The sequence below is a fragment of the Mesorhizobium bavaricum genome (assembly GCF_056781655.1).
The window spans coordinates 5,481,436-5,594,383 of the sequence record NZ_CM165566.1 but is presented as its reverse complement, the minus strand read 5'-3'; the positions used below and the strand labels follow the sequence as shown (position 1 = coordinate 5,594,383).

105 protein-coding genes and 1 tRNA gene (2 of these 106 running past the window's edge) are annotated in these 112,948 nt (G+C 62.6%); 61 read left to right on the top strand and 45 right to left on the bottom strand.

Annotated elements, in window-relative coordinates; translation table 11 throughout:
* Window positions 1-32, bottom strand: the start of a protein-coding gene (locus tag AC1RZR_RS27450; protein ID WP_481826581.1) for a LysE family translocator. Its footprint begins 595 nt before the window's first position; only the first 32 of its 627 coding nucleotides appear in the window; it begins with the start codon at window positions 30-32; its stop codon lies beyond the left edge, outside the window.
* The gene (locus AC1RZR_RS27445) at window positions 29-2,152 is read right to left on the bottom strand and encodes a S9 family peptidase (RefSeq protein WP_481826580.1); all 2,124 of its coding nucleotides are present in this window, start codon (window positions 2,150-2,152) and stop codon (window positions 29-31) included. The genes AC1RZR_RS27450 and AC1RZR_RS27445 overlap by 4 nt, the downstream gene beginning before the upstream one ends.
* 181 nt (window positions 2,153-2,333) lie before the next feature.
* Here AC1RZR_RS27445 and AC1RZR_RS27440 point away from each other — a divergent pair, with 181 nt between their 5' ends.
* Window positions 2,334-2,705 (top strand): SH3 domain-containing protein, encoded by a 372-nt coding sequence (locus AC1RZR_RS27440; RefSeq protein WP_477276623.1) that lies wholly within the window; start codon window positions 2,334-2,336, stop codon window positions 2,703-2,705.
* A gap of 439 nt (window positions 2,706-3,144) precedes the next feature.
* Window positions 3,145-3,570, top strand: a complete 426-nt coding sequence (locus AC1RZR_RS27435; protein ID WP_379105985.1) for a Ros/MucR family transcriptional regulator — start codon at window positions 3,145-3,147, stop codon at window positions 3,568-3,570.
* 88 nt (window positions 3,571-3,658) lie between these two features.
* On the opposite strand, the gene AC1RZR_RS27430 is transcribed toward AC1RZR_RS27435, so the two are convergent.
* Entirely contained in the window at window positions 3,659-4,087 is a 429-nt protein-coding gene (locus AC1RZR_RS27430; protein ID WP_477275987.1) for a SufE family protein, read from the bottom strand.
* A gap of 99 nt (window positions 4,088-4,186) precedes the next feature.
* Window positions 4,187-4,540 (bottom strand): DUF5330 domain-containing protein, encoded by a 354-nt coding sequence (locus AC1RZR_RS27425; protein WP_477275989.1) that lies wholly within the window; start codon window positions 4,538-4,540, stop codon window positions 4,187-4,189.
* Window positions 4,541-5,075: 535 nt separating this feature from the next.
* Between AC1RZR_RS27425 and AC1RZR_RS27420 the strand changes: the two genes are divergently transcribed.
* The 3 genes from AC1RZR_RS27420 to AC1RZR_RS27410 all read left to right on the top strand — a co-directional run bounded on the left by AC1RZR_RS27420 (window position 5,076) and on the right by AC1RZR_RS27410 (window position 8,100).
* Window positions 5,076-6,809: a PAS domain-containing sensor histidine kinase gene (locus tag AC1RZR_RS27420; RefSeq protein ID WP_481826579.1), complete on the top strand. Its 1,734-nt coding sequence runs from the start codon at window positions 5,076-5,078 to the stop codon at window positions 6,807-6,809.
* Window positions 6,784-7,581: a peptidoglycan-binding domain-containing protein gene (locus AC1RZR_RS27415; protein ID WP_481826578.1), complete on the top strand. Its 798-nt coding sequence runs from the start codon at window positions 6,784-6,786 to the stop codon at window positions 7,579-7,581. Before AC1RZR_RS27420 ends, AC1RZR_RS27415 begins: the two co-directional genes overlap by 26 nt.
* Window positions 7,582-7,752: 171 nt before the next feature.
* Window positions 7,753-8,100 carry a DUF1491 family protein gene (locus AC1RZR_RS27410; protein WP_477275995.1) on the top strand — a complete coding sequence of 116 codons (348 nt, stop codon included), beginning with the start codon at window positions 7,753-7,755 and terminating at the stop codon, window positions 8,098-8,100.
* On the opposite strand, the gene AC1RZR_RS27405 is transcribed toward AC1RZR_RS27410, so the two are convergent.
* Window positions 8,078-9,115, bottom strand: a complete 1,038-nt coding sequence (locus tag AC1RZR_RS27405) for a hypothetical protein (RefSeq protein ID WP_481826577.1) — start codon at window positions 9,113-9,115, stop codon at window positions 8,078-8,080. The two genes, AC1RZR_RS27410 and AC1RZR_RS27405, sit on opposite strands and share 23 nt — an antisense overlap.
* A gap of 209 nt (window positions 9,116-9,324) precedes the next feature.
* On the opposite strand from AC1RZR_RS27405, the gene AC1RZR_RS27400 reads away from it, so the two are divergent.
* A complete protein-coding gene (locus AC1RZR_RS27400) occupies window positions 9,325-9,513 on the top strand; it encodes a hypothetical protein (protein ID WP_379106000.1) in 189 nt (62 codons plus the stop codon).
* A gap of 37 nt (window positions 9,514-9,550) precedes the next feature.
* Here AC1RZR_RS27400 and AC1RZR_RS27395 read toward each other — a convergent pair whose 3' ends face one another.
* From AC1RZR_RS27395 to AC1RZR_RS27385, 3 genes are all read right to left on the bottom strand, one after another.
* Window positions 9,551-10,120, bottom strand: coding sequence for a DUF1254 domain-containing protein (locus AC1RZR_RS27395; protein ID WP_477275998.1), 570 nt, complete (start codon window positions 10,118-10,120; stop codon window positions 9,551-9,553).
* The gene (locus AC1RZR_RS27390) at window positions 10,113-10,697 is read right to left on the bottom strand and encodes a DUF1214 domain-containing protein (RefSeq protein ID WP_477276000.1); all 585 of its coding nucleotides are present in this window, start codon (window positions 10,695-10,697) and stop codon (window positions 10,113-10,115) included. Before AC1RZR_RS27390 ends, AC1RZR_RS27395 begins: the two co-directional genes overlap by 8 nt.
* A 102-nt stretch (window positions 10,698-10,799) precedes the next feature.
* Complete coding sequence (locus tag AC1RZR_RS27385; RefSeq protein ID WP_477276002.1) at window positions 10,800-12,953, bottom strand: transglycosylase domain-containing protein; 2,154 nt, start codon at window positions 12,951-12,953, stop codon at window positions 10,800-10,802.
* Window positions 12,954-13,235: 282 nt separating this feature from the next.
* On the opposite strand from AC1RZR_RS27385, the gene AC1RZR_RS27380 reads away from it, so the two are divergent.
* The gene (locus AC1RZR_RS27380) at window positions 13,236-13,565 is read left to right on the top strand and encodes a hypothetical protein (protein WP_477276004.1); all 330 of its coding nucleotides are present in this window, start codon (window positions 13,236-13,238) and stop codon (window positions 13,563-13,565) included.
* Window positions 13,566-13,626: 61 nt separating this feature from the next.
* On the opposite strand, the gene AC1RZR_RS27375 is transcribed toward AC1RZR_RS27380, so the two are convergent.
* Entirely contained in the window at window positions 13,627-14,559 is a 933-nt protein-coding gene (locus tag AC1RZR_RS27375; protein ID WP_481826576.1) for a dimethylarginine dimethylaminohydrolase family protein, read from the bottom strand.
* A 30-nt stretch (window positions 14,560-14,589) separates the two neighbouring features.
* Window positions 14,590-16,188, bottom strand: a complete 1,599-nt coding sequence (locus tag AC1RZR_RS27370) for a zinc-binding metallopeptidase family protein (protein WP_481826575.1) — start codon at window positions 16,186-16,188, stop codon at window positions 14,590-14,592.
* 84 nt (window positions 16,189-16,272) lie between these two features.
* On the opposite strand from AC1RZR_RS27370, the gene AC1RZR_RS27365 reads away from it, so the two are divergent.
* From AC1RZR_RS27365 to AC1RZR_RS27345, 5 genes are all read left to right on the top strand, one after another.
* Complete coding sequence (locus AC1RZR_RS27365) at window positions 16,273-17,199, top strand: LysR substrate-binding domain-containing protein (protein WP_477276008.1); 927 nt, start codon at window positions 16,273-16,275, stop codon at window positions 17,197-17,199.
* Window positions 17,200-17,289: 90 nt separating this feature from the next.
* The gene (locus AC1RZR_RS27360; protein WP_481826574.1) at window positions 17,290-18,384 is read left to right on the top strand and encodes an ABC transporter ATP-binding protein; all 1,095 of its coding nucleotides are present in this window, start codon (window positions 17,290-17,292) and stop codon (window positions 18,382-18,384) included.
* Between the two features lie 68 nt (window positions 18,385-18,452).
* A complete protein-coding gene (locus AC1RZR_RS27355) occupies window positions 18,453-19,568 on the top strand; it encodes an ABC transporter substrate-binding protein (RefSeq protein WP_481826573.1) in 1,116 nt (371 codons plus the stop codon).
* A 24-nt stretch (window positions 19,569-19,592) separates the two neighbouring features.
* Window positions 19,593-20,426 (top strand): ABC transporter permease, encoded by an 834-nt coding sequence (locus tag AC1RZR_RS27350; RefSeq protein WP_481826572.1) that lies wholly within the window; start codon window positions 19,593-19,595, stop codon window positions 20,424-20,426.
* Window positions 20,426-21,232 carry an ABC transporter permease gene (locus AC1RZR_RS27345; RefSeq protein WP_477276016.1) on the top strand — a complete coding sequence of 269 codons (807 nt, stop codon included), beginning with the start codon at window positions 20,426-20,428 and terminating at the stop codon, window positions 21,230-21,232. Before AC1RZR_RS27350 ends, AC1RZR_RS27345 begins: the two co-directional genes overlap by 1 nt.
* A gap of 98 nt (window positions 21,233-21,330) precedes the next feature.
* On the opposite strand, the gene AC1RZR_RS27340 is transcribed toward AC1RZR_RS27345, so the two are convergent.
* Window positions 21,331-22,119 (bottom strand): 2-keto-4-pentenoate hydratase, encoded by a 789-nt coding sequence (locus tag AC1RZR_RS27340; RefSeq protein WP_481826571.1) that lies wholly within the window; start codon window positions 22,117-22,119, stop codon window positions 21,331-21,333.
* 285 nt (window positions 22,120-22,404) lie between these two features.
* On the opposite strand from AC1RZR_RS27340, the gene AC1RZR_RS27335 reads away from it, so the two are divergent.
* The 14 genes from AC1RZR_RS27335 (at window position 22,405) to AC1RZR_RS27270 (ending at window position 37,984) form a co-directional block, all read left to right on the top strand.
* Window positions 22,405-22,812, top strand: a complete 408-nt coding sequence (locus tag AC1RZR_RS27335; RefSeq protein ID WP_477276020.1) for a DUF3168 domain-containing protein — start codon at window positions 22,405-22,407, stop codon at window positions 22,810-22,812.
* A gap of 168 nt (window positions 22,813-22,980) precedes the next feature.
* On the top strand, window positions 22,981-23,280 hold the full coding sequence (locus AC1RZR_RS27330; protein WP_477276022.1) for a hypothetical protein: 300 nt from the start codon (window positions 22,981-22,983) through the stop codon (window positions 23,278-23,280).
* Between the two features lie 90 nt (window positions 23,281-23,370).
* Window positions 23,371-24,036, top strand: a complete 666-nt coding sequence (locus AC1RZR_RS27325; protein WP_023812809.1) for a response regulator transcription factor — start codon at window positions 23,371-23,373, stop codon at window positions 24,034-24,036.
* Window positions 24,020-25,453 carry an ATP-binding protein gene (locus tag AC1RZR_RS27320; protein WP_481826570.1) on the top strand — a complete coding sequence of 478 codons (1,434 nt, stop codon included), beginning with the start codon at window positions 24,020-24,022 and terminating at the stop codon, window positions 25,451-25,453. Before AC1RZR_RS27325 ends, AC1RZR_RS27320 begins: the two co-directional genes overlap by 17 nt.
* Window positions 25,454-25,641: 188 nt before the next feature.
* Window positions 25,642-26,079: an RT0821/Lpp0805 family surface protein gene (locus AC1RZR_RS27315; protein WP_477276024.1), complete on the top strand. Its 438-nt coding sequence runs from the start codon at window positions 25,642-25,644 to the stop codon at window positions 26,077-26,079.
* Between the two features lie 127 nt (window positions 26,080-26,206).
* The gene (gene ccmI, locus AC1RZR_RS27310) at window positions 26,207-27,346 is read left to right on the top strand and encodes a c-type cytochrome biogenesis protein CcmI (RefSeq protein ID WP_481826569.1); all 1,140 of its coding nucleotides are present in this window, start codon (window positions 26,207-26,209) and stop codon (window positions 27,344-27,346) included.
* Window positions 27,347-27,354: 8 nt separating this feature from the next.
* Entirely contained in the window at window positions 27,355-27,798 is a 444-nt protein-coding gene (gene ccmE / locus AC1RZR_RS27305) for a cytochrome c maturation protein CcmE (RefSeq protein WP_477276028.1), read from the top strand.
* 11 nt (window positions 27,799-27,809) lie between these two features.
* On the top strand, window positions 27,810-29,801 hold the full coding sequence (locus tag AC1RZR_RS27300; RefSeq protein WP_481826568.1) for a heme lyase CcmF/NrfE family subunit: 1,992 nt from the start codon (window positions 27,810-27,812) through the stop codon (window positions 29,799-29,801).
* Window positions 29,798-30,265, top strand: coding sequence for a cytochrome c-type biogenesis protein (locus tag AC1RZR_RS27295; protein ID WP_477276032.1), 468 nt, complete (start codon window positions 29,798-29,800; stop codon window positions 30,263-30,265). The genes AC1RZR_RS27300 and AC1RZR_RS27295 overlap by 4 nt, the downstream gene beginning before the upstream one ends.
* A gap of 130 nt (window positions 30,266-30,395) precedes the next feature.
* Window positions 30,396-31,949, top strand: coding sequence for a Do family serine endopeptidase (locus tag AC1RZR_RS27290; protein WP_481826567.1), 1,554 nt, complete (start codon window positions 30,396-30,398; stop codon window positions 31,947-31,949).
* 360 nt (window positions 31,950-32,309) lie between these two features.
* Window positions 32,310-32,984, top strand: coding sequence for a response regulator transcription factor (locus AC1RZR_RS27285; RefSeq protein ID WP_164548653.1), 675 nt, complete (start codon window positions 32,310-32,312; stop codon window positions 32,982-32,984).
* 7 nt (window positions 32,985-32,991) lie between these two features.
* Entirely contained in the window at window positions 32,992-34,467 is a 1,476-nt protein-coding gene (locus tag AC1RZR_RS27280; protein WP_481826566.1) for a sensor histidine kinase, read from the top strand.
* A complete protein-coding gene (locus tag AC1RZR_RS27275) occupies window positions 34,467-37,451 on the top strand; it encodes a bifunctional [glutamine synthetase] adenylyltransferase/[glutamine synthetase]-adenylyl-L-tyrosine phosphorylase (protein ID WP_481826565.1) in 2,985 nt (994 codons plus the stop codon). Before AC1RZR_RS27280 ends, AC1RZR_RS27275 begins: the two co-directional genes overlap by 1 nt.
* Window positions 37,452-37,501: 50 nt before the next feature.
* On the top strand, window positions 37,502-37,984 hold the full coding sequence (locus AC1RZR_RS27270) for an EF-hand domain-containing protein (protein ID WP_481826564.1): 483 nt from the start codon (window positions 37,502-37,504) through the stop codon (window positions 37,982-37,984).
* Between the two features lie 45 nt (window positions 37,985-38,029).
* Here the strand turns inward: AC1RZR_RS27270 and AC1RZR_RS27265 are convergent, their stop codons facing one another.
* Window positions 38,030-40,351, bottom strand: coding sequence for a PAS domain-containing sensor histidine kinase (locus AC1RZR_RS27265; RefSeq protein ID WP_481826563.1), 2,322 nt, complete (start codon window positions 40,349-40,351; stop codon window positions 38,030-38,032).
* Window positions 40,352-40,521: 170 nt separating this feature from the next.
* Window positions 40,522-43,167 (bottom strand): aminopeptidase N, encoded by a 2,646-nt coding sequence (gene pepN / locus AC1RZR_RS27260; protein WP_481826562.1) that lies wholly within the window; start codon window positions 43,165-43,167, stop codon window positions 40,522-40,524.
* A gap of 154 nt (window positions 43,168-43,321) precedes the next feature.
* On the opposite strand from pepN, the gene AC1RZR_RS27255 reads away from it, so the two are divergent.
* Window positions 43,322-45,628 carry a xanthine dehydrogenase family protein molybdopterin-binding subunit gene (locus AC1RZR_RS27255; protein WP_481826561.1) on the top strand — a complete coding sequence of 769 codons (2,307 nt, stop codon included), beginning with the start codon at window positions 43,322-43,324 and terminating at the stop codon, window positions 45,626-45,628.
* The gene (locus AC1RZR_RS27250; RefSeq protein WP_481826560.1) at window positions 45,625-46,590 is read left to right on the top strand and encodes a DMT family transporter; all 966 of its coding nucleotides are present in this window, start codon (window positions 45,625-45,627) and stop codon (window positions 46,588-46,590) included. The genes AC1RZR_RS27255 and AC1RZR_RS27250 overlap by 4 nt, the downstream gene beginning before the upstream one ends.
* Here AC1RZR_RS27250 and AC1RZR_RS27245 read toward each other — a convergent pair whose 3' ends face one another.
* Genes AC1RZR_RS27245 through AC1RZR_RS27235 form a run of 3 tightly spaced genes read right to left on the bottom strand, consistent with a single transcriptional unit; the run spans window position 46,591 to window position 49,031 of the window.
* Window positions 46,591-47,403, bottom strand: a complete 813-nt coding sequence (locus AC1RZR_RS27245) for a helix-turn-helix domain-containing protein (RefSeq protein WP_481826559.1) — start codon at window positions 47,401-47,403, stop codon at window positions 46,591-46,593.
* 54 nt (window positions 47,404-47,457) lie between these two features.
* Window positions 47,458-48,336, bottom strand: a complete 879-nt coding sequence (locus tag AC1RZR_RS27240) for a uracil-DNA glycosylase (protein ID WP_481826558.1) — start codon at window positions 48,334-48,336, stop codon at window positions 47,458-47,460.
* A 50-nt stretch (window positions 48,337-48,386) separates the two neighbouring features.
* Window positions 48,387-49,031 (bottom strand): hypothetical protein, encoded by a 645-nt coding sequence (locus AC1RZR_RS27235; protein ID WP_481826557.1) that lies wholly within the window; start codon window positions 49,029-49,031, stop codon window positions 48,387-48,389.
* A gap of 219 nt (window positions 49,032-49,250) precedes the next feature.
* Between AC1RZR_RS27235 and AC1RZR_RS27230 the strand changes: the two genes are divergently transcribed.
* Entirely contained in the window at window positions 49,251-50,930 is a 1,680-nt protein-coding gene (locus AC1RZR_RS27230) for an electron transfer flavoprotein-ubiquinone oxidoreductase (protein ID WP_481826556.1), read from the top strand.
* Between the two features lie 63 nt (window positions 50,931-50,993).
* Entirely contained in the window at window positions 50,994-51,593 is a 600-nt protein-coding gene (locus tag AC1RZR_RS27225; protein WP_481826555.1) for a DUF922 domain-containing protein, read from the top strand.
* Window positions 51,594-51,658: 65 nt separating this feature from the next.
* On the opposite strand, the gene AC1RZR_RS27220 is transcribed toward AC1RZR_RS27225, so the two are convergent.
* The 6 genes from AC1RZR_RS27220 to AC1RZR_RS27195 all read right to left on the bottom strand — a co-directional run bounded on the left by AC1RZR_RS27220 (window position 51,659) and on the right by AC1RZR_RS27195 (window position 56,129).
* Window positions 51,659-52,105, bottom strand: a complete 447-nt coding sequence (locus AC1RZR_RS27220; protein ID WP_481826554.1) for a GNAT family N-acetyltransferase — start codon at window positions 52,103-52,105, stop codon at window positions 51,659-51,661.
* Window positions 52,106-52,339: 234 nt separating this feature from the next.
* The gene (locus AC1RZR_RS27215) at window positions 52,340-53,374 is read right to left on the bottom strand and encodes an endonuclease/exonuclease/phosphatase family protein (protein WP_481826553.1); all 1,035 of its coding nucleotides are present in this window, start codon (window positions 53,372-53,374) and stop codon (window positions 52,340-52,342) included.
* Window positions 53,375-53,591: 217 nt separating this feature from the next.
* Window positions 53,592-55,055 (bottom strand): AMP nucleosidase, encoded by a 1,464-nt coding sequence (locus AC1RZR_RS27210; RefSeq protein ID WP_477276062.1) that lies wholly within the window; start codon window positions 55,053-55,055, stop codon window positions 53,592-53,594.
* 116 nt (window positions 55,056-55,171) lie between these two features.
* Window positions 55,172-55,366 carry a hypothetical protein gene (locus AC1RZR_RS27205; RefSeq protein ID WP_379106077.1) on the bottom strand — a complete coding sequence of 65 codons (195 nt, stop codon included), beginning with the start codon at window positions 55,364-55,366 and terminating at the stop codon, window positions 55,172-55,174.
* 37 nt (window positions 55,367-55,403) lie between these two features.
* Window positions 55,404-55,562, bottom strand: a complete 159-nt coding sequence (locus tag AC1RZR_RS27200; RefSeq protein WP_292138494.1) for a hypothetical protein — start codon at window positions 55,560-55,562, stop codon at window positions 55,404-55,406.
* Window positions 55,563-55,787: 225 nt separating this feature from the next.
* Window positions 55,788-56,129 carry a DUF2147 domain-containing protein gene (locus AC1RZR_RS27195; protein WP_477276065.1) on the bottom strand — a complete coding sequence of 114 codons (342 nt, stop codon included), beginning with the start codon at window positions 56,127-56,129 and terminating at the stop codon, window positions 55,788-55,790.
* A gap of 451 nt (window positions 56,130-56,580) precedes the next feature.
* On the opposite strand from AC1RZR_RS27195, the gene AC1RZR_RS27190 reads away from it, so the two are divergent.
* Together AC1RZR_RS27190 and AC1RZR_RS27185 are read left to right on the top strand one after the other, a co-directional pair.
* Window positions 56,581-56,847, top strand: a complete 267-nt coding sequence (locus tag AC1RZR_RS27190) for an SEL1-like repeat protein (RefSeq protein ID WP_010915070.1) — start codon at window positions 56,581-56,583, stop codon at window positions 56,845-56,847.
* Between the two features lie 392 nt (window positions 56,848-57,239).
* Window positions 57,240-58,361 (top strand): ABC transporter substrate-binding protein, encoded by a 1,122-nt coding sequence (locus tag AC1RZR_RS27185; protein ID WP_481826552.1) that lies wholly within the window; start codon window positions 57,240-57,242, stop codon window positions 58,359-58,361.
* A gap of 88 nt (window positions 58,362-58,449) precedes the next feature.
* On the opposite strand, the gene AC1RZR_RS27180 is transcribed toward AC1RZR_RS27185, so the two are convergent.
* The 8 genes from AC1RZR_RS27180 to AC1RZR_RS27145 form a co-directional block, all read right to left on the bottom strand.
* Window positions 58,450-60,432 (bottom strand): acetyl/propionyl/methylcrotonyl-CoA carboxylase subunit alpha, encoded by a 1,983-nt coding sequence (locus tag AC1RZR_RS27180; protein WP_481826551.1) that lies wholly within the window; start codon window positions 60,430-60,432, stop codon window positions 58,450-58,452.
* A gap of 46 nt (window positions 60,433-60,478) precedes the next feature.
* Entirely contained in the window at window positions 60,479-60,856 is a 378-nt protein-coding gene (locus tag AC1RZR_RS27175) for a hypothetical protein (protein ID WP_481826550.1), read from the bottom strand.
* A 120-nt stretch (window positions 60,857-60,976) separates the two neighbouring features.
* On the bottom strand, window positions 60,977-61,504 hold the full coding sequence (locus AC1RZR_RS27170; RefSeq protein WP_481826549.1) for an O-acetyl-ADP-ribose deacetylase: 528 nt from the start codon (window positions 61,502-61,504) through the stop codon (window positions 60,977-60,979).
* A 1-nt stretch (window position 61,505) separates the two neighbouring features.
* Window positions 61,506-63,113, bottom strand: coding sequence for a carboxyl transferase domain-containing protein (locus AC1RZR_RS27165; protein ID WP_477276077.1), 1,608 nt, complete (start codon window positions 63,111-63,113; stop codon window positions 61,506-61,508).
* Between the two features lie 11 nt (window positions 63,114-63,124).
* Window positions 63,125-64,027, bottom strand: coding sequence for a DUF1444 domain-containing protein (locus AC1RZR_RS27160; protein ID WP_477276079.1), 903 nt, complete (start codon window positions 64,025-64,027; stop codon window positions 63,125-63,127).
* A 4-nt stretch (window positions 64,028-64,031) separates the two neighbouring features.
* Window positions 64,032-65,195, bottom strand: coding sequence for an isovaleryl-CoA dehydrogenase (locus tag AC1RZR_RS27155; RefSeq protein ID WP_481826548.1), 1,164 nt, complete (start codon window positions 65,193-65,195; stop codon window positions 64,032-64,034).
* 63 nt (window positions 65,196-65,258) lie between these two features.
* Window positions 65,259-65,918: a TetR/AcrR family transcriptional regulator gene (locus AC1RZR_RS27150; RefSeq protein WP_481826547.1), complete on the bottom strand. Its 660-nt coding sequence runs from the start codon at window positions 65,916-65,918 to the stop codon at window positions 65,259-65,261.
* A gap of 70 nt (window positions 65,919-65,988) precedes the next feature.
* A complete protein-coding gene (locus AC1RZR_RS27145) occupies window positions 65,989-66,273 on the bottom strand; it encodes an acylphosphatase (RefSeq protein WP_481826546.1) in 285 nt (94 codons plus the stop codon).
* A 162-nt stretch (window positions 66,274-66,435) separates the two neighbouring features.
* On the opposite strand from AC1RZR_RS27145, the gene AC1RZR_RS27140 reads away from it, so the two are divergent.
* Window positions 66,436-67,428: a bifunctional helix-turn-helix transcriptional regulator/GNAT family N-acetyltransferase gene (locus tag AC1RZR_RS27140; protein WP_481826545.1), complete on the top strand. Its 993-nt coding sequence runs from the start codon at window positions 66,436-66,438 to the stop codon at window positions 67,426-67,428.
* Between the two features lie 129 nt (window positions 67,429-67,557).
* Here AC1RZR_RS27140 and AC1RZR_RS27135 read toward each other — a convergent pair whose 3' ends face one another.
* Window positions 67,558-68,670: a pyridoxal phosphate-dependent aminotransferase gene (locus tag AC1RZR_RS27135; protein WP_481826544.1), complete on the bottom strand. Its 1,113-nt coding sequence runs from the start codon at window positions 68,668-68,670 to the stop codon at window positions 67,558-67,560.
* Window positions 68,671-68,788: 118 nt separating this feature from the next.
* Between AC1RZR_RS27135 and AC1RZR_RS27130 the strand changes: the two genes are divergently transcribed.
* Window positions 68,789-70,456 carry a tetratricopeptide repeat-containing sulfotransferase family protein gene (locus tag AC1RZR_RS27130; protein ID WP_477276091.1) on the top strand — a complete coding sequence of 556 codons (1,668 nt, stop codon included), beginning with the start codon at window positions 68,789-68,791 and terminating at the stop codon, window positions 70,454-70,456.
* A 262-nt stretch (window positions 70,457-70,718) separates the two neighbouring features.
* Window positions 70,719-72,386 carry a tetratricopeptide repeat-containing sulfotransferase family protein gene (locus tag AC1RZR_RS27125; RefSeq protein ID WP_481826543.1) on the top strand — a complete coding sequence of 556 codons (1,668 nt, stop codon included), beginning with the start codon at window positions 70,719-70,721 and terminating at the stop codon, window positions 72,384-72,386.
* A gap of 282 nt (window positions 72,387-72,668) precedes the next feature.
* On the opposite strand, the gene AC1RZR_RS27120 is transcribed toward AC1RZR_RS27125, so the two are convergent.
* On the bottom strand, window positions 72,669-73,862 hold the full coding sequence (locus tag AC1RZR_RS27120) for a porin (protein ID WP_477276095.1): 1,194 nt from the start codon (window positions 73,860-73,862) through the stop codon (window positions 72,669-72,671).
* 149 nt (window positions 73,863-74,011) lie between these two features.
* Window positions 74,012-74,102: transfer RNA gene (locus AC1RZR_RS27115), tRNA-Ser, on the bottom strand.
* A 451-nt stretch (window positions 74,103-74,553) separates the two neighbouring features.
* Between AC1RZR_RS27115 and AC1RZR_RS27110 the strand changes: the two genes are divergently transcribed.
* Together AC1RZR_RS27110 and AC1RZR_RS27105 are read left to right on the top strand one after the other, a co-directional pair.
* A complete protein-coding gene (locus AC1RZR_RS27110) occupies window positions 74,554-75,684 on the top strand; it encodes a porin (RefSeq protein WP_477276097.1) in 1,131 nt (376 codons plus the stop codon).
* Between the two features lie 240 nt (window positions 75,685-75,924).
* A complete protein-coding gene (locus tag AC1RZR_RS27105; RefSeq protein ID WP_481826542.1) occupies window positions 75,925-77,007 on the top strand; it encodes a tyrosine-type recombinase/integrase in 1,083 nt (360 codons plus the stop codon).
* Window positions 77,008-77,065: 58 nt separating this feature from the next.
* Here AC1RZR_RS27105 and AC1RZR_RS27100 read toward each other — a convergent pair whose 3' ends face one another.
* Together AC1RZR_RS27100 and AC1RZR_RS27095 are read right to left on the bottom strand one after the other, a co-directional pair.
* Window positions 77,066-77,965 (bottom strand): alpha/beta fold hydrolase, encoded by a 900-nt coding sequence (locus tag AC1RZR_RS27100; RefSeq protein WP_481826541.1) that lies wholly within the window; start codon window positions 77,963-77,965, stop codon window positions 77,066-77,068.
* A 157-nt stretch (window positions 77,966-78,122) separates the two neighbouring features.
* Window positions 78,123-80,153, bottom strand: a complete 2,031-nt coding sequence (locus tag AC1RZR_RS27095) for a lytic transglycosylase domain-containing protein (protein ID WP_481826540.1) — start codon at window positions 80,151-80,153, stop codon at window positions 78,123-78,125.
* Window positions 80,154-80,386: 233 nt separating this feature from the next.
* On the opposite strand from AC1RZR_RS27095, the gene dapA reads away from it, so the two are divergent.
* The 3 genes from dapA to AC1RZR_RS27080 are packed head-to-tail and all read left to right on the top strand — an operon-like array spanning window position 80,387 to window position 82,533.
* A complete protein-coding gene (dapA, locus tag AC1RZR_RS27090) occupies window positions 80,387-81,268 on the top strand; it encodes a 4-hydroxy-tetrahydrodipicolinate synthase (RefSeq protein WP_481826539.1) in 882 nt (293 codons plus the stop codon).
* Window positions 81,269-81,293: 25 nt separating this feature from the next.
* Window positions 81,294-81,773 carry an SsrA-binding protein SmpB gene (smpB, locus tag AC1RZR_RS27085; RefSeq protein ID WP_477276107.1) on the top strand — a complete coding sequence of 160 codons (480 nt, stop codon included), beginning with the start codon at window positions 81,294-81,296 and terminating at the stop codon, window positions 81,771-81,773.
* A gap of 16 nt (window positions 81,774-81,789) precedes the next feature.
* On the top strand, window positions 81,790-82,533 hold the full coding sequence (locus tag AC1RZR_RS27080) for a glycoside hydrolase family 25 protein (protein WP_477276109.1): 744 nt from the start codon (window positions 81,790-81,792) through the stop codon (window positions 82,531-82,533).
* Between the two features lie 25 nt (window positions 82,534-82,558).
* On the opposite strand, the gene AC1RZR_RS27075 is transcribed toward AC1RZR_RS27080, so the two are convergent.
* A complete protein-coding gene (locus AC1RZR_RS27075; protein WP_477276111.1) occupies window positions 82,559-82,921 on the bottom strand; it encodes a winged helix-turn-helix transcriptional regulator in 363 nt (120 codons plus the stop codon).
* A gap of 112 nt (window positions 82,922-83,033) precedes the next feature.
* Between AC1RZR_RS27075 and AC1RZR_RS27070 the strand changes: the two genes are divergently transcribed.
* The gene (locus AC1RZR_RS27070; protein ID WP_481826538.1) at window positions 83,034-84,047 is read left to right on the top strand and encodes a zinc-binding alcohol dehydrogenase family protein; all 1,014 of its coding nucleotides are present in this window, start codon (window positions 83,034-83,036) and stop codon (window positions 84,045-84,047) included.
* Between the two features lie 9 nt (window positions 84,048-84,056).
* Here the strand turns inward: AC1RZR_RS27070 and AC1RZR_RS27065 are convergent, their stop codons facing one another.
* Window positions 84,057-84,713 carry a uracil-DNA glycosylase gene (locus tag AC1RZR_RS27065; RefSeq protein WP_477276114.1) on the bottom strand — a complete coding sequence of 219 codons (657 nt, stop codon included), beginning with the start codon at window positions 84,711-84,713 and terminating at the stop codon, window positions 84,057-84,059.
* A gap of 11 nt (window positions 84,714-84,724) precedes the next feature.
* A complete protein-coding gene (locus AC1RZR_RS27060; RefSeq protein ID WP_010915096.1) occupies window positions 84,725-85,306 on the bottom strand; it encodes a LabA-like NYN domain-containing protein in 582 nt (193 codons plus the stop codon).
* A gap of 325 nt (window positions 85,307-85,631) precedes the next feature.
* Between AC1RZR_RS27060 and rpoZ the strand changes: the two genes are divergently transcribed.
* The 9 genes from rpoZ to era all read left to right on the top strand — a co-directional run bounded on the left by rpoZ (window position 85,632) and on the right by era (window position 93,276).
* A complete protein-coding gene (gene rpoZ, locus AC1RZR_RS27055) occupies window positions 85,632-86,033 on the top strand; it encodes a DNA-directed RNA polymerase subunit omega (protein WP_095086596.1) in 402 nt (133 codons plus the stop codon).
* A 132-nt stretch (window positions 86,034-86,165) separates the two neighbouring features.
* Window positions 86,166-88,394 (top strand): RelA/SpoT family protein, encoded by a 2,229-nt coding sequence (locus tag AC1RZR_RS27050; protein WP_379106128.1) that lies wholly within the window; start codon window positions 86,166-86,168, stop codon window positions 88,392-88,394.
* A gap of 66 nt (window positions 88,395-88,460) precedes the next feature.
* Window positions 88,461-89,039: an orotate phosphoribosyltransferase gene (pyrE, locus tag AC1RZR_RS27045; protein WP_379106130.1), complete on the top strand. Its 579-nt coding sequence runs from the start codon at window positions 88,461-88,463 to the stop codon at window positions 89,037-89,039.
* Between the two features lie 13 nt (window positions 89,040-89,052).
* Complete coding sequence (locus tag AC1RZR_RS27040) at window positions 89,053-89,433, top strand: VOC family protein (RefSeq protein WP_477276118.1); 381 nt, start codon at window positions 89,053-89,055, stop codon at window positions 89,431-89,433.
* A 264-nt stretch (window positions 89,434-89,697) separates the two neighbouring features.
* On the top strand, window positions 89,698-90,297 hold the full coding sequence (locus AC1RZR_RS27035; RefSeq protein ID WP_481826537.1) for a DUF2062 domain-containing protein: 600 nt from the start codon (window positions 89,698-89,700) through the stop codon (window positions 90,295-90,297).
* Window positions 90,294-90,707, top strand: a complete 414-nt coding sequence (acpS, locus tag AC1RZR_RS27030; RefSeq protein WP_481826536.1) for a holo-ACP synthase — start codon at window positions 90,294-90,296, stop codon at window positions 90,705-90,707. Before AC1RZR_RS27035 ends, acpS begins: the two co-directional genes overlap by 4 nt.
* Before the next feature lie 77 nt (window positions 90,708-90,784).
* Window positions 90,785-91,534, top strand: coding sequence for a signal peptidase I (lepB, locus tag AC1RZR_RS27025; RefSeq protein ID WP_379106136.1), 750 nt, complete (start codon window positions 90,785-90,787; stop codon window positions 91,532-91,534).
* Window positions 91,534-92,280 (top strand): ribonuclease III, encoded by a 747-nt coding sequence (gene rnc, locus AC1RZR_RS27020; RefSeq protein WP_481829126.1) that lies wholly within the window; start codon window positions 91,534-91,536, stop codon window positions 92,278-92,280. Before lepB ends, rnc begins: the two co-directional genes overlap by 1 nt.
* A 69-nt stretch (window positions 92,281-92,349) precedes the next feature.
* Entirely contained in the window at window positions 92,350-93,276 is a 927-nt protein-coding gene (era, locus tag AC1RZR_RS27015) for a GTPase Era (protein ID WP_481826535.1), read from the top strand.
* Window positions 93,277-93,842: 566 nt separating this feature from the next.
* Here the strand turns inward: era and AC1RZR_RS27010 are convergent.
* Complete coding sequence (locus AC1RZR_RS27010) at window positions 93,843-94,298, bottom strand: CPBP family intramembrane glutamic endopeptidase (RefSeq protein WP_481826534.1); 456 nt, start codon at window positions 94,296-94,298, stop codon at window positions 93,843-93,845.
* Between the two features lie 59 nt (window positions 94,299-94,357).
* Window positions 94,358-94,645, bottom strand: a complete 288-nt coding sequence (locus tag AC1RZR_RS27005) for a hypothetical protein (protein WP_481826533.1) — start codon at window positions 94,643-94,645, stop codon at window positions 94,358-94,360.
* A 795-nt stretch (window positions 94,646-95,440) separates the two neighbouring features.
* Here AC1RZR_RS27005 and AC1RZR_RS27000 point away from each other — a divergent pair.
* The 9 genes from AC1RZR_RS27000 (at window position 95,441) to AC1RZR_RS26960 (ending at window position 105,408) form a co-directional block, all read left to right on the top strand.
* Window positions 95,441-96,613 carry a porin gene (locus AC1RZR_RS27000; RefSeq protein ID WP_481826532.1) on the top strand — a complete coding sequence of 391 codons (1,173 nt, stop codon included), beginning with the start codon at window positions 95,441-95,443 and terminating at the stop codon, window positions 96,611-96,613.
* 137 nt (window positions 96,614-96,750) lie between these two features.
* The gene (gene recO, locus AC1RZR_RS26995; protein ID WP_477276132.1) at window positions 96,751-97,512 is read left to right on the top strand and encodes a DNA repair protein RecO; all 762 of its coding nucleotides are present in this window, start codon (window positions 96,751-96,753) and stop codon (window positions 97,510-97,512) included.
* Window positions 97,509-98,027 (top strand): PaaI family thioesterase, encoded by a 519-nt coding sequence (locus AC1RZR_RS26990; RefSeq protein WP_477276134.1) that lies wholly within the window; start codon window positions 97,509-97,511, stop codon window positions 98,025-98,027. The genes recO and AC1RZR_RS26990 overlap by 4 nt, the downstream gene beginning before the upstream one ends.
* An 83-nt stretch (window positions 98,028-98,110) precedes the next feature.
* The gene (locus tag AC1RZR_RS26985; protein WP_481826531.1) at window positions 98,111-100,879 is read left to right on the top strand and encodes a DUF2339 domain-containing protein; all 2,769 of its coding nucleotides are present in this window, start codon (window positions 98,111-98,113) and stop codon (window positions 100,877-100,879) included.
* 161 nt (window positions 100,880-101,040) lie between these two features.
* Window positions 101,041-101,559 (top strand): RNA polymerase sigma factor, encoded by a 519-nt coding sequence (locus tag AC1RZR_RS26980; RefSeq protein WP_013532577.1) that lies wholly within the window; start codon window positions 101,041-101,043, stop codon window positions 101,557-101,559.
* Window positions 101,556-102,347, top strand: a complete 792-nt coding sequence (locus AC1RZR_RS26975) for an anti-sigma factor family protein (protein WP_477276139.1) — start codon at window positions 101,556-101,558, stop codon at window positions 102,345-102,347. The genes AC1RZR_RS26980 and AC1RZR_RS26975 overlap by 4 nt, the downstream gene beginning before the upstream one ends.
* 206 nt (window positions 102,348-102,553) lie before the next feature.
* Complete coding sequence (locus AC1RZR_RS26970; protein WP_481826530.1) at window positions 102,554-103,660, top strand: peptidase C39 family protein; 1,107 nt, start codon at window positions 102,554-102,556, stop codon at window positions 103,658-103,660.
* Window positions 103,657-105,120: a RimK family ATP-grasp domain-containing protein gene (locus AC1RZR_RS26965; protein ID WP_477276143.1), complete on the top strand. Its 1,464-nt coding sequence runs from the start codon at window positions 103,657-103,659 to the stop codon at window positions 105,118-105,120. Before AC1RZR_RS26970 ends, AC1RZR_RS26965 begins: the two co-directional genes overlap by 4 nt.
* Before the next feature lie 15 nt (window positions 105,121-105,135).
* The gene (locus tag AC1RZR_RS26960; protein ID WP_481826529.1) at window positions 105,136-105,408 is read left to right on the top strand and encodes a DUF3303 domain-containing protein; all 273 of its coding nucleotides are present in this window, start codon (window positions 105,136-105,138) and stop codon (window positions 105,406-105,408) included.
* Between the two features lie 7 nt (window positions 105,409-105,415).
* Here the strand turns inward: AC1RZR_RS26960 and AC1RZR_RS26955 are convergent, their stop codons facing one another.
* A complete protein-coding gene (locus AC1RZR_RS26955; protein WP_481826528.1) occupies window positions 105,416-106,345 on the bottom strand; it encodes a LysR substrate-binding domain-containing protein in 930 nt (309 codons plus the stop codon).
* A gap of 113 nt (window positions 106,346-106,458) precedes the next feature.
* Here AC1RZR_RS26955 and AC1RZR_RS26950 point away from each other — a divergent pair, with 113 nt between their 5' ends.
* On the top strand, window positions 106,459-107,349 hold the full coding sequence (locus AC1RZR_RS26950; protein ID WP_481826527.1) for a fatty acid desaturase family protein: 891 nt from the start codon (window positions 106,459-106,461) through the stop codon (window positions 107,347-107,349).
* A gap of 13 nt (window positions 107,350-107,362) precedes the next feature.
* Here AC1RZR_RS26950 and AC1RZR_RS26945 read toward each other — a convergent pair whose 3' ends face one another.
* The 3 genes from AC1RZR_RS26945 to ygfZ all read right to left on the bottom strand — a co-directional run bounded on the left by AC1RZR_RS26945 (window position 107,363) and on the right by ygfZ (window position 111,066).
* Complete coding sequence (locus AC1RZR_RS26945; protein WP_481826526.1) at window positions 107,363-109,504, bottom strand: putative bifunctional diguanylate cyclase/phosphodiesterase; 2,142 nt, start codon at window positions 109,502-109,504, stop codon at window positions 107,363-107,365.
* Window positions 109,505-109,570: 66 nt separating this feature from the next.
* Window positions 109,571-110,206, bottom strand: a complete 636-nt coding sequence (locus tag AC1RZR_RS26940; RefSeq protein WP_481826525.1) for an HD domain-containing protein — start codon at window positions 110,204-110,206, stop codon at window positions 109,571-109,573.
* The gene (ygfZ, locus tag AC1RZR_RS26935; protein WP_481826524.1) at window positions 110,206-111,066 is read right to left on the bottom strand and encodes a CAF17-like 4Fe-4S cluster assembly/insertion protein YgfZ; all 861 of its coding nucleotides are present in this window, start codon (window positions 111,064-111,066) and stop codon (window positions 110,206-110,208) included. The genes AC1RZR_RS26940 and ygfZ overlap by 1 nt, the downstream gene beginning before the upstream one ends.
* 73 nt (window positions 111,067-111,139) lie before the next feature.
* Between ygfZ and AC1RZR_RS26930 the strand changes: the two genes are divergently transcribed.
* Window positions 111,140-112,471 (top strand): dihydroorotase, encoded by a 1,332-nt coding sequence (locus AC1RZR_RS26930; RefSeq protein ID WP_481826523.1) that lies wholly within the window; start codon window positions 111,140-111,142, stop codon window positions 112,469-112,471.
* 56 nt (window positions 112,472-112,527) lie between these two features.
* Here the strand turns inward: AC1RZR_RS26930 and AC1RZR_RS26925 are convergent, their stop codons facing one another.
* Window positions 112,528-112,948 carry the 3' portion of a hypothetical protein gene (locus tag AC1RZR_RS26925; protein ID WP_477276157.1) on the bottom strand. 362 nt of this gene lie beyond the right edge of the window, so the window shows 421 of its 783 coding nt (coding positions 363-783); its start codon lies beyond the right edge, outside the window; its stop codon occupies window positions 112,528-112,530.

The window sequence follows — 112,948 nt, the reverse complement described above, 5'->3', positions numbered from 1 at the left end:
ATGTAGGCTGTCAATGTTGACAGATCGATCATTGGCTGACGTCTCCTGTAAGCTGCGCCCTGCCCATCACCTTCAGCGCGAAGGAATAAGTATAAGCAATCTCCTCCAGTCGCGAAAACCGGCCGGAAGCACCGGCGTGGCCGGAATCCATGTTGATCTTGAACAGCACGGGATTGTCGCCGCTCTTGCGGTCGCGCAGGCGTGCCACCCATTTGGCCGGTTCCCAATAGGTGACGCGAGGATCGGTGAGACCGGCCAGCGCCAGGATCGGCGGATAGTCGAGCGCGGCGACATTGTCATAGGGCGAATAGGCGGCGATGGTTCGATAATCGTCGGCGGACGCGATCGGGTTGCCCCATTCCGGCCATTCCGGCGGCGTCAGCGGCAGGCTGGCGTCGAGCATGGTGGTGAGCACATCGACGAAGGGCACCTCGGCGACGATGCCGCCAAAACACTCCGGCGCCATGTTGGCGATGGCGCCCATCAGCATACCGCCGGCCGAGCCGCCTTGCGCGACGATGCGGTCATGCGCCGTGTAGCGCTCGGCAACAAGGTGGCGCGCACAGGCGATGAAATCCGTGAACGTGTTCATCTTGTGCGCCCGCTTGCCGTCATCGTACCAGCCATAGCCCTTGTCCTTGCCGCCGCGGACATGAGCGATGGCAAAGACAAAACCGCGGTCGACCAATGAGAACCAGTTGGTGTTGAATGCGGCCGGCACCGTGATGCCATAGGAGCCGTAGCCGTAAAGCAGGCAAGGTGCGGATCCATCCAGCGGCGTGTCACGGTGGTGCAGGAGCGAGATCGGCACCAGTTCGCCGTCGGCAGCGGGCGCCATCAGCCGCCTGGTGACGTAGTGACCCGCGTCATGGCCCGAGGGCACTTCCTGGGTCTTGAGCAGCACCCGCTCGCGGGTGCGCATATTGTAGTCGAACACCTGGGCCGGCGTCGTCATCGACGAGTAGGAAAAGCGCATGATCTCGGTGTCGTACTCATAGGAGCCCGACAAGCCGAGCGAGAAGGCCTCTTCGTCGAGGGACAAAAGATGCTCCTCGCCGCTGCTGCGGTCGCGCACGATGATGCGAGGCAGGCCTTCCTTGCGTTCGAGCCGGACCAGATGGTCCCTGAAGCCGATCACCGACAGGATCAGCCGGCCAGGTTCATGCGGCACCAGTTCCTGCCAGTTGGCGCGCACCGGATCGTTCGCCGGCGCGGTCATGATCTTGAAATCCTTGGCGCCGTCGGCATTGGTCAGGATGAAGAAGATGTCGCCGCCTTCTTCCAGATCATACTGAAGGCCAATCTCGCGCGGCGAGACCAGTTTCGGTTCGGCAAATGGATCGCTGGCGCGCATCAGGCGATATTCCGAAGTTTCGTGATCGTTGATGCCGATCATGATCCATTCGTTGTTGCGGGTGCCGCCGACATCCATGAAGAAGCCGGGATCGGTTTCCTCATAGATCAGCCGATCACTTTCCGGACTTTGCCCAAGCGCATGGAACAGCACCTTGGACGGGCGGTGGTTGGGATCGAGACGGGTGTAGAAGAAGCCGTCATCGCCGGCGTTCCAGACGCCCGACCCGCCGGTGTCGGAGATCTGGTCGGCGAGCTCCTTGCCATCGTCGAGGTCGCGCACGCGAAGCGTGTAGAATTCGGAACCCTTGTCGTCGAATGCCCACAGGAGCTTGCGATGGTCGGCCGAATGATCGACGCCGCCAAGACGGAAATAGGCCTTGCCCGCTGCCTCCGCGTCACCGTCGAGCAGGATATGCTCGGCGCCGCCGTCGCGCGGCATGCGGAAATAACGCGGCTGCTCGCCGCCAAGCTTGAAGGACGAGCCATAGGCAAAGGGTCCATCCTTCATCGGCACGGAGGAATCGTCTTCCTTGATGCGGCCCTTCATTTCCTTGAAAAGCTGCTTACGCAACTCGGCCGTGTCGGCCATCAGCTTCGACTGATAGGCATTCTCGGCCTCGAGCTCTGCGCGAATCCCCGCATCGAGCAATGACGGGTCCCGGAACATCTCTTGCCAGTTGTCGGCCCGCAGCCACGCATAGTCGTCGGTTCGCGTGATGCCGTGATGCGTGTCGGAAACCGGCCGTTTCTCGGGCGTTGGCGGGCTGACGTGCGGAAAGGCTGAAGTCTTGGTCATTGCGTCTCACTTTGCCGGTATCCTTGAGTGGCCAGTATCTTGAATGGGCCAGTATCTTGAATGGGCCGGTATCTTGAATGGGGAAGTATCTTGAATGGCGAATGAACATGCCGATCAGGGCGGGTTCAAGAGCCGCAGCTCAAGGGATGTGGCGGCTCCAGGAGATGAGCCGGGAGGAGAGATGATGAATATGTATTCTCGGACTGGTGCGGCTTTCGCCGTTGCTTCGCTAACTCTGGCTTTTATCGGCCAGTCTCATGCGACCGTATTCGCGGCTTGGCAAGTGGCCAATGTGCCGTTCGGCGACACGCTCAATGTGCGCAAATACCCTTCAGGCACATCCCAGAAGCAGGCCGCATACCCGAACGGGACCGTTCTGCAGATGACCGGACGATGCACCGGCGGGATAAACCTGCTCGACATCGCCAATCAGCCGGCCTGGAAGCAGGAACAGACGGTTCGCTATCGCTGGTGCGAAGTCTGGCATGACCCGGCCCAAAACGGCAACTTCGTCACCGGCTGGGCTTATGGCAAGTACATCGCGCCGCATTGATCGACCTGGCAGCGATTGATCCCGAACCGGCCGGATGACGGGCATGCCGCCTGATTGCTTGGGGGGCAACCTGTGGTTTTGTGGATAGATGCAAGCAACCAAGCTTGCCCGTGCGGCGGCCAAGCAAAATTAAGCATTGAAACCTGCTTTGTGAGTTATCGCGAATGTAACGGTTAACTGACGCTGCGTCAGCCTTTGCTGGTTGGCGGGCGAAATATCGAAAAATTACACAACGCACGAAAGATTGAAGCTGATCCGGGAATAATTGATCAACATCGTTCAATATAGCGCAAGGTCGAATTGACTTACTTGGGTCGCAGGCTCATTGATGTGCCCGCGACACGAATCGCAGAAGCTCTACCTGCACAAAATTTCGTGCTATGCCCTGCCTGTAAAAAAGGGCGCACACCGACGTAACTCTTGTTGGGGCCTGATAACCATGGATATTGTCGAAACACCTTCCAGAAACAGCGACGCGCTGATCGAGTTGACCGCCGATGTGGTGGCCGCCTATGTCAGCAACAATCCCGTGCCGGTCGGCGAATTGCCGAACCTGATAGCCGATGTCCATGCCGCGCTCGGGCGCGTGGGCGGCACCGCCGAACTACCGCCTGCCGACAAGCAGAAGCCGGCGGTCAACCCGAAGCGCTCGGTTCATGACGACTACATCGTTTGCCTCGAAGACGGCAAGAAGTTCAAGTCGCTGAAGCGCCACCTGATGACCCACTATGACCTGACGCCCGACCAGTATCGCGAAAAGTGGAACCTCGACCCGACCTATCCGATGGTTGCTCCTAACTATGCCGCTGCGCGGTCCCAGCTCGCCAAGAAGATGGGTCTCGGCCGCAAGCGCAAGGCGCGTTGATAGCCGCTCGCCAGATCGTTCGATATCAGCGGCGCCTTCGGGCGCCGTTTTATTTTGCGGTGCAGGATCGTTGGTCGACCGACGGTCGTCAGGCGGTCTGCTTCAGCGCCGCCTCGGCATCGCGCTTGATGCGCTTGACCATCGAGCGAAGGCCGTTGGCGCGCTGCGGCGAAAGATGTTCGTCGAGGCCGAGCTCTTTCAATGTCGCTTCCGCATCGGTCTTCTGGATCTCGCTGGCGGTCCTGCCGGAAAACAGCGCCAGCATGATCGCGACCAGCCCGCGCACGATATGGGCGTCCGAATCGCCGGTGAAGGTGATGACCGGATCGGCTCCCGGCCCCTGTTCGGTGGTCAGCCAGACCTGGCTGACGCAGCCTGGCACCTTGTTGACCGCGTTGCGCTCATCGTCCGGAAATGGCGGCAGCGCCTCGCCGAGCTCGATGACGTAGCGATAGCGGTCTTCCCATTCCTCGAGGAACGAAAAATCGTCGCGGATCGTCTGGATCGTGGTCGTCATGGCCCGGATATAATCACGCGGTGGCGCCGCGTCACGGAAAAAACAAGGACACCGCGGGCGTCGAGAGGCAGACAGCCCGCGGTGCGCCGTCGAGACGGCTTAATTCTGCGCCGGCAGTGTGACTGTCTCGGGCAAGACGATTTCCTCCGGCACGCTGCCGGTCATCGTCGATGTGTCGGGTCCCGCGGCGGACTTGTCGTCGAGCATCGCTGCCGCGATCTTGGCAGTCTCCTTAGCGCGGGCGGTGATGGTGTGCATCGCCGATTTGCCGGTTTCGCAGACATCGGGCTTGCGTTCGCAAATGCCGGCGATGTCGCCTACCGCCTCGCGCGCCGCAAACAGGGCCTGGATCGGCCCGACGCTTTCGCGGCCCGATTCGTCGGGGCCGACGCCCAGCGGCAGCGCCAGCAGCACCAGCGAGAACCAGAAAGCCATTCTTATCAGGAAGACCATTTCCCTAACCCTCTCGTCGTAACCGGATCATGCATCCATATGGCATGACCTCTTTTATGGCTGGATGTTGGCACACAGGCGCAAAGGACGGCTTGCGGGTTCGCCGAAAATTTTCCTCAAATTTTAGGCAAATTCGAAACGAACCATTGTGAAATCAGTTTGTTTCAAATCCGAACGATTTCCCTTAATGCCAGATAACCATCTATCTGGCTGCTTTTATTGCATTTTTTCTGAAATCCGGGAGTCCTGGCGCCCCGTGCATGCAGCCGAGAGGCGCCAGCGTGGGATAACCCTCCGTTTACTATGGCTGCATTTGCCCGGGCTTTCGGCTGCCGGCATCCCGATATTTGCCGCAGGCCGGGTCCTGGTCGGCCCTGCCTTATCCATTCCTTAAACGCTGGATGCGACTTTCGGAGCCAACCAAAACAATCTGCAAAGCAGAGCTGTCCACGACGAGTACGGGTGCGTTGAGTTGAGTTCGATCAAGGCCAGATCCGTTGAATTGCCTGGCGCGATGGCCGCTGGTTGCGAACGTATGGTCCATCCGTCCATCCTTGGGCGAAGCGACCGCGACCGCCAGCGCCGCTTCATCGGCGTCATGTTGGCGGCTCCTTTCTTTGCCGCCGGTACCGCGGTCACGCTGGTCACTTCGGGCATGGGCGCCGCCGTCACCGTGGCCGCCATCTTCGCGGCCTTTGGTCTGTGCTGGTTTGTCGCTTTGCTGGTGGCGGCGACCGGCAAGATGGCTATCGCCGCTCAGGTTGCGCTGGCGATGGCGGGCATTGCTCTCGGCAGTCTCATCGCCGCTGCCGGCGGGCTGAGCTCGCCTGTCGCCATGCTTGTCGTGGCGCTGCCGTTCGAAGCCTGGTGGATCGGCGCCTCGCGGCGTGCGGCATTCTGGGGAGCCGTGTCGGCAGCTGTCGCCATCCTGGCTCAGCCTCTGGCTGGAATTCTGCTCCCATTTGCCGGAACTCAGATTGCCGCGTGGCACTGGCTGGTACCATTGGCCTGGGCGCTCACCCTGATCCCGCGCGCGTCGGCGTTTCAAAACACGACCGGTGCGGCCGATGTCGTCGACACCGCCGACCGGCTCGAAGACATCATCGATGCGGTGGTCCTGCGCATTGCTCGCCATGGCGAAGTTCTGGACGCTTCGCCCAAGGCGCGCACGCATTTGAAGCTGCCGCCTGAACTGCTTTCCGGAAACGGCCTTTTTGATCGCATTCATCTGTCGGATCGCGTCACCTATCTCAGCGCGTTGGCCGACATGCGCGATGGCGCGCTGTCGCGCCGGCTCGAATTGCGCATCAGGCTGCCTCAGAACGGCAACGGCCTGACAGCCGACAATTATCGGCCGTTCTCGCTCGACCTGGTACGGAGTGAGGAACAGGGCGACGTCTTCACGCTTGTCCTGCGCGAGAATGACGAGATTGCCCGGCTGCGCGAAGATCTCGCGGCGGCCAATGAGGCGGCCGCGTCCGCCGAGGTGGCCAAGGGACGCTTCCTGGCGGTAGTCAGCCATGAACTGCGCACCCCGCTGAATGCCATCATCGGCTTCTCGGACATGCTGCTGCACGAGATGTTCGGCGCTTTCAAGAATCCGCGCCAGAAGGAATATGTCGGCCTGGTGAGAGATTCGGGCCAGCATCTGCTTGCCGTCGTGACCTCGATACTCGACGTGTCCAGGATCGAGTCGGGCGTCTATGCGACCGAACCTGAGCCGTTCCGGTTCATGGAAGCGGTCGACATGTGCCAGTCCATGCTGCGGCTGCAGGCGCAGGCGAAGAACATCGATCTGCAGGCGCAGATCGCACCCGACGCCGGCGACATCAATGCCGATCGGCGTGCCGTGCAGCAGATGCTCATCAACTTGGTCTCCAATGCGATCAAGTTCACCCCCGATGGCGGCGATGTCGTCGTCGGCGCCAAGCGGATCGGTTCGCGCCTGCATTTCTGGGTCAGGGATACCGGCATCGGCATCGCCGAGGAGGATTTTGCCAATCTCGGCAAGCCCTTCATGCAGATCCAGAACGACTATACCCGCCGTTTCGAGGGGACGGGTCTCGGCCTTTCGCTGGTCAAGGGACTGGTCGCGCTGCACGACGGCACGATGTCCATCGAAAGCATGCCGGGCGAGGGCACCACGGTGACCATCAGCCTGCCGGTGAACGGACCGAAGGTACATCAGGCGGAGAAGGCCGGCGTGCTGACGATGCCGATGGCCATGGGGAAAGGGGACAGAAATGGCTCGCTCCGCAAGACAGCCTAAGGCGGTCAAGCGCCGCAGCAGTGCCTTTCAGGACGGTGCCGTCGCCGTTGGCGGCATGATCTCGCGCAATCCCGTCCTTGTCGGCGGGTCGACGGCATTCCTGGTGACGCTGTTCTACGTTTCCGCCAATGCTTTGTGGTACCAGCCTTTCCCGCACGCCGGCGCGTTCTTCGCGACCCGCAGCATCCAGGGCTTTCCGCGCACGGCGTCCGACGAGCCGGAGACGACGTTCAACATCGTGCGTCCATCCGGCACGCCGGCGCCGATCAAGGGCGATCCGGTGGTCGAACAGGTGCAAGGCATACTGAAGGATCTCGATTTCTACTCCGGAACGGTCGATGGCATTTCCGGGCCCAACACGCGCAAGGCCATCCAGGCCTACCAGCAGAAGGTCGGGCTCAACGCGTCCGGCGAGATCGACGCGCTTCTGCTGGATCAACTGGGCGCATCGCCGAAAACAGCGGCCGTCATACCGAAACCGCAGCCGCGCCCGGATATGCCGGCCGCCGTTCCGGTGTCTTTGCAGACGAATTCCGGGCAGACGAATGCCGACCAGACGAATGCCGCGGCGCAGGGACCCGATGCCCGCATCGTCAAGATCCAGGCCGGGCTCAAGGCGTTCGGCAATGACGACATGCAGCTGGACGGCGTCGTCGGTACGCGTACCAAGGCGGCGATCAAGGAATTCCAGTCGCTGTTCGGGCTGCCGCAGACGGGCGAGCCCGATGAGATCGTCTACGTCAAGATGCGCGAGATCGGCCTGACCAACTGACGGCTGAAATGGCTCGCCGAGCGGCGGAAATATCGATAGATAGCCCGCACGCTTAAAGCGCGTCGCGCCCGAAACAGCTTCATGCGCCGCGCTTGAAGCCTTTGTTTTCATGCATGTCGCTGTCCCACAACCGGGGCCACTTTCGGGCGACATGCATCAGCGGAGTTTCTCATGCGCGTCACATCGGATCTGTGGGTCTCGGCCCTGCTGCGCCGGGTTTTCGGCGCCGGCGGATTTGCTGCCGTGGTCAAGCGCGGTGCCACCGAAGCCGGCGCTGTTTTCGTCCTGGCGCGCGGCAGGGCGGGGGAGATTGCCCTGTTCGGACCGGCACCGCAGACAAGCTACGATTCGGCAAAGCCCGACGATCGCTTCTTCAGCCTTCTCGGTGCCGGCGATGATGCCACCGTGCTCGAGGCGCGGCTGGAACGGGAAAAGAAATTCGATCCCGACATCTGGGTGGTCGAGATCGAGGCCGGTGCCGTCCCCGTCGAGGAGCTTATTTCCGTGAAGACGCCCTGAGGCCGGGCGAAACCACCGCATCGTCGCTGTTCGAAGCCGTGCGGGTATCGCTGTTTGCAGGGGCGGTGTCGCGAACCACCCTTGAAAGGGTCTCGGCTTTCCACAGCCGCACCTTGTCCACGGCCGCATCGCGATGCAGCAGGCGGTAGCGGTCGAGGAAGATGCGGATCGCCTGCGGATGCGGGAACTGGCTGGGATAGACCGCGACCGTGATCAGGAATGCCCTGTCCTCGCTGAGGTCGAGCGAGCGCAGTGCTGCAAGCAACGAGGCATAATTCTGGTTGGCGGTGAGCGATCGCGCGATCGAGAAATCGATATCGAGCGCATCGGCGAGCGCGGTGTGGAAGAACGCAGCGTTTCCCGTCAGCGCCGTCTCGCGCAATTTGACATACGTGTCCGCGCCCGCGAAAGGATCCGCGTTCGTCGCCGCTGCCTCGTCGCGGGTGGCCATCATCGAGCGCAGCCTGCGCCTTGCATTTTCGGCGGCAATGCCGGGCGCCAGTTCTCTTGTGGGCTCTTCGACGGCGGCTTCCGTGCTTACCGGTGCTATCTTGTCCGCTGAATTGGCGTTCGCGTCCGGCTCCCGCACCCGGACCAGGGTTGGCCTTTCGAGCGCCCTGATCAGATCGGCGATGGTCGGGTTCAAGCCCTTGCGGCGCGCAATGGCGCGTGCATGCGGCAGGCCGTGCCGCCCGATCAGCGCGATGAGGTCGATGTCGCTGACCGCGCGTGAGCGGATGAGCAGCGGCGCGGCAATGTCGACCGGTTCCTCGCAAAGGCGGCGCACCAATGCGGCGGGGGCGTATTCGCATTCGGAAAGGGCGGCTGCCACGTAACGGCGGGATTCGACGGACACATTGTCGAACAGCGGCAGCGTCAGGTCTTCGAGCTGGCCGATCTCGCGGCGTGACGGGCGGGTGAGCGAGCAGAAAGCCGACACCGCGGCGCGGAACAGCCTTTCAGCCCTTCCCGAGTCGGTTCGCACCGCGATTTGCCTGAAGTCCGAAGATGACACGAAGGATACGCCCGTACTCGACACAATCTCGACCACGCTCGACCGGGACTGTGTCGGTTTCGCGTTTGCCTCGGGTCAGGATGTCCTGACCTCGAACAAAGATCAAGTTAGCGGCGATCCGTTAGCGCTCCGTTAACCCTCTGGCGTCCTTAATGATATTTGGAGGCGTTGCGTTGTGCTCCGGGGAAACCGAGAGGAATGCGCGAATCATGGGCATGGTACTGTCTTTCGTGCCGCGTACGGCACCAAGCAATCGGACGAAGCAAACCGCCGAAATGCCGGCGGCGGTGATCATCTTTCCAGGCATCCGCTACGAGCGGTCTCAGGCCGGCGAAGTGCGGCCGGTCGATCCCGACAAGCCGGGATCGCCACGGACGAAGCCGGTTCCGCACCACTGAGTTTCGGCAGCCACCGAGCATTGGTCCGGGATCATGTCTAGAAGTCCTGCAGTTCGCAGGAGCTCTGCTCGAAAAAGCGCGAAACGATCGGCTTCCAGCTGTCGTCGGGCACGAAGGCGCGGATGACGAAGATGCCTTCCTCGATCGGCGCTTCGACAAAGATCGCTCCCTGAAGGTCCTCGGGAAGGTCCTTGCGCACGTCGATCATCTGCGCCGGTGTCAGCACGACCGCATCCAGCACGCCGCCGGTCGCGGTGTGGTCGTTGAAGGAATAGATGTTGTGCCCGCTGCGGTCGTAGACCGACACCGACCAGAACGGGACATGTCCCGGCGCCTTGATGCGGACCATTCCTTCGCCCAGGTCGAACCGGCATGCCGATGCGTAAAACAGCGGATCGACGGATTTCACCACTGGCGCGCCACCGGCTTCGGCATCGAGCCGGGTCATCCTGTAGAGGTCCGAGGCCATCGACAGCCGCGACCAGGCGTCGCGTTCGGAAAATTCAGGCACCAGAAGCAGCACGACGATGTGCACGATGCCGGCGCCGAGCAGGCCGAGCAGGACCACATGCAGAAGCTTGCGCATCGTCGCGTAAGAGTTACGCATCGCAGCCGACCCTCACGATCCGCGGCAGCGAAACGTCCGACAGGCCGGTGCTGCTGGCGATCGGCGTGTCGTAGAATGTCAGCACGAAATACATCCTGCCGAAGCCGTCGGTCAGCAGCCAGTTGCCCGGCATCGGGTGATGGCTGGCGGAAATGACGACCGAATTATCGGGTTGTCGTACCACCCCGTAGGATTGCAGCGCCGCAAGCCGTGGTTTGCCGGTTTCGACCACGCCGAGCGACTGATCGGCGGCATAGAGCGTCCAGAACCGTGCCGTCGGAAATCCACCCTCGATCGCGTAGGTGCATTCGCGCCTGAGTTCGTTGCCGCCGGCGTCGTGCTCGGCGACGAAGGAAAGCCCTTCGGCACGGCCGAGCGCAAGCACGCCCTCGCGCGCCACGCGGGCCTTCGAATAGGGGTCGGCGGATGCCGTGCCGATATCGGGAAAGGCCGTCCATTGGCCGATCCGGATGGCGCCGACACCATCCTGGACCTTCAGTGCATACCAGACGCTGCCGCCACCGCCACCGATGGCTATGACAAGCGAAAGCAGCGCCAGGAATACATTCTTGAGCATGAAGGGCCGGGGACACGAAGAGTTGCCGCTCGGGGATATCGCGGCGTGGGGCCCTGTGGCAAGCGGGCCGATGGATTTGCCGCCCAAGCCAGTCGGAAAGACTCACAGTGCCGACAACGTTTCCGGCGGTTGAGGCGCGGCGAGGGCGGGCGCCGACTGGAACAGCTTGGTCATGTCCCGCAACGTCTGCGTGGTCCGGCTGGATAGAACGGGCGGCCGTTCGGCTGCGGCATCGGCCGCCGCCTGTTCGTCGCTCTTCTTCTGCGCTTCCTCGGCCTTGGCTGCGACCTCCTCGTCGACGAAAGGCTTGTCGATGCCGGGGATCGGCTTGAGGTCGATGTTCTGGTGGGCATAGACCATGAGACGCTGCCAAACCATCGCCGGCAGTGAGCCGCCCGTCATGTTCTTGGTCGGCGTAAAGTCGTCGTTGCCCAGCCACACGGCCGCCGTGTAGTTGCCGGTGAAGCCGACGAACCAGGCGTCGCGGTAGGATTGCGTCGTGCCGGTCTTGCCGGCGACGACGATGTTGGGAATCTGGGCCCGCCGCGCCGTGCCCATCACCGGCACCGCCGCCAGCATGGTGTTCATCGATTTCAGCGCCTGCTCGGACAGCACCCGGTGCGGCGGTGGCGCATCCTTGGCGAAGTCGTAGACCACCTCGCCGGTGCGGGTGACGAGCTGGGAGATGCCGTGCCGGGAGCCGACGAAGCCGTTCTGGGCGAACACGCTGTAGCCCGTCGCCTGATCCATCACGGTCATGCCCGAGGTGCCGAGCACCATCGTCTTGTGCGCTTCGAGCGGCGACTCCACACCCATCGCCTCGGCCATCGCCTTGATCGGTGGGATGCCGAGATAGTCCTTGGCCAGCCGCACCGGCACTGTGTTGATCGACTTGGCCATTGCCATGATCAGCGTGATGTTGCCGGCCGATTCGCCGCTGTAATTGTGTGGCGACCAGGTGCCCCAGCTGATCGGACCGCCGGAAATGATGGAGTTGGGCGTGAAGCCGTGCTCCATCGCCGTTGCATAGACGTAGGGCTTGAACGATGAGCCGGTCTGGCGCAGCGCCTTGGTGGCGCGGTTGAACTGGCTGGCGCCATAGTCGCGGCCGCCGACGATGGCCCTGACGGCGCCGTTGGTCTCGATGACGACAACAGCGCCTTCGGTGACGTTATACTCTTTGCCGAACTGGCGCAGATGGAACTCCACCGATTCTTCCGCCGCCTTTTGGATGTTGGCGTCGAAAGTGGTGTGGGCGACCAGCGAGTGCTGACCCGGCTTGGCGATCTTCTTGACCTCGTCGAACGCCCAGTCGAGGTAATAATCCGGGCTTTTCTGTTCGCCGCGATCGACGACATCGGCAGGGTGCAGCCTTGCCTGCAGGACCTGACCCTCGGTCATGAAGCCGGCGTCGACAAGGTTGGACAGCACCACGTTGGCGCGCGCGCGCGCCGCGGGCAGGTTGATGTGCGGCGCATATTTGGTCGGCGCCTTGAACAGGCCGGCCAGCATTGCCGCCTCGGCGAGGTTCAGGTCCTTGACGCTCTTGCCGAAATAGAAATCGGCGGCCGCCTCGATGCCGAACGTGCCGCCGCCCATATAGGCGCGGTCGAGATAGAGCTGCAGGATTTCCTTCTTCGACAGATTGGCCTCGAGCCACAGCGACAGGAAGGCTTCCTTGATCTTGCGCTCCAGCGTGCGCTCATTGGTGAGAAACAGGTTCTTGGCCAGCTGCTGGGTAATGCTCGAGCCGCCCTGGACCACCGAGTTGGCCCGCACATTCTCGAAGATCGCGCGTGAAAGGCCAAGCACATCGATGCCGTAGTGATCGAAGAAGCGGCGATCCTCGGTCGCGAGCACCGCTTTGATGACGTGATCAGGCATTTCGTCGACCGGCACCGAATCGCGCTGGATGATGCCGCGCTGGCCGATCTCGTTCCCGTAGCGGTCGAGGAAGGTGACGGCGAAGTCGCCCTGCGCGCGCCAGTCGCCGGCCGTATCCTGGAAAGCCGGGATGGCCAGCGCCAGCATCACCACAATGCCGCCCGCGCCCAGGGTAAAACCTTCGCTCAACAGTTCAATGATCCCACGGCGCCAGCCGTTGACGCGGAAGCGCCGTGAGAAGATCGTCGCGGCTTCCCAGAACTGGCGCGCCTTGAAACCGATCTCGTAGAGCGAGGAATCGAGCCATGCATCGAGCGCCAGCAGCCAGGCGGCGATCGGACCTCTTCTCTTGCGCGGTTCAGGACTGGCCATTCGGAAATCCGGCTCGGCTGTGGGCGTGACCTGAAAACCGCAAGCCGGCAATTTCAGGGCGGCGCCCTGTCCTGACTATTCATCCATTTTGCCGGCGCTCACAAGGGCGCCGAGGACACAGCCGCAAGGTTTGTTGGCGCAAGGGCAGGGGGCAAGCGTCAGGGGCAACTCTGTCGCGCGCCCAGAGAAGGTAAATTGTTGAAGGCAAGCAGACATAACGTTTCTTCAATCAAGGCAAATTATATGTTTGGTGAGATAAAAATTGCAGCGAAAGAAAGTAGTATGAAACGCCTGATTTTTATCTGCTCCATATCCTCCTTGCTGTTCCTGTCCGTGCGCCGAGCATTCGCGTTCAATTTCGGATTGATGAGAGTGCCGGACTGGATGGATTCTTACATTGGCGTGCTCGTTGTCATCACCTGCATTTTCTGGCTTGGCCTGGCGGCGACGAAACCGAGTGGCGTTCCGTTCAAGCAGCTTGCAAACGTCAAGCTCTCGCCGCTAGCGAAGTTCTTCCGCATCGGCCTGCTCATCGTCTTCACCATCCTGATGGTCATCTTTTTCGCCGGGATGGGGCTCAGACGATACGCTGAGATGACGGGCGCAGCGTAAAGCCGCGCGCCGATTTTGTCGGTCAAGGTGGGATAGTTGGTGCCCCGCCAACCGCTGCCTCTCAGGCCGGCTCGCGCTTCAACGCCTGGGCCATGCAGTGGATGCCGCCGCCGGTCTTGGAGATCTCGCTCATGTCGACCGCCGCGACCTCGAAGCCGCGCGCCTTGAGCTGGCCGATCAGTGTCTGGCTGGAGGTGGGCGCGATCACCCGGTCCTTGCCCAACGACATGAAGTTGCAGCCGAGCGCCATCGTATCCTGGAACGGCACGTCGATGATCTCGTGGCCCTTGCCCTTCAGCCAGTCGACGATGCCCGGCTCGGTGCAGGCGAGGCAGACGGCGGTCAGTTTTTCGGCGATGGGCACCACCATCAGGTCGATATGGACATAGTACTCGTCGATGAAGGCGATGCGGGTTTCCCAGCCCTCCTTTTCGAACCACGCCTGCACTTGGCGGGCGCCTTCTTCCTGCGTGCGGGCGCCGCCGCAGCCGATCAACACGACGCCGTCCTCGATGACATTGAAGTCGCCGCCCTCGAACGTGCCTGCCGTGACCATGTCGTAGATCGGGATGCCGAGTTTTTCGTAGGTGCGGATGGCGGCATAATTCTCGCCGCGCCGCCACCAGTTGGCCATCGCGGTGATGACCGCGCCGTAAGGCGTCATGACACTGGAATCGCGGGAATAGACCTGCATCGGCAGTTCCGGTGTCGGCTCGTGCCAGTGGATGTTGACGCCGAAATGCTCGTAGGCGGCGACAAGGTCCTTGTGCTGCGCCTGCGCGATCTGGACGTTGCAAGGCGCTTCGCGCAGATGCTTGCGCGACAGCGAGCTGGTCGACAGATGGCGCAGGAAATTGGGCGAGCCGAGCAACACGTCGGTCAGGACATCGGTCTCGTTGGCAAAACCCCAGGCGGTCAGCGGCTTGGTGCCGCCGGCCGGGTTGCGGCGCTGCAGCGAAAACGGCTCGGCGACGATGCGGTCATGAACGGTCATGGGGTTCTCCTCGTGAGGCAACTTGGTTGATCATGTGGCTTTGGGATTGTTCGGTATCCACCAGTCCGGTCCGCGCGGGGTGGTGACATATTCCGGCCAGCGAAATCCAATCGGCGGTTCGTAGTCGCAGAGCGGCGCGATCCAGTTCGAGCCGCCGACGCCGCCGCCGGTGCGGGCAACGAATTCATTCATCGCCGCCTCGCGGGCGGTCTGGTCTTCCAGCAGGCGAAGGGCGGCGAGCGCGATGGTCTTCGCCGCGCAGATGACCATCGGATCGATGGTGGCGGGAATGCCGCCCAGCGCATTCATTACCCATGACGGATAGGGGTAGCCGGTTTCCGAGCGCAGCGCCGGGCGGGCGATGTAGAAGCGCGCAGTCGGCGTATGCCAGCTCATATCGGTGTAGTCGTCGGAGGTCGAATTCACCTGCGAGGGCGGCAGATCGCGGCGCAGGATCGCTTCCGCCGCCTGTGGCTCGATCAGGCGCTCCAGTTCTTCGATGAACGGCTCGTCACTCGCCATGCGCCCGGCATTGACCTGCATGTCGCGCGCAACCGCCTTGGCGTCCTCGTCCCAGCGCGGCGGCCCGACGGTCGACAGCGCTTCATAGGCGACTTCGGCCATGGCGTGATTGGCCAGCCCCGGCCGCGACTTCGACACCCAATGCCGCTCGTGGCGGCAGCCGCTCATGCTGGCAGCGGCCTCGGCGTTGCGGTCGAGCACGGCGGTGATCTGCTCGGCCATCGCCAGCGTCGGCACGCGGATCATGTACTGGATCTCGGCCAGCCCCGCCGGCAGGTTGTCGGCGGTCGCCTGGCCGGCTGTCAGGATCGCCTCGCTGATCGACCAGCCGCCCTGGTGCGGCAGCATGGAATCGCGCAGTGCCTTGGACGCCATGTACATCATCATGAGCGCGTCGTTGGCGCCCGGCGCGCGCACCGCCGAATGCGCCTGCGGAATGGGCGCTGCGCCGCCCGCCGCTCGTGCCCAGCGCTCCGGTTGGTCGCAGATGAAGCGGTAGATCATTGCGTAAGCTGCCCCGCAATGCGTGTCCCAGCGCGCGGTGTTGCAGAGCGGCAGCATGTAGAACGGGTGGAACGAGATCATGCCGGCGAGACCGTCATAATAGCCCTTGGCGGCATGGATCGGCTTGGACCCGCGAACCTTCTCGGCTGGCTCGCCGGTGAAGCGCAGCGTGCCTGAAATGCCGTGGCGCTGCATCGCCGCCTTGGTCGCCAGCAGCCCGCCGAGGCTTGAAATGCCCAGCCCGGAATGCGGGTCGGTATGACCACCAGCATGTTCCGAGAGGCCTGGGCGCGGACGCTTGACCGTCGCGGCATCCTGGCAATTGCCTGGTACCGCGTCATATTCGGCGTACATGCCGATGGTCGGGCCGGGGCCATTGGTCCAGTGGGCGCAGAAGGCCGTCGGCATGCCGCCGGATCCTTCCTCGACGGAGAAGCCTTCGCGCTTCAGCCGCTCCACATACCAGGCAGCCGACTGATATTCCCGCCACGCGGTTTCACCGAAGTCGAAGATAGTGCGCGTCCACGCCGACAGCAACGGCTGGATGTCGTCGAGACAGGCAAGGGCGGTTGCTTGCGCCGAGGTGGCCACCGGTTTCTCCATGGGATGAGAAGAAAGCAGTGAAGCGGTTCGCCAAAAAGTGATATGTTTTCCCGGCTCATGCAAATTCGGTTCACCTGAGGCCTCTTGCGCATACCATCCACCCAGGCGCTGCGCGCGCTCGACAGCTTTGCCCGCCACGGCAGCGTCTGGCGCGCCGCCGACGAATTGCATCTGACCCGCAGCGCCGTGAGCCATCAGCTTCGCCTGCTTGAACGCGACCTTGGCTTCGATCTGCTCGAGCGCATCGGCAAGGGCGTGGCCCTGACGCCGCGCGGCCAGCGTTACGCCAGCGACGTGCGCAAGGCGCTGACCGTGCTGGGCGATGCGGTCACCCGCCATGCCGGCACCGGCGTTGGCGGCTCGTTCAGCGTCAGCTGCACGCCGGGCTTTGCCTCGCTGTTCCTGTGTACCCATATCGGCGAGTTCAGGCAGATGTACCCCGATGTGGCGCTTCGCATCCTGACGCCGCGACGGCTGGATGATGTCAGCAACGCCGACGCCGACGCCTTCATCGCCTTCGGCGTTGGCAATTGGCCGAACCGGGCCGCCGAACTGTTGTGCGAGATTTCCTTTACGCCGCTCTGCAGCCCGACGCTCCTCAACAAGGTCGGCGGGTTCTCCAAGCCCGCCGATGTGTTGCGCGCCAATCTCCTGCATCTCGGTGACACCGAGGATTGGGCGCGCTGGCTGGCGCTGTCCAGGGTCGAGAACCCCGACCCGGAAGGCGGTATCTTTTTTTCCGACATGAATCTTGTCTTCTCGGCCGCAATAGCCGGCCAGGGCATGGCCATGGGCGACGAACTGACCAGCGGCAAGGCCCTGGCCGAGGGCAGGCTCGTGCGTCCCTTCGACATTGCGATCAAATCGCCGCGCTCCTACTTCCTCGTTTCCGAACACGCCAAGGCGACGCACCCGGTGCTTGACGCATTTGCCGGATGGCTGCGATCGAAGCTCGCGGAGAGCAATGCCAAGGGCATGGCCGACCACGGGCGCCACAGATTGGACAGATGAATGGAATTTGCCGATCCGGCGAAAACTATTCGGTTGCGGTGAGGCCGCGCGCTGCCTACGATTTCTCTTGGAGTTGAGGAAACAGACAGGATGCAGCAACCCGGCCGGGCCGCAGAGATCAAGGCAATCGGGATCGGCAAGAGCTTCGGCTCGTTCCGTGCGCTGGACAATCTGACGCTCGATATCGGCCGCGGCGAGTTCCTGACCCTGCTCGGGCCGTCCGGTTCGGGCAAGACCACCTTCCTGATGATCCTTGCTGGCTTCGTGCAACCGACCGAGGGCCGGCTTTTCAGCGATGGCGTCGACATCACCGAACGACCGGCCGAACAGCGCGCAGCCGGCATGGTTTTCCAGGGCTACGCGCTGTTTCCGCATATGACCGTCGAAGCCAACATCGCCTTCCCACTCAAGGTGCGCAAGAAATCGGCGGCCGACATCAAGCGCCGTGTCGGCGAGATGATCGAACGCGTCGGCCTCAAGGGCCACGAGAAAAAACTGCCGGCGCAACTTTCAGGCGGTCAGCAGCAGCGCGTCGCGCTCGCCCGTGCGCTGGTGTTCGAGCCGGGCGTGCTTTTGCTCGACGAGCCGTTTTCCGCACTCGACAAGGGCCTGCGCGGTCAGATGCAGGCCGAGATGAAGCGGCTGCACCAGGAGACCGGCACAACCTTCGTCTTCGTTACCCACGATCAGAGCGAGGCACTGGCGCTGTCGTCGCGCGTCGCCATCTTCAATCATGGCAAACTGCTGCAGGTCGGAGCGCCGGACGAGGTCTATGACCGGCCGGACAACCGCTTCGTCGCCGAGTTCCTTGGCGAGATCAACATGCTGCCGCTGAAGGGGGTGCGCCCGGCCGACAATGGCTCGACCGGCCTCTGCGAAGACCGAGCGGTCTCCATGCGCTGCAGGGCTGAGGCGGTGCGCGGCGATGCGATCCTGGCGATCCGGCCTGAATACATGTCGATATCAGGCGAGGCAGTAGCCGGCGAGAACGGCATCGCCGCGACCGCGACCAACTCCACCTATCTCGGCGCGGCAACGCGGCTTGACCTGACGACGCGGCAAGGCGCGAAGGTCACGGTCTCGGTGCCGAACGAGATAGCTGCCGCCGCGCTGAGCAAGGGCAACTCCGTCTGGCTCACCTGGCCGGCGGAAAAGGGTTTCCTCCTTCCGGATGGAGGACAATGACGAACGGTGTGGCGAGACTTCGCGCCACCGCTTTCCGGTACTCTCAACGACAAAAAAGGGGAACTGCCATGACAAATGAGACCAAGAAACAAGCCATCGAGAGCCTGTCCGCCAGGGCAGGTCGCGGCGAGATCTCGCGCCGGCAATTCACGCAGCTGGCAGCAATGGTGCTGGCCGGCACGCCGATGCTGCTGCGCTCGACCGGAGCCTTTGCAGCGGCGAAGGAACTGGTGCTGGTGAACTGGGGCGGCGACGCCATCACCGCCTATGATGCCGCCTATGGCCAGGCATTCACCAAGGAAACCGGCATCACCGTCAAGATGGACGGCTCGGGCCCGACCGAAGGCGCCATCGCCGCGCAGTTCAAGAGCGGCGCACCGACCTGGGACCTCGTCGACGTCGACCCGTTCTCGGCCATCACGCTCGGCGCGCAGGGCGCACTCGAGCCGATCGACTATGCGGTCGTCGACAAGAAGAAGATGCGCGAAGGCTTTGGCTGGGAATATGCCGCTTCGACCTATTTCTTCTCCTATGTCATCGCCTACGATTCCGAAAAGTATGGCAAGGACGCACCGACCGGCATGGCCGATTTCTTCGATGTGAAGAAATTCCCCGGCAAGCGCTCGCTCTACAAATGGGGCGTGTCGAGCTGGGAGGCCGCGCTGCTCGCCGACGGCATCGCGCCTGCCTCGCTCTACCCGCTCGATCTGAAGCGCGCTCATGACAAGATCGCCGCCTTCAAGGAGAACGTCGTCGCCTATTGGGGCGGCGGTGCCGAAAGCCAGAGCGTGCTGCTCAATGGCGAGGCCTCCATGGCCATCGTCTGGTCGACCCGCGCCTCGCTGATCGAGCAGGATTCCGGGGGCAAGATCAAGTTCATCTGGGACCAGGGCCTGATCTCGCCCGGCGCGCTCGCCGTGCTCAAGGGCAATCCCGGCGGCAAGGACGCGGCGATGAAGTTCATCGCCAGCGCCCAGGACCCGCAAAAGCAGCTGATCATGTTCGACAAGCTCGGCCAGGGCCCCGCAAACCCGGCCGCCGACGCGCTGATCCCCGCCGACAAGAAGCGCATCAATCCGGTCGACCCCGAGAACATGAAAAAGCAGATCGCGCTCGATATGGACTGGTACGCCAAGAACTACGGGCCAGCGCTCGACGAATACACCAAGATCATCTCCGCCTGATCAAGGCCGGATGACCGGGTCGACATGAGAGCATATCTCTCCGACAGGATGGGCGCGGCGCTGTTGATGGCGCCGCTGCTCCTGTTTCTTGCCCTGGCCTATGCCTGGCCGTTCCTCGGCGTCGTCAAGTGGAGTTTTACGCTGCCGACGCCGGGGCTCGGCCAGTATGATGCGCTGCTCACCGACGATCTGGTGCAGTCGGTGTTCATCCGGACACTGCGCATCGCGGCGGTGGTCACCATGGTTTCGGTGGCCGCTGCCTATGCCATCACCGTCGTCTGGGTGCGTGGAACCCCGGGACAGCGCCTGGTTGCCGAGTTCTGCATTCTCGTTCCCTTCTGGATCTCGGTGCTGACCCGTGCCTTCGGCTGGGTGGCGCTGCTGTCCAATCGCGGTCTGATCAACACCTGGCTGCAGGCGATCGGTTTCATTTCCGAACCGCTGGCGCTGGTGCGCAACGAGTTCGGCGTCATCGTCGGCATGACGCATTTCCTCATTCCCTTCGCCGTCTTTCCGCTGGCGTCCGCCATGCGCAGCCTCGACGACCGCGTGCTGCTGGCCGCGCGCGGGCTCGGCTCCACCCGCATGCGCACCTTCTGGTCGGTCTTCGTGCCGATGACCAGCTCCGGCATCATCGGCGCGGCGCTCATCGTCTTCGTGTTTTCGCTGGGCTTCTTCGTGACGCCGGCGATCCTCGGCGGCGGCCGCAGCGTCATGGTCGCCGAGCTGATCTATCTCAGGATATTCCAGAGCCCGGACTGGGGGCTGGGCGCGGCGATCAGCGTCGTGCTGGTGCTGTTCGTCGGCGCGCTGATGGCGCTCTTGTTCCGTTATGTCAGACCGAAGCAGTTGATCTGATGCCGACCTACCGCCCTGGTCCCGTCTCGCTGATCATCGCCGCCTTCGTGGCGCTGTTCCTGCTGATGCCGCTGCTCGCCGTGATCCCGGTGTCGCTGACACCGAGCCGCATGCTGGCGATGCCATCCGGCGAACTGTCGCTGCGCCATTACCGGGCGCTGATCGAGGATCCGCGCTGGATCGATTCGATCCTGCTCTCGATCCGCATCGGCATCGTCAGCAGCGCCTTTTCCACCGTGCTGGCGCTGTGCTTCAGCCTCGGTGTGTGGATGTTCCAGCCGCGCTTCACCGCGGCACTCGTCGGCTTCGTTCTGCTGCCGATGGTGGTGCCGCCGGTGGTTTCGGCCATCACGCTCTACTTCCTTTTGACCTCGATCTCGGGTTTCAGCTCGTTCTTCGGCTATGACACCTGGCTTGGCGTTGCCATGGCGCATTCGGTGATGACGGTGCCCTTCGCCACCGTGCTGATGCTGGTCTCGCTCAGCCAGCTCGACCGGCGCATCGACCTTGCCGCGCGCGGTCTGGGCGCAACTGTCTGGGAGCGCGCCACCCGGATCATCATGCCCAACATCAAGTTCGGCATCATCACCGCGGCACTTCTCTCCTTTGTGCTGTCCTGGGAAGAAATCGGCGTCACGCTGTTCATTACAAGCGTCAACGCCATCACGCTGCCCAGGCTGATGTGGATGGGCCTGCGCGACAACATCGACCCGGCGATTGCAGCGCTCTCGGTGATCCTGATCATCATCACGGTGCTGGTGCTGGCGCTGCGCAGTTTCGTGGTCAGGCTGCGCCAGGCGAATTAGAGCAATTCCAGGAAAAGTATGAAACGGTTTTCTGTCCGGAATTGTGTAAAAACAAAGAGATAGAGCGGTTCGCCGTTTCCGGGAAACGGTGGGTCGCTCTAGACAAACCTGACCGAGACGCGGCCAAACCTGCCCAGATCGCCAGTGACTTCGTCACCTGCCTCGACACTTATCGGCGTTACGCAGGTGCCGGTTATCACCACCTGTCCCGGCTGGACTGCTATGCCGAGGCCCGACAGTTCGTTGACGATCCAGGCGAGCGCAATGCGCGGATCGCCCAACACGGCTGCCCCGGTTCCGTCATGCCGCGACTTTCCAGAAACAAAGGCGACAACCGGGTGCTTGGCGAGGTCCACGTCGCGCCAATCATCTTTTGCGGCCTCACCGATGACATACAGGTTGGCGCAGGCATTGTCGGCTATGAGCTGCGGCGCGCCTACCGCGCAGAAATAGTCATATCGCGAGTCCGGTATTTCGATCGCCGGGTGCAAGGTCTCTACGGCATCCATCACTTCACCGATTGCATAGGGTTCCGGGCGAGGCGGCAATCGGCGGCCGAAGCGGAAAGCGAATTCGATCTCGGCCACACGCATCTTGCTCGTCGCCAGCGAAACGGCCCCGCCAACCTCGACCGCTTTTTCGGCGAGGAGACGCCCGGCCATCGGGCCGTCGACATTGATGTGCCTTTGTCCGGCCAGACTGGTTGCCGCAATCTTCCAACCGAAGAGCGGAGCCACCGAACGATCCATCACATGCGACTGGATGGCGTAACCTTCGGTCCGCGTTTGTGGCCGCAATTCTTGGGGTATGGCGTCGAGACGAGTGCCGTTGTCCCAATGGCTTACCAACAAACGCGACGCGGCCCTGGCCTTTTCTGGATCGAGCATCATTACTCCGGAAATCAAGGAAAACGCCCCGCTGCTTGGCGCCGCGTGGAGCAAAAGCGGGCAAGGAACCCCGTCCATACGGAGGCAAGGTTAGGTGAGCGGGAATCGAAAGTCCACGTTCACACTCGGCTTGCCAGGCATCTGGCCAGCCCGTCCTCTCTCAGATCGCCGTGCGTCATCACCTTGGCGCCGGCGCTTGCGTTGCGCAGCTTCGTGCGGATACGCTGCGAGCGAATTATAGTGCGCAAGATGCTGTTCGAGGCGTGGCAGGCGAGGGAACGACATATGACCGCATCCGGCGACTTGCTGCAGGCATTGTTCCTGCGATTGAGAAGCGATGCATCGCTGTCGGCGCTGCTGGGCGGCGCTGGGCTGCTCGAACATGCGGCCGACAATGCCGCCTTTCCCCATGTAACCTGCGGCCAGACCAGCGCCTTCGACTGGGACACCGGGGTCCAGAACGATGCCGATCAGCTGGTCACGCTGCATGTCTGGTCGAAGACCCATGACGAGGCCGAAACGCGTGCCATCATGGACAGCATCAAGGCGCGCCTCGCCGACTCGGTGCTGATCATCGGCCCGCGTGGACAGACACGCCTCGTGCTGGAATTCGCCGAGGCTCGCTATGACGAGGACCTGCTCGTGCATCACGGCTTGCTGCGGTTTCGCGCCATAACGCAGGAAAATGACTGATGCGCTTTCAATATGGTCCAAACGGGGTCTAGACTGATGCTTCCGGGATTTCGCCGTGTGGGCGGCGAAATCCGATCGGTTGTCTCGCGTTACAGGGGTAGCGGACATGGTCTTGGCGGCGTTCACTGTTCATTTCACGTTCAGCACCGATGCGTTACAACGCCGAGCATGAAAACGCTTCGCTCCCACTTCCGAACCGCGACACTGGCGCTCTGTGCTGCCGGCCTGTTTGCGTCGCAGGCGATGGCGACACCGGTCATTGCCCCGGACCAGGCCCGCCCGGTCGTATTGGTGGCGTCCGATTGCTACGCCATCGGCCAGCAGGTGGCCGAGCAGAATGGCGGAACGCTGGCCAAGGCCTCGCAATCGACGCGCGGAGGCCAGCCGGTTTGCGTCATCGTCGTGCTCGTGCCGGGCAAGGATGGGCAGCGTCCGCGCCGTTCCGAAATCATCGTTCCGCAGAACTGACCCAATCTTTCATCTTAAAGGCCTTCGTTTCCCAGGCCGCCGGAATCGGCCTATATCTGCCCCAGCTCTTCAACAGGTATCGATCTCCGCATGCGCGTACTCGTCGTCGAGGATGACAAGGATCTCAACCGGCAGATATCGGACGCGCTGGTCGACGCCGGCTATGTCGTCGACCGCGCCTTCGATGGCGAGGAGGGCCATTTCCTCGGCGACACCGAACCCTACGACGCCGTCGTGCTCGACATCGGCCTGCCGCAGATGGACGGCATCAGCGTCGTCGAGCGCTGGCGTCGCGGCGGCCGCAAGATGCCGGTGCTGATCCTGACGGCGCGCGACCGCTGGAGCGACAAGGTCTCCGGCATCGACGCCGGCGCCGACGACTATGTCACCAAGCCGTTCCACATCGAGGAGGTGCTGGCGAGGCTGAGGGCCCTGATCCGGCGTGCCGCCGGCCATGCCTCGTCCGAGCTGACCTGCGGGCCGCTGCGCCTCGACACCAAGGCCTCGAAGGCCGATGTCGACGGCGTGCCGCTGAAGCTGACCTCGCACGAATTCCGCCTGCTGGCCTATCTGATGCACCATATGGGCGAGGTCGTCTCGCGGACCGAACTGGTCGAACATCTCTACGATCAGGATTTCGACCGCGATTCCAACACCATCGAGGTCTTTGTCGGGCGGCTGCGCAAGAAAATGGGCATCGACATGATCGAAACCGTGCGCGGCATGGGCTACCGCATGCGTGAGCCGGAGGCGTAACTCGGAACCGCTCAAACAAACCGCAAGGACGCCGCTGTCGCTGCGTTTGTGGCCGCGTTCGCTGACGTTCCGCGTGATCGCCTTTTCCACGGTGTGGGCGATCGTGACCCTTGTCATCATCTTCACCCTGATCACGACGCTCTACCGCCAGGCCAGCGAGCGCGGCTTCGACAGCCTGCTTTCGGCGCATCTGTTCAACCTGATCGGCTCCATCGGCATTTCCGACAGCGGTGCGCTCACGGGCGCTCCCGATCTCGGCGACCTCCGGTTCTCGGAGCCGAATTCGGGCTGGTATTGGTCGGTTGAGCCCGCCTCGGAAGATGTGCACGGAGATCTTCATTCGTCGTCGATGACCAAGACGATCCCGTCGCCGAGCGTTGCCGATGTGCCTTTCAACTCCAGCTTCCAGCGCAGCTATCCGACCGTAGGCATTGACGGCGAGCAGCTCGAAGTGTTCGAGAGTGAGTTCGTTCTCGACTCCAAGAACCGCGCCGCGCGCTTCCGCGTCATGGGCAACCAGAGCGAACTCGAACAGGAAATCTCGACCTTCCAGCGCCGGCTGCTGACTTATCTCAGTCTGTTCGGCGTCGGCATGATCGCCATCAACGCGATCGCCATCCTGCTCGGCCTGCAGCCGCTGCGCCGGGTCAGGAACGCACTTGCCATGGTGCGCGAGGGCACCGCGCACAGGCTCGATGGTCGGTTCCCGGCCGAGATCGAACCGCTTGCCAACGAAACCAATGCGTTGATCGAAAACAACCGGCGCATCGTCGAGCGGTCGCGAACCCAGGTCGGCAATCTCGCCCATTCGCTGAAGACGCCGCTGGCGGTGCTGCTCAATGAGGGCCGGGCGCTTGGCGGCGCCAAGGGGCAGTTGATTGCCGAACAGGCCGCTTCCATGCAGAAGCAGGTCGAGCACTATCTGCAGCGCGCCCGTGTCGCGGCGCAACGCGACAGCGTCGTCTACCGCACGCCGGTGACGCCGCTGGTGCAACGCATGGTGCGGGTTTTGCAGAAGCTCAACCCGCAGACCAACCTGTCGCTGACCCTGCCGGCCACCGAGGTCGTCTTCGCCGGCGAGCGCGAAGATCTCGAGGAGTTGCTGGGCAATCTGCTCGAAAACGCGATGAAATGGGCCAGGAGCGCGGTGCTGGTGTCGGTCGTGCCTTTGACCGGCAAGGACGACACGTCCAGCCTGTTTGAGATCAGCATCGAGGATGACGGCCCGGGCATTCCTGAGGACAAGGCGCGCGAGGCGATGAAGCGCGGGCGGCGGCTGGACGAGACGAAGCCCGGAACAGGTCTGGGGCTGGCCATTGTCGCCGACCTCGTCAACGAGTATGGAGGCGTCCTGGCACTCGAACGGTCCGGCATGGGCGGATTGAAGGCGGTGGTGCGATTGCGGAGCCTTCAATGATGCTTTCCGGGGGCCAATCGACATCGATGGACGGGGCATGTTATGGCGGCATGTCGATTGGTCATGGATCGGCCGGCTGCGGCCAAATTTCCGACAAATATCAATACTATGGCCACACCCACTTCTCCGATGACGCGGCCCCCGGCTCATCCATGGCAGGCTCCAACTCAAGAAAACCGGTTGTTGGCATGAAGATTCGCGTCGCACTTGTTTCCGCATTGCTGGCCGTCTCCGGCTGCACCACCTTGAGCAGCAAGGGTCCCACCGTCGCCCCGACACCGGCCTCGACGCCTCCTTCGAGCGGCAAGGTCACGACGACGATCATCTCGGCGATGGACGGCGGCTTGGTCGGCGGCTCGATCGGCAACGGCCTGAGCGAGACCGAGAAGCGCAGTGCGCTCGAGGCGGAATACAAGGCGCTCGAATACACGACCAGTGGCCAGAAGGTGGCATGGAAGGGCGAGCAGGCTTCGCATTATGGCGAGGTGGTTCCGGGCCAGCCCTACCGCGTCGGCTCGCAGGACTGCCGCCAATATACGCAGACGGTGTTTACAGGCGGAGCCGGAGTGACGGCGCGCGGAACCGCCTGCCGCAACGGCGACGGCAGCTGGACGCCGCTGACCTGACAATCGACCGGGTTCGGCCGGTATCCGGCCGGTTGATGTCGATCAAGGACATGCGGCGCGCCTGCCGTCAAAGCGTCGCAGGACACTTGTGTTGGCACGGCAGGGCTCTGCCGTTATTGGAAGAACCATGCTGTTCTGGGTTATAGCCGCAATTCTCACGCTGGGTGCAAGCCTGGCGGTGCTGCTGCCGCTGGCCGCCAGCTCGAAGAGTGCGTCGTCGGCTGGCGATCACGATCTGGAAGTCTATCGCGATCAGTTGTCCGAACTCGACCGCGACGCCGCACGTGGCTTGATCCAGCCGGCGGAAGCGACCGAGGCCCGCGCCGAGATCGCTCGTCGTATCCTTCGCCTCGACAATGCGGCAGCGGCCGGCAAGGCCTCCGTCAGACAGGCGTCGGTCGCGGCAAGGCTGGTGGCAACCGCGGCCGTGCTCGCGGTACCGCTTGTCAGCTGGGGTCTCTACAGCCAGCTCGGCTCTCCCGAGCTGCCGTCGCAGCCGCTCAGTGAGCGGCTGGCCAGGAATCCGGCCGACAGTTCGGTGGACGAATTGGTGGCGCGGGCCGAAGCCCATCTTGCCGCCAATCCTTCCGACGGCAGGGGATGGGATGTGCTCGCACCCGTCTATCTGCGCATGCAGCGCTTTTCCGATGCGGCAGCGGCCTATCGCAATGCCATTCGCCTCGATGGCGACAGCGCGATCCGCCGGGCCGGTCTTGGCGAGGCGATCGCCAATGCGGCAGGCGGCATTGTCTCGGCCGATGCCCAGGATGCTTTCGAGGCGGCCTTGAAGCTCGATCCGGCCAATGCCAAAGCCAGCTTCTACCTGGCCATGGCGCTGGCGCAGGAAGGCCGCGCCAAGGATGCGGTCGCGGCCTGGCAGGCGATGCAGGGCAAGCTGCCGCCGGATTCGCCATGGCGCGGAGCGGTCGAGCAGGCGCTGGCCAAATCCGGCAGCCCCGAAGTCGCTTCCGGCAGCGCCACCAACGGTCCCGGTGCCGGCGATGTCGACGCCGCATCCTCGATGTCTCCCACGGACAGGGAGGCCATGATCAACACCATGGTCACCGGCCTCGACGACAAATTGCGGCAAAATCCGCGCGACCCGGAAGGATGGATGCGGCTCGTTCGTTCCTATCTCGTGCTGGGCAAGGCCGACCAGGCGCGGGACGCGCTGGGTCGCGCTATAGCCGTCTTTGGAGCCGACAGTGACGAAGCCAAGAAATTCACCGCCTTTGCCGCCTCGCTTGGCCTGACGGCGACGGAGTAGACCTTGATATGACGCGCAAGCAGAAACGACTGTCGGTGATCGCGGGCGGTCTGGCCTTCCTGGGCGCCGCCACCGGGCTGACCTTTTACGCGCTCGGCCAGAAGGCGTCCTATTTCTACATGCCGGCCGACCTCACCACCGCCAGCGTCCAGCCCGGCCAGCGCATCAGGCTGGGCGGACTGGTCGAAAAAGGCACCATCCAGCGCGGGCAGGGGACGACAGTCGCCTTTTCGGTCACCGACACGCACAAATCGATCAAGGTCACCTATACCGGCATCCTGCCGGACCTTTTCCGCGAAGAGCAGGGCGTCATCACCGAAGGCACCTTTGGCCCGGACGGCACCTTCGTTGCCGACAGTGTGCTGGCCAAGCATGATGAGCGCTACATGCCCAAGGAGGTGGCCGACGGATTGAAGGCCAAGGGCGTCTGGCAGGAGAGCAAGAGTGAATAAGGGGCGCAACCGTGGTTGAAACCGGACATTTTGCCCTGGTCCTGGCGTTTGCGCTTTCGCTGGTGCAGACAATCGTGCCGCTGTTTGGCGCGCGCCTGAACAACCAGCGCCTGATGGCGGTCGGCGGCCCGGTCGCGGTGACCGGCTTTGCCTTGACCGCGCTGTCCTTCGCAGCACTTGCGAGCGCCTATGCAAGCTCCGACTTCTCGGTGGCGAGTGTGTGGGAAAACTCGCATTCGCTGCAACCGTTGATCTACAAGATCACCGGAACCTGGGGCAATCACGAAGGCTCGATGCTGCTCTGGGTGCTGATCCTGACCTTCTTCGGTGCGCTTGTCGCCGCTTTCGGGTCGAACCTGCCGGCAACGCTGCGCGCCAATGTGCTTGCCGTGCAAGGCGCGATCGGCGCCGCCTTCTTCCTGTTCATCCTTGCGACGTCCAATCCGTTCATCCGCCTCAATCCGGCGCCGATCGAAGGCCGTGATCTCAACCCGATCCTGCAGGACCTCGGCCTCGCCATTCACCCGCCGTTTCTCTATCTCGGTTATGTCGGCTTCTCGATCTGCTTTTCCTTCTCGGTCGCGGCCCTCATCGAAGGGCGCATCGATGCGTCCTGGGCGCGCTGGGTGCGGCCGTGGACGCTGGTCGCCTGGATGTTCCTGACCGGCGGCATCGCCATGGGATCGTACTGGGCCTATTACGAGCTCGGCTGGGGCGGTTTCTGGTTCTGGGACCCGGTCGAAAACGCCTCCTTCATGCCGTGGCTGGCGGGCACCGCACTGCTGCATTCGGCCATCGTCATGGAAAAGCGCTCGGCGCTGAAGATCTGGACGCTGCTGCTTGCCATCCTGACCTTTTCGCTGTCGCTGCTCGGCACCTTCCTGGTGCGCTCCGGCGTGTTGACCTCCGTCCACGCCTTCGCCACCGACCCGACGCGCGGCGTCTTCATCCTGTGCATCCTGACGCTGTTGATCGGCGGCTCCCTGACGCTGTTTGCGCTGCGCGCTTCCCGGCTGACGGCCGGTGGCCTGTTCCATCCGATTTCGCGCGAAGGCGCGCTCGTTCTCAACAATCTGTTCCTGACCACCGCGACCGCGACCGTGCTCGTCGGCACGCTCTATCCGCTTGCCGTCGAAGCCTTTTCCGCCGACAAGATTTCGGTCGGCGCGCCATTCTTCAACCTGACGTTCGGACCGCTGATGGTGCCGCTGCTGGTGATGGTTCCGTTCGGGCCACTGCTGGCCTGGAAGCGCGGCGATGTCTTCGCCGTTGCGCAGCGCCTCATGGTGGCGTTCGCCGCCGCCCTTCTGGCGACGCTGGTCACCGCTTTGTTCATCGACGGCGCCTCGGTGTTCGCGGCCTTGGGGGTTGGCCTCGCCGTCTGGCTGATGCTTGGCGCGGTCACCGATCTCGCGGTCAAGTCAGGCTTCGGCAACGTTGCGGCCGGGACCATGGTCAGGCGCTTGCTCGGCTTGCCGCGCTCGGTTTTCGGCACTGCCTTCGCTCACCTTGGCCTCGGTCTGACCACGCTCGGCATCGTCGGCACGCTTTGCTTCGGCACCGAAAAGATCCTGTCGATGCACGCCGGCGAGACCGTCGAACTGTCCGGCCACACGCTGCGTTTCGTCGGGCTCCATCCTGCCCAGGGTCCGAACTACAGCGAGGACCGTGGCCGCTTCGAGTTGATCGGCGTCAGCGGCAGCGCTATTGGCGAAATCAACTCCGCCAAGCGTTTCTATCCGGTGCGGCAGATGACGACGACGGAGTCCGGCATCAGGACGATCGGCCTCTCCCAGCTCTACATCTCGCTCGGCGACGAGGGCAATGATGGATCGGTCGTGGTGCGTCTGTGGTGGAAGCCGCTGGTGACGTTGATATGGGGCGGCGGCCTGATGATGATGGCAGGCGCGGCCATGTCGCTGATGGACAGGCGCCTGCGTGTCGGCGCGCCGTCGCGCCGTCGCAAGCAGGCGAGCGCCGTGCAGTCCGCGGGCCTGCCATGAGCGCACGGCTTTCGCTGACCTCGATCGTACTGCTGCTGGCGCTGCTCATCGCCGGCGCGGCACACGCCGTGAAGCCCGACGAGATGCTGGCCGATCCGGCGCTCGAGGCGAGGGCCCGGGCGCTGTCGGAAGGCCTGCGCTGCATGGTCTGCCAGAACCAGTCGATCGACGAATCCGACGCCGATCTCGCCCGCGACCTGCGCATCCTTGTACGCCAACGCCTCGTAGCCGGAGATACCGATCAGCAGGTGATGGATTATGTCGTGTCGCGCTACGGCGAGTTCGTGCTGTTGAAGCCGCGCTTCGAGCTGCGCAACGCCTTGCTGTGGGGCACACCTGTCGTCCTGCTGCTCGTTGGCGGGATTTTCATTGTGATGACCGCGCGATCGCGCCGCACGCTGGCAACAAAATCCCTGTCCGCCGAAGAACAGGCATCGTTGGACGCCATTCTGCGACGCGACTGACGGCGACAGTCACCTCAAACATTACCAAAGTTTCATGTGTCGGAAATGGCGCCGTAATGTGCGCCTCTCTAATTCTCTCTTCCCGAGGATGCCGATTAAACGCGTCCATTTGAAAGAGGATAAGAGATCGATGAATATTGCCCCCAATTCATATTCCGTCACCCGCAAGCGTCTCATGGCTGCCGTCGCGTCCATCGCTGTTGCCGGTGCGATCGGCGTTGGCGCGCTGACGACAGGAACAGGGCCTGTTCTGGCCGATGCCGTGCGTGTCGAGGCACCGCAGGTGCCGGGCTTCGCCGATGTCGTCGAGCGCGTTTCTCCCGCCGTTGTCAGCGTCAAGGTCAAGGCCAAGATCAGCCCGGCGGCGGACGACGGTTCCGACCAGTCCGACGATCCGGACGGCATGAACAACCTGCCCGACAATCCGCAGCTGCGCCGCTTCTTCAAGGAATTCCGTGGCTTTGGTGACCAGAACGGCCAGGGCGGCGGTAATCGCCGCTTCAGCCACCGCGACCACAACAACGACCAGCCGCGGCCGGTGGCGCAGGGTTCAGGCTTCTTCATCTCCGATGACGGCTATCTCGTCACCAACAACCACGTCGTCGAGGAAGGCTCGGCTTTCACGGTGGTGATGAATGACGGCAAGGAACTCGACGCCAAGCTGATTGGCACCGACCCGCGCACCGATCTCGCCGTGCTCAAGGTCGACGGCGTCGGAAAGTTCACCTATGTCGATTTCGCGGATGACTCCAAGGTCCGCGTCGGCGACTGGGTGGTGGCCGTCGGCAATCCGTTCGGCCTCGGTGGCACGGTCACGGCAGGCATCGTCTCGGCCCGTGGCCGCGACATTGGCGCTGGCCCCTATGACGACTTCATCCAGATCGACGCCTCGGTCAATCGCGGCAATTCGGGTGGCCCGACCTTCAATCTCAACGGTCAGGTCGTCGGCATCAACACCGCGATCTTCTCGCCTTCCGGCGGCAGCGTCGGCATCGCCTTCGACATTCCCGCTTCGACCGCCAAGCAGGTGGTGCAGGATCTGATGAAAAGCGGTTCCGTACAGCGTGGCTGGCTTGGTGTCGAAATCCAGCCGGTGACCTCCGACATCGCCGAGTCGCTTGGCCTGAAGTCGCAGAATGGTGCTCTGGTTTCGAGCGCCCAGGACGATGGTCCGGGAAAGAAGGCTGGCATCACCGCTGGTGACGTGATCACCCAGGTCGACGGCAAGGACGTTGCTTCGCCGAAGGAACTGGCCCGGCTGATCGGCGCCTACTCGCCTGGCAAGTCGGTCGACGTCACCGTGTGGCGCGACGGCAAGAGCCAGGCGGTCAAGGTCGATCTCGGCAAACTTCCCTCGAGCGACAAGCAGGCATCAGTCGACCAGCAGCAGCCCGCCGCTCCGGCCAAGCCCAATTCGCTGGCCGATCTCGGCCTGACCGTCACCAAGTCCGAAAACGGCAAGGGGCTGGTTGTGACCGATGTCGATCCCGACAGCGATGCCGCCGACCGCGGCATCCAGCCGGGCGATGTCATCACCGCCGTCAATTCGGCCGAAGTGAACGGCACCGACGACGTCACCAAGGCGATGACCGAAGCGGTGAAGGCCGGACGCAAGGCGGTGCTGATGCAGATCACCCGCGACGACAACAATCGTTTCGTCGCGCTGCCCGTCGCCAAGGGCTGAGGTACGGCTCCGGAGCGTTCTTGCCTCTCCAGGCGGACGGGACGCTCCGGCGGCAGGTTCGACTTTTCCAGTGCGGCGATTTCAAACACCCCCGAGCCCGCCGCACGGGAAAGCAAGGAGGAGCGCGCGTTAGTCAGTCATCGTGCTCTCCCCCGGCGGCAGCGGGCTTCCCATCGCCCGCTGCCGCACACGCAGGCATGTCATCAAAAAGCGTTTGAGCGGTCTTGGCGCAACGACCTCGGGGACAAGGACTTTATCGCGCACGCTTTCGGATGATCTTGACCGCGATGCGCTTTGGCAAAGGCCACAATGCAGATGTCTGCCACTCAACCTTCCAGCGAAATCGCGTATAACAGTCCTATGAAGATTCTCGTCATAGAAGACGACCGCGAGGCTGCGGATTACTTGCAGAAAGCCTTCACCGAGGCCGGTCACACCGCGCATGTCGCCGGTGACGGCGAAACCGGCTTCGCGCTCGCCGATGCCGGCGATTACGACGTGATGGTCATCGACCGGATGATGCCGCGCCGCGACGGCCTGTCGGTGATCGCTGGTCTCAGGTCCAGGGGCAACACGACGCCGGTGCTGATCCTGTCGGCCCTCGGCGAGGTCGACGACCGGGTCACCGGCCTGCGCGCCGGTGGCGACGATTATCTGACCAAGCCTTATGCCTTCTCCGAACTTTTGGCTCGGGTCGAGGTGCTGAACCGGCGCGCCAGCGCCAAGGAAGCGGAAACCGTCTACCGCGTCGGCGATCTCGAACTCGACAGGCTGTCGCATTCGGTCCGCCGCGCGGCGCGCGAGATTACGCTGCAGCCGCGCGAATTCCGCCTGCTGGAGTATCTGATGCGCCATGCCGGCCAGGTGGTGACGCGCACCATGCTGCTGGAAAATGTCTGGGACTATCATTTCGATCCGCAGACCAATGTCATCGACGTCCATGTTTCGCGGCTGCGCGGCAAGATCGAGAAGGGCTTCGACAAGCCCATCCTGCACACGGTTCGCGGCGCTGGCTATATGCTGAAGAGCGGCTAGCAGCAGCATGGCTCTTTCCGTGCCAGCCATCATGAAGACGACGGCAGCGCGGCTTTCGGCGCTCTATCTCCTGCTCTTCGCGCTTTGCGCCGTGGCGCTCGTCTTCTACATGACCTCGCTGTCGGCGCGCATGCTGACCGCACAGACGCAGGAAACCATCAACGACGAGGTGCTCGGCCTTGCTCGCGCCTATCAGCGCGGTGGCCTGCCGGTGCTGGTCCGTGTTGTCGAGGCGCGCTCGCGCCAGCCCGGTGCAAACCTCTATCTGATCGCCGATGCCAACGGCCAGATCCTGACCGGCAATGTGCAGAGCCTGGAGCCGGGCGTCCTCGAAACCGAAGGCTGGACCAACAACCCGTTCTCCTATCAGCGCTTTGGCGAGGGGGAACTCGAGCGGCAGCGCAATCTGCCGGCGGACCAGGGCACCACCCAATCCGACCAGAACGAACCGCAGGCGCAAGGCGAAAAGGGCCACAACGCCATTGCGCTGGTGCTTCGGCTGCCGAACCAGATGATCATGCTGGTCGGCCGTGACCTCGGCGAGCCGGAGCGGTTCCGCGCCGTCATTCGCCGCGCCCTGATGCTGGCGCTCGGCATGATGGGGCTTGGCGGACTGCTGATCTGGTTCTTTGTCGGCCGCGCCGCGCTGAAGCGCATCGACAGCGTGTCGGAAGCAAGTCGCCGCATCATGGGCGGCGATCTGTCCGGCCGGTTACCGGTCACCGGCGCCGGGGACGAGTTCGACCGGCTCTCCGAAAATCTCAATGCCATGCTGGCCAGGATCGCCACGCTCAACGAAGGCCTGAAACAGGTTTCCGACAACATCGCGCATGATTTGAAGACGCCGTTGACCCGGCTGCGCAACCGGGCCGAAGCGACGCTTTCGGGCAAGCACAAGCCCACCGACTACCGCCAGGCGCTGGAAGGCACCATTGCCGAGTCCGACCAGCTCATAAAAACCTTCAACGCCATCCTGATGATCTCCCGGCTGGAGGCAGGCTACTCATCCGAGAACACCAACCGCGTCGATCTTGCTGAAGCCGTGCGCGATGTCGTTGAACTCTACGAACCGGTGGCGGAGGAGGCGGGCGTCTCGCTGCAGACAGACGTGCGGGAGGCGGCCTTCGTCAACGGCAACCGCGAATTGATCGGCCAGGCACTGTCGAACATCGTCGACAACGCCATCAAATATTCGACCGACGCCTGCGCCCAGCCGGCCGTGCGCGTGGCTGTCGAGCGCGTCGGTGCGGACGTGCGGCTGTCGGTCGTCGACAATGGCCACGGCATTCCCGACGATGGCGACCGTGCCCGCGCGACGGAGCGTTTCGTGCGGCTGGAAAAGAGCCGTTCGCAGCCGGGTTCCGGTCTTGGCTTGAGCCTCGCCAAGGCGGTCATGACATTCCACAATGGCCGGCTTGATCTCTTGCCTGGCAATCCCGGATTATCCGTGGTCATGAGTTTCCCCTTACGGGAGGATCACTGATGAGCGCGGCCGCGAAGGAGGTGGAGACGGATTGGCTGCTGAAGCCGGTCGCCAGGCTTGCTCCGCTGGACGAAAACCGGGCGCAGCAAGAGCTGACCGAGATCGCTTCCGCGGCGCGGGAAGAAGGGCTGGCGCGGCTGGCCAAATTCCTGGCCGGCAAGGGGCCGGGCCAGGATTTCCTGGCGGCGGTCTTCGATCTGTCGCCGTTCCTGCGCCATACGGCACGTCGCCGGCCGCAGATTCTGGATGGCCTGTTCGAGCAGACGGTCGAGGCGCGGCTGAAAGCGATCGGCGACGCCATCGACCAGGCGCATTTTGCCGAGGCGGTCTCGGAATCCGGCCTGATGATGGACCTGCGCCAGTGGAAGGCCGAGGCGCATTTCCTGATCGCGCTGGCCGATCTTGCCGGCGAAGCCGAAACGGCGCTGACGGTACGGCGGTTGAGCGATCTCGCCGACGCTTGCGCCCGTGCTGCCGTCGACTTCCTGCTGCGCGACGCGCATGGCCAGGGCAAGCTCAAGTTGCCGGATCTCGACAATCCGTCGAAGCAATCGGGTTGGATCCTGCTCGGCATGGGCAAGCTTGGCGCGTACGAACTGAATTTCTCCTCCGACATCGATCTTGTCGTCTTTTTCGATCCGGAAGCGCCCGCCGTCATCGATCCGCTTGATGCCACAGAGCTGTTTTCACGCCTGACGCGCCGCCTGGTGCGTATCCTGCAGGACCGCACCGAACACGGTTATGTCTTCCGCACCGATCTGAGGTTGCGCCCCGATCCCGGTTCGACACCGCTGGCGATCCCGGTCGAGGCCGCGTTGCGCTACTATGAGGCGCGTGGCCAGAACTGGGAGCGCGCCGCGATGATCAAGGCGCGTCCGGTGGCCGGTGATCTCGCCGCGGGTACGGCCTTTCTCAAGGAGCTCCAGCCCTATATCTGGCGCAAATACATGGACTACGCGGCGATTGCCGACGTCCATTCGATCAAGCGCCAGATCCACGCCCACAAAGGCCATGGCGAGATCGCCGTGAAGGGTCACAACGTCAAGCTCGGGCGTGGCGGCATCCGCGAGATCGAGTTCTTTGTCCAGACCCAGCAGCTCATCGCCGGCGGCCGATTCCCGGAACTGCGCGGACGCGAGACCGTGCCGATGCTCGGCCAGCTTGCGGCGCGCAGCTGGATCACGTCAGACGCGCGCGACGCGCTGGCCCTTCAATACTGGTTCCTGCGGCGTGTCGAACATGCCGTGCAGATGGTTGCCGACGAGCAGACGCATACGCTGCCGGAAGACGATGAAGGGCTGGAGCGTATCGCCCGCATGCTCGGCTTTGTCGACGCGGCTGCCTTTTCCCAGGCGTTCCGCGCCTCGCTGCAACAGGTCGAACGCCACTACGCAGCACTGTTCGAAACCGCGCCGGAACTGTCGACGGGCATCGGCAATCTGGTCTTCACCGGCGATGTCGACGATCCCGATACGTTGCAGACATTGCACGGCCTCGGCTTTCAGCGGCCGAGCGACATCTGCCGCGTCATCCGCGGCTGGCATTTCGGCCGCTACCGCGTCACCCAGTCGGCGGAAGCACGCGAGCGGCTGACGGAACTGACGCCGGCGCTGCTGCGGTCCTTCGGCCAGACACGCCGGGCGGATGAAGCCCTGCTGCGCTTCGACGAGTTTCTCGCCGGCCTGCCGGCCGGCATCCAGTTGTTTTCCTTGCTGCAGTCCAATCCGGCCCTGCTGAAGCTCCTGGCGACGATCATGGGGGCGGCACCCCGGCTGGCGGCGATCATCACGCGCCGGCCGCATGTCTTCGATGGTCTGCTCGACCCGGCCCTGCTGACCGAACTGCCGGACCGCGCCTATCTGTCGGCGCGGCTTTCCGCCTTTGTCGAGGGTGATCGGCTTTACGAGGACGTACTCGACAGGCTGCGCATCTTCGCCTCCGAGCAAAAGTTCCTGATCGGCGTCCGGCTGCTGGCCGGCTCGATCGATCCGGCTCGGGCGGGCCGCGCCTTTTCCGATCTGGCGGATCTCACCATCGAGGCGGCGTTGCAGGCGGTGACCGCCGAATTCGCGGCACGCCACGGCACGATTGCCGGCGGCGTGGTTTCGCTGCTCGGCATGGGCAAGCTCGGCAGCCGGGAGCTGACCGCCGGATCGGACGTCGACCTGATCCTGCTTTACGATCACGCGCCGGATGCCGAGGAATCCGATGGCGACAAGCCGCTGGCGCCTTCGCATTACTACACCCGCATGACGCAGCGGCTGATCGCGGCGGTGTCCGCGCCGACGGCGGAAGGCGTGCTCTACGAACTCGACCTGCGCCTGCGGCCATCCGGCAACAAGGGCCCGGTCGCCACCCACGTCGATGCCTTCAAGAAGTACCAGCGCCAGGAGGCCTGGACGTGGGAGCACATGGCGCTGGTGCGGGCCCGCGCCATTGCCGGCGACGCCGGCCTGTGCAGCGAAGTTGAGGCGGAAGTGGCGGCAGTGCTTGGCCAGTCGCGCGAGGCGGCAAAAGTGATGGCCGAGGCCTCGGATATGCGCGCCATGATCGCAAAGGAAAAGCCGCCGCGCGACCTGTGGGACATCAAGCTGATCCCCGGCGGCCTGATCGATCTCGAATTCATCGCCCAGGTGGCCGTGCTCACCGCGCATGTCGAAGCCGGGCCGCGTGCCCCGGCCGTGCCAATTGCACGTGCCACCGGCACGGCCGAGATCCTGTCGCGCCTGGCGCCGGGCTTCGCCGATGCCGGTGTCAGGCAGGAGCTTGCCGATGCCTATGCACTCTATCTGGGGCTGACCCAGATCACGCGGCTGTGCCTCACTGGGCCCTTCGAGCGCGACGATGTCCCGCCGGGGCTTTCGGATCTGCTTCTGGCGGTCACCGACCTGCCGGATTTCGGTGTGCTGGAAGCACACCTCAAGGAGACGTCGCAAAAGGTCAGGAAGGATTTTGACCTTTTGCTTCGTGCCGGACGATCGTGAAAGCGTTTGTCCGGCCGCATCGGGGGTGACGATGCAACAGGAGAAACACCATGAGAACGACGACCAAACTTGCCCTTGCCTTCGTCAGCTTGGCCGGCGCCGTCGGCACCACGGCCTACGCCGAAAACAATGCCAGCGAAAAGATGCGCGAGGGCACGATGATGCGCCTCAGCAAGGCAATCCGCGATTCCAACGGCACCATCACCTTCGATCAGTTTTCCGGCGCCATGAACGCGCGGCTGAAGAAGCTCGTCGCCGACAATGGGGGCAAGCTGACCGTTGCCCAGCTCGCCGACGCGCTGGAGAAGGCGCGTTTTGAGCAGATGGCCAAGCGCATCATCGCCCGCTACGACACCAGGGGCGATGGCACGCTGACATCAGACGACATCACCAGTCGCCAGAAGAAGGTCTTCGCCATGCTCGACAGGAACAATGACGGCAAGATCGAGAAGAGCGAACTGCCGAAGGGCGGCCGATTTGGTCGTCATCACCAATGGGGTGGTGACGACAACGACGGCGAAGACATGCAGTGAGGTTGTCGACGCAGGTTCCGGCAACTCAGCCGGAGCCTGTTGTTGCTAAGCCGCGACCTTGATCGCCGGTGCGGCTTTCTTGACCGGAATGCGCACCGACACGATCGTGCCGACGCCTTCGGTCGAACGGATCTTCAGCGCGCCACCCTGGAGCTCCGCCAGCGAGCGCGAGATGGCGAGGCCAAGGCCCGATCCCGCATGGCTCTTGGAGAACTGGTTCTGCACCTGTTCGAAGGGACGGCCGAGCTTGCCGAGCGCGTCTTTCGGGATGCCGCAGCCATTGTCCTCGATGGTCAGCACCAGCGCGCCGGAGGTGTTGCGGGCCCTGACCGATATGTGGCCTCCCTGACCGGTGAATTTCACCGCGTTGGACAAGAGATTGATGACGATCTGCTTGATCGCACGGCGATCGGCAAACAGCGTCAGCGCGTCGGCGATGCGCGTTTCCACGGTGATCGCCTTCTGCGCCGCCTGCAGCGAGACCACGCGAACCGTCTCGCTGATCAGCGGGCCGAGGTCGATCTGTTCCTGGTCGAGCGAGAACTGGCCAGCCTCGATCTTCGACATGTCGAGAATGTCGTTGATGACGCCCAGCAGATATTTGCCGCTGCTGTTGATGTCGGTGGCATATTCCTCGTAGCGCTCCGACCCCAGCGGACCGAACAGGCCCTGTTCCATCAGTTCGGAAAAGCCGATGATGGCGTTCAGCGGCGTGCGCAATTCGTGTGACATGTTGGCCAGGAATTCGGACTTCGCCCGGTTCGCCGCTTCGGCGCGTTCGGTTTCCTTCATGTATTTGCGGTTCAGGTCGACCAGTTCGCGCGACCGCTCCTCTTCTGCCCGGCGGGCGAGGCTCAGATCATGGATCGTCGCCATCAGCCGGCGCTCGCTGTCGACCAGCTTCTCCTGGTGCAGCTTGATCTGGGTGATGTCGGATCCGACCGAGACGATGCCGCCATCCCTGGTCGTCAGTTCGTTGACCTGCAGCCAGCGGCCGTCGGCCAGCTGCCGCTCGAAGGTGGCGCCGCCCTGCAGTCCGCTGGTGTGGGCAAGCCGCCGTTCGGAAGCAAAGGCCAGCATCCGTTCTTCCAGCACCGCGCGCGCGGTGCCCGGCATCACGTCGCGGTCCGAAAGCCCGTTGTCTTGCTGGTATTTGGAATTGCACATGATCAGGCGTTGGGCCGAATCCCACAGCACGAAGGATTCGTTGATGTTCTCGATCGCCGTTCTGAGGCGAAGGTCGGCCGCCTCGGAACGCAGCGCCAGATGGCGCTGTTCGGTGACGTCGACGGCGATGCCGATCAGCTGGATCTCCGGCGCTTCCGGATCGATGACCTGGGCCCGGGCACGCATCCACACCCATTGGCCATCGGCATGCCGCATACGGAACACCTGGTCGATATGGTCGATCTCGCGGGCAACGATCCTGTTTGCGAGCTGGAACAGGTCGCCGTCCTCCGGATGGATGATCTCGTCGACCTCGCCGAAGGACAGCATCGTGTCACAGGGCTTGTAGCCCAGCATGTCGTACATCGAGCGCGACCAGTACATCTTGCCGCGCACCATGTCCCAGTCCCACAGGCCGCAGCGACCGCGAACCAGCGCCATGTCGATGCGCTGATGCGCTTCGAGATAGATGCGATCGGCAGCCTGCGCCCGTGCCGCCTGGCCGAAATAGGCGTAGAGGATGATGATCAGCACGCTGGCCGTCAGCACGAACAGGGTGACGTTCAGCGAGACGGTCTTGCGCCAGGCGTCGAAAACCGCGTCCTGCGGTACCAGGGCCGCCGCGGCACCCTTTCGCCCATTCGCCAGGCTGACCGCTGCATACCAGTCCTGTCCGCCGATGTTGACCTCCATGACGCCGGCGCGATCGCCGAACATGAACAGGGGCTGCCCGCCCTCGACGAGGCCGTCGAGCAAATGGCCTTGCCATGGCACCGAGCGCGGCGTTACCGCGACGATCTTGAAGGCGCTGTCGGTGATGACGAGCACATGGCTGCGGCCCATCGCGCCCTGGCGGCTGGTGGTCTCCAGCAGATCCTGGACGGCGCCCGGCACCGTGTCCGAAGTGGTGGCGAGCGAACTCGCCAGCTGACCCGCCGCCAGCGTGAGGATAGCCTTGGCGTTGCGCTCTACATCGTCGCGCTCGTTCATCAGCGACAGGATCCGCAGCGCGGCGATGACGATCAGGAAGGTGATGATGAGGGCCGGTATCGATCGGCGCAGCAGCGGCTCGGCGGCCAGAAGCCGCCGGTAGGCCGGCTCGGCGATGAGCCGCGCATTGCCGGCAAGGCCATCGCTTCGCGTCTCGCGATGCGCAAAAGCCTTCCCTCCGGGCGCGCCCCACGCGTCCGCCTTCGCCATAAATGGCACTCCCCGATTTTGCCTAAGCTGCTTGATCCGGCAAACGCCGCACATCCGAATCGTCAGTAAAGAATCAAAGGTGATTCGCCTTGTCCAGTGGGCGAGCGAAAAAAGATTAAAAATCGACTAAAATAACGCTGAAACGGCCGTTCCCGGACAAGAGTGCACGCTTACGCCAGTGTGCGCTCGACAATATCCCTCAGATCCGCCGACAGGTTCTCGGCATTGGCGATCGAAAGCAGCGCTTCCCGGGCCTTGGCTTGCCGGCCAGGTTCGAGCGAACGCCACGATCTGAGCGCCGTTGCCAGCCTTGCCGCCACTTGCGGGTTGCGCTTTTCGACCTCGAGCACGGTCTGCGAGAAGAACTGGTAGCCCTCGCCGTCGGCACGGTGGAAGCCGGTCTGGTTGGCGCTGCAGAAGGTGCCGATCAGCGAGCGCACCCGGTTGGGATTGCCCATCGAGAAGGCCGGATGGCCGGTCAGCGCGCGCACCGCATCGACGGTCCGCGGCCCGGGCACGCCGGCTTGGATCTGGAACCATTTGTCCATGACCAGCGGGTCGGCCCCAAAAGTCGTCTCGAAAGCCGCCAGCGCCTGGATGGCCTCGGGCGAACCGTGATGGCGATAGGCAAGCACGGCAAGTGCTGCCGCGCGGTCGGTCATGTTGGTCGCGGACTGGAAATGCCTGACGGCCAGTGCCGCTCCGCCCGGCTGCAGCGAGAGATAGTCCAGAAGGGTGTTGCGCAAGGCGCGTCGTCCGGCGCTCGCCGCGTCCGGGCTGAACGCGGCCTTGTCGGCAAGGCGGTCGTACGGGCCGGCAAAAATATCCCGGTTGGCCGTGGCGATCGCCAGGGCAAGCGCCTCGCGGGCAGCATAGATGGCGTCGGGGTCGATGTTCCTGCCGATGTCGCGGGCGATGTCGGCTTCGCCGGGCAGCGCCAGCGCCAGCGCCCGGTAGGCCGGTTCCAGCGCTTCATCGCCGGCGATGCTGCCGGCGAGTTCGGTCAGCCGCGCCGCGAAAACCGGCTGCTTGCCGCCGCGGATCTCGCGGAAGGCGGCGATCAGCGCATCGGTCAAGAGCGTGTTGAAGGCCTGCCAGCGCGAGAAGGCGTCGCTGTCATGGCGGGCGAGGAAGAACTGGTCGTCGGCCTTCTGCTCGACGGACAGTGTCACCGGTGCCGAAAAGCCGCGGTTGAGCGACACCGCCGGGCGTTCGGCAACACCCGAAAACCGCACCATGTGGCGGCGCTTGCGGACATGGATGACGCCGTCCTCGACGATGGCGCCCTCGACACTGGTATAGTCGACCGGCTTGCCGCCGGCGCCGATCAGGCCGAAGGCGAGCGGGATGTGCATCAGCCGCTTGCGGCTTTCGGAGGGCGTCGGCGGCACCGACTGCTCGATTTCGAGTGTGAATTCCTGCGACGCCGGATTGTGCGTCGAACTGATGGTCAGGTTGGGCGTGCCGGCCTGATGGTACCAGAGCGCGAACTGCGACAGGTCGCGGCCGGACGCATCCTCGAACACCTTGATGAAATCCTCGATCGTCGCCGCGTCACCGTCGTGCCGTTCGAAATAGAGATCCATGCCGGCGCGAAAGGCATCGGTCCCGAGAATGGTACGGATCATGCGCACCACTTCGGAGCCCTTTTCGTAGACCGTTGCCGTATAGAAATTGTTGATCTCGCGGTAGCGGCGCGGCCGCACCGGATGCGCCAGCGGGCCCTGGTCTTCGGGAAACTGGTGGGCGCGCAGCGTGCGCACTTCGGCGATGCGCTTGACCGCGCGCGAGCGCTGGTCGGCGGAAAATTCATGGTCGCGGAAAACCGTCAGGCCTTCCTTCAGGCAGAGCTGGAACCAGTCGCGGCAAGTGATTCTGTTGCCTGTCCAATTGTGGAAATACTCATGCGCGATGATCGCCTCGATATTGGCGAAATCGGCATCCGTCGCGGTCTCCTGATCGGCCAGCACATATTTGTCGTTGAAGATGTTGAGGCCCTTGTTCTCCATCGCACCCATGTTGAAGTCGGACACGGCGACGATGTTGAAGACGTCAAGATCGTATTCGCGGCCAAACGCCTCCTCGTCCCATTTCATCGACCGCTTCAGGGCGTCCATCGCATAGCCGGCCAGCGTCTCCTTGCCGGGCTCGACATAGATGCCGAGCTCGACCGTGCGGCCGGATAGGGTAACGAAACTGTCGGCGAGCCGGCCGAGGTTGCCGGCCACCAGCGCGAACAGGTAGGACGGCTTCGGGAAGGGGTCGTGCCATCTGGCATAGTGCCAGCCATCGCCGAGGTCGCCCTTGTCGACCGGGTTGCCGTTGGACAGAAGCAGCGGCGCCTCCTCGCGCAGGGCCTCGATCCGCACCGTGTAAACGGACAGGATGTCGGGCCGATCGAGGAAATAGGTGATGCGGCGAAAGCCTTCGGCCTCGCACTGCGTGCAGTAGACATGGTTCGAGCGATAAAGGCCCATCAGGGCTTCGTTGCCCGCCGGCGCCAGCTCGGTCTCGATGACCAGCTGGAAGCGACGCGCCGCCGGCGGCTTGAGGATGGTCAGCTGGTCCGATGTCACCACAATATCGGCCGGTTTCGCTTTCTTGCCGCCGATCTCGATGCGCTTGAGCGTCAGCCCGTCCCCGTCGAGCACCAACGGAGCCGACGCGGATACGCCGTCACGGCGCTCGACAGTGAGCACGGCGGTGACGCGCGTTGCATCTGGCGAAAGGCGGAAGGTCAGGTCGGTTTGCGGAATGAGGTAGTCGTTGGGGCGGTAGTCCTCGAGCTTGAAGACCTGGCCGGTGTCCGTGCGCATTCCGTGGGTTTTCCTGTCGATCGCGTTGGTGGCGGATGTTCCGCTGGTCCAAGAAGTTTGAAGTCCGCGCTCTTTACACGAAACGGCCCCTCGACAAAACTGAGGCAATGCCTATTTCAGGCGTTCCTCCTCCAGTCATCATCACGAGGCATCCATGACCGTCGTCACGCCGAAATTCGGGATGGGCGCATCTGTGCTGCGGCGCGAGGATGCTGCCTTCATCCAGGGGCAGGGCCGCTATACCGACGACATCCAGCCTGCCGGCGTCCTGCATGGTTATGTCCTGCGCTCGCCGGTCGCCAAGGCCAGCTTCACCATCGGTTCGACGGAGGCGGCCAAGGCAGCGCCCGGTGTGCATCTGGTGCTGACCGGCAAGGACCTTGCCCATCTCGGCGATCTCAGGTCCGGCGTCATGCAGCAACAGCCGGACGGCACCAGGGCGCCGACCCGCGACATTCCGATCCTGTGCCGTGACCGCGTCAACTATGTCGGCGACGCCGTTGCATTTGTCGTCGCCGACAGTCGCGCTTTGGCGCAGGATGCCGCCGAACGGATCGACGTCGATTATGACGGCGAAGATGCGGCGTCCGGAACGGCGACGGCGCTTGCCGAAGGAACGACGCTGGTCTGGCCGGAACTCGGCTCCAACCGGGCCTTCAGCTATCACATAGGCGACAAGAAGAAGACCGACGCGGCTTTCGCCAGGGCCGCCCATGTCACCCGCATCGAATTCGTCAACAACCGGCTGGTCTGCAACTACATGGAGCCGCGCTCGGCGATCGGCGAATGGAACGTTGAGGAGAACCGCTTCGTGCTGACCACGGGGTCGCAGGGCGTGCATTCCATGCAGTACATCCTGGCCAGCCTGTTCAAGATCAAGAAGGACCAACTGCGCGTCATCACCCCGGATGTCGGTGGCGGTTTCGGGCCGAAGAGCTTCGTCTACCGTGAATACCCGCTGGTGCTCGAAGCGGCGAAGCGGCTTGGCCGTCCGGTGAAATGGGCTGGCGACCGCACCGAACATTTCCTGACCGACGCGCAAGGCCGCGACAATGTCGTCAAGGCCGAGATGGCGCTGGACAAGGGCGGCCGCTTCCTTGGCATGAAGGTGGACCTGCTGGCCAATATGGGCGCCTATGTCTCGCAATACGGTCCCTATATCCCCTATATCGGCGTCACCATGTCGACCGGCGTCTACGATATCCAGGCGCTCGATGTATCGGTCACCGGCCTCTACACCAACACCTGTCCCGTCGATGCCTATCGCGGCGCTGGCCGGCCGGAAGCGGCGTTCCTGCTGGAAAAGCTTGTCGACGCCTGCGCCCACGATCTTGGCCTGCCCGTCGAAGAGATCCGCCGCCGCAATTTCATTCGGCCCGAGCAGTTTCCTTACCGCACCCAAACCGGCCGCCTCTACGACAATGGCGAGTTCGAAGGGCATATGGACCGCGCCATTGAACAGTCCGAATGGAAGGCGTTTCCGCAGCGGCTGTCGCAGTCGAAGGCCACCGGAAAGATCCGCGGCCTCGGCATGGCGACTTATATCGAGGCCTGCGCCTTCCCGGGTTCCGAACCGGCCTTCGTCGAACTCAACGGCGACGGCACGGTGACGCTGAAGATCGGCACCCAGACCAACGGCCAGGGGCACGCCACCGCCTATGCGCAGTTCCTGTCCGAAAAACTCAATCTGGATATCGACAAGATCCATGTCCGCCAGGGCGACACCGACGAATTGAAGGCCGGCGGCGGCACCGGCGGCTCACGCTCCATTCCGCTCGGCGGTGTTTCCGCGTCACGCGCCGGTGAGGACCTGGCCAACAAGATCAAGCGCATCGCCGCCGACGAGCTGGAGGCTTCGGCCGGCGATATCGAACTGTCTGATGGCGTTGCCCGCATCGTCGGCACCGATCGCACGATCGATTTTTCCGCCATCGCCAAGGCCGCCAGGACGCCGGACGATCTCAAGGGGTTCGGCGAGTTCGTCCAGGACGAGTGCACCTATCCCAACGGTACCCATATCTGCGAGGTCGAGATCGATCCCGACACCGGCGTCACCGATATCGTCCGCTACACCATCGTCGACGATTTCGGCGTCACCGTGAATCCGATCCTGCTCGCCGGTCAGGTGCATGGTGGCGTCGTGCAAGGCATTGGCCAGGCGCTGACCGAGGACACCATCTATGGCGAAGACGGACAGCTCCTGACGGCGAGTTTCATGGACTACGCCATGCCGCGCGCCGACAATTTTCCGTTCTTCCATTTCGAGACCCGCAATGTGCCTTCGACCACCAATGCGCTCGGCATCAAGGGAGCGGGCGAAGCCGGCACCATCGGCTCCACGCCGGCGGCGCTCAATGCGGTGACGGACGCGCTGTGGCGCGCCTACGGCATCCGGCATATCGACATGCCGGCAACACCGGCGCGCATCTGGGCCGCGATCAGGGACGCATCACCAACGTGACATCAGGAGCGGGGGCGCAACCAGAAACGACGGGCGGCCACGATACGCTGAGGGGCATCGCCCTGAAGATCGTCTCCGTGGCGGTTTTTGTCGGCATGCAGACCTGCATCAAGGCGGCCGGCGACGTGCCGGCCGGGCAGATCGTCTTCTTCCGCTCCTTCTTCGCCATCTTTCCGATCATTGCCTTCCTGGCATTGAAGGGCCAGCTGTCGACGGCATTCGTCACCAAACGTCCCTTCAACCACGTCGCGCGCGGCGTCGTCGGCGTCGGCGCCATGGGGCTTGGCTTCTTCGCGCTCACCAGGCTGCCGCTGCCGGAGGCGATCACCCTGAACTATGCGCAGCCACTGCTGGTCGTGGTGTTCTCCTCCGTTTTCCTTGGCGAGACGATCCGCGTCTACCGCTGGAGCGCTGTCGCGGTCGGTCTGATCGGCGTGCTCATCATTTCCTGGCCGGAACTGACGTTGCTTAATTCGGATGAAGCGCTCGACGACCAGGAGGTCCTGGGTGTCATGGCCGCGCTGGTGGCCGCGGCGATCTCGGCTGTCGCCATGCTGTTGGTGCGCAATCTCGTGCAGACGGAGAAGACGGCGACCATCGTGTTGTGGTTTTCGGTGACGGCGAGCGTGCTCTCGCTGCTGACGCTGCCTTTCGGCTGGCAAGCACTGATGCCAGCGCAAGCCGCGCTACTCATCATGGCCGGCTTCTGCGGCGGCCTCGGCCAGATCTTGATGACCTCGGCCTATCGCCATGCCGAGGCGTCGGTGGTGGCGCCGTTCGAATACACCTCGATGATCCTCGGCGTCGTCGTCGGCTATCTCGTTTTCGGCGACGTGACTTCGCTCAGCACGCTGGTCGGCGGTGTGATCGTGGTGGCCGCCGGCATCTTCATCATCTGGCGCGAGCGCCAGCTTGGCCTGGAGAGGACGCGGACGCGCAAGGCTGCGCTGCCGCAAGGCTGATCAGGATCGTTCGCTCCGCTCCTTCGCCAGCCGCACGAGCACAGCCCTTGTCTGATCATCCGCCGGGAAGAAGGATTCGATTGCCAGTTCCGACAACGTCACCTCGAGCGGCGTGCCGAACACGGTGATCGTGCTGATGAACGACAGCACCTGATCCCCATGGGCAAGCCTCAGCGGATGCACGATGGCATTCGGCTCGACGGGTGTTGGTCGGCTGCCCTTCAACCCTGATGGATAGGTTCGCAGCTCGCGCTCCAGGTCGGCCAGCACCGGATCGCCGCTGGCGTCGTTCTGATGCTTCAGCCGCTCCAGCAGGTGCGTGCGCCATTCCTGCAGGTTGACGATGCGTGGCGCAATGCCGCCGGGGTGCAGGCTGAGGCGGAGCACGTTGACCGGTGGCGCCAGCAGCGAAGCCTCGCCGACATCGGCAAGGAAGGGAGCAATCGCGGCATTCGCCGAAACCAGATTCCAGTGCCGGTCGACAGCCAGCGCCGGGAAGGGCTCGTGTCCCTTGAGCACGATCTCGACCGCCGCCATCGCCGGTGCCAGCGTCGTGTCGGAGAGTGACCGTTCGCTGAAGCTCGGCGCAAAGCCCGCGGCGAGCAGCAACTGGTTGCGCTGCCGGAGCGGGATCGACAGCTGTTCGGCCAGATGCAGCACCATGTCGCGCGACGGCGTGGCACGGCCGCTCTCGACGAAGCTCAGATGCCGCTGCGAGATCTCGGCTTCCATGGCGAGGTCGAGCTGGCTCATGCGGCGGCGCGTGCGCCATTCGCGAATAAGACTGCCGGCGGAATTTTGGGCTGTTGTCATGAGCAAATGACTAGGGCGGAGAGAGGCGCATTTCAATTACCTGCCAGGTCATCGCTAGGTGAGCGCCCGCAGCTTCGCCTTCACTTCGAGAAAATCCCGCCAAGCCAGCTTCTTGTGCGCGGGCGTCCGCAGGAGATAGGCCGGATGCAGCGTCGGCATGGCGGGGATGGCGATACCGGATGCCGTCGTGTGGACGCGCCAGTTGCCGCGCAGCCGCAAGATGCCTTCCGAGGTGTTGAGCAAGGTCTTGGCCGAGGGGCCGCCGAGATTGATCAGCACTTGCGGATTGACCAACTCGATCTGTCGCTCGATGAAGGGCCGGCAGATCTCGGTCTCGTGCGGCGTCGGCGTGCGATTGCCCGGCGGCCGCCAGGGAATGACGTTGGCGATGTAGACCGAAGTGCGGTCGAGCCCGATCGCCGCCAGCATGCGGTCGAGCAGCCGGCCGGAACGACCGACGAAGGGCAGGCCCTCGATGTCCTCGTCGCGGCCGGGCGCTTCGCCAACCAGCATCACGGCGGCCTCCGGATTGCCGTCGGCGAACACCAGGTTCTTGGCGGTGGCCTTGAGATTGCAGCCGTCGAAGGACGCCATGTGCTGGCGAAGCTCGTCCAGGGTCGTTGCCGTCGTTGCCAATTGGCGCGCCAGCGCCGCCTGCGCCTCGTCGGGAACCGTAGCGGTCGTGGACGGTGGGCGCGCAACGGGCGGCACATTTGTTCTGTCGCCCGGCTCCGGGCGCGCCACGCTCGTCGAGCGAGGCGGAGCGAGGGTGTCGACCACAGGCGCTGCCGTCGGCGCCCGCTCCGCCGGTTTGGGCGCCTCGGCAAACCGGTTCACCGGCTGATCTTCGAGTGCCTCGTCGACGCCCGCGCTGGCGTAAAAGGCCAGCAGGTCGGCGAGGTCGGGTCTGTTGTTTGGGGAAGCGGCAGTCATGGCGGCACATTCGTCCGCATGGCGGCAATTTGCAAGGCTGGCCGCTTGCTCTAACCCGTCGGTATGCGTGGATCCTGCACCAGATAGAAGGTCCAGCGCGGCGTGTAGTCGGTCATCAGGAATTCGAACCTGGCGGTTTTCAGCGGGTCGACCTTGCCGTTCTTGAACAGCAGGCGATCATAGGGTTCGAAATCGCGATCGAAATCGGCGAAGTTGCTGGACCAGATATTGTCGGGCGTCTTGTTGCGCTGGTCGAACGAAAGTCCGTCGCCGAAGACGCTCGGCTGGTTCAGGATCTCCTGCAGCTCGAACTGGAATTCGACCCAGGCCTGGCCGCTGTTGTTGAGCACATCGATGCGCATATACATGATGCCATTGGCGAATTCGCCGGCCGGGCCGAAAGCCTGGATCGGCTTCGTCGTGCGGATGGTCAGCGTCACCGGCGTTGACGCATCCAGCTCTTCGGTGATGACCAGCGGGTCGTCCTTCGTTCCGATGCCGGAAGCGCCGGTGATGTGGAAGCCGCCAAGCTCGTCGGAAAAGGAGTAGGCGCCCGTCGCCCAGACTTTCACCTCGTCGGCGGCGGCGTGGTCCGGTGCCAGCATCAGAAGGGCCAAAAGGAGCGCCCGGCAGGCCCTGCCGGGCGTCGATGGAAAGCGCGTCGATGAGAAGCCGGCTGGCCCAGGAATGCGCATGGCGTGAAGTATGGCCGATAAGCAAGCCGTCGAACAATTAAAAACGTGCGTGTTGCGAGCAACATGGGGCGAAAGCAGTTGTCCTGCCTCGCTGTGCGCGACTTTTTGGCCAAAACGGCATTGTCACGTATGCGCCGGTTTCCTGTCGCCAATTGATGCGCTATGCAGCGCAGGAGCCAGCAAGATGCCCGAATGGGATAAGCCAGTGCGGAGGGGTAGATGAGCGACATCGAACGCGAAAGCATGGAATTCGACGTGGTTATCGTCGGCGCCGGCCCGGCCGGCCTCGCCGCGGCGATCCGCCTCAAGCAGGTCAATCCTGAGCTCTCGGTCGTCGTCCTGGAAAAGGGCGGCGAGGTCGGCGCCCATATCCTCTCTGGCGCCGTCGTCGATCCGATCGGCATCGACCGGCTGCTGCCGGGCTGGCGCGACGAGGAAGGCCACCCGTTCAAGACGGCGGTGACCGATGATCATTTCCTGGTGCTTGGTCCGGCCGGCTCGTTTCGCCTGCCCAATATCCTGATGCCGCCACTGATGAACAATCACGGCAACTACATCGTTTCGCTGGGCAATGTCTGCCGCTGGCTGGCGACCAAGGCAGAGGCGCTTGGCGTCGAGATCTATCCGGGCTTTGCCGCTGCCGGCCTGCTTTACAATGAGGAAGGCGCCGTTACCGGCGTCGTCACCGGCGACATGGGCGTCGAGAAGGACGGCACGCACGGCCCGGGCTTCGCGCCTGGCATGGCGCTGATGGGCAAATACGTGCTGATCGGCGAGGGTGCGCGCGGCTCGCTCGCCAAGCAATTGATCGCCAAATACAAGCTTTCCGATGGCCGCGAACCCGGCAAATACGGCATCGGCCTCAAGGAACTCTGGCAGGTCAAGCCGGAGAACCACCGGCCGGGCCTGGTGCAGCATTCCTTCGGCTGGCCGCTCGACATGAAGACCGGCGGCGGCTCGTTCCTCTACCATCTCGAGGACAACCAGGTGGCGGTCGGCTTCGTCCTCCACCTCAATTACAAGAACCCCTGGCTGTCGCCGTTCGAGGAATTCCAGCGTTTCAAGACCCATCCCGCGATCAGAGGCACCTTCGAGGGTGCCAAGCGCCTCGGCTATGGTGCGCGCGCCATCACCGAAGGCGGCTGGCAGTCGGTGCCGAAACTGTCGTTCCCAGGTGGCGCGCTGATGGGCTGCGCGGCCGGTTTCGTCAACGTGCCGCGCATCAAGGGCTCGCACAACGCGGTGCTGTCCGGCATGTTGGCGGCCGAACATGTCGCCGAGGCGATCGGTGCTGGCCGCGCCAATGACGAGCTTTCCTCCTACGAGGCGGCCTGGCGGGCGACCGATATAGGCAAGGACCTGAAGAGGGTGCGCAACGTCAAGCCGCTATGGTCGCGCTTCGGCACCATCGTCGGCGTCGGTCTCGGCGGCCTCGACATGTGGCTGAACACGCTGTTCGGCGTCTCGCCCTTCGGCACACTGAAGCATGGCAAGGCCGACTATGCGACGCTTGAGCCGGCCGCCAAGCACGAGAAGATCGCCTATCCGAAGCCCGACGGTGTGCTCACCTTCGATCGCTTGTCCTCGGTGTTCCTGTCCAACACCAATCATGACGAAAACGAGCCAGTGCATCTGCTCGTCGCCGACATGGCCCTGCAGCAGCGCTCCGAGCACGATGTCTTCGCCGGACCCTCGACGCGCTATTGTCCGGCCGGCGTCTATGAGTGGGTCGACAAGGACGGCAACGCCGCTGCCGATCCGGCGGCGAAGGACGTGCGCTTCGTTATCAACGCGCAGAACTGCGTCCACTGCAAGACCTGCGACATCAAGGATCCGAACCAGAACATCAACTGGGTCCCGCCGCAGGGCGGCGAGGGACCAGTCTACCAAGGCATGTGAACTGCCTAGCGCCGGCGGCACTCTGCCGCCGGTCCACTCATCGTCGTTGGAAAGGAGCCGGATATGCGCTTGCTCACGCTTTCAGGTCTGGCGATCATCGGCACCCTCTGCGGCTCCGCGACCGCCGCATCGGCGGGGGTCAAAGTCCTGGTCAAGACGCAGACCTATGCCATCTCCGGCAAGACCGGAGAGGCTCTGATCGAGTCCATGGACCGCAATGGGCCGAGGCATGGCTTCATGGCCCGCGCCATCGCACAGACCAGCTATACAAAGGCTTGGAACTTCGACCTCATTGAGGTCAAGGGCACCTGCCGCATCGGGCAAGTCAACGGAACGCTCAACCTGAATTTTACCTACCCCCGTGTCGCGTCTACCCTCCCGCCGGCCCTCGACAAGCGCTGGGCGCGGTTCTTCGCCGGCGTTCGCGCGCATGAGGCGACCCATGGCGACATTGCCAGGCAGATGATGAGTGCAACCGAGAAATCGCTCAGGGGCCTGACGGTCCCCAATGACGCCCAGTGTTCCAAGGCACGGCGTGAGGCGCGGCGGCGGATCGACGCGGTTTTTGACGACTATGAGGCCAGGCAGAATGCCTTCGACGCGCGCGAACACCGGGAAGGCGGTCACGTAGAATATCTGGTCGAGGCCTTGGAGCGGCCTTAGGGCAAACTCAATCAAATTGGGCTGCCCGGTCGGCGGGAACGAGCACAGAGCGCCAGGCTTGACAGTCAAATGGTCCGTTCCATCAGGACGGAGGGCAAAATCGGCCCAGGGCCGATGCGCACTTCGATCCGCCCCACCGACCTGAAGCCCAAGGCCGCATAGAATCCCTCTGCGTTAAGGCTGGCCTGGCATTCGAAACGGCGCACACCTGACGACCGTGCATCTTCTTCGCAACGCCGGTAAAGCTGGCGCCCGATCCCGCGGCCCAACCACTCGGGACGAGTGGCGAAATGTCGGATGTGCGCGAGTTCAAGCGTTACCTCGGAACTTCCCGGCCGTTCGCGGGACCAACCGCCGCAGCCGACAGGAAAGCCATTTTCATTTGCCGCGAGATAGTATGTGCCAGCAGAAAGCAGCGCAGGGTTTGCGCGGGTGATCAAAGGCAGCGCGGCTTCAAGGATGGCCTGATCGTATACTGTGCGCATCAGGCCGGGGTAGGATGCGAGAAGCAACTCGCTTACCCCAGACTCGTCCTCTGGCGTGGCGCGTCTGACGGTGAAGGTGGGGGGCATGCACTGGGGCCCGTGTGTTGAGCTGATCGATCTTCGATGGACCACCCGGCCATGTCAAATAGAACACGCCAGGGGTCCGAACCCGGTCATGCAGCGGGATCAGTTCTTGACCCTGGAGCATGATCCGAAAAGTGGAATCCGGTTTCGGAAAGATCATGGTCAAACGAACAGGCTCTAACCTCGATAGCCGTTTCGCGTCTTTCCGGCCGATGTCAGCGACACGGTCGCGGTCTCGTGTTCGTCAGCCGGCTTTTGCTCGTTCAGCCTGAGCGAGAACTCCACCAGCACAGGCAGGTGGTCCGACCCGGTTTCCTCCAGCCTTGTCGCTGAATGAATGGTCACTCCGCCCTTGCTGAAAACCTGGTCGATCGGCAGGCCGGCGAAGCGCCGCAGGAAGTCGGGCAGCTTGATGTAGATCCAGGTTGGTCCTGCGGATGGCATGACGGTCAGCCCGCCGAGCCCGGCGACGCGGCGCACGGCAGCACTCCATGGCACCGCGTTGCAGTCGCCCGCCATGATGGCCGTCTCGCCGAGCGAGGACAGCGATTCCGCAAGCTCGCCGATCTGCCAGTGCTGCTCGCGTGGCCACGGCCAGCTGAGATGGATCGCGGCGACATCGACGCCGATGCCGCCGAAGTCGACGGTCGCTGTGGCCATGGCGCCACGGCGCTCGCAATGCGGCTCGGTGCCGGCGGCAAAGGGCCGTCGCGAGAGCAGTGCGACGCCGAATATGCCGTTGGGGTAGGGACAGAGGATCCGGTATGGATAGGCGCTGGTGATATAGCCAAGTTCGGTCGTCCACATCGCCGACACCTCGTCCAGGGTGATCACGTCGGGATTGGTACGGCCAATCAGCGACAGCACCTTCTTCGGCGTCGGATTGTCGTAGCGCAGGTTCATCTGCAGCAGCTTGTAAACCGCGCGGTCTTCGTTCTTGGCTTCATAGGCCGCCTGAACCGGCCACAAACGAGACAATGGCAGCGCGCTGGAGGTGGTGGCAAACGCCGCCACGGCAAAAAGCAGCGCCGTGGCCGCTTGCAGGCGAAACGGCGTGGCCAGCAGCGGCAGCGCGCAAAGCGCCATCAGCACGGCGAGATGGACGCGGAAATGCGAGAAGGAATCGAAAGCCGGATGCAAGGTGCCGAAGAACCCGGCGACCAGGGCAACCGAGAACAACATCATCGCGATGAATGCCAGTGAAGCCGCCATGTCTCGACTGCGTCTCATCGGGTCAGGTCTGCAAGGGTTGCCAAAGTGGTGCTGGCACGGTTATCGGCAAAAATGCGGCCCAATCAAGATGACGAAATGCCCAATGCATGTCGCCCAAAAGTGCGCAGCGGTTTTGGGGCAACGACATGCAAAAGACAAAGACCTAAAGCGGGTCGCCGTTTCAACGCGACACGCTTCAGGCGATGCGCGGATCGTCCTACTGGAACGCCGTCTCCGAAAAACTTCTGAGCTTGCGCGAATGCAGCCGCTCCATCGGCATTTCCGCAAGCTTCTCCATCGCCCTGATGCCGATGGTCAGGTGTTGCGCCACCTGGCGCTTGTAGAACTCGGTCGCCATGCCGGGCAGCTTCAGCTCACCGTGCAGTGGTTTGTCCGAAACGCACAGCAGCGTGCCGTAGGGCACGCGGAAGCGGAAGCCGTTGGCGGCGATCGTCGCTGATTCCATGTCGAGTGCGATGGCGCGTGACTGCGACAGACGCTGCACCGGTCCGCGCTGGTCGCGCAGTTCCCAGTTGCGGTTGTCGATGGTGGCGACGGTACCGGTGCGCATGATGCGCTTGAGGTCATAGCCGGACAGGCCGGTGACTTCGGCAACCGCCTCCTGCAGCGCCACCTGGATCTCGGCCAGCGGCGGGATCGGCACCCAGACCGGCAGATCGTCGTCAAGCACGTGATCCTCGCGCACATAGGCATGCGCCAGCACATAGTCGCCGAGCGCCTGGGTGTTGCGCAGCCCGGCGCAGTGACCAAGCATCACCCAGGCATGCGGCCTCAGCACCGCGATATGGTCGGTGATCGTCTTGGCGTTGGAAGGCCCGACGCCGATATTGACCATGGTGATGCCGCCATGGTTCCGCTTCTTCAGATGATAGGCCGGCATCTGTGGCAGGCGCGGCGGTGCGACCCCTTCGCTGGGCGCGCTTTGCCCAACCTTGGTGGTGACATTGCCCGGCTCGACGAACTCGGTATATCCGCCGCCGCCATTGGCCATCAGGTCGCGCGCACGGGCGACGAACTCATCGATGTAGAACTGATAATTGGTGAACAGCACGAAGTTCTGGAAATGCTGCGGCGTGGTCGCCGTATAGTGCGACAGGCGGTGCAGCGAATAGTCGATGCGCTGCGCCGTGAAGGGCGCCAATGGCCTTGGTTCGCCGAAGGCCACTTCGAAAGTGCCGTTGGCGATCTGGTCGTCGGTTCCGTCGAGATCCGGGACATCGAACAGGTCGCGGATCGGCCGCTTGATGCGTTCAGCCGCCGAGCCGTCGACATGGGTGCCTTCGAGGAAGGCGAAATGCAGCGGAATGGGGGTGGTCGATTCCGAAACGGTGACCGCAACCCCATGATTGCGCATGATCAGGCGCAGCTGCTCGACAAGATAGCTTTCGAACAGGCCCGGCTGGGTGATCGTGGTCGAAAAATGACCCGGCGTCGGCATATGGCCGTAGGCTTGGCGCGAGTCGATCTGGGTGAATGAATTGGTGGTGACGCCGATCTCCGGGTAGAAGGCGCGGTAGCGCTTGCCGTTGTCGCCGCCCGCTGCCGCCAGCGCTGCAAAGGAGTCGCGCAGGAACTTGGTGTTGCGGTCGTAAAGCACCTGCAGTGCCGCGACGGCTTTTTCGGCGCGATCGAAGCTTTGCCGGCCAAAAGGCTCGGGCATGACGACAGATTCGATGGCTTGTGGGTAGATTCGCTTTTCCATGGCTCAATATAGAGACTTGGATCGGCACTTGGGAGGGGTGTCGCGACCGAAGGCGGCCAAAGCGTCGTTTTTCTTTAACCGCGCTGCAGGCTGACCAGGAGCACGAAGCCGACACCTGACTTCTTTAAGGCTGGCGCGTCGATCGTCGAGCCGGCATCGGCGCGCATCATCGGCACGGCAAGAACCGGAGCGGCCAGAACCATCAGGATAAGCGCCGCCCGCGGCAGAAGCCGAAGGGTCTTGAGAGTGTTGGCGGCGATGCGGTCCATGGTGTTCTGCTTTTCTTTTCGAGGTCTTGTTTTCTGTTCAATTGCGAAGATGGGTCGGGCAGGCGAGGCGGCAGGTTCTGGAACTGGCCTCGTCCCAGGCGCGGGCCGGACGGCCCGCTTCGGCGACGAGGATGGCGAAGAACATTCCAAACAGGCTCAGCAGCAGGCAGACGATGGTGAAGCGGCGAGCAAGCATTGGGTCGTGTCTCCTTCAACACGGCGGAGAATGCCCGAGCGCGACTGAACCGGCTCTGATGCCGGCGTTCATCTGCTGTTCAAATTGGTTGACGGGGTTTCGACGGCGCCGGCGTCGGTTGGATAGCCGCTGGCGGGCATCGAGCATCACCGGCGCGGGATGTGTCGATGAAACGAAAACGGGGCCCGTCGAGGCCCCGTTGTCATGTCGCAAGGATACGATCGATCAGAGCTTGTGCCAGGTCTGGCTCTTGCAGATCAGTCCGCCAAGCACGCAGCCGCTCATCTTGAGCGAGGTGCCCGACAATGTCGCCTTGCCCGAATAGGTCTTGTCGTTTGCCGGGTCGGTGATGTTGCCGGCATATTTGTTGTCGCCGGCCGCCTTGAGCGAGCCGATGGTCTTGCCGGCATATTTGCCGGACTTGAGCGTGATGGAGAACGTGCCGCCGCCAGCGATCGCTGCGGTGTCGCCGGCCTGGGTTTTCCAGTTGCCTTCGATCGGATCGGCCCACGCCGCGCCTGCCATGATCAATGTGGCCGCCAGGGCCAGGCTCACTTTTCGAAACATGCTCTTCCTCCCTTTGGATGTCCGGCTGAATGCTCCGCCTCGCCGGGCTGCCGCTTACGCAAACGTAAGCTAATCCAGCTCCCGGCAAAACAAAAGCGGTGCCGCGGCGGAAGACTTTGGGAATTTTGAAACGCGTCGATACGGGCCGTGCGGGCAAGGAAAAGAAAGCATCGGCGGATCGTGTTTGTTTCCCGTGGTTAGCGGAGTGTTGATTCCCGCCGCGAAAATTTTCGTCGAATTTGACGAAAACCAGCGCGATTGCTGGTTTTGTATCCTTAACGAATTTCCGCGTTTACCTCTTGTTTTAGCTTTGTTTTCCTCAAATTAAGCACGCCATTTAACGGCGGATTCAAGCCTCCACGGCATTCTCGAAAGCATCGGAAGAGCAGCCCGCAAGGACAAACGAAGGCAGCTCTCGGGAGCCGGACAGGGCCAGAACAGGGGATTGAAAATGGCACGTTTTGAAATGCTTGAAGCAGGCTTCGGCGCCATGGGGGCAACTGCCCAGGCCGACATTCTTTTCGAACTGGGCATGATGTATGCGACCGGCCGCGATTGCGAGACCGATGTCGTTGCCGCCCACAAGTGGTTCAACATTGCCGCGATCAAGGGCTCGGCCCGCGCTGCGGAACTGCGCTCGGAACTGTCGGCAGCGATGTCGAAGGTCGAGATCGCCAAGGCGCTTCGTGAAGCCCGCGAATGGATGACCATGCATTGAGTTCTGCCAATCGCAGATAGGCCTATCGAAGACAGGGAAGCCCGGGTCAAGACCGCACAGATGGCCCGACCCGGCGGAATAGAAGGCCGCGCAAGACGGTCGACGACCTAAAGAATAAGAACGCGACAGCCCGCTAAGGCTAAGTCGTGCACGACATGGGGAAGGCGAGCGGGATTTCGGGGCGCGGGGGCGCTTGGGGACCGCTTGACGAGCAAAAAGCCACGACCAGCCGAAACAAGGCTGGCGTGGCTTTTTTGCTTGGAAGGCGTCTTGCAGGCCCAATCGAGTGCTGCCGATGCGCCTAGACAGGTCCAGTGAAGGATGAAATTGTCCCGCCTCTCTGGAAGAAGTGCGGCCGAGCGGCCGCGCGTGAGTGGAGGAGTTCTATTACCATGAAAAAAATCAGTATTTTGAGCGCGGCCGTTTTTGGCCTGATGATGAGTGCGCCGGCCGCATTCGCCGACGACATCATCTTTGCGGTGGTCGGTCCGATGACCGGACAACTCGCCACCATCGGCGATCAGTTCAAGCAGGGCGCACAGGCCGCTGCTGACGCGATCAACGCGGCGGGTGGTGTCGACGGTCGCCAGATCAAGCTGAGCATCCAAGATGACCAGTGCGATCCCAAGCAGGCCGTGTCGGTCGCCAACCGTATCGTCGCCGATGGCGTCAAGTTCATCGATGGCCACGCCTGTTCGGGTTCGAGCATTCCGGCCTCTGCCGTCTATGCCGAAGCCGGCGCCCTGATGATGAGCCCGGCCTCGTCAAACCCGGTGCTGACCGACGCGGCGGCCAAGGCCGGCTGGCCGACGATCATGCGCCTCTATACGCGTGACGATGCGCAGGGCGCCTTCATCGGCCCGTGGATCGCCAAGAAGTTCGCGGGCAAGAACGTCGTCGTCCTGCACGACAAGAGCGCCTACGGACAGGGCGTGGCTGACGCCGTCAGGGCAACCATGAATGCCGGCGGCCTCAAGGAAGTGTATTATGATGGCATCAATGCCGGCGAGAAGGACTATTCGGCTCTCGTCACCAAGCTCAAGGATTTGAAGGCCGATGTCGTCTATTTCGGCGGCTACCATCCTGAAGCCGGCCTGATCCTGCGTCAGTCGGCGGAGCAGAACCTGAAGTTCCAGCTGATCATGCCGGACTCCATCGCCTCGCCGGAATTCTGGCAGGTTGCCGGCCCGGCTGGCGAGGGCACCATGTTCGTCTTCCCGTCGGATCCGCAGGCAAAGCCTGAAGCCAAGGCAGCCGTAGAGAAGATCAAGGCGGGCGGCTTCGTACCGGAAGGCTTCACGCTGTTCTCCTATGCGGTGGTCCAGGCCTTCGCCGAAGGCGTCAAGCGCGCCGGCAGCGACGACCCGGCCAAGGTTGCCGAAGCGTTGAAGAACGGCACGCCGATCAGCACCGTTGTCGGCGACGTCACCTTCGACGAAAAGGGCGACCTCAAGAATGCCAGCTATGACATCAACCAGTGGCATGACGGCAAGTACGCGCCGATCGCGCAGTAATCGCTGACGTCGCTCCGGCGACCAACCAAAAGAAATGGCCGGGTTCGTCCCGGCCATTTCTTTTGCAGTCCGTCGCCTGTTTCGGCTGTCAGCTTGCGGCCGCGGTAGCGGCGCTCTGGTCCTCGACGAACCGCACCAGCACCGTCCCATCGGTGACCTGCGCTCCTTCGGTGGCGATCTCGGCGATCACCCCGTCATGCGGCGCGGCAATGGTGTGCTCCATCTTCATCGCTTCGAGGATCAGCAGCGGCTGGCCCTTGATCACGGCATCGCCTTTTGCCGCGCGCACCAGCTTGACCAGTCCCGGCATCGGCGCGCGCAGGCTGCCGGCGCCTGCCGCCGCTTCATCCGCCCGCGCCAGCGGGTCCTGCACGGCGAAGGTATAGCCAACGGCGCCTTCGAACACGGTGATGTGGCCTGGCCAGCAGGCGAGGCGCGGTGTGGCGCGAAAATCATGCGAATTGGTGTTGTCATAAGGCTTGTCCAGCGCGACCTGGAACCGCCCGTCCGGCCGCATCGAAACCCTTGCCGCGATATCGTCTTCGCCGAACGTCAGCCGTGTGCGCCGTGCTACGCCGTGGAAATGCGCATAGCCGGCAAGTGACGACCATGGGTCGTTCGACGACGGCAATGCTCCAGCACCTGAGGCCGCAAGGGCGGCTGCCGCAACGGTTTCGCCACTCGGCGGGGCGACCTCGGTCAGTGCCGGTTGATGCCTGGCGATCAGGCTGGTGTCGACATCGCCCGCGACAAAGTCCGGATCGGCGGCCAGCGCAGCAAGAAAGGCGGTGTTGACGGTCGAGCCGGCGATCTCGGTTTGCGAAAGCGCCGCGCCGAGCGCTTCCAGTGCCGCCTGCCTGTCCTTTGCATGGACGACCAGCTTGGCGATCATCGGGTCGTAATATGGCGAGATGGCATCGCCGGCCCGCACGCCGGTCTCGATGCGCATCGTGGCGCCTTCAGGGGCTGCGTCCGGAAACTTCAGATGATGCAAGGTGCCAGTCGCCGGCAGGAACCCCTTTGCCGCATCCTCGGCATAGATGCGCGCCTCGAAAGCATGGCCGGCAAGCGTTATCTCGCTCTGTGCCTTGGGCAGCTTTTCGCCGCTGGCGACACGCAACTGCCACTCGACCAGGTCTGTGCCAGTCACCATCTCGGTGACCGGGTGCTCGACCTGCAGGCGGGTGTTCATTTCCATGAACCAGAAGCGATCGGCCTTCAGGCCTTGCGAGGCATCGACGATGAACTCGATGGTGCCGGCGCCGGAATAATTGATCGCCTTGGCGGCTTTCACCGCCGCATCCGTCATCGCCTTGCGCAGTGCCGGCGTCATGCCGGGGGCGGGGGCCTCCTCGATCACCTTCTGGTGGCGGCGCTGCGCCGAGCAGTCGCGCTCATAGAGATGCACCGCATTGCCGAAATTGTCGCCGAACACCTGCACTTCGATGTGGCGCGGCTTGTCGACATATTTTTCGACCAGCACGCGATCGTCGCCGAAAGCGGCTTTCGCCTCGCGCCGGGCGCTGGACAGCGCTTCGGAAAACTCGTCGGGATGCTCGACGCGGCGCATACCCTTGCCGCCGCCGCCGGCGCGCGCCTTGATCAGCACGGGATAGCCGATCTCGCGCGCCTTGGAGGCCAGCAGCACGATCTCCTGCGCCTCGCCATGGTAGCCCGGCACCACCGGCACGCCGGCCTTTTCCATCAGCCGCTTGGCGGCGTCCTTCAGCCCCATGGCACGGATCGAGGCCGCCGACGGGCCGATGAAGATGAGCCCTGCCGCCACCACCTGGTCGACGAAATCGGGATTCTCCGACAGGAAGCCGTAACCGGGATGAATGGCTTGCGCCCCCGTCGCCAAGGCCGCGGCGACAATCTTGTCGCCGCGCAGATAACTTTCGCCAACGGGTGAGGCGCCGATGTGTACGGCTTCGTCGGCCATCTCGACATGCAGGGATTTCGCGTCGGCATCCGAATAGACGGCGACGGTGCGCACCCCTAGCTTGCGTGCCGTGCGGATCACCCGGCAGGCGATCTCGCCGCGATTGGCGATCAGGATCTTGGCGAACATGGAGCCTCCCGGGTTTGCCTCGGGCGGCGCCAGTCTGGCCGCCGGCTTACTTCGACGCAGCGATCGCACAGCCGCCGCTTGCCGTCTTGACCTTCCACCTGGCGAAGCCGCTCTGACAGGCGCGCAACGCAGTTGCCTCTGCAGCCTTCTGCGAAGGTGCGTTCAGCTTCACGCTGCAGAAAATGTGGAGATCGACGACGCGCGAATAGAACGTCGTAGCGTAGGCTGAATGGCCGCTCGCCGCGATATAGGCGAGGTAGGATTTGTAGCAGGCTTCCTTGGGATCGAGCGACAAGGTCGGCGAAAACCGCTTGTCGCCCATCTTGCCCGCCAGCGATTCCGCTGATCCAGCGCCATGTGTTGCGAATATGAGCAAACTTGCAAGTATCGAAGCAGCCGCCTTCCGGCAATATTTCAGTTTCATTTACGCCCTGTCCCCATTGCACTGTGCAGGATGAGCGGTAGCGAATATTTTGCCTCGACGCCAGTTCGCCAGCGGAGATTCGACGCTGCCTATGCTGATGAATCGGTTGGTCCATTCAGTTCAGCCTTTTCGCAGGGCAGCAACGGCCTGCCGGTATAGTTCCGCCGTTTGGTCGTCGAAGCAGCAAAAAGTGATGGTTTTCGGCATTGTTCGTTTCTCGATGAACGTGCTGACCGTGTCGACGGCGATCTGCGTCGCCTCATCTTTCGGGTAGCGGTAAACACCAGTCGAGATCGCCGGGAACGCCACTGTGCGGCAGTCATTGGCGGCGGCGAGTTCGAGCGAACTGGTATAGCAGGAGGCCAGCAATTCGGCTTCGCCTTTGCTGCCGCCTTGCCAGACCGGCCCGACCGTGTGGATGATGTATCGCGCCGACAGTTTATAACCCTTGGTGATCTTGGCTTCGCCGACCTTGCATCCATTCAGCATGCGGCATTCGAACTCGAGCTCGCGGCCGGCCGCGCGATGAATCGCGCCATCGACCCCGCCACCGCCGAGAAGCGAGGAATTGGCGGCGTTGACGATGGCATCGACGGCCAGTTTGGTGATGTCGCCGGTGTGAACCTCAATCCGCGCACGGTCGTTCATGTCACATCCTGAACACGCCGAAGCGCGTCTCGTCGATCTCCGCGTTGAGCGCGGCGGACAGGCTTAGCGCCAGCACGTCGCGCGTCTTGGCCGGGTCGATGATGCCGTCGTCCCAAAGACGGGCGGACGAGTAGAGCGGATGGCCCTCATGTTCGTATTTCATCAGGATCGGCTTCTTGAATTTTGCCTCCTCCTCGGCGCTCCATTCGCCACCTTTGCGTTCGATGCCTTCGCGCTTGACCATGGCCAGCACCGTCGCCGCCTGTTCGCCGCCCATCACCGAGATGCGGGCGTTCGGCCACATCCACAGGAACCGCGGTGAATAGGCGCGGCCGCACATGCCGTAATTGCCGGCGCCGAACGAGCCGCCGATGATGACGGTCACCTTCGGCACCCTGGCGGTGGCAACCGCCATCACCAGCTTGGCGCCATCCTTGGCGATGCCGCCCGCTTCGTATTTTCTGCCGACCATGAAGCCGGTGATGTTCTGCAGGAAGACCAGCGGGATCTTGCGCTGGCAGCACAATTCGATGAAGTGCGCGCCCTTCAACGCGCTTTCGGAAAACAGCACGCCATTGTTGGCGATGATGCCGACTGGCATGCCATGGAGATGGGCGAATCCGGTGATCAGCGTGGTGCCGTAGTTCTGCTTGAACTCATCGAATTCCGAGCCGTCGACGATGCGCGCGATCACCTCGCGCACGTCATAGGGCTGGCGCAGATCGGTCGGCACAATGCCATAAAGCTCATCCGCCGGATGAAGCGGCGGAATCGATCTCTGTAAGTTCAGGCTTACGGTCTTGTTTCGATTCAGGTTTTTGACAATGCGGCGGCAGATGGCGAGGGCATGGTCGTCGTCCAGCGCATAGTGGTCAGCAACGCCGGACAGCCGCGTGTGTACGTCCGCGCCGCCGAGGTCCTCGGCGCTGACGTCTTCACCGGTGGCCGCCTTCACCAACGGCGGTCCGCCGAGGAAAATGGTCGCCTGGTTGCGCACCATGATCGTCTCGTCGGACATCGCCGGTACATAGGCGCCGCCCGCCGTGCAGGACCCCATGACGCAGGCGATCTGCGGGATGCCGGCCGCCGACATGTTGGCCTGGTTGTAGAAGATGCGGCCGAAATGCTCGCGATCGGGAAACACTTCGTCCTGGTTGGGCAGATTGGCGCCGCCGCTGTCGACGAGATAGATGCAAGGCAAATTGTTCTGCAGCGCGATCTCCTGCGCCCGCAGATGCTTCTTCACGGTCAGCGGATAATAAGTGCCGCCCTTCACCGTGGCGTCGTTGACGACAACCATCACCTCGGTGCCTTCGATGCGGCCGATGCCGGCGATCATGCCGGCCGACGAGATCTCCTCGCCATACATCGACCATGCCGCGAACTGGCCGATCTCGAGGAAGGGCGATCCGATGTCGAGCAGTTGGGCGAGGCGTTCGCGTGGCAACAGCTTGCCGCGCGAAACGTGGCGCTCACGCGCCTCGTCCGAGCCGCCGCGCTCGACGCTTGCCGCCTTGTCCGCAATGTCGGCGACCAAGGCCCGCATGCGCTCGGCATTGGCGCGGAAGGTCTCGGAGGACGGGGAGATCTGGGACTGAAGCGTGGCCATTGGCGATCCTGTTACTCGGCCACGACTTGCAATTTGCCGTTTTGCCGCTCGAAGATGTCTTCGGAGAGAAGATCAGCTCCGTCTTTGAACGCCATATCGATTACCTTGCGGGCGATCTGGGTGGCGTCTGGTTGCCTTTTGTCGAAAACGAAAATGCAGTCGCGGCGAGGGATTGCAACAAATGCTCCTTCGGGAAAGTGAAAATTTACGCGAGACCAGAATTTTTCAGTGAGAATTAATGCCGGGGAAATCGCTTCGTCGCCCTCCATGATAAATGTAGATACCCCGTCAGATAGCCTGTCTTCTCGAATGTTACTGAGTTTTCTGTTGATATTGTCGAGAGCGATCTGACGAAGTTTTTCGAGGGTGCGGCCTCCCACGCTCGACCACAACATAGAACTAAGCGCATCCTTGCTATTGATTTGATACAAAATCACCAGATCGCCTACGAACTCTTCATACACCGGTCCTGAATCGTCCTCGCCCTGGATTTGGTTGAGCGCGTCGACATATTCGCGCGGCCGAATATTTGCGATTAAGTCCGCTGGGTCAAAATTGCTTGCCGTGTTCGCAAACACAAGAGCGTTGATAAAGCGCTGGATTTCAGTCTTGGTGTCCGCTGCGGAAAGGCCGCGTATTCGACCAAGCAGATTTGTGACATCCAAAAGAATGTCCGGCTTGTTCTCAGCTGCGATTGCTCTGATCACGTTGACGCGCGCCGGGTCGTTCGGATCGGGCACTGCTTCCCTGATGCGATGGTCCGCTTTTAGACGTGAAATGACTTCAGCGCGTAGCGCCGCAACATCTTCGAATTTGAGCTCCTCGGAATGCGCCGTCCCTGCCAATCCTGACAGCGAAACCAGCGCGACCATGGTTCGCGCCAGCGTTCCAAGGTATTTCGCCAGGCCCCGCATTCGCTCACGCCCCCTCCGCCATGATTTCCCGCCCGATCAGCCAGCGGCGGATCTCGCTGGTGCCGGCGCCGATCTCGTAGAGTTTGGCATCGCGCAAAAGCCGGCCGGTCGGATAGTCGTTGATGTAGCCATTGCCACCCAGCAGCTGGAGGGCGTCGAGGGCCATCAGCGTTGCCTTTTCTGCGGCAAACAGCACGCAGCCGGCGGCATCCTTGCGGGTGGTCTGGCCGCGATCGCAGGCGGCGGCGACGGCGTAGACGTAGGCGCGCGCGGCGTTCAGCGTCGTGTACATGTCGGCAAGCTTGCCCTGCACCAGCTGGAATTCGCCGATCGGCTGGCCGAACTGCTTGCGCTCGTGCACATAGGGGATCGCCACGTCGAGGCACGCCGCCATCAGGCCGATCGGCCCGCCGGCGAGCACGGTGCGTTCGTAGTCGAGGCCCGACATCAGCACTTCGACGCCGCGGCCTTCCTCGTGCAGCACGTTTTCGAACGGCACTTCGACATCTTCGAATACAAGTTCGCCGGTGTTGGAGCCGCGCATACCGAGCTTGTCGAGTTTCTGCGCCACGGAAAATCCGGCCATCGCCTTCTCGACGATGAACGCGGTGATGCCGCGCGATTTCCGTTCCGGATCGGTCTTGGCATAGACGACCAATGTCTCGGCGTCCGGCCCGTTGGTGATCCACATCTTGGTGCCGTTGAGCACATAGCGGTCGTTGCGCTTTTCGGCGCGCAGCTTGAGCGAGACCACGTCCGAGCCGGCGCCGGATTCTGACATCGCCAGTGCGCCGACGCGCTCGCCGGAACAGAGTGGCGGCAGGAATTTCTCCTTCTGCGGCGTCGTCGCCCAGCGGTTGATCTGGTTGACGCAGAGGTTGGAATGGGCGCCGTAGGAGAGGCCGACCGATGCCGAGGCGCGCGAGATTTCCTCGACCGCGATGACATGCGCAAGATAGCCCATGCCGCTGCCACCGAAATCGGGGCCGGCGGTGATGCCGAGCAGTCCGAGCGCGCCGAGTTCGCGCCACAGATGCGCCGGGAATTCGTTCGAGCGATCGATGTCGGCGGCGACCGGCGCGATCCTGTCCTGGGCGAAGCGCCGCACCATGTCGCGCAGCGCCTCGATATCCTCGTCATGCCCGAAGCTGAGCGTGTTCGTGTACATGCTTTTCCTCCTGGCGCATGACCTCGAAGATCCCTCTCGATCTTCGAAGGAGCATACGCGAAATCAAAGTGCCGCGGCGTCTCTGGCGCGTCCGAAGGCGCGCACGGTGCCATGGGTCGTCTCGCCGTCGGTTCCTGCTCCAACCAGGCGCATTGTCATCGAAAGATATGTCGACGTCACTTCAGCGATCGATAGCCGCTCGCCGGGGCGAAACCAGACGATGACGCCGGTCATCATCTGGATCAGCGCCATGGCCGTCAGCCCGGTGTCGTCGATGTTGAAGACGCCTGCCTCGGCGCCGTCGCGCAGGATCGCGCGCAGCTCCTTTTCGTAGGCTGTGCGCATCCGCAGGATCTGTGTCAGCCTGTCGGGCGACAGGCTGCGCAATTCCATGTTCGACACATGCGTGGCGTGCCGACGCTCGATATGAAAAGCAATGTGGTTTTCGACATAGGCTGAGAGCCGCTGCACGGGATCCGCGCTGGCAGGGCGGGCGGTTTCCCAGGCGTCAGTCAGACCTTCCATGTGTTCGCGCATAAGCGTGAACAGAAGCTCTTCCTTGGTCGGAAAATAGCGATAGAGCGCGGCTGCCTGGACACCGACTTCGGCGGCGAGCTGACGCATCGACATCGCCTCGTAGCCAAAACGCGCGATCAGATTGACGGCCGCCTCGCGGGCGGCTGCTTCGGTCTTTTCGCCATCGGATCCGGTCGTGCGCGCCATGTCAGCCCCTTCACGGGACGATAATAAAACGAACGTTCAATTAATTCAAGTCATCCAAACCAATCCATCGTCATGCAACAATCCTGAAGCCAACAAAAGTGTTTCCGGGTGCCAACTCCTCGACGTCGACCCTGGAAACCGAAGCCTCGGACGGCCCTTTCCAGAGGCGCCCGATCATTGTCGAGACCGCTTCGTCGAGGCCTGCAATCTGGGTCGTCACCGACCCGTCCGCTTCATTGCGGACCCATCCCGCAAGGCCAAGGCTGGTGGCCTCGCCCCGAGCCCAGATCCTGAAGCCGACGCCTTGCACATTGCCGTAGACGCTCGCCCGCACTTCCCTGCGATGACCAGCCATGAATCTCTCCTAGCCCGTCTCCTTGGAATCTGGCGCATGGCGCAGGGAATGCAACCTGAGAACTGCATGCGCGACGCAATAGCTGGGCTTCTGGTTTTGAAATTTAGTTGACTCAGTCCACTAATTTTTGGAAATTGGACCAGCGTCGGGAGTTGGATGCAGATGTTGGACGAAAGAAACGCATTGGTGGCGCAGATCCGCCACTTCAACCGATTCTACACCCGCACCGTCGGCCTTCTCGACGAAACCCTGACGCAGAGCGCGTTCACCTTGACCGAGGCGCGCGTGCTGTTCGAACTGGGCCACCACAGCAACCCTGCTTCGGTCGAAATCTCCGGCGAACGCGGTTTCCTGGCCGGGGCTTTTCGGCTGGAGGGCGGCCCGGCCGCCTCCGAAATCGCCAGACAATTGCGTGTCGATGCCGCCTATCTGACGCGAATCCTGCGCAAGTTTGCCGGCGAGGGGCTGACCGAGGCTCGAACGGATCCGGCCGATCGGCGCCGAAGGGTTTTATCACTGACGCCCAGGGGCGAGGCCGCTCTTGCGAGGCTTCAGGCGGCGGCTGATCGGGACACGGCGCGGCTGATCGAAAGCGTCCCCGACGACAGGCTGCACGAGCTGGGCAGCGCCTTGCGCAAGGCTGGGGAATTGCTGGGTGATCCTGCCAGCGAGAATGACGCGGTGACGCTGCGGCCGCACCGCGTCGGCGACGTCGGCTGGGTCGTGCAGCGGCAGGCCCAGCTCTACGCCGATGAATATGGCTGGAATATCGAGTTCGAAGCCATGCTCGCCGAGATCGGTGCCGATTTCATCCGCAATTTCGTGCCCGGCCGCGATTTCTGTTGGATCGCCGAACGCGGCAGCGAGCCGGTTGGCGCGGTGTTCCTGGTGCACCTGGACGACAAGGTGGCAAAGCTGAGGATGCTGCATGTCGAGGCGGCGGCGCGCGGCCTGGGCATTGGCAAGCGCCTGGTCGCGGAGTGCGTGAGCCAGGCCCACGCCTGCGGCTACATAAGGCTGGTTCTGTGGACCAACGACATCCTCGTCGCGGCGCGCGCGATCTACGAGCGTGCCGGCTTCAGGCTGGTCTCGGAGGAGCACCACCGCAGTTTCGGCAAGGAATTGACCGGCCAGACCTGGGAGCTGGATTTGTAGGTCCGGCCCCAGAGCATCGTCCCGAAAAGTGGGTACCGATGATCTCGGACAAACGGAAACCGTTTGTCCGACATCATGCTCAACGAAAAAATAGAGCCCCATCCCGATTCCATCGGAATGGAACAGGCTCTAATTCCCCCGGGCCGCCGCCAGCGCGCCGGGCAGTTCCTCGGCGAAAATGTCCAGCTCATGATCGAGGCCGACGCTGACGCGGATGCAACGATCGAGCACTGGCACCATCGGCTTGCGGATGAAGATGTCGCGTGACAGCAGGCCCTGCAGCACTCTCAGCGCGAAGGCGCCATCGCGGCCGCAGTCGATGGTGACGAAGTTGGTTGCCGAGGCCAGCGGCTTCAGCCCGTTCGCATCGGCAACGCTGGCGATGCGTCGGCGGCCGGCGGCGACTCTGGCCACCACGCTTTGCAGATAATCCTGATCGGCAAGCGCCTCGACGCCGGCGATCTGCGCCATGCGGCTGACGCCGTAATGGTTGCGGATCTTCTCGAAATCGCGGATCACCTGCGCCTCGGCCACCGCATAGCCGCAGCGTATGCCGGCCAGCCCGTAAGCCTTCGAGAAGGTGCGCATGCGGATGACGTTTGGCCTGGAGATATCGATCGGCGGCAGCGCCGAGGCCGGTCCAAGTTCGCCATAGGCCTCGTCGAGCACCAGCATCGTGGTTTCCGGCAGCGCCTCGATGAAGCGGATGAGCTCGCTTGCCTCCCACCAACTGCCCATCGGGTTGTCCGGGTTGGACAGATAGACCAGCGGCACCTTCTCCTTGCGCACGGCAGTGAGCACGCCGTCCAGGCTTTCCCTGTCGTTCTCATAAGGAACCGCGACCAGGCGCCCGCCGACACCGGCAATATGGAAGTTGAAGGTCGGATAGGCGCCGAGTGACGTGACCACGGCATCGCCGGGCGCCACATACATGCGCGCCACCAGGCCGAGCAACCCATCTATGCCTTCGCCGACCACGACGTTTTCGACCTTCACGCCGTGGTGCGCGGCGGCCGCCACCTTCAGGTCGTGATTGTCGGGATCGCAATACATCCACATGTCGCGGGCAATTCCGGCCATGCGCTCGATGACGCGCGGCGAAGGGCCAAAGCTGCTCTCATTGGCCCCGATGCGCGCACGAAAAGCGCGGCCGCGCTCGCGCTCCTGCGCTTCGGGGCCAACAAACGGCACGGTCGAGGGAAGCGCTGCGACAAGCGGCGTGAGGGGAGGGCGTTGGTGCATGGCGGAAGCTCATTTGAAAAGGGCCTTCTTGCTAGCCTGCCCGCATGGTCGGTGCAAGTTACCGCGGCCTGCAACCGTAATGCTGGATTCCTGCGTCTCTTTTTGCTAGCGAGGCGCAATGAACAATCGTCTCCCGCCAGCCTGGTCCAAGCACCTGAAGGTCCAAACCGGGCCGAAACCCAAATTCCCGCAGCCAAATCTGCCGAAGGTGAATTCGCTTTCGCGAGCACAGGCAGACGACGCGCTGCTGCAGCAGGCATATCAGTTTCAGCAGGCCAAACGGCTTGATGAAGCTCAGGACCTATGTCTCCAGGTTCTGGCGCGCACGCCCAACCATCCACTCGCCCTGTATATTTTGGGGACCGTGTGCCTAGGCTACGACGATGAGGCGGCCTTGCGATATTTCGCGCGAGCGCTGGGCGAGGAGCCAAAAAATCCCTACTACCACCTTGGCCTCGCCTCGGCCTATGTGAAGGTCAGTGAATATTCACCAGCAATCGAGCATATGCAGTATGCCTTGGAGTTGCAGCCGGACCTCGTAGAAGCGCTTTGTGCATTGGGGAGTGCTTATATCGAGTTTGATAAACCCGAGATGGCTTTGCCGCTCTATGAAAAGGCGCTGAAGATCAATCGCGATCATCCCAAGGTGCGGACAGGGCTGGCCAGCGCGCTCAGCAGCCTGGGGCGCATGGACGAGGCCGCCGTCTATCTCAAGGAAGCAATCGAACGTCGCATCGCGGTGCCGACTGCCTACAACGACCTTGTACAGACGCAAAAGTTCACCGAAGAGCCAAAGGAACTCCAATCCATCCTTCGTGAACTCGGCAGTCCCAAGCTTGATCCGGACGGCTTGGAGAAGCTCCATCTGGCGGCCGGCAAGGTGCTGAACGACCTGAAGCGCTACAAGGATGCGTTCGGCCATTTCAAAAAGGCCAAACAGGCCTCGGGCCGCAACTTCGACATCGACCAATACCGTCGCTGGATAGACTCGCTGATTGAGACCTTCACGCCGGAGATGCTGGCTGGCAGGGTGGGTTACGGAAATCCTTCGGAAGTTCCTGTGTTCGTGGTCGGTATGCCTCGCTCGGGAACAACGCTCACCGAACAGATTTGCGCCAGTCATCCCGATGTGCATGGCGCAGGGGAACTGAGCAAACTTAGACGAGTCGCGAATGCGATCGAACTCAAAAAGTCATCGGCCGGACGTTTGAACCAGGCTATGGCGTCGATCACAAAAGGCCTGTCCAGGACGTTGGCCGAAGAGCACCTGACCTATCTGAGGGAGCGGGCACCTTCCGCGCTTCGGATCGTGGACAAGATGCCTCATAATTTTGAACTGATCGGTCTTATCGCCGTTCTCTTTCCCAACGCGCGCATCATTCATTGCCGCCGTGACGCCATCGACAATTGCGTCTCTTGCTTTGTCTTGAAATTCGGCGAGGGCCACAGTTACAACACCGACCTGAAGGCACTCGGCCTGTACTATCGCGAATATGACCGCCTGATGCAGCATTGGAACGAGATTTTTCCGGGCCGGATCTTCGAAAATCAGTACGAAACGCTTGTCGAGGATCAGGAGGCACAGTCCCGTCGCCTCATAGACTATCTCGGGCTACCCTGGGACGACGCCTGCCTGCGCTTTTTCGACAGGGATGGTTCGGTCAACACGCCAAGCCGCTGGCAGGTTCGTCAACCGATCTACAAATCGTCCGTCAAGCGCTGGAAAAACTACGAAGGCGAGATCCAGCCTCTGATCGATGCATTGGGCGACCTGGCGGACAAATAATTCCATTCTCCAATTTGCTGACGCGGTTTGCGGGCGCTAGAGCAATTCCGGAAGAATGTGAAGCGGTCTTTCCATCCGGAATTGCGTCAAGAAAAAGAGATAGAGTGGCTCTGCGTTTTCATGAAACGATGAGCCGCTCAAGGCTGTATCAAAGTCAAGACAGAGGACTGCAGCTTGCAGCACCGCATGGTCGAGGCGAGTTGCAGCGAGGCGGATCCGTGATGCGCTGGATTCCTTCGGCTCTTTTTGCTAGCCAGATACGATGAACAATCGACTGCCTCCCGCCTGGTCCAAACATCTGAAAACGTCCTCTGGACCGAAAATCCCGCAGCCGAAAATTGTCCAGTCGAAAGCGAAGCCGCTGTCGCGCGCGCAGGCCGATGACGCGCTGCTCAGGCAGGCACTCGAACTTCAGCAAGCGAATCGGTTGCCGGAGGCGGAGGCGCTGTGTCAGCGTGTATTGGCCCATACTCCTCGACATTCCCTTGCTTTGTACTTGCTGGGAACCTTCGCGCTCGATTTGGATGACGAGAAGGCGATTCGCCATTTTTTGCAGGCGGTGAGGGAAGCACCTCAAAATCCGCACTATCAGCTGACGTTGGCCAAAACCTATTTGAAAGTCGGTGAACATTCGGATGCAATCAGACATTTTGAGCTTGCTTGCGATCTGAAGGCGGACTGGGTCGAAGCGCTGTGCGCCCTTGGCCGCGCCTACACCGAATTCGGCAAGGCCGATCTCGCGGTGCCGCTTTATGAGAAGGCGCTCAAAATCAATGGCAGCCATCCTCTTGTCCGAATGGGGCTGGCCAATGCCCTTGTAAGCCTCGGCCGCATGGATGAGGCGACAACGTATTTGAATGAGGCGATCAGCCATCGCCTGGGTAACGCAGCAGCCTACAACGGCCTTGTTAGCATACGAAAATTCGCCGAAGAGCCGGCGGAACTGAAATCCATTCTGACCGAGTTGAAAAATCCCACACTCGATAGGAAAAGCATACAGCAACTCCATCATGCGGCGGGGAAGGTCCTCAATGATGTCAGGCGCTATGACGAAGCGATGGATCACTTCCAGCAGGCAAAAAAGCTTTCAACATATCGCTTCGACATAGAGTCCTACCGCCGCAGCGTCGATTTCATGATTGAATTGTTCAGCCCGGAGATGTTGGCTTCCAAGGCGGGGCATGGAAGCTCGTCGCAAGTGCCTGTCTTCGTGCTTGGCATGCCGCGTTCGGGTACCACTTTGACCGAGCAAATTCTTGCAAGTCACCCCGATGTCCATGGAGCTGGCGAGCTGACAAAGCTTCGGCGGATCACAAACAGGCTCGCGCCCAAAACGCACTCACCGGAGGAACTCCGAAGGTCGATCCTGGAAATGACGGTCGATCAGTCGAAATCGCTGGCCGAAGAATATCTCACCCATGTCAGGCAAAGATCCCCGGATGCCAGGCGGATCGTCGACAAGCTGCCCCACAATTTTGAGCTTATTGGCCTCATAAGGGTGCTGTTTCCCAACGCGCGTATCATTCATTGCCGCCGCGATGCTGTTGACAACTGCCTCTCGTGTTATTTTCTGAACTTCAATGAGGATAACGTTTATAACGCCGATCTCCATACACTCGGATTGTATTATCGCGAGTACGACCGGCTTATGCGTCATTGGGACAGGGTTTTTCCCGGGCAAATCCTGCGGAACCGCTATGAGGACATGGTCGCCGACCAGGAAGGGCAATCGCGCCGGTTGGTAGACCATTTGGGTCTGTCTTGGGACGACGCCTGCTTGCGATTCTTTGACAAGGGCGGTTCGGTGAACACATTCAGCCGCTGGCAGGTTCGACAACCGATCTACACCTCGTCCGTCAATCGCTGGAAGAGCTATGGCAGCGCAATCCAGCCGCTGGTCGATGCCTTGGGTGATTTGGCTGGGAACTGACCCAGGCACGCTTGCGGTGGACGCCGGCAAGATTGCGTTGAGTGCCCCGGCCGCTTTGACAAATTCCTGGCTCTCGGTGCTGCAGCCGGGGAGCGGCTCGTCGCGGCAACAAACCTGGGTTCTGTCGGCGGTTTTGCAATTTTGCGAAACTACGCGGCAGCGCGGCTGTTCATCCCGGCACCAAGGTCTCAGCCTCGCATCAGGAGACGCATTTCCCCGGGCAACTCAATAAAAAACCCGGCGGTTGCCCGCCGGGTTTCGATTTCGACAAGTCGAACCTTGTTAGAACGAGCGCTGGAAGCGGAGGAGACCGCCAACGTTGTCCTTCTTGGTCGCGGCAACCCACACCGAGTTGTTGTCGATTGCGCCTTGACCGACGCGCTGCCAGTCGACTTCGGCCGTGACCGTGAAGCCGGGAACGATGTCATAGGCGACGTTCGCGGCGACGCCGATGTCCTTCCAGTCATCATACGACGCCTGGAGGTTGAACGAGGTCTTCGGGTTGAACTTGTAGGTGCCACCGCCCCACACCGCCCAGTTGCCGCCCCACTGCTTGTAGAAGCCGCGGCCGCGCGCATCGATGTTGTTGTTCGGGTCGTTGAGGTTGTCATCCGAGCCGTAGCCGGCCATGGCAAAGAACGACAGGTCGCTGGTGGCGTTGAGGTCCAGGCGGACCTTGCCGGCGACTTCTTCGTAGTTGCTGTCATAAGCGACGACACCGGAGATGCCACCCCAGCCCTGCGTGTACTTCACGCCGCCGACGACATGCGGAACATAGCTATCGATGGTGCCAACCTCACCGGAGCCTTCTTCCAGAGAGGCCACCGCCGAGAAACCGTTGCCGGCGTCGAAGTAGTACTGGATGACGTTGGACTGGAAACCGCCGTACGGGACGATCGTGTCGTTGATGACGTTGCCGGCGTAGCCGATGAACGTATTGAAGGCCGATTCGTCGGCACCGACGCGCAGGCCACCAAGCTGGATATAGGCGAATTCCAAGGCATAGGATTTGTTACCCGCCTGCCAGCCGCTGCCGTTGCGGTTGGGATTCGTCGTACCATCGGGCCCGGAATTATCGCCAAAGTCGCCGTAGTTGTTGCCGAAGTTGAAGCGAAGCTCGGTGTAGGTTTTCAAGGTGCCGAGCTCGGTTTCCTGGCCGGTCCAGGTCTTCAGCGTGAAGCGGGTCTGCTTCCAGTAGCTCGAGTGGTCGTCGCCGGCATTCATGTGGTCGGGGACGTGATTGACGCCATCGAACGAGCCGGCATCGCCCACGCCGATGTCCTCACGGATAAAACCGCCGATGCGCAGGCAGGTTTCGGTGCCGGGGATGTAGAAGTAGCCGGCGCCGTAGACGTCGCAGATCTTGACGTATTCAGCGGGTTCCGGCTCGGCGACGACGACGGCGTCGGCGGCGCGCGCACCGGAAACTGCGATCAGGGCCGCAGCGGAGCCGAGGAGAAGGCTCTTAATGTTCATTTTCTGACCTCCAGTCAGAATCGAACAAAACAGCGGTGTTCTCAGTGCATTTTAGCGCCGAATCGCGCGACGCCGCCAGCTAGATATCCGGCTATCTATCTGTTTTTATGGGGTAATTGTTGGAAGTCTGCCTTCGAAGCCGGCAAAAGTGGCGGAGAGGATGGGATTCGAACCCACGAGAAGCTTTTGACCTCTACTCCCTTAGCAGGGGAGCGCCTTCGACCACTCGGCCACCTCTCCGTTGCGCCGCTGGATAAAGAAAAGCGCCGGCACAATCAACAAGCCCGCATCATTATATGGAAAAATAACAACGCACCGAGCTGCGGCTTTTCCCCGATATGGCGGTTCTGCGGCAGTTTCCTGGCGGGCGACTCGGGGCCTTGCCATGATTCCGTCGGCCGATCGCCGGATTCGCCGGCAAACAAGGGGTTGCAAAGGGCCCGAAGGTTAACGAGAGCTTTCTGAGTGAGGCCAAATCGTGTCATTTGTGCAACAACGCCAGGGGATAGCAGCCGAACAGCCCTTTCGCCGGTACGATCGTGGTTGAACGCCGCCGGCTCATGGGTAATGTCGATTTCGAAGGAGCGGCGCGGTGCGCATCTTTTTCGGTAGTGGGGATGGGGCAGGGAACGCTGTCCTTCAGCAAAGAATACCCAGACCCGTTTTTTAACTTTTGACTGGAGGTCAGAAAATGAACATTAAGAGCCTTCTCCTCGGCTCCGCTGCGGCTCTGCTCGCAGTTTCCGGTGCGCGCGCCGCCGACGCCGTCGTCGTCGCCGAGCCGGAACCCGCTGAATACGTCAAGATCTGCGACGTCTACGGCGCTGGCTACTTCTACATCCCCGGCACCGAAACCTGCCTGCGCATCGGCGGCTATATCCGTTATGACATCAGCGGCGGCGACATCGGCTCGTTCGATGGCGCGAGAAGCGCAGATCATATGGACTTCGACAGCAACGACACCTGGCGCAAGCGGGCCCGCTTCACGCTGAAGACCTGGACCGGCCAGGAAACCGAACTCGGCACCTTGAAGACCTTCACCGAGACGCGCTTCAATTTCAGCAACCACGGCGCTGATACGAGCCCCTACCTCAACGAAGCCGGCAATGAAGCTGTTTCGCTGAACTTCGCCTGGATCCAGCTCGGTGGTCTCCGCGTCGGTAAGGACGAATCGGCTTACGATACGTTCATCGGTTATGCCGGCAACGTCATCCAGGATACGCTCGTTCCTTACGGCGGCTTCGACACCAACGTCATCCAGTACTACTTCGATGCTGGCAACGGCTTCTCCGCCGTCGTCTCGCTCGAAGAAGGCTATGGAAAATACACGATCGACAGCTACGTTCCGCACGTCGTCGGCGGCGTGAAGTGGACGCAGGGCTGGGGCGCTGTCACCGGCGTCATCGCTTATGACAGCAACTACGAAGAAGTCTCGGGCAAGGTTCGCTTGGACGTGAACGCGTCTGACGCTATCTCGCTGTTCATCATGGCCGGCTACGGCACCGATGACAACCTCACCGACGCGAGCTTGAATTTCCCGGCTGGCGGTCGCGGCATGTACAAGCCGTGGGGCGGCAACTGGGCAGTGTGGGGCGGTGCTACCTACAAGGTCAACGAGAAGACCTCGCTCAACGCTCAGGTGTCGTATGACGAGGACAAGAACCTCGGCGTCGCGGCGAACATCGCCTACGACATCGTTCCGGGCCTCACGGTCACGGCCGAAGTCGACTACGTCAATGAAGGCGACTCGAACTGGACGGGTATCCCGGCTGGCAACGACGACGCCATCGGCGGTATCCTGCGCTTCCAGCGCTCGTTCTAAGGGCTGGTTCCTTAGAGGTGAAATCCAGCCCGGGCGCACAAACGCCCGGGCTGTTTTTGTTTCGTGACTGGGTCAAGGCAAACAGAAGGAACAGGGGGAATCGGTAGCTGAATAGGTCCGTGGGACGATTTCGTGGGATCCGTTGATGGGCGGGTGAAATCACAACCGCGTGATTAAAATCTCTTGAAAGGACGCCTCCAAGCGGATAGGGCTGATCTATCCCACTCGGGGGTGTGGCAAATGATGACGACCGAAGCGATTCAAGAGGGTGAGCCCTCCGATCAATTTTCGATGTTTTCTTCTCAGAATTCCAAGATACGATATAGTTACAACAAGATCAGAGAAGTAAAGTCGTACCGGGTCGGAGAGCTTTTTTTAGCGTACCGGGACATACTATGGGATGATGGGCGGCATAAATACAATGTCAGCTCTTTCATCGGCGAGATAGATGAGCTTCTCCTTGGGGAGCGATTCAGCGCCTTCGACCAGAGTACCCTGGATAACCTTATTGGTACCTTGCGCCAGCGCGGCAACAGCAACGCAACCATCAATCGAAAGATGGCTGCCCTCAGCAAACTGCTGCGCAAGGCTCATAAGATGGGAGATATCCACAGCCTGCCCGAGTTCCGCCGCCAGAAGGAGCGGGCGGGGCGGATTCGTTTCCTGGAGAGGGACGAAGAGGCACGGCTGTTTGCTGCCATAAGGAGCCGTAGCGAGGATGCCTACAGGCTTTCAGTCTTCCTGGTCGATAGCGGATGCCGTCTCGGTGAGGCGCTTGGGCTGATCTGGAACGACATCCAGGAGCACCGCGTCAGTTTCTGGATAACCAAATCCGGCCGCAGCCGCACCATTCCGATGACCGAGCGGGTCAAGGAGGTCATCAAGCTGCCAGCCACTGAAGGCCGCCGGCCCAAAGGCCCCTTCACCAAGCTCAGCCAGGCACAATACCGCGCCATCTGGAACGATGCGAAGGCCGAAGTTGGCCTTGGCGCCGACGATCAGGTGGTGCCGCACATATTGCGCCACACCTGCGCTTCGCGTCTCGTCCAGGGCGGCATCGACATCCGCCGTGTGCAGATGTGGCTCGGCCACCAGACTCTGTCGATGACCATGCGTTATGCGCATCTGGCTACCAATGATCTCGACGGCTGTGTGGTTGTCCTGGAAACGCCTCGCAGCGATCAACCGGCAAGCGGCGGCGAAGCCTCCGTGTTTTCGTCGCCCGTGACCGCGCCTTCATCCCCGACGGCGGTACGGAAACAGAGGGACGAAGCAGCTGCGGCCTCGCCGAAAGCGCCTCGGAAAAGTTCAAAAGCCAAGTAGGCCGGAAGGCTAGCTTATACTGTTGCGACAACCCCAAGACCTTGTGTGGTCTTGGGGTTTACTTTTGGCTGTACTGTCGCTCGGCTCGATCAAAAAAAGCCGCGATGTCGTGGGGCAGGCTTCCGGTCTCGAGGAATGGCGCATGGCCCTGGCCCTCGACTGTGATCGTCTCCATCATGGAATGATGCTCGCGCATCTGCTGCAACGTGTCTGTGGACAGCAATCGCGAATTGGCGCCGCGTATGGCGAGCAACGGGATCGCGCCCAAAGCGTCGAATTGCGGCCATAGCGACGGCAAGGGCTGCGTCAGGTCGAGACCTGCAACGGTGTCGACCAGCTTCGGATCGAAATCCGGCATCAGGCCTTGATCCGTCTCGCGGTTGAGCGCCCGTACCATCCGTGCCCAATCCGCGTCGGTGAGTGCGGAAAAATCCTGGCCGTGAACGCCGCGCTGGGCATCCATTGCGTCGGTGAAGGTCTTGGGCTTCGGCGCGCGTTCGAGATAGGATTGAATGTGGGCAAGGCCGGCTGGCTCGAGCACCGGCCCGATGTCGTTGAAAACAATGGCTTTCAGCATAGCCGGTTGCATCATGCCGAGCACATGGATGATCAGCCCGCCACGTGATGTGCCGATGAAGGCGGCCGCCTCTATTTCCAATGCCGCAAGCCCGGCGAGAATGTCGCCGGCTTCGACGCCGACATTGTAGTGACCGATGTCGGGATCGTAGGCCGACTGTCCGCGCCCGCGATAGTCGAAGGCAACCACTTTGCGCGGAGCCGCAACTCGGGCCGAAAGATAGAGCGCCAGCTCATGAAAATCCCGGGCGTTGCGGGTCAGGCCGGGCAAGCAGACGACTGGCCAGTGTCCGGAATTCGCTTCTCCATAGACGCGCGCGTGAAGTTTTAGCCCATCCGGCGCGCTGTAGAAAAAGTCGGAAAAACCTTCAGTAGTCGACATCTGGATTCTGTCCCTTCCCGTCGCCGGATTGTTTCTCGACAGCTACAGCTGAGGGAAGGTGGGGTCAAATTGGGCTGCGTTGGTGAGGAGGCAAATCTCGAGCAAAGGGCGAAATTGGCAGCTTCGGCGAAGTCGCCTCTCGAGCGGTCTGCTTCGGTCAGCTACGCCCGTTCACAAGATCGCCGACGATGTCGTATTTGCCGGAAATACGCATCTTGTAGACCTCGTAATTCTCCATCACGCGCTGCACGTAACTTCTTGTTTCCGTGTAGGGAATCCGCTCGATCCAGTCGACGACGGCGTCGATGTCCTTGCCGCGCGGATCACCGTATTTCGCGACCCACTGGCTGGCACGGTTGGGACCGGCATTGTAGCCGGCGAAGGTCAGCACATAGGAGCCGTTGAAGCGATCGAGCTGCTCGCCAAGGAAGGCCGAGCCCAGCGTCGCGTTGTAACCGGCGTCGGTGGTCAGTCGTGTCTGCGAGAATTGCAATCCGGCCTTCTTCGCCAATTGCTTGGCGGTGCCCGGCATCAGCTGCAGCAACCCGCGCGCGCCTGCGCTGGACACGGCGCCGATGTTGAATTCGCTTTCCTGGCGGGCGATCGCATAGGCCAGCGCCTTGCCCGAACCGGAAACATTGGCCGAATCAGGAATGACGCCGAGCGGATGCGACAGCGCGCCGACATCGATCCCGCGCGCCCCGGCGATCTTGCCGACTTTCAGCGCCATGAAATGGTTGCCTTGCTTTTCTGCAAGAACGGCGAGCAGCGCCAGTTCGCCAGGGCTGGTCAACTGCCCGGCAAGGTCGCGATAGAGCGTTTCGGCATAGCGGTCGTAGCCGGCCTCCTGCAGCCGCTTGATGGCGCTGACGGCCTCGCGGCTGGCAAAATTCTGCCGGTCGGCGGCGTCAGGCTGCGGGTAGGCGATGTTGAGCGCCTGCCGGCCGACGCGTTCGGCGGCAAGCTGGCCGTAAAATGTCGTGCCGTAGGCGGCAGCGCGCGCAAAATAGTCCTTGGCATTGCCCGGGCCACCGACTTCCGCAGCACGGCCGAGCCAGTAATAGGCGCGCGACAGGGTCATCGGTCCCTGGGCAAGGTCGGCGATGCGCGCGAAATGCGTTGCCGCGGTTTTTGGGTCGTTCAGACCACGCAGCGCATACCAGCCGGCATGGAACTCGGCCTCCGCCGCATTGGTGGCACTTTCGGCGGCATGCGTGGCGACGATCCGGTATGCCGTCTTCATGTCGCCCTGGTCGACCAGTTCGCGCGACAAGACCCGGCGCTCGACCCACCAGGCATCCGGATCGACCAAAGCTTCGCGATCGGTTGGTGCCTGCATCACGACAGCCGCGGCGTCGGCAAAATTCTCTTGCTTGCGCAGATATTCGGCCTGCGCGAAGAAGTAGCCGGCCGACCGTTGCGCCGGCGGCACCGCCTTCAGCAGTTTGGGTGCATTCTTGTCGCCGCGGTCTGCCGCCGCCCAGGCATCTGCAAGCTGCTGGGCGCCGGCGAGACCGGCGACGCGCTGTGCGGAATTCGCCCGGTCGGCATAGAACATGCGCTCCATGCGGAAACGGTGGTCGGCAGCCGGAATCAGGCTGCCGAATTCCTTGATCAGCGCTGTCTCGTCCCTGGCCTCCAGGATCGCGGTGCGCCAGAATGGCGACAGCACTGAACGCGCCGCCTTGGCATTGCCCGACGCCACATAGGCGCGGGCGAGAACCATCACGCCTTCGAATGTCTGCGGCTGGCTGCCGTCGAACGCCCGAATGACGATGTCCGGGGCAGGGTTCTCGCGGTAGAGCGCGCGCTCGCTGTTTTTGCGCAGGGCGACGGTGCCCGGCCAGTTGGGCAGCATCTTCGCGGCAGCGGCAATATCGCCGCTCGGAACCTTGTCGCCGCCGTAAAGCGCGATCGCCCAGGCAAGGATATGCTGGTCGAGCGAGTGGCCGGGAAGGGCATCACGCACGGCACGGGTGCCGGGAATGTCGCCGGCCGCCAGCGCATCCAGCCCGCTCTTCATCAGCGCGACGCTGGGCGAGGCATCCTGTTGCGTCCTGTCCTGCAGGCCTGGCATCGGGAGGGCCGAGGCGACCTGCACTTCGACGCTGCCGCCGATCGCCATGCCCGGCAAAGGCGCGAGTGTGGCGCAAAGCAGCGCGAAGAGTTGAGGCCGACTGGCCGGCATGGTCTTATGTCTTTCGTCGTCCGGGTATTCTACCAGCAGGCGCGGAGGCCTCGAAGCCTAAACTTAGGTCGTGAAGAGCTCGTAAACAAAGAGTTATCGAGGTCGTTCGAATTGCGCTTGCTGGCACCATGGCAATGCTTGCCGCGCAACAATGTCGAGACTATGGTGCGCCGCTTCGCTTTCGGCTAGAAGGCGCGCACAACAAAACCAGAAGTGCCAAGGAGTTGGACGACATGCTGAGAGGCTCGCTTACTGCGCTCGTGACACCGTTCGAAAAGAGCGGGCGTTTCGACGAGAAAGCCTTTCGCGCGTTCGTCGAGTGGCAGATCGGCGAGGGCACGACGGGCCTGGTCCCGGTCGGCACCACCGGCGAGTCGCCGACGCTGTCGCATGACGAGCACCGCCATGTCGTCAAGGTGTGCATCGAGGTGGCCAGGGGCCGGACTCCGGTCGTTGCCGGCGCAGGCTCCAACAACACCGAGGAAGCGGTCGGGCTGGTGCAATATGCCGAGAAGGCCGGCGCGGACGCCGCACTCGTCGTCACCCCCTATTACAACAGGCCGACGCAGCGCGGCCTCTACGCGCATTTCGCCGCTGTCGCCAAGGCGACCAGCCTGCCGATCATCATCTACAACATCCCGCCGCGCTCGGTCATCGACATGAGCCCGGAGACGATGGGCCAGCTGGTGCACGACTTCAAGAACATCATCGGCGTCAAGGATGCCACCGGCAAGGTCGAGCGGGTTTCCGAGCAGCGCGCCACCTGCGGCAAGGATTTCATCCAGCTTTCGGGCGAGGACGCTTCGGCACTCGGCTTCAACGCGCATGGCGGCGTCGGCTGCATTTCGGTAACGTCGAATGTCGCGCCGCGGCTCTGCGCCGAATTCCAGGAAGCCACGCTTTCCGGCGACAGCGCCAAGGCGCTGGACTTGCAGGATCGCCTGCTGCCGCTGCACAAGGCAATCTTCCTCGAGCCCGGCGTTTCCGGCGCAAAATATGCGCTGTCGAAGCTGGGCAAGGTCGAGAACGTGTTGCGTTCACCGCTAATGACGGTCGAACAGTCGACCGCCGACAAGATCGATGCGGCGATGAAGCACGCCGGCTTGATAAACTAGGGATGAGGCGCCACCTCTCCACATCATGAATCAAGTCAGAAAAGCCGATCCCAACAACAAGACCGTTGCGGAGAACCGCAAGGCGCGGTTTTCCTATGAGGTGCTCGATACGGTCGAGACCGGCCTGGTGCTGACCGGCACAGAGGTCAAGTCGCTGCGCCAGGGCCAGGCCAACATCCAGGACAGCTATGCCTCGGTCGAAGGCGGCGAGATCTGGCTGATCAATTCCTATCTGCCGGAGTACCTGCAGGCCAACCGCTTCAACCACGAGCCGCGCCGGCGCCGCAAGCTCCTGCTCAACAAGCGCGAGATGGCCAAGCTGGCGCAGAGCGTCGACCGCGAAGGCATGACGCTGGTGCCGCTGAAAATCTATTTCAACGATCAGGGCCGCGCCAAGCTGCTGCTCGCCGTCGGCCGCGGCAAGAAGCTGCACGACAAGCGCGAATCCGAGAAACAGCGCGACTGGTCGCGCGAGAAGGGCAGGCTGCTGAAGGAGCGCGGGTAGGCTGGGGGCCATTGGTTTGATGAACCGGATTGTCCTTTTGGGATTGGCCAGCCTGGTTTTGGTGAGCCTCGTCGCCGCAGGCGGCTATCTCTATTTCAGGGCATTCTCGCCGGACCGTAGCAAATATCCGGTCAGGGGCATCGACGTGTCCCACCATCAAGGCCAGATAGACTGGCGCCGCGTGGCCGCCGACGATGTCGCCTTCGCCGTCATCAAGGCGACCGAAGGCGGCGATCATGTCGATGACGCCTTCTCCACCAATCTGCGTGAGGCCCGCGCCGCCGGGCTTGCCGTCGGCGCCTATCATTTCTTCACCTTCTGTCGGCCTGGCGCCGACCAGGCCAAGAATTTCATCTCGGTGGTGCCGCACGATCAGCCCTTGCTGCCGCCGGTTGTCGACATCGAGTTCGGCGGCAATTGTCCACAGCGGCCAACGCCCGAGCAACTGAGCGCCGAGCTCGCCGCGTTCCTCGCTCCGGTCGAGGCCGCATTCGGCAAGCCGGCGATTGTTTACCTGACCGATGAGGCTGAGCAGGCCTATGCGGGGCGCATCGCTGCCCGGCCGCTCTGGCTTCGCTCTTTGCTGCTGCAGCCAGACCGCGACGACTGGGTCTACTGGCAGTACCATAACAAAGGACGCGTCGACGGCATCAACGGCGATGTCGATCTCAATGTGCTGCAGGGTGGACCGGCTGTGTTGGCCGCGCTGTCTGCAGCATCACCGGGACCGATCTCACCGGAAACTCCGCCATCGCGGTGATTCAGGGACATCGCCCGCCGCCGCTTCATGCCGCGGCCTGGGAAGCCTCCGGCGCGAGCGTCACATTCGCATCGCCCCAGATTTTCAGGGCGGTGATCACCGGTTCCAGGCTTCTGCCGCGCGGGGTCAGGCTGTATTCCACCTTCGGCGGCACTTCCGGATAGATCTTGCGGGCAATCAGCCCATCGGCTTCCAGTTCGCGGAGCTGGTTGGTCAGCATGCGCTGCGTGCAGTTCGGAATGCGCCGGCGTATCTCGTTGAAGCGCAGCGTGCCCTCGAACAGATGGTAGAGCACCACGCCTTTCCACTTTCCGTCAATGTAGCGGAGCGTTCCCTCGACGGTGCAACCGGGGCTGCAATCGAATCGCTCATGGCGAATGCGCGGCATGACGGTATCCTTTTCGACACTATGTGCGTTATATGTGCATTCTTGCGCTTGCGGCACATAATCCGCATCTCTGCTCCGAACAATGCTCAACAGCAATCGCGGAGATCGAAAAATGCGCGCCGTCGGCTATCAAATCCCAGCCCCCATCACCGATGAGGCCTCCCTGGTCGACATCGACTTGCCCAAGCCCGAGCCGAAAGGCGGTGAACTGCTGGTCGAGGTGAAGGCAATCTCGGTCAACCCGGTCGACACCAAGGTGCGGCAAAGCGCCAGGCCAGAAGCCGGAGCATGGCGTGTGCTGGGCTGGGACGCCGCCGGCCGGGTCGCCGCGGTCGGTCCGGACGCCACCCTGTTCAAGGCGGGTGATGATGTCTTTTATTCCGGCGCCCTGGCGCCGCAAGGCACCAATGCCGAGTTCCACCGTGTCGATGAACGCCTTGTGGGCCGCAAGCCCGGCTCGCTCGGCTACGCGCAGGCCGCGGCGCTGCCGTTGACCGCGGTCACCGCCTGGGAGGCTCTGTTCGACCGCCTCGATGTCAGCAAGCCTGTCGCGGGCGCGGCGAATGCCATCCTGATCATTGGTGGCGCCGGCGGCGTCGGTTCGATCGCGGTGCAGCTTGCGCGCCAACTGACCGATCTGACAGTGATCGCCACCGCATCGAGGCCCGAGACGCGCGACTGGGCACTTGGGCACGGCGCCCATCATGTCGTCGATCATTCCAGGCCGCTCGCCGCTGAAGTCGCAGCGCTCGGCATCGGCGCACCAGCCTTTGTGTTCTCGACAACCAACACCGACCGGCACCTGGCCGAGATCGCCGAATTGATCGCGCCGCAAGGCCGTTTCGGACTGATCGACGATCCCAAATCGCTCGACGTCAATCCGTTCAAGCGCAAGAGCATCTCCGTGCATTGGGAGTTCATGTTCACCCGCTCGATGTTCGAGACGCAGGACATGGCGGCGCAGGGAGAGCTCCTCAACGAATTGGCCCGGCTTGTCGACGCCGGGACCATCCGCACGACTCTGGGCGAGACCTTCGGTCCTATCAATGCCGCCAATCTGAGGCGCGCGCATGCGCTGATCGAGACCGGCAAGGCCAAGGGCAAGATCGTGCTGGAAGGGTTCTGAAGGGCCGCGCTATTTCTGCAGGAACGCCGCGATTTCGCTGAAGACGCTGACGAACATCGCCTCGGTCAGCACACCGGTGTTCGTGTTGTAGCGCGAGCAGTGATAGCTCGAAAACAGCGTGATGCCGCCGGCCGGCAGCTGCCCGCCGTGCTTGAACGGATAGGCTGCGATGCGCCCACCCAGCGCGCGCACGGTCGACTGGTGCGCGATCGATCCCAGCGCCAGCACGGCGCACAAATTGGGAAACTGGGCGATCGTCGGCACCAGGAACGTCCGGCAGGTGGCGATCTCGGCGCCCACCGGCTTGTTCTCCGGCGGCACGCAGCGTACTGCATTGGTGATTGCCGTGCCGACCAGCTCCAGCCCGTCATCGGGTCGCGCCTTGAACTCGCCGCGCGCAAAACCATGCGAAATCAGCGTCGAGTAGAGCAGGTCGCCGGCATAGTCGCCCGTGAAGGGCCGTCCGGTGCGGTTGGCACCGCGCAGGCCGGGCGCCAGCCCGACGATCAGAAGCCGGACGGCATCGTCGCCATCAGGTGGCAGGAAGGTCGGCACCGGCGCGTTGAACCAGGATGGCTCGCGTTGCCGCCATTCGGCGATGAAGTCATGCAGCCGCGGGCAGAGCGGGCAGTCGCGGCCGGGTTCGGAGCGGGAGAGGGCGGTCAAGGCGACCGGCCTCAGTAGTCATCCTCGTCGACTTCGGCCGGCTCGGGCCGACGCACCGGCCGCTCGGACGGATCGCGGCCGACCTCGTTCTTCAGCGTTGTCAGGTCGATGAAATGGTCGGCCTGGCGGCGCAGATCATCGGAGATCATTGGCGGCTGCGAGGCCATGGTCGAAACGATCGACACCTTGCGGCCGCGGCGCTGCAGCGCCTCGACCAGCGTGCGGAAATCGCCGTCGCCGGAAAAGATGACGTAGTGGTCGACGACATCGGCGAGTTCCAGCGCATCGACGGTAAGCTCGATGTCCATATTGCCCTTGATCTTGCGGCGGCCAGTCGAGTCGGTGAATTCCTTCGCCGGCTTGGTGACCACCTTGAAGCCGTTGTAGTCGAGCCAGTCGATCAACGGACGGATCGAGGAGTATTCCTGATCCTCGACCAGCGCGGTGTAGTAGTAAGCGCGCAGCAGATAGCCACGCTTCTGGAAGCTCGACAGAAGCTTGCGATAGTCGATGTCGAAGCCGAGCGCGCGCGAGGTGGCGTAAAGATTGGCGCCGTCGATGAATAGGGCGATTTTTTCACGAGGGTCGAACATGGAAAATAGTCCTTTCGAAATAAGCGGCCGTCTAAACGAAATGCGCTGGCGACTATCGGTCAGGCTCATAATAAACCGGCTGACCTTACCCTATCCGAAATAGCGCCAGTTTCGCGGCAATCCAAGGGCGGTTGCCGCACTGCAAGCAATTGTGATCGGGACGCCGAACCCATGGATGCAGCCTGATTTTGCCGAATCGGGTGTTTAAACGAAGGATTGGGCGCCCTGCGACCCGGCCATTGCCATGATGCTTGTATTTTGGCGGCGTTCGGGTTAAGGACCGCGCCTGTTTTCCATCAAATCCATCGCATGAAAGGGGCAATCCATGGCCCGCGTAACCGTTGAAGATTGCATCGACAAGGTCGACAACCGCTTCGAGCTGGTGCTCCTTGCCGGCCACCGCGCCCGCCAGATCAGCCAGGGCGCGCCGATCACCGTGCCGCGTGACAACGACAAGAACCCGGTCGTGGCGCTGCGCGAGATCGCCGACGAGACACTGTCGCCCGACGACCTCAAGGAAGACCTGATCCACTCGCTGCAGAAGCATGTCGAGGTTGACGAGCCCGAAGCCGATGGCGAGGCGATTGCCGACCAGACCGGCGCCGCCGTCGCGGCCACCGACGCGGATGACGCCGAGGAGAACATCACCTTCGACCGGATGACCGAGGAAGATCTTCTCGCCGGCATCGAGGGCCTGGTGCCCCCGGAAAAGAGCGACGACTACTAAGCGAACCTCTGTTGCGGAGGTCGCTGGAATAATCGTCCAGCACTTCCGTATCGGCAGTTTCGTGGCTATCTATGACATGCGCCGCACAGCAGTGCGGCGCATGATTCATTTCACCGCTGCGAGATCCCGCCCATGATGCGTCAGTATGAGCTTGTCGAGCGCGTTCAGCGCTACAAGCCTGACGTCAACGAGGCGTTGCTCAACAAGGCCTATGTCTATGCCATGCAGAAGCATGGCCACCAGAAGCGCGCTTCCGGCGATCCCTATTTCTCGCATCCGCTCGAAGTCGCAGCCATCCTCACTGAAATGCATATGGACGAAGCGACGATCGCGGTCGCCCTGTTGCACGACACCATCGAGGATACCACGGCGACGCGGGCCGAGATCGACGAGCTGTTCGGGCCCGAAATGGGCAAGCTGGTCGAGGGACTGACCAAGCTCAAGAAGCTCGACCTCGTCTCGAAGAAGGCCGAGCAGGCGGAAAACCTGCGCAAGCTTCTGCTGGCGATTTCGGAAGACGTCCGCGTGCTTCTGGTCAAGCTCGCCGACCGCCTGCACAACATGCGCACCCTCGACCATATGCCGGAGGCCAAGCGCCTGCGCATCGCCGAGGAGACAATGGACATCTACGCGCCGCTGGCCGGGCGCATGGGTATGCAAGGCATGCGCGAGGAGCTGGAGGAGATCGCCTTCCGCTACATCAATCCGGAAGCCTATCGCGCCGTCACCGCCCGGCTCGCCGAAATCTTCGAGCGCAACAAGGATGTGCTGTCCGAGATCGAGAAGGCGCTGTCCACGCTGTTCGAAAAGCATGCGATCAAGGCTGGCGTGAAAAGCCGCCAGAAGAAGCCGTGGTCGGTGTTTCGCAAGATGGAGGCCAAGGCGCTGTCCTTCGAACAGCTGTCCGACATTTTCGGCTTCCGCGTCGTCGTGGAGACGGTCGAGGATTGCTACCGGGCGCTTGGCGCCATCCACACGACGTGGTCAATGGTGCCCGGCCGCTTCAAGGATTACATCTCGACGCCGAAGCAGAACGACTACCGATCGATCCACACCACCATTGTCGGGCCGTCGCGCCAGCGCGTCGAACTGCAGATCCGCACCCACCAGATGAACAAGATCGCCGAATACGGCGTCGCCGCGCATTCGATCTACAAGGATACCGGCGGCAAGACGAACGGTGCCGCCCACGCGATCTCGAAGGAGACCAACGCCTATGCCTGGCTGCGGCGCACCATCGAGCAGCTTGCCGAGGGTGACAATCCCGAAGACTTTCTCGAAAACACCAAGCTGGAACTGTTCCAGGACCAGGTGTTCTGCTTCACCCCGAAAGGCATGCTGATTGCCTTGCCGCGCGGTGCCACGCCCATCGACTTTGCCTATGCGGTGCACACCGATGTCGGCGACACCTGCGTCGGCGCCAAGGTCAATGGCCGCATCATGCCGCTGATGACGGAACTGAAGAACGGCGACGAGGTCGAGATCATCCGCTCCAAGGCGCAGGTGCCGCCGGCGGCGTGGGAATCGGTCGTCGTCACCGGCAAGGCGCGCTCGGCGATCCGCCGCGCCACCAAGAATGCCATCCGTAAGCAGTATTCGGGTCTCGGCATTCGCATCCTGGAACGCGCCTTCGAACGCGCCGGCAAGACCTTCACCAAGGAAAGCCTGAAGCAGGTGCTGCACCGGCTGGCGCGCAAGGACATCGAGGACGTGCTGGCCTCGGTTGGCCGCGGCGAGCTTGCGTCCACCGATGTCATGAAGGCGGTGTTCCCCGACTACAAGGACGAGCGCGTCACCACGGCCGCGCCCAAGCAGCGCGAGGAAGGCTGGTCGAAGATCCGCAACGCCGCGGGCATGCTGTTCCAGATTCCGGGCCGTGCCGCGCGCAAGGACAAGGACCAGCCGCGCGATGGCGCGGTGCCGATCCGCGGCGTACGTGGCGACCTGCCGGTGCGTTTCGCGCCGGAAGGAGCGGTTCCCGGCGACCGCATCGTCGGCATCGTCCAGCCGGGCACCGGCATCACCATCTATCCGATCCAGTCACCGGCGCTGCAGGCCTTCGACGACCAGCCCGAACGCTGGATCGACGTGCGCTGGGACATTGACGAGCGCACCAAGGAACGGTTTCCGGCGCGCGTCTCGGTCACCGCCATCAATGCGCCGGGTTCGCTCGCCGATATCGCCCAGGTCGTTGCCTCGAACGACGCCAACATCCATACGCTGTCGATGGTGCGTACCGCGCCCGACTTCACCGAAATGCTGATCGATCTCGAAGTCTGGGATCTGAAGCACCTCAACCGGCTGCTGTCGCAGCTCAAGGACAATTCGAGCGTCAGCGATGCAAGGCGCGTCAACGGCTAGACCATGATCCCGAAAAGTGGGGACCGGTTTTCGGAAAAGATCATGGTCAATCAAAAAGAGGCAGAAATGAACACCGATGAAGTGCTGGGCATTTTCCGCGAGGCGGGTGCTGTTCTCGAAGGGCATTTCATTTTGACCTCGGGCCTGAGAAGCCCAGTCTTCCTGCAGAAGGCACGCGTGTTCATGCATGCCGACAAGACCGAGCGGCTGTGCAAGGCGTTGGCCGAAAAGATCCGCGCTGGCGTGCCGGGCAAGATCGATTATGTCGTCGGTCCGGCGATAGGCGGGCTGATCCCGGCCTACGAGACGTCGCGCCACCTCGGCGTGCCGGCCATCTGGGTCGAGCGGGAAGGAGGCGAGTTCCGCCTGCGCCGCTTCGAGATCGCCAGAGGCGCGCGTGTCGTCATCGTCGAGGATATCGTCACCACCGGCCTGTCGATCCGCGAGACCATCGAGTGCCTGCGCGAGCTTGGCGCCGAAGTGGTTGCCGCCGCCTGCATCATCGACCGTTCAGCCGGCAAGACCCATGTAGGCGTGCCGCTGATCGCGCTCGCCGAATATGAGGTTCCGGCCTATCCGGCCGACCGTTTGCCGCCGGAACTCGCCGCCATCCCGGCGATCAAGCCCGGCAGCCGCAATATCTGACGGCGAGGCGGAAATGATCGCCGGCATCGATCATTTCGTACTGACGGTGGCTTCACTGGAAGTGACCTGCACTTTCTATCAGCGCGTGCTGGGTTTTGAGCGCATCGATGCGCTGGGCCGGCCGACAGCGCTGGCTTTCGGCACACAGAAGATCAATGTGCATGAGGTCGCCCGTACCTTCGAGCCAAAGGCCAAGTCGCCCACGCCCGGCTCGGGCGACTTCTGCCTGATCACGGATCGGCCACTGAGCGAGGTCTGCGATCGTCTCGCGGCCAATGGCGTGGTCGTGGAACTCGGGCCGGTCGAACGCGTCGGCGCCCGAGGTCCGATGATCTCGGTCTATTTCCGCGACCCGGACGGCAATCTGGTCGAGGTCAGCGAATATTTGCCGTAGGCCGGCGACCGCGTCGATCCCGCGCCTTTCGGCGACGCGACAATGCCGGTTCCTTAAATTCGCCGCGATTGTCCAATGTTCGAAGCGAGGAATGCCGACCCGATAGGGCGGCAATAAGCGCGCCTCACAGGCGGTGTTTGGTTGTTCTTCCGCTAGCGCGTCGTTATATCAAGGTTGCGATTGCCATTGGGTGATCGTCAAGCGCAAGATGTGTTGCCACGCCCGGCTGAAAGTGCCGGCGCGAGAGCTGTGGACGGGTATAGGGTGCTTTTTCGACGCCGCAAGCCTGATGGCCTTTTCGAGCGGGTGCGTACCTATCTGTGGCCGCGCCGCTCGTTTTCGCGTTCGTTTCAGTATTTGTCCAAGCGCATCCTGCGGCTGAAGGCCACGCCGCACGCGGTGGCTGCCGGCGTCGCGGCCGGTGTCTTTGCCTCGTTTTTTCCCGTCGGTTTCCATTTTGTCATTGCCTTCGTCCTGTGCTGGGTGATCGCCGGCAATTTGGTGGCTGCGGCCCTCGGCGCGGTGTTTTTCGGCAACCCGCTGACCTTTCCGCTGCTGTGGGGCGCCTCCTGGGAAACCGGCAAGCTGATCCTGCATGACCGTCTGCCGGCGCATGGCCCGCCGGCGCATCTGGGCGAGATGCTGCACAAGCTTTCCTTCGCGCAATTGTGGAAACCCGTGCTTGAGCCGATGCTGATCGGCGCGGTGCCGCTCGGGCTGGTGTTCGGCCTCCTGTTCTACGCCATCACGCGCTGGGGCATGAACGCTTTCCGCGAGCAGCGTCGCAAGCGCCTTGCCGAGCGCGCAAGCCGGCATGGGCAATCGTCTCATCCCGGCGGAACCATCGGTTCCGCCGTACGATGATCATCGGCATCGGCAGCGACCTGATCGATATCAGACGCATCGAGAAGTCGCTGGAGCGTCACGGCCAGCGCTTCATTCAGAGAATCTATACGGACATCGAGCAGGCCCGCTCCGAGAACCGCCGGTCGCGCGCAGCCTCCTACGCCAAGCGCTTCGCCGCCAAGGAAGCCTGCGCCAAGGCGCTGGGCACCGGTCTGGCGCAAGGTGTGTTCTGGCGCGACATGGGTGTCGTCAACCTGCCCAGCGGCGCGCCGACCATGGCGCTGACGGGAGGGGCACGGGCGCGGCTGGACAAAATCCTGCCAAAGGGCCATCGGGCGGCAATCCACCTCACCATCACCGATGATTTCCCGCTCGCTCAAGCCTTTGTGATCATCGAGGCGTTGCCCGTCGAAGAAGCGCCACATTGATTGCATCTGACGACCGGCACGACGTTGCCCAGTGCGCGCCGAGACTTTATACCATCCAACGCACAATCGAGGACGACATGAGCGTGGCTGAAAAATCTGAGAAGAAATCCGGCGGCCTTGGCGAGACCGTCAGCGTCATCGTCCAGGCGCTTTTGCTCGCCCTGGTCATCCGCACGCTGTTGTTCCAGCCCTTTTCGATCCCGTCGGGATCGATGCGGCCGACGCTTCTGGAAGGCGACTATCTGTTCGTCACCAAATGGTCCTACGGCTATTCCCGCTACTCGCTGCCTTTCGGCCCCGACATCTTTTCGGGTCGCATCTGGGGCTCCGCGCCGAAGCGCGGCGACGTGGTGGTGTTCAAGTTCCCGCCTGATCCGTCTGTCGACTACATCAAGCGCGTGGTCGGCCTGCCGGGCGACAAGATCCAGGTCAAGGACGGCCAGCTGTTCATCAACGGCGTTGGCGTGCCGCGCGTGAAAACCGGCCAGATCGACAATCCCGACATCACCGAGGAATCGCGCCCGATCGATGTCTACCGGGAGACCTTGCCCAATGGCGTCAGTTACGACACGCTCGACCTGAATTCGAACTCGATCGGCGACAACACCCGCGAATTCGACGTGCCGGCCGGCCATTATTTCATGATGGGCGACAACAGGGACAATTCCGCCGACAGCCGTTTCACCGTCGGCTACGTTCCCGAAGAAAATCTGGTTGGCCGCGCCAATCTTGTTTTCTTCTCGATCGCCGGCAAGGCGAGCCCGCTCGAAATCTGGAAATGGCCGTCGCTGATGCGCGCTTCGCGCCTGTTCCACTTCGTCAATTGATGGCTTTGAAGCGCCCGACAGGTGAAACACTGGCCGGTTTGGTGAAGGCCAAGACCGGCCATGTCTTCAAGGATCTCCGGTTGCTTGAGACCGCATTGACGCATTCCAGCGCGGTCAAGGCGGCCAGCAACAATCAGCGTCTCGAATTCCTTGGCGATCGCGTGCTTGGGCTCGTGGTCGCCGATATGCTTTTCGAAAAGTTTCCTGACGCACCGGAAGGTGAAATCGCGCCCCGCTTCAATGCGCTGGTGGATGCTAAAACGTGCTCCGAAATCGGCATCGAAATGCAGCTGGAGGATCTGGTCCGGGCCGACGCTGCCTTGAAGACGCGATCGCGTGGCTCGGGCGGAAACTATCTGGCGGATGCGGTCGAAGCCCTGATCGCGGCGGTTTATGTTGACGGTGGCATCGACGCCGCGCGGCGCTTCGTCCTGCGCTACTGGGAGCCGCGCTCGCGCACGGTTGTGGCAAAGCCGCTCAATCCGAAATCCGATTTGCAGGAATGGATCGCCAAGACCAGCGACGCGCGCCCCGAATATGTGATCGAAAAACGTGAAGGCCCTGATCACCAGCCGGTCTTCACGGTGTCCTTGCAAGTCAACGGCTTTGCGTCTTCTATCGGCACCGGCGGCTCGCGCAGGGCCGCGGAAGAAGCGGCAGCCTCGGCATTTCTTTTGCGCGAAGGCGTCTGGGCCAACGCATCGGCCCAAAAATCGGAGTCGGTTTTTGGAAAGCACGATGCGTAGATTTAAAGTTTTAGGGCGTCCTTTGCGCGTCCAAGTGGACGCGCGGCACTCTAATGAAGGGAGCGCGGCATGACCGCCACCGAAGAGCCGGCTACGGAAGCTGTCGTCACGCACTCCGGCTTTGTCGCCCTGATCGGGGCCCCCAATGCCGGCAAGTCGACACTGGTCAACCAACTGGTCGGTGCCAAGGTGTCGATCGTCACGCACAAGGTGCAGACGACCCGTGCCATCGTGCGCGGCATCGCCACGCATGACAATGCGCAGATCGTCTTCGTCGACACGCCGGGCATCTTCAAGCCCAAGCGGCGGCTCGACACCGCGATGGTGACCACCGCCTGGGGCGGCGCCAAGGATGCCGATATCGTGTTGCTTTTGATCGACGCCGAGCGGGGCATCAGGGGCGATGCCGACGCCATCCTCGAACGGCTGAAGGATGTCCGCCAGCCGATGGTCCTGATCCTCAACAAGGTCGATCGCGTCAAGCACGAGGCGCTGCTGGCTTTGTCGGCGGCAGCAAACGAAAGGGTGCCGTTTAAGCGCACCTTCATGGTCTCCGCGCTGACCGGTTCCGGCTGCAAGGACGTGCTCGATTATCTCGCCGACACCCTGCCGGCCGGCCCCTGGTACTATCCGGAAGACCAGATTTCAGACCTGCCGATGCGCCAGCTGGCAGCCGAGATCACCCGCGAGAAGCTTTATCTCAGGTTGCATCAGGAACTGCCCTATTCCTCCCATATCGAGACCGAGAAATGGGAGGAGAAGAAGGACGGCTCGGTGCGCATCGACCAGACCATCTATGTCGAGCGCGACAGCCAGAAGAAGATCGTGCTCGGCCACAAAGGCGAGACCATCCGCGCCATCGGCCAGGCGGCGCGCATGGAGATAGCAGGCATCCTCGAACAGAAGGTGCACCTGTTTTTGTTCGTCAAGGTGCGCGAGAACTGGGGCGACGACCCCGAGCGCTACCGCGAGATGGGGCTTGAGTTTCCGCGCTAGAGCAATTCCAGGGAAAAGTGTGACGCGGTTTTCCGTCCGGAATTGCGTCGAAACAAGTGAGCAATTCCAGGAAAAGTGTGAAGCGGTTTTCCGTCCGGAATTGCGTCGAAACAAGTGAGCAATTCCAGGAAAAGTGTGAAGCGGTTTTCCGTCCGGAATTGCGTCGAAACAAGTGAGCAATTCCAGGAAAAGTGTGAAGCGGTTTTCCGTCCGGAATTGCGTCGAAACAAGTGAGCAATTCCAGGAAAAGTGTGAAGCGGTTTTCCGTCCGGAATTGCGTCGAAACAAGTGAGCAATTCCAGGAAAAGTGTGAAGCGGTTTTCCGTCCGGAATTGCGTCGAAACAAGTGAGCAATTCCAGGAAAAGTGTGAAGCGGTTTTCCGTCCGGAATTGCGTCGAAACAACTGGGTCCATGGACAGCAAGCCGAACATCGACAAAGCGCTTGTCAGCCGGTTGATCGCCACGCAATTTCCACGTTGGAAGAATCTTGCGGTCAACGCGCTGGGTCAAGGGCTGGCGCATCCGCGCCGCCGTTCCGGCCTCGGGCACCGCGCTGACTGCGAGCCTAGTCGGCGCCAGCGGCGGCGAGCTGTGTCCTTGGCCGGCGGACGAAGCTTTCGGTGCCGTAGTGGGCGACGATGGCGACGGCGATGATCGCCCAGATAGCCACGCCGATCCACTGCTGCTGCACATAGTCGCCACCGGTGAACACCTTGCCGAGGAACCGCACGCTGTTCTGGTGTGTCACGTGCATGATGAAGGCGAGGAGCACACTGCCGGTGTTCTGATAGAGCCAGGTGAACACAATTCCCGCCAGCACGACGTTGATCGTGCCGAAGAGGCTGAGGTCGCCGACCAGGCCGAGCGGAAAGTGCCAGATGGCCCAGATCGTGCCGAGGATCAGGCTGCCGCCCAGTGCTGAATGGCTGGCGAGCAGGCGTGGCGTCGCAAAACCGCGCCAGCCGGGCTCCTCACCGAGCGGGCCGCTGAAGACTGCGTACAGCGCGATGATCGGCAACATTTCGGAGAGGGCCGGAATATTGCTCCAGGCCGGTGCTGCCGCCCCGAACAGCGGATTGATCAGATCGAGACCAACTGCGTTCCGAAGGGCAGGCCGAATGCCACAAGGTACCAAAACGGCTGCACCCGCCATTTCACCATCGAGGCGAGGATGGCCTTGACCGAACTCCAGCCGCCGGACAGGGCCGCGACCATGATGCCGGCGACCATCGGGCCGAAGGTAAACCAGGGAATGCTGTCGCCGTCCGACAGCCAGAACGGGATGAAGGTCAGCCAGGTGAGGCCAAGCGCAAGCGAAAAGAAGGCGGTCAGCTGATGCCTTCGCACCAGGCTCGGGACGGAGATCATGTCAGGTCCTCTCGGGGGGGCAGATTGGTCATGAGAGGTCGCCGGGCTGCCCGATCGGTCGACATGCATCTGGAACGAGCCAGCCGAATTGCTAGGCAGGCCATGTCGACCGCTTCGGCCTACCCGTCCTTATTGGCGCCAGCACGGCCAAAAATCCCGAGCGGTTTCTGAAAGATTTCCGATATTTCCATAGGGCAGGGCCGATGTCGCTCGGCTGTCGCGTCGTTACGGGATTGGCGCGCGGCTAGCTCACATAGGATCGTCTTCAACGGTTGGCCGCTGTCACAATCGGCAACGCCACGGCGCTCCGGTGAGTTTCGATCGCCCCAGCAAAAGCAAAATCGGCCGGGCAGGCATCGCCTGGCAGTTCGGCGCAACGCCAGAACACGATTGGCGGACGGACACCATCTGATGGCTGGCGGATGAAAAAATATCCAGATGGTTTTCACTGAAAATGGGCGGATATTCCACATATCGGGCGCAATTGTAGAAGTATCACGCATCAAAAGATAGTTAGACACGAAACTATCTGTATATATATTGACTGTATGGCGTTGTGCCAATTGTGCCAATTGCGCTAGTTGTAAGTGTTATTTGTGCAACACAGAGTTAATCTGTTTTTTGAATCGTATTTATTTCAGGAATCGTCATTGAAGGCAGAAGATCGATGGGTATGTTCGCCGCTGAAAAGGGCGAGCGGTGCTGGCCTTTTTCGTTGTGGGGGTGAGGCGGGAAAACATTGCCGCCAGCCACAAATCCGAAGCCATTTAAAACTGTGACTGGAGAGGTCAGAAAATGAACATCAAGAGCCTTCTTCTCGGCTCAGCCGCGGCCCTGATCGCGGTCAGCGGCGCGCGCGCGGCTGACGCTGTCGTCGTCGCCGAACCGGAACCAGCCGAATACGTCAAGATCTGCGACGTCTACGGCGCCGGCTACTTCTACATCCCGGGCACCGAGACCTGCCTACGCATCGGCGGCTATGTCCGTTATGACATCGGCGTCGGCGATGCCGGCTCGCTCGATGGTGTCAACCATGTCCCTGACCACCAGAGCGCCGGCGACACGCACTCGACCTACTACAAGAACACCCGCTTCACGCTGAAGACCTGGACCGGTCAGGAGACCGAGCTCGGTACCTTGAAGACCTACACCGAGACCCGCTTCAACTACGGCAACAGCAGCGGCGACTATCTCAATCAAGCCGCCTCCAATGCGGACGACTGGCAAGGCCGTAACAAGTCTCTCTCGCTGCGTTTCGCCTGGATTCAGCTCGGCGGCCTGCGCGTCGGCAAGGACGATACGGCTTTCGATACGTTCATCGGCTATGCCGGCAACGTCATCCAGGATACGCTGGTTCCGTATGGCGGGCAGGAGAGCAACGTCGTTCAGTACTACTTCGACGCAGGCAACGGCTTCACGGGGGTGGTCTCTCTCGAAGAAGGCGCCGGCAAGGTCGGCACCATCGACAGCTATGTTCCGCATGTCGTCGGCGGCGTGAAGTACAAGGGCGACTGGGGTGCGGTCACCGGCGTCGTCGCCTATGACAGCAATTACGAGGAAGTAGTCGGCAAGGTCCGTTTGGACGTCAATGTCAGCAAGGAACTGACGTTGTTCATCATGGGCGGCTACGGCACGGACGACAACCTCAACGACAATGCCGGCAACGCCATCGATGCCAACGGTCGCGGCTTCTACAAGCAGTGGGGCGGCAACTGGGCAGTCTGGGGCGGCGGCACCTACAAGTTCAACGCCAAGACTTCATTCAACGCCCAGGTCTCTTATGACGACTGGAAGAATCTCGGCATCGCCGCGAACGTTGCCTATACCGTTGTGCCCGGCCTTACGGTCACGGCTGAAGTCGATTACCTCAATGCTGGAAAGTTCGGCGACGCCGACTTCAACAACTGGACCAAGGCCAACAAGAAGAGCAGCGTCGGTGGCATTCTCCGCTTCCAGCGCTCGTTCTAACGGATAGACTGACCTTACCAGGCCGCCCGCAGCGATATGCTGCGGGCGGTTTTTTGTACACTGTCCCCGCTGCCGGCCTGTCAGGTGCCAAAACCCATACCTTGATTTCGCCACCCAACCGGTGAAAAGCTCCGAAAATGGAATGGCGCGACGAGGGAATCATTCTCGGCACCCGCAAGCATGGCGAAACCAGCGCCATTCTCGAGGTGATGACACGCGCGCATGGCCGTCATCTCGGCCTCGTGCGTGGCGGCCGTTCGCGCAAGCAGCAGCCTGTCCTGCAACCCGGCAATCGCGTCGACCTGTTGTGGCGGGCGCGGCTCGACGAGCATCTCGGCACGTTCCAGGCAGAGGCGATCGAGATGAACGCCGCCCGGTTGATGGACAGCGCGGTGGCCGTTTACGGGCTGCAGACCATGGCCGCGCATCTGCGCCTGTTGCCCGAGCGTGACGCCCATGAAGGTCTCTACGAAACGCTTGCCGTGATGATCGTGCATCTCGACGATGCCGACGCTGCCGGCGAACTGGTGGCGCGCTTCGAGCTTCTGGTGCTGGACGAACTCGGCTTTGGCCTCGATCTCAGCCAATGCGCCGCAACCGGCACGCGGCAGGACCTGGCCTATGTTTCGCCGAAATCGGGACGTGCGGTGTCGCGCGAAGCAGGCTTGCCATGGCGCGACAAGATGCTGGCGTTGCCGGCCTTCCTGCAGCGCGGCTCCGGCCTGCGCGCGGATCCGGCGGCGGTCGACGACGCCTTCCGGCTCACCGGCTTCTTCTTCACCCGCCACGTCTATGAGCCGCGCGGCATCGAGCCGCCAGACGCCCGCACCGGCTTTCTCGCCGCATTGCGCAAGCACCACGCGCGCGGCAAGGCCACTGCCGGAGAGACTGCGGCATGAGCGAGGTCGAACTTTATCCGGGGCGGGTCTCGCCGCTAGGCCTCGGCACCATTCCACATGCCGACATCCTGGAATACACCGGCCTGGGTCTGCTGCAGCGCATCATCGACGGCAAGTATCCGGCGCCGCCGATCTCCTTTCAGCTGAATTTCGCTTTGACCGAAGTGTCGGAAGGTCGTGCGGTATTCCGTGGCGTTCCCAACGAACGCCACCTCAACCCGCTGGGCAGCGTGCATGGCGGCTGGGCGGCGACGCTGCTCGATTCGGCACTGGGCTGCGCCGTGCAGACGCTGCTCGAAAAGGGTGAGGCCTATACGACTGCGGAGTTCAAGGTGAATTTGACCCGGCCCATCACGCCGAAGACCGGTGAGGTGGTCTGCGAAGGCAAGGTCGTCCACAAGGGTCGCACGCTGGCGGTGTCGGAAGCGACGCTGAAGGATGCCAGCGGCAAGCTGCTGGCTTTCGGCACCGAAACATGCTCGATCTTTCCGGCCGCCAATCTGGCGGCGCGTTGAGTTTTGTGGCCGTTTGGCCGCCGCATTTGAATGTCAATGAGACTGAACGTCAGTGAAAACTGGCCTGGTTTGGGGGAACCGCCATGTTTGAAAGCCTGATCGGCCTTGTCGCCATCATCGCCTTGTTCGTCATCATTTCACGCCAGCAGAGCCGCATAGGGCTTGTCGAGCGCGAGCTCGGCGCGCTGCGCAGCCTTGTCCTTTCAGGCGCCGTGCCGCCTGCGGCCAAACCGTCCGAACAGGCAGCCGCCGACAGCGCGCCGCCCGCCGATATGGCTCCAGCCGTTGCGGCAGCGGTCGATATCGTCTTGCCGGCGGTGGGCGATCCGGTCGCCGCGCAGGCACCGGTGACTGAGGCAGAAGCCCCAACCGGCGAGGCCGTGTCCGGGCCATGGGCGCCAAGTGAGGCGGCGCCGGCGGCAGCAGAACCCGCCGAGCCGGCCGCAGCGGCGAAAGCCGCCCGCCAGTCCGATGTCGAAACCGCGCTCGGCACCCGCTGGGCGGTCTGGGTCGGCGGCATCGCGCTGGCGCTGGGTGGCCTGTTCCTGATCCGCTACACCATCGAGGCCGGCATTTTCGGCCCCGGCGTGCGGCTGACCATGGCCGCGGTTCTCGGCCTGGTGCTGGTTGCCGGCGGCGAGTTCATCCGCCGCACCGGCTTCAAGGTGCCGGTGCAAGGTGTCGCTGGCGCCTATATTCCGGCGATCCTGACGGCGGCCGGCGCTTTCATCCTGTTCGGCACCGTCTATGCCGCGCATGGCATTTACGGCTTCATCGGCCCGGCGCTCGCCTTCACGCTGCTCGGCGCCATCGGCGTGGCGACGATCGCAGCCGCCCTGGTCCATGGCCAGGCGCTGGCCGGCATCGGCCTCATCGGCGCCATGGTGACGCCAATGCTGGTTGCCTCACAGGCGCCCAATCCTTGGGCGCTGTTCGGCTACCTCGCGATCGTGCTTGTGGCCACCGCTGTCATCGCCCGCATGCGCGACTGGAAGTTGCTGATGGCGGCGGCTTTTTTTGGCACCGGTGTCTGGACCATCCTCTACATGACCGATGCGCCGGGTGCGAACCTCTCCACCATCCTGTTCATCGACGCCGTCACGCTGGCGGTGCTTGCGTTTGTCTGGCTCGCTCGCCGTGACGCCGAAACCGGACCAGCCATGGCTTTCGACTGGCCGTCCATCGTGCCTGGCCTGTTCGTCGCATTCTCGGCGCTGGGCCTGTCGGTCGACCCGGTCTTCGCCGCCGCCGGCGATGCCTTGCCAGGCGCCGTGCTGATCGCCGCAATGGTGGCGGTCGCGCTCTATCGCCCGTTGGCGCTGCCGCTCCTCTATGCCGCAGGACTGGTGACGGTAATGATCTATCTCGGCATCATCCCGCCGACTTCGATCGCCTCCGACTTTTCGGGCGGCGCCTTGGGCGTCGACGGCCTGCCTGTGGCCACGTCCAACGCGTTGACATTGCGCATCGGCATCGCGCTTGGCCTGGTCTTCATAGGCGCCGGCTTCTGGGCCGCCCGCAGGTTCGCCGCCGCGACACAGATCCGCGCCGCCTCATGGGCGGCGTGGGGCGTCATCGTGCCGCTGGTCATCCTGCTGGCACTCTGGTTCACCTTCGGCAATCTCGACCGCGACTTTGTCTACGCCGCCGTCGCGGCACTGCTGGTCGTGGTTTTCGCCGCCGGCAGCGAGTGGATCGCACGCAGCGAGGAACCGCCGCTCAAGGGCGGCGTGGCGGTGTCGTTTGCCCTGGGCGGTGCGGCCATCGCCGGTCTCCTGATGCTGCATATGGCTTTCGATTCCGGCTGGACCACCATCCTGCTCGGTGCGGCCGCCATCGTGCCGGCGCTGGCCACGCGCTGGCGCCCCTATCCGGTGCTCGGCTGGATTTCGGTCGGCGCGGTGATCGCCGTGCTCGGCCGCGTCGCTTTCGATCCGACCATCGTCGGTGCTGAATTCCTATCGACGACACCGGTGTTCAACTGGCTGCTGCCGGGCTATGGCGTGCCGGCGCTGGCCTTCGGTTTCACCGCCTGGCAACTTGCCCGCACCACCAACGGCCGGCCGCGCCTCGCCATGGAAGCGGCGGCGGCATTGTTTGCGCTGCTCGCGCTCGCCATGCTGGTGCGCCATGCCATGCATGGCGGCGTCATCGACACGGGTGCGATGACGCTCGCCGAGCAGGCGATCTACACGCTGATCGCCATCGGCGCCGGCGCCATCCTGGTCGCCATCGACATGCGCTCACCAAGCTCGGTGCTGCGCTATGGTTCGATGGCCGCCGGTGTGGCTTCGGTCGCCTTGATCGTTGTCCGGCATTTCGTGGTGCTGAATCCGCTGTTAACCGACGAATCGACCGGCCAGATCCCGGTGTTCAACCTGCTGTTCCTCGCCTATCTCCTGCCGGCGGTCGCCGCAGGCGGGCTGGCGCTCTACGCCAGGGACAAGCGGCCGAAATGGTATGCACAGATGCTGGCGCTCGTGGCGGCTGTGCTTGCCTTCGCCTATGCCACGCTGTCGGTCAGGCGGCTGTTCAAGGGCGAATTCATCGGCCTATGGAGCGGTCTCGGCCAGCTGGAAACCTACACCTATTCGGCGCTCTGGCTGGTCATCGGTGTGGCGCTGCTCACCGCCGGCGTCTGGCTGAAATCTCAGGTGCTGCGCATTGCCTCCGCCGCGCTGATCGCGATCGCCGTGCTGAAAGTCTTCATCTTCGACATGTCGGAGTTGGAAGGTGTGCTGCGGGCGTTGTCCTTCATCGGCCTCGGTGCGGTGCTGATCGGCATCGGCCTGTTCTACCAGCGCCTCCTGACGCACGCGGCAAGGGAGAAAATATCGGTCGGCGAGCAGTGACGACAGGAGTTCAATTTAGCCGGGAATAAAACGGCAGCGCGCGTCGTTATCTCATTGCTTGGGTGACCGGGGCGGCGGACCGCTTCGCGCTGGCCGCTTGCGCCGCGCCGAGAAGGCGCGTTCAATCGGGATCAACAAGGGCGACCTCAGAACCAGCGGTCATGGACGAAAAGAAGGCAGCAATCCTTGGCGAAATACCGCGACTGCGCCGCTACGCACGCTCGCTTTTGCGCGACCGCGATGCTGCCGACGATCTCGTTCAGGATTGCCTCGAGCGGGCGCTTGTTCGGCTCGACAACTGGCAGACAGGAGAAAGCCCCCGGAGGTGGCTGTTTACGATCATGCATCATTTGTTCATCGATCAGATGCGCAAGGTGAACCGTCGCGGCGAGGCGGCGATGCTGCCTCTGGAAGCGGGCGAGGCGGTGGCCCAACCGGCCGAGCAGGTGGAAAGCATCGCTTCGCGCGAGATCATCGACGCATTGCAGGCGATCAGCCCCGACCGCCGCGCGGCTCTGGTCATGGTCGCCATCGAAGGGTTTTCATATGCCGAAGCCGCCAACATTCTGGGCGTCCCCGCAGGCACGCTGATGTCGCGCATTGCGCGTGGGCGTGAGGAATTGCGTGGGTTGCTGGACGACACGGCGCGCCGCCGCGCGATAAGGATCGTCGAGAAATGATCCGCCGCGACTTTTCCGAACGTGACATCCACATGGCGCTCGATGGCGAGCTGCCCGGCGACGAGCGCGCTGCCTACGACGCCTGGCTCGACGCCAATCCCGAGATGAAAGCCAGGAGCGCCCGCTTCACCGCCGACCGGGTAGCATTGCAGGCCGCCTTCGCCGGCGTGCTCGACGAAGCCGTCCCCGTGCGGTTGCGCAAGATCGTGCTCGGCGAGACGCCGGTCAAGGCTGCGGCGTCACGCTCACGCTGGTGGCTTGCCGCCGCGGCGGCCGTGCTTGTGGTCGCTGGTGGGCTTGGCGGCTACTTTGCCGGCATCGACGGCATCGGGCAGGAGGATCCGGCGGAAGATCAACTGGCCGAGCAGGCAATAGCGGCCCATGTCGTCTTCGCTGCCGAAAAGCGGCATGCAGTCGAAGTGCCGGCCAGCGACAAGGATCATTTGCAGACCTGGCTGTCCAACCGGGTAGGGCTGAAGCTGGTGGCGCCGGACCTGACCGCGAACGGTTTTCAACTGGTCGGCGGCCGGTTGCTTCCAGCTGGCGACAGCAAGGCCGCGATGCTGCTCTACGAGGACGACAAGGGCGAGCGCATATCCCTCTTCGTCACGGCGGAATCGGCGGAGAATGCCAAGGGAACCTATGCATCGGCGCAAGACGGTCCCCAGGCCGTCTACTGGATGGACAAGGGCTATGGTTGCGCCGTTGTCGGCTCGCTGCCGCGCGAGCAATTGGCCGTCGTGGCAAAGAGCGCCTATGGCCAGCTTCTGGCCGGCCTGGCCAGTTGAAAGGCGCGCTTTTGATGGCAACGCCAGTCTATGACAATGATCCCATTCGAAGCGTTTTTGCATCGCCGAGCGGCTGCCGAATCTGTCACAATTCGGCCCTATTCGAGGTGCGATAGCGCTTTCATGGCCATCAGCATTTCGGCTGGTGTCCTGAACGTTTTCGACTAGGGCATTTCCCACCACCAATCGGGGTTTTCTCAAGCCGCATGCCTGCCGAGATCCGCACGGCCCGCGCGTCTGACGTCGATGATCTCGCCGCCATCGAGAAAGCTGTTTTCCAAAGCGACCGCATTTCCCGTCGCTCCTTCCGCCTGTTCATCGAGCGCGAAACCGCCGAGACGCTGGTCGCGGAAATCGATGGCCGCGTGGCCGGCTATGCGATCGTGCTGTTTCGCAAGGGCAGCGGCGTGGCGCGTCTCTACTCGATCGCCACCGGTCCGTTCTTCGGTGGGCTGGGTGTTGGCCGCATGCTGCTCGAATCCGCTGAGGATGCCGCCTTCGAGCATGGCCGCATGATGCTGCGTCTCGAGGTGCGAGAGGACAACGGCCGAGCCATCCACATCTACGAGCACGCCGGCTATCGCAAGATCGGCCGCGAGCCAGGCTACTATGAGGATGGTGAGGCGGCGCTTCGCTATGAAAAGACCTTGCGCGGCGACATTCCGATCGCCACAAAGGTGCCGTTCTACCAGCAGACCTGCGAATTCACCTGCGGTCCATGCTGCCTGATGATGGCCATGGCCAATTTCGATCGCGGCTTCGTGCCGGATCCGGTCATGGAAATCCGACTGTGGCGCGAGGCGACGACCGTCTTCATGATGTCGGGACCCGGTGGCTGCGAGCCGTTCGGCCTCGCTGTCTCGGGGTACGAAAGCGGGCTTGCGGCGGAGATCTATGTTTCCTTCTACGGCGCGCTGTTCCTGCAGTCGGTGCGCAGCGAGGACAAGCGCCGGGTGATGGAACTGGCCCAGGTCGACTTTCGCCGCCGCGCGGAACTTTACGGCATCCCGGTGAATTACCGTCCGTTCACCATCGACGACATTCGCGCCGCGATCGCGGAGGGAAAACTGGTGCTGGTGCTGATCAGCGGTTTCCTTATGTTTGGCAAGAAGGTGCCGCACTGGGTGCTGGCCATCGGCGATGACGGCGACCACATCCTGATCCACGATCCCTGGGTCGAGGACGAAAGGCAGGAAACCATCCTTGATGCCGCCAACATTCCCGTGCCTTACGGCATCTTCATGAACATGGCGCAGTTCGGCCGCGACGGACTGCGCGCCGCCATCACTCTGGGAAAGCGCGACAGACAATGACCTGGGTCATCCTAACCGGCCGGCAGAGCGATCTCGACCAGGTGGCGACACCGCACAAGATCATCACCAACCGTGATTATCTTGCGCATCCGTCGCTGTTTCGCGGCCAGCAGCCGAAGGTCATCAACCTGTCGAACAACTACGCCTACCAGAGCCGCGGCTATTACGCCTCGCTGCTGGCGGGCTCACGCGGCCACAAGGTCATCCCGACCGTCGAGACGATGATCGACCTGTCGGAACGCAAGCTCTACGAGCACGCATTGCCGGAACTGGAGCTGGCGCTCAACAAATGCCGCAAGGATCTCGGCGGCGCCTTTCCAACCAAGGTCTGCATCTTCTTCGGCATCGGCCCGTCGAAAATCTGGGACCGTTTTGCCAAGCTGTTGTTCGACTGGTTCCGGGCGCCGGCGCTGGAGGTTCACATCAAGGACAGCGCCGAATGGGCCTCGATCCGCAAGATCGGCTTCCATCCGCTGGCGCGGATGACGGAGGAAGAGGAAAAAAGCTTCATCCAGTGCCTGGAGACCTACACCAACCGTGAGTGGCGCGACACCAAGGGCCGCACGCCGGCGCGCTACACCTTCGCCACGCTGGTCGATCCGCATGAGGAATTGCCGCCGTCGGAGATATCGTCGCTGCGCTACTGGGCCAAGATCGCCGAAAAGATGGGTGTCGAAATCGAGCCCATCACCAAGCGGGACCTCGCCAAGCTCGCCAATTACGACGCGCTGTTCATCCGCGAGACCACGTCGATCTCCAATCACACCTATCGTTTCGCTCGCCGCGCCCAGCAGGAAGGCATGCCGGTGATCGACGATCCGCTGTCGATGATCCGCTGCACCAACAAGGTCTATCTCAACGAACTGATGGCCTACAACAAAGTGCCGGTGCCGCCGACGGTGATGATCGCCGGCACCTCGGACCTCGAACTGGCGGCGCAGACACTCGGCTTTCCGCTGGTGTTGAAGATCCCCGATTCGTCGTTCTCGCGCGGCGTCAAGAAATGCGCTGACTTCGAGGAGCTGAAGACGCTTGCTACGGAATGGCTGGAGGATTCCGACCTTCTGATTGCGCAGAAATTCATTCCGACCGAATATGACTGGCGCGTCGGCGTGCTCGGCGGCCAGCCACTGTTTGCCGTCCACTATTTGATGGCCAAGAAGCACTGGCAGATCGTCAATCACAAGGCCAACGGCAAGCCCGACCAGGGCGGCATCAAGACCTTCACGCTGAAGGAAACGCCTGCGCATGTCGTCGAGACGGCTGTGAAGGCGGCGCGCTGCATCGGCGATGGGCTCTATGGCGTCGACCTCAAGGAAACCAAGGACGGCGTCTTCGTTATCGAGGTCAACGACAATCCGAACCTCGACCATGGCTGGGAGGATTCCGGCGAAAAGGACGAGGTCTGGGTGCGGTTGACGCAGTGGTTCCTGGAGAGGCTGGACCGGCCGGGGCGGTAGTCACCGGGGGAAAAGATGCTGTTCATAGTCATCGAGGATTTTACCGGCTGCGATCGCAAGGAGATCTACCGCCGCTTCCGCGACCGTGGTCGCCTGAAGCCGGAGGAGCTTCTCGTGCACCACAGCTGGATCGCGGCGGATATGAGCCGCTGTTTCCTGCTGGTGGAGGCCGATGACGTCACGCTGCTGCAGCGCTGGGTCATCGAATGGGCGGATCTAGTGGAGTTCGAGATCGTTCCGGTGGCGACGAACAAGGACATGGTCGAGGCATTGAGCGGGCACCTCTGAGCGGCCATCACTGGCCGTCACGGCTCTCGACCAGCGCCGGCGATTTGACCGCGCGCACGCATTCCTCGATCAGCCACTGGCGAAACGCCGCCACCACATCGCGTCGTGCGCTGCGCTCCGGGATTGTCAAGCAATAGGGCTGGCGCAGCTCCAGCGCCTGGGCAAGGGGCCTGACAAGCCGCCCGTCTTCCAGCGCCTCGGCGCAATAGATCCCTTGCGCCAGCGCCACGCCAAGGCCGGAAATGGCAAGGTCGAGCGCGGCCCGCGACGAGTTGGCCGACAGGCCGCGCTGGGCTGCGCGGCCGAGCTCGATGCCCGCTGCCTCGAACCAGTTGCGCCAGGACGGAAAGGAGGCACCAGTTGGGCCCCAGTCCGTATGTATCAGCGGCAGGCCGGCGAGGCCTTCGGGCTTTGCCGCATCGGCAAACCCCGGCGCGCAGACGGGATAGACGGCGTCCCTGACAAGGTCTTCGGTGGGGTGATCGCGATAGTGAGGGCCGTAGGATAGCCTGATATCGATCAGCTCGCGGTCGAACGGCACCGGATCGTCGTCGCCTCGGAGCGAAATGTCGACCGCGCCGTGGCTTGCAACAAAGCCGGCCAGGCGTTGGGAAAGCCAGCCCATCGCCATGGATGGCGGCACCGACACCACCAGCCTGGGGCGGAACGCGTCGCCGGCAAGCTCGCGCGAGACGCTGCCGATCTCCTGGAAGGCCATGGTCAGCCGGGGCAGCATCTCCACACCGGCCTCGGTCAGCAGGACGCGGCGGTTGACCCGATGGAACAGCTTGCGTCCCATCTGCTCCTCGATGGTCCGGATCAGCTGGCTGACCGCCGCCGCCGAGATGGAAAGCTCTTCGGCGGCAGCAGCGAAGCTGCCGGAACGCGCCGCTGCCTCGAAGGCCTGGAGCCCCCGCAAGGATGGAAATGCGATCATGACGGCCCCAATAGATAAGCTAGGCTTATCTAAATCGCAGAATTCCTCGTTTTCAGAAAGCTTTTTTGTTGCTTACGATAGGCCTTCGACATTTTCCAGCTTGGATGACGCCAGTGGACCATCGCGACGTAATTGCATCCTTGACACAAGAAGAGCGCAATCGCCTGACCGCCAAGTCGGACGTCTCAGGTCTGGTCCAACTTGCCGCCCATTGGGGTGCGATCATCATCATTGGATCGCTGATCGCCGCCAAGGTGCCGTTCTGGCCGCTGCTGATGCTGCCGCAAGGCATCCTGATCGTCTTCCTGTTCACGCTGCTGCACGAGACGGTTCATCGCACGGCCTTCGAAACGCAGTGGCTGAACGATGCGGTGGCGCGAGTGTGCAGCCTGGCGATTGCACTGCCTGCGGACTGGTTCCGCTACTTCCATTTCGCCCACCACCGGTACACCCAGGATCCGGACAATGATCCGGAGCTGGCTTCCCCCAAACCGGAGACATGGCGGCAATACATCGTCCACGTCTCCGGCATCCCGTTGTGGTGGGGGCAGCTCAAGACGCTCTATGGCAATGCGATTGACCGCGGACGGGAAAGCTACGTTCCGCCAAAGGGCGACGACAAGGTGCGCATCGAGGCGCGCGCCATGATTGCCTTCTATGCCCTGGTCGTTGTGCTGGCCGTCTATTTCCGGCTCACGGTGCTGCTCTATGTCTGGATCCTGCCGGCCTTGCTCGGTCAGCCATTTCTGCGCCTCTATCTACTGGCCGAGCACGGGCGTTGTCCGTTCGTCGCCAATATGCTGGAGAACACCAGGACCACGTTGACCAACTGGCTGGTGCGCAAGCTGGCGTGGAATATGCCGTTCCATGCCGAGCATCATGCCTATCCCGGCGTGCCGTTTCATCAACTGCCGGAGTTTCATGCGCTGGTCGAGAGTCATCTGAAGGTCGTCGAACCGGGCTATGTCAGCTTCCACGGCAAATATATCGAGACATTGCGCTGACGGCGGGCCAACCTCAGCCGGTCTGGCTATGCAACCCGCGCGATTTCAGCAGGCGCTGGATATCGCCTGCCTTTGACGGCACACCGATCAGATAGCCCTGCGCCTCGACACAACCATTGTCGCGCAGCATGTCGAGCTGCATCTCGGTCTCGACACCCTCGGCGGTAACGGTGATGCCGAGTTCGGCGCCCAGCCCGATGATGGTGCGAACGATCGCCGCCGTATCACGATTGTGGATGTCGCGGATGAACGAACGATCGATCTTGATCTTGTCGACGGGAAAACGCCTGAGATAGCCGAGCGAGGAATAGCCGGTGCCGAAATCGTCCAGCGCAATGCGGATGCCCAGCCCGCGCAACTGACGCAGCGTCCTCAGCACGGTCTCGCTTTCGTCCATCAGCACGGTTTCGGTGATTTCCAGTTCCAGCCGGCTGGCGGGCACGCCGGAGAAGGCCAGCGCCGAGATGACGCTACGGGCGAAACCGCCGCTCTTGAGCTGCACGGCCGAGACATTGACCGCGATGCGCAGGCCAGGTGGCCAGCTTGCCGCCGTCGCACAAGCTTTCCTCAGCGCCCACTCGCCAAGCGGCACGATCAGTCCGGTTTCTTCGGCGACCGCAATGAAGTTGTCCGGCGCCACCGTGCCACGCGTCGGTGAATGCCAGCGCATCAAGGCCTCCGCGCCGACGATCTCTCTGGATTCTATGTTCATGATGGGCTGGAAATCGAGATCGAATTCCTGGCGCGGCAGCGCCGTCTCGAGGTCGGCCTCAAGCGCGCGGCGCGCCTGCACCGTGGCGTCCATACCGGGCTCGAAGAAACGGTACAGGTTGCGCCCTTCGCTCTTCGCCCGATAGAGCGCCGTATCGGCATTTTTCAGCAGCGTGTCGGCATCCTTGCCATCGTCGGGGAAAACGGCAATGCCAAGGGTGATGCCGACATGCATCTCCCGGTTTTTGTCGCGAAACGGTTTTGCGATCACCTCGACGATGCGCTTCGCCAGCTTTTCCACTTCGGCCAGGCCTTTGAAATGGAACTGGATGATGACGAATTCGTCGCCACCGAATCGGGCGACGACGTCTGTTTCATTGCGCAGGCAACGTTGCAGCCGGTCGGCCACGCTCTTCAACAGCCAGTCGCCGGCCGGATGTCCCCAGGTGTCGTTGACGGCTTTGAAGCGGTCGAGATCGAGCGAGAAGATTGCCAGCGGTGCCGCCGCCGAGTCTTCCAGCGCATTGTCAAGCCGTTCGCGAAACATCGAGCGGTTGGGCAATCCGGTCAGCGTGTCGTGATGCGCAAGATGGGTCATGCGCTCTTCGACCAGCCTGCTTTCGGTGACGTCGTCGAACGTCGCGACCCAGCCGCCGCCGCTCAGGGGCCGGCTCGCGATCATCAGTGTTCGTCCGTCGGCGAGTTGGCGGGGGGTCGACCGCGTCAAGCCGGCCCGCAGGCGAGCCTCCGTTTTCGCGACCTCGCTATCAATGTCGATCGGTGCATAGATACCCAGGTGCACGAGCCGCTCGAGCAGTTCGCGCAGGCCCATGCCAAGCGGCATGTCCGCCGCGCTGACACCATAGAGTTCCAGAATGCGCTGGTTGCGTACGATCAGCCTGCCGTCGGCATCGTACATCAGCAGGCCTTGCGACATGTTGGCCAGTGCCGCGTCGAAGCGGCGATGCTGCTCCTTGAGGTCCAGTTGGGCGCGGCGCTGTTCGGTGATGTCCTCGTAGATCGAGACCCAGCCGCCCGAAGCCAGCGGGCGATGCGAGATGTTGATGATGCGGCCGTCCGACAGCGTCTCCTCGTAGGTCGAGGGTTTCGCCTGATCGATATAGGGCTTGCGGATGGCGTAGAGTTCGTCGGCGCTTTGCGAGGCGATGCCGATGTCGACGCTGTGCCGCAGTATGTCGAGGAATCGGATACCGGGCCGCATCATCCTGGCGTCGAGGCAGAAGATGTTGATGTAGTTGCCGTTGCAGATGATCATGCGCTCATCGGCGTCGAACATGCACAGACCGTGCGACATGTTCTCGACCGCGGCTGAAAAGCGTTCGTTCTGTTCGCGCAGCTCGTCTTCTATATGGCGCGCCCGATCCATGCCTTCGGCCCCCGGTTCCGGGACGGCCGAACCATCCTTGGCATCAGCGACGGGCATAAGGCGCGCCTGCGGGCTCGTGATCGAACGGGCTACTGTGGTCGCCGCCGGTTAATTTAGCGTTTTTCAGCCGATCGCCTGTGCCGGGACCTGGCGCCGCGACTTCTCGATCGCCGAAAAACGCTTCAGGAACGCATTCTGCGCCCAGGTAACCGAGCGTGGCGTGAAATCGAAGCGATCGGCGTTGAAGCCGCGCGGACGGCCGAAGAATTCGGTCGCCTCGGCGGTCGAAAAACCGGCAAGCAGCGTTGCTTCGAAATAGGCGGCGATCTGGTCGGCGCGTTTGATTTCCTTGCGCAGCGCCACAGCCGGTTCCGGCGGCAGCGAGAAGCGCAGATGGATGGCGCGCTGCAGCCGCAATTCACAGTCCTTGTAGCTGCCGCCCATCACCGATTTGAACGGCGAGATCATGTCGCCGATGACATATTCGGGAGCATCGTGGAGCAGGGCTGCCAGCCGGGCCTCGGCCGGGGCCTCAGGCACCAGGTCGCAGAATAGCGCCTCGACCAGCAGCGAGTGCTGGGCAACCGAAAAGGCGTGCTCGCCGCTGGTCTGGCCGTTCCAGCGGGCGACGCGGGCGAGCCCGTGCGCGATGTCCGATATCTCGATGTCGAGCGGCGAGGGGTCGAGCAGGTCGAGCCGGCGGCCGGACAGCATGCGCTGCCAGGCGCGTGCTGGCGCACCGACGCGATCGGCTGCCATCAGGCCTCCTCCGCGCTGACGGCTTCCTGCGGGAAGCTGAATTTCGCCCAGCCGGGAATGGCCACGGTAACCGGCACGTCTCCCGCCATGATCGGCTGGCCGGCGTCGAGCGCCGCCTTGACCCTGTCGATGCGGGCAATGGCCAGCCCGCTCGTGCCGGCGTTCGAGCCAAGCGAGCCGACCGGCCGTCCATCGACGGTGAGTTCCGTGCCCGCGGCCGGCAGGGGAAGTTCGGCCTGGACGATCAGCACGCGCCGCCTGGCCGTGCCGCGGTGCTGCATGCGCGAGACAACCTCCTGTCCGACATAGCAGCCCTTCTTGAAGCCGACGCCGCCGGTTTCGTCCAGCAGTACGTCATGCGGAAAGGCGTCGCCGAGCGCATAGTCGGCCCCACTTTCGGCAATGCCGCTGGCGATGCGCAAGGCTTGCCATGCGGCAAGGTCGCTCCGCTCGCCTGTTTCGCCATAGGAACGCGTGACGGCGCCGTTTGGAAAGCGCGTATCGGCGGCCGCCGTTGAATCAGATTGTGAGGTGGTTGACTCATCTCCCCATGCGACGGTGACAAGCGCCTGATCCACCTTGGCAATCTCGACCTTGGCGCGCAGCTTGTAGAGCGTCAGCCGGCGTACGAAATCGTCCGAAATTTCGGCACGGCATTCCAGCCGGAATGCATTCTCGCTAGCGCGCGAGACCAGGAAATCGAACAGGATCTTGCCTTGCGGCGAGAGCAGCGCGCCGGGCTTTGCCTGGCCGGGATGCAACACGTCCAGATCGGTGGTCAGGATGTTTTGCAGAAAATGCTCGGCATCGGGGCCCGAGACGGAGATGAGTGCGCGGTCTTTGAGCTGGGCAAAGGGCATTGGCGAAAGCAGCCTGATCTTGCAAAACGGTCGGCCTTTACGTAAGCCGCTGGCACTCCCCCCGCAAGAGAGCATGGCCATGACCTACGACCTCATCCTGACAGGCGGCACGGTGGTCAACCATGACGGCGAAGGGTTTCGCGACATCGGCGTCAAGGACGGGCGCATCGCTGCCATCGGCGATCTCTCACAGGCGTCGGCCGGCGAGACGATCGACTGCCGCGGCCTGCACATCCTGCCCGGGGTCATCGACAGCCAGGTGCATTTCCGTGAGCCCGGGCTTGAGCACAAGGAAGATCTGGAGACCGGTTCGCGGGCGGCGGTGCTGGGCGGTGTCACCGCCGTGTTCGAGATGCCCAACACCAATCCGCTGACCACCAGCGAGGCAGCGCTTGCAGACAAGGTGCGGCGCGGCAACGGCCGCATGCATTGCGATTTCGCCTTCTGGGTCGGCGGCACCCGCGAGAATGCGAAAGACGTCGGCGAACTCGAGCGGCTGTCGGGTGCGGCCGGGATCAAGGTGTTCATGGGTTCGTCCACCGGCGACCTGCTGGTCGAGGACGACGAGGGCGTCGCCTCGATCCTGCGGAATACGCGCCGCCGTGCCGCCTTTCACTCCGAGGACGAATTCCGGTTGCGCGAGCGTCTGGGCGAACGCATCGAGGGCGACCCGTCATCTCACCCGGTCTGGCGTGACGCGATCGCCGCCTTGCGCTGTACCGAGCGGCTGGTGCGCATCGCGCGCAATGTTCGCGCCCGCATCCATGTCCTGCACATCTCGACCGCCGAAGAGATCCTGTTCCTCGAACAGCACAAGGATGTCGCGACCTGCGAGGCGACTCCGCATCACCTGACCCTGTCGGCTGACGATTATGCGCGGCTCGGCACGCTGATCCAGATGAACCCGCCGGTGCGCGACATCAGCCATCGCGACGGCGTCTGGCACGGCATCGCGCAAGGCATTGTCGATGTGCTCGGTTCCGATCACGCACCGCACACGCTGGCCGAGAAGGCCAAGCCCTATCCGGCCTCGCCCTCGGGGATGACCGGCGTGCAGACGCTGGTGCCGATCATGCTCGACCACGTCAATTCCGGCCGGCTGACGCTGCAGCGCTTCGTCGACCTGTCCAGCCACGGCCCGCAGCGCATCTTCGGCATGGCGAGAAAAGGCCGCATCGCCGCCGGCTACGACGCCGACTTCACCATTGTCGACATGAAACGGCAGGAAATCATCACCAACGCCCAGGCGGGTTCGAAAGCCGGCTGGACTCCTTATGATGGCAAGCAAGTCACCGGCTGGCCGGTCGGCACCGTCATCCGTGGCCGCCGCGTCATGTGGGAAGGCGAGATCGTTACGCCGAGCCAGGGCAGGGCAGTGGAGTTTTCCGAGGCATTGCCCAGCTAACTCCCTAACTCCGCTTCTGGGGTGAGGGGAGAGCCGGCGCCGAGGGGCAAAAAGGCTCAGTCGCCGGCGACGAAGAACGTCCATTGCCCGGCCGGCGTGATGCCGACGCGGTAGAAGATGTAGGCGCCGAACTGCTTCATGTCGTCGAAATCGCCGGCGGTGACGATCTTGAACAGTTCGACCCGCTGCTTGGCATCGAGCTTGTCCAATGGCAGCGCGAAGAAGTACGGCCACACATAGAGCTCTTCCGGCGTGCCCGCATCGAGGTGGACATAGCCGGCATTGAGCACCTCTTCCAGGATGGCCAGGATCTCCTGGCCCTCCTTGTCGCCGGACAGCCCCTTGAGGAAGGCGATGGCATCGCCGTCTATATCGGTCAGCGACAATTGCGTCGTGTTGTCGCCCGTGCCGATCAAGGGCCGCAGCCTTTCGATGTCGCCGCTCTCGCAGGCTTCGACGATCAGGGCATGCATGCGC

Bases quoted from the DNA above. Each gene is read 5' to 3' on its own strand.
- AC1RZR_RS27445 (WP_481826580.1), bottom strand. From the start codon at position 2,152: ATGACCAAGACTTCAGCCTTTCCGCACGTCAGCCCGCCAACGCCCGAG.
- AC1RZR_RS27440 (WP_477276623.1), top strand. From the start codon at position 2,334: ATGATGAATATGTATTCTCGGACTGGTGCGGCTTTCGCCGTTGCTTCG.
- AC1RZR_RS27435 (WP_379105985.1), top strand. From the start codon at position 3,145: ATGGATATTGTCGAAACACCTTCCAGAAACAGCGACGCGCTGATCGAG.
- AC1RZR_RS27430 (WP_477275987.1), bottom strand. From the start codon at position 4,087: ATGACGACCACGATCCAGACGATCCGCGACGATTTTTCGTTCCTCGAG.
- AC1RZR_RS27425 (WP_477275989.1), bottom strand. From the start codon at position 4,540: ATGGTCTTCCTGATAAGAATGGCTTTCTGGTTCTCGCTGGTGCTGCTG.
- AC1RZR_RS27420 (WP_481826579.1), top strand. From the start codon at position 5,076: ATGGTCCATCCGTCCATCCTTGGGCGAAGCGACCGCGACCGCCAGCGC.
- AC1RZR_RS27415 (WP_481826578.1), top strand. From the start codon at position 6,784: ATGGCTCGCTCCGCAAGACAGCCTAAGGCGGTCAAGCGCCGCAGCAGT.
- AC1RZR_RS27410 (WP_477275995.1), top strand. From the start codon at position 7,753: ATGCGCGTCACATCGGATCTGTGGGTCTCGGCCCTGCTGCGCCGGGTT.
- AC1RZR_RS27400 (WP_379106000.1), top strand. From the start codon at position 9,325: ATGGGCATGGTACTGTCTTTCGTGCCGCGTACGGCACCAAGCAATCGG.
- AC1RZR_RS27395 (WP_477275998.1), bottom strand. From the start codon at position 10,120: ATGCGTAACTCTTACGCGACGATGCGCAAGCTTCTGCATGTGGTCCTG.
- AC1RZR_RS27390 (WP_477276000.1), bottom strand. From the start codon at position 10,697: ATGCTCAAGAATGTATTCCTGGCGCTGCTTTCGCTTGTCATAGCCATC.
- AC1RZR_RS27385 (WP_477276002.1), bottom strand. From the start codon at position 12,953: ATGGCCAGTCCTGAACCGCGCAAGAGAAGAGGTCCGATCGCCGCCTGG.
- AC1RZR_RS27380 (WP_477276004.1), top strand. From the start codon at position 13,236: ATGAAACGCCTGATTTTTATCTGCTCCATATCCTCCTTGCTGTTCCTG.
- AC1RZR_RS27375 (WP_481826576.1), bottom strand. From the start codon at position 14,559: ATGACCGTTCATGACCGCATCGTCGCCGAGCCGTTTTCGCTGCAGCGC.
- AC1RZR_RS27370 (WP_481826575.1), bottom strand. From the start codon at position 16,188: ATGGAGAAACCGGTGGCCACCTCGGCGCAAGCAACCGCCCTTGCCTGT.
- AC1RZR_RS27360 (WP_481826574.1), top strand. From the start codon at position 17,290: ATGCAGCAACCCGGCCGGGCCGCAGAGATCAAGGCAATCGGGATCGGC.
- AC1RZR_RS27355 (WP_481826573.1), top strand. From the start codon at position 18,453: ATGACAAATGAGACCAAGAAACAAGCCATCGAGAGCCTGTCCGCCAGG.
- AC1RZR_RS27350 (WP_481826572.1), top strand. From the start codon at position 19,593: ATGAGAGCATATCTCTCCGACAGGATGGGCGCGGCGCTGTTGATGGCG.
- AC1RZR_RS27345 (WP_477276016.1), top strand. From the start codon at position 20,426: ATGCCGACCTACCGCCCTGGTCCCGTCTCGCTGATCATCGCCGCCTTC.
- AC1RZR_RS27340 (WP_481826571.1), bottom strand. From the start codon at position 22,119: ATGCTCGATCCAGAAAAGGCCAGGGCCGCGTCGCGTTTGTTGGTAAGC.
- AC1RZR_RS27335 (WP_477276020.1), top strand. From the start codon at position 22,405: ATGACCGCATCCGGCGACTTGCTGCAGGCATTGTTCCTGCGATTGAGA.
- AC1RZR_RS27330 (WP_477276022.1), top strand. From the start codon at position 22,981: ATGAAAACGCTTCGCTCCCACTTCCGAACCGCGACACTGGCGCTCTGT.
- AC1RZR_RS27325 (WP_023812809.1), top strand. From the start codon at position 23,371: ATGCGCGTACTCGTCGTCGAGGATGACAAGGATCTCAACCGGCAGATA.
- AC1RZR_RS27315 (WP_477276024.1), top strand. From the start codon at position 25,642: ATGAAGATTCGCGTCGCACTTGTTTCCGCATTGCTGGCCGTCTCCGGC.
- ccmI (WP_481826569.1), top strand. From the start codon at position 26,207: ATGCTGTTCTGGGTTATAGCCGCAATTCTCACGCTGGGTGCAAGCCTG.
- ccmE (WP_477276028.1), top strand. From the start codon at position 27,355: ATGACGCGCAAGCAGAAACGACTGTCGGTGATCGCGGGCGGTCTGGCC.
- AC1RZR_RS27295 (WP_477276032.1), top strand. From the start codon at position 29,798: ATGAGCGCACGGCTTTCGCTGACCTCGATCGTACTGCTGCTGGCGCTG.
- AC1RZR_RS27290 (WP_481826567.1), top strand. From the start codon at position 30,396: ATGAATATTGCCCCCAATTCATATTCCGTCACCCGCAAGCGTCTCATG.
- AC1RZR_RS27285 (WP_164548653.1), top strand. From the start codon at position 32,310: ATGAAGATTCTCGTCATAGAAGACGACCGCGAGGCTGCGGATTACTTG.
- AC1RZR_RS27280 (WP_481826566.1), top strand. From the start codon at position 32,992: ATGGCTCTTTCCGTGCCAGCCATCATGAAGACGACGGCAGCGCGGCTT.
- AC1RZR_RS27275 (WP_481826565.1), top strand. From the start codon at position 34,467: ATGAGCGCGGCCGCGAAGGAGGTGGAGACGGATTGGCTGCTGAAGCCG.
- AC1RZR_RS27270 (WP_481826564.1), top strand. From the start codon at position 37,502: ATGAGAACGACGACCAAACTTGCCCTTGCCTTCGTCAGCTTGGCCGGC.
- AC1RZR_RS27265 (WP_481826563.1), bottom strand. From the start codon at position 40,351: ATGGCGAAGGCGGACGCGTGGGGCGCGCCCGGAGGGAAGGCTTTTGCG.
- pepN (WP_481826562.1), bottom strand. From the start codon at position 43,167: ATGCGCACGGACACCGGCCAGGTCTTCAAGCTCGAGGACTACCGCCCC.
- AC1RZR_RS27255 (WP_481826561.1), top strand. From the start codon at position 43,322: ATGACCGTCGTCACGCCGAAATTCGGGATGGGCGCATCTGTGCTGCGG.
- AC1RZR_RS27245 (WP_481826559.1), bottom strand. From the start codon at position 47,403: ATGACAACAGCCCAAAATTCCGCCGGCAGTCTTATTCGCGAATGGCGC.
- AC1RZR_RS27240 (WP_481826558.1), bottom strand. From the start codon at position 48,336: ATGACTGCCGCTTCCCCAAACAACAGACCCGACCTCGCCGACCTGCTG.
- AC1RZR_RS27235 (WP_481826557.1), bottom strand. From the start codon at position 49,031: ATGCGCATTCCTGGGCCAGCCGGCTTCTCATCGACGCGCTTTCCATCG.
- AC1RZR_RS27230 (WP_481826556.1), top strand. From the start codon at position 49,251: ATGAGCGACATCGAACGCGAAAGCATGGAATTCGACGTGGTTATCGTC.
- AC1RZR_RS27225 (WP_481826555.1), top strand. From the start codon at position 50,994: ATGCGCTTGCTCACGCTTTCAGGTCTGGCGATCATCGGCACCCTCTGC.
- AC1RZR_RS27215 (WP_481826553.1), bottom strand. From the start codon at position 53,374: ATGGCGGCTTCACTGGCATTCATCGCGATGATGTTGTTCTCGGTTGCC.
- AC1RZR_RS27210 (WP_477276062.1), bottom strand. From the start codon at position 55,055: ATGCCCGAGCCTTTTGGCCGGCAAAGCTTCGATCGCGCCGAAAAAGCC.
- AC1RZR_RS27205 (WP_379106077.1), bottom strand. From the start codon at position 55,366: ATGGACCGCATCGCCGCCAACACTCTCAAGACCCTTCGGCTTCTGCCG.
- AC1RZR_RS27200 (WP_292138494.1), bottom strand. From the start codon at position 55,562: ATGCTTGCTCGCCGCTTCACCATCGTCTGCCTGCTGCTGAGCCTGTTT.
- AC1RZR_RS27195 (WP_477276065.1), bottom strand. From the start codon at position 56,129: ATGTTTCGAAAAGTGAGCCTGGCCCTGGCGGCCACATTGATCATGGCA.
- AC1RZR_RS27190 (WP_010915070.1), top strand. From the start codon at position 56,581: ATGGCACGTTTTGAAATGCTTGAAGCAGGCTTCGGCGCCATGGGGGCA.
- AC1RZR_RS27185 (WP_481826552.1), top strand. From the start codon at position 57,240: ATGAAAAAAATCAGTATTTTGAGCGCGGCCGTTTTTGGCCTGATGATG.
- AC1RZR_RS27180 (WP_481826551.1), bottom strand. From the start codon at position 60,432: ATGTTCGCCAAGATCCTGATCGCCAATCGCGGCGAGATCGCCTGCCGG.
- AC1RZR_RS27175 (WP_481826550.1), bottom strand. From the start codon at position 60,856: ATGAAACTGAAATATTGCCGGAAGGCGGCTGCTTCGATACTTGCAAGT.
- AC1RZR_RS27170 (WP_481826549.1), bottom strand. From the start codon at position 61,504: ATGAACGACCGTGCGCGGATTGAGGTTCACACCGGCGACATCACCAAA.
- AC1RZR_RS27165 (WP_477276077.1), bottom strand. From the start codon at position 63,113: ATGGCCACGCTTCAGTCCCAGATCTCCCCGTCCTCCGAGACCTTCCGC.
- AC1RZR_RS27160 (WP_477276079.1), bottom strand. From the start codon at position 64,027: ATGCGGGGCCTGGCGAAATACCTTGGAACGCTGGCGCGAACCATGGTC.
- AC1RZR_RS27155 (WP_481826548.1), bottom strand. From the start codon at position 65,195: ATGTACACGAACACGCTCAGCTTCGGGCATGACGAGGATATCGAGGCG.
- AC1RZR_RS27150 (WP_481826547.1), bottom strand. From the start codon at position 65,918: ATGGCGCGCACGACCGGATCCGATGGCGAAAAGACCGAAGCAGCCGCC.
- AC1RZR_RS27145 (WP_481826546.1), bottom strand. From the start codon at position 66,273: ATGGCTGGTCATCGCAGGGAAGTGCGGGCGAGCGTCTACGGCAATGTG.
- AC1RZR_RS27140 (WP_481826545.1), top strand. From the start codon at position 66,436: ATGTTGGACGAAAGAAACGCATTGGTGGCGCAGATCCGCCACTTCAAC.
- AC1RZR_RS27135 (WP_481826544.1), bottom strand. From the start codon at position 68,670: ATGCACCAACGCCCTCCCCTCACGCCGCTTGTCGCAGCGCTTCCCTCG.
- AC1RZR_RS27130 (WP_477276091.1), top strand. From the start codon at position 68,789: ATGAACAATCGTCTCCCGCCAGCCTGGTCCAAGCACCTGAAGGTCCAA.
- AC1RZR_RS27125 (WP_481826543.1), top strand. From the start codon at position 70,719: ATGAACAATCGACTGCCTCCCGCCTGGTCCAAACATCTGAAAACGTCC.
- AC1RZR_RS27120 (WP_477276095.1), bottom strand. From the start codon at position 73,862: ATGAACATTAAGAGCCTTCTCCTCGGCTCCGCTGCGGCCCTGATCGCA.
- AC1RZR_RS27110 (WP_477276097.1), top strand. From the start codon at position 74,554: ATGAACATTAAGAGCCTTCTCCTCGGCTCCGCTGCGGCTCTGCTCGCA.
- AC1RZR_RS27105 (WP_481826542.1), top strand. From the start codon at position 75,925: ATGATGACGACCGAAGCGATTCAAGAGGGTGAGCCCTCCGATCAATTT.
- AC1RZR_RS27100 (WP_481826541.1), bottom strand. From the start codon at position 77,965: ATGTCGACTACTGAAGGTTTTTCCGACTTTTTCTACAGCGCGCCGGAT.
- AC1RZR_RS27095 (WP_481826540.1), bottom strand. From the start codon at position 80,153: ATGCCGGCCAGTCGGCCTCAACTCTTCGCGCTGCTTTGCGCCACACTC.
- dapA (WP_481826539.1), top strand. From the start codon at position 80,387: ATGCTGAGAGGCTCGCTTACTGCGCTCGTGACACCGTTCGAAAAGAGC.
- smpB (WP_477276107.1), top strand. From the start codon at position 81,294: ATGAATCAAGTCAGAAAAGCCGATCCCAACAACAAGACCGTTGCGGAG.
- AC1RZR_RS27075 (WP_477276111.1), bottom strand. From the start codon at position 82,921: ATGCCGCGCATTCGCCATGAGCGATTCGATTGCAGCCCCGGTTGCACC.
- AC1RZR_RS27070 (WP_481826538.1), top strand. From the start codon at position 83,034: ATGCGCGCCGTCGGCTATCAAATCCCAGCCCCCATCACCGATGAGGCC.
- AC1RZR_RS27060 (WP_010915096.1), bottom strand. From the start codon at position 85,306: ATGTTCGACCCTCGTGAAAAAATCGCCCTATTCATCGACGGCGCCAAT.
- rpoZ (WP_095086596.1), top strand. From the start codon at position 85,632: ATGGCCCGCGTAACCGTTGAAGATTGCATCGACAAGGTCGACAACCGC.
- AC1RZR_RS27050 (WP_379106128.1), top strand. From the start codon at position 86,166: ATGATGCGTCAGTATGAGCTTGTCGAGCGCGTTCAGCGCTACAAGCCT.
- pyrE (WP_379106130.1), top strand. From the start codon at position 88,461: ATGAACACCGATGAAGTGCTGGGCATTTTCCGCGAGGCGGGTGCTGTT.
- AC1RZR_RS27040 (WP_477276118.1), top strand. From the start codon at position 89,053: ATGATCGCCGGCATCGATCATTTCGTACTGACGGTGGCTTCACTGGAA.
- acpS (WP_481826536.1), top strand. From the start codon at position 90,294: ATGATCATCGGCATCGGCAGCGACCTGATCGATATCAGACGCATCGAG.
- lepB (WP_379106136.1), top strand. From the start codon at position 90,785: ATGAGCGTGGCTGAAAAATCTGAGAAGAAATCCGGCGGCCTTGGCGAG.
- rnc (WP_481829126.1), top strand. From the start codon at position 91,534: ATGGCTTTGAAGCGCCCGACAGGTGAAACACTGGCCGGTTTGGTGAAG.
- era (WP_481826535.1), top strand. From the start codon at position 92,350: ATGACCGCCACCGAAGAGCCGGCTACGGAAGCTGTCGTCACGCACTCC.
- AC1RZR_RS27010 (WP_481826534.1), bottom strand. From the start codon at position 94,298: ATGTTGCCGATCATCGCGCTGTACGCAGTCTTCAGCGGCCCGCTCGGT.
- AC1RZR_RS27005 (WP_481826533.1), bottom strand. From the start codon at position 94,645: ATGATCTCCGTCCCGAGCCTGGTGCGAAGGCATCAGCTGACCGCCTTC.
- AC1RZR_RS27000 (WP_481826532.1), top strand. From the start codon at position 95,441: ATGAACATCAAGAGCCTTCTTCTCGGCTCAGCCGCGGCCCTGATCGCG.
- recO (WP_477276132.1), top strand. From the start codon at position 96,751: ATGGAATGGCGCGACGAGGGAATCATTCTCGGCACCCGCAAGCATGGC.
- AC1RZR_RS26990 (WP_477276134.1), top strand. From the start codon at position 97,509: ATGAGCGAGGTCGAACTTTATCCGGGGCGGGTCTCGCCGCTAGGCCTC.
- AC1RZR_RS26985 (WP_481826531.1), top strand. From the start codon at position 98,111: ATGTTTGAAAGCCTGATCGGCCTTGTCGCCATCATCGCCTTGTTCGTC.
- AC1RZR_RS26980 (WP_013532577.1), top strand. From the start codon at position 101,041: ATGGACGAAAAGAAGGCAGCAATCCTTGGCGAAATACCGCGACTGCGC.
- AC1RZR_RS26975 (WP_477276139.1), top strand. From the start codon at position 101,556: ATGATCCGCCGCGACTTTTCCGAACGTGACATCCACATGGCGCTCGAT.
- AC1RZR_RS26970 (WP_481826530.1), top strand. From the start codon at position 102,554: ATGCCTGCCGAGATCCGCACGGCCCGCGCGTCTGACGTCGATGATCTC.
- AC1RZR_RS26965 (WP_477276143.1), top strand. From the start codon at position 103,657: ATGACCTGGGTCATCCTAACCGGCCGGCAGAGCGATCTCGACCAGGTG.
- AC1RZR_RS26960 (WP_481826529.1), top strand. From the start codon at position 105,136: ATGCTGTTCATAGTCATCGAGGATTTTACCGGCTGCGATCGCAAGGAG.
- AC1RZR_RS26955 (WP_481826528.1), bottom strand. From the start codon at position 106,345: ATGATCGCATTTCCATCCTTGCGGGGGCTCCAGGCCTTCGAGGCAGCG.
- AC1RZR_RS26945 (WP_481826526.1), bottom strand. From the start codon at position 109,504: ATGCCCGTCGCTGATGCCAAGGATGGTTCGGCCGTCCCGGAACCGGGG.
- AC1RZR_RS26940 (WP_481826525.1), bottom strand. From the start codon at position 110,206: ATGGCAGCCGATCGCGTCGGTGCGCCAGCACGCGCCTGGCAGCGCATG.
- ygfZ (WP_481826524.1), bottom strand. From the start codon at position 111,066: ATGCCCTTTGCCCAGCTCAAAGACCGCGCACTCATCTCCGTCTCGGGC.
- AC1RZR_RS26930 (WP_481826523.1), top strand. From the start codon at position 111,140: ATGGCCATGACCTACGACCTCATCCTGACAGGCGGCACGGTGGTCAAC.